Origin of the sequence: Vibrio sp. HA2012 (assembly GCF_002812955.1) — a bacterium.
Classification (GTDB): Bacteria; Pseudomonadota; Gammaproteobacteria; order Enterobacterales; family Vibrionaceae; genus Vibrio.
On sequence record NZ_PFXK01000002.1, the window covers coordinates 1 to 115343 of the forward strand.

Genomic DNA, 115343 nt, shown 5'->3' on the forward strand with positions numbered 1-115343 from the left:
ACAATCTGTTTAAGAGTGATTCGCAACGCTCGGCATTTTTGCTATGCGTTGCGTTTAGTGTTTAAGGCGGTGTACGGAAGCATCGGTATTGCGTTGCTCACACCTTAACAGGGCGTTATAACTCATTCAAGTTCCGAGGAAATTTATACATGAAATACCAATATGTTAAAGGTCGTATTGATGATGCAGTAGAAGAGTTGTGTATTGGAGCTGGTGATGCGAGAAGTCGCTTGCTTAGTGCCAATGAGGTGATTTCAAGTCTTTTAGATATTCACTTTCCCGAAGAGTTGCTTGGTGACTGGCGATCAATACAAGAACGTATGACTAAAAGTGGTCCTAGAACTAACTTTGAAGGCAAAATGGTTGAAGGTGCTGTCGCTCATACAATGACTAAGATCCAAAATAAAACAGCGAGCAAAATTGCGGCGGATATATTGAAGCTACATAAGAAATTGCAGTCAGAATACTGAGTTATAACAAACAATTTAAGAGGGATTCCCAACGCTTGGCATTTTTGCTTCTACTTCAAATATAGTGTTTATGGCACAATGCTTTAGGTTTGGGTGGTAGCGTTGCTCACCCCTTAATTGGGCGTTATACCCTTTGAGCAAGGTAGGTGATAGATATGAGAATATTTTCAGAAGAAGAGGAAGTAGCAAAAGTAAATTTTGAGCGTCCTCACTGCGTCTTGTTAGGAGCGGGAGCGAGCTTAGCAGCTTTTCCTTATGGCGACAGAAATGGTCGGAAACTTCCGGTAATGAAAAATTTCGTAGAAACTCTAGGTATCGAGTCTTACTTAGCAAAAGCTGGAGTCGAACCGCCTTATGATGATTTTGAAGCCATTTATGCTCAAATATCTAGTGATCCGTCTCTCGCAGTCATTACTCAAGATATTGAAAAAATAATCTATGATTATTTTTCTGGAATGGAACTACCAGATCATCCAACCCTTTATGACCACTTAGTATTATCACTCAGAGAAAAGGATGTCATAGCAACATTTAATTGGGATCCGTTCTTGTTCCAAGCAATCGAAAGAAATCGCCACTTTGCTCCAATGCCTCGCACTTATTACTTGCATGGCTCGGTTGCACTAGGAATATGTCATAACTGTAAAATTAAGAGTTATGCAAATATGGTTTGTGCTAAATGTGGGGAAAATTTTGAAAACTCGAAAATACTTTACCCAGTTACTGAAAAGAACTACACAAGTGATTCATTTATTAGCGCTGAGTGGGCTGCGTTTAAGAGAGTCCTAAAATCGGGTTATATTTTTACTATTTTTGGCTATGGTGCACCTGTATCTGATATAGAAGCAGTAAAACTGCTAAAAGATTCTTGGGGTACTAAAGATGAAAAATCACTAGAAGAAATTGAAGTTATCGATGTCCTAACTGGGGATGAGTTAGCCGACAGGTGGGACGACTTTATCCATACACATCATTACAGAACAACCAATTCATTTTACACTAGCTTATTAGCGCGTCATCCACGTCGCTCTTGCGAAGCTTTGTGGGAATGCTTAATGATGCTAGCTCCTTCGGATGGTATTGCATATCCGGAAAAAGCGGACTTTGCTGAACTTTATTCAAAACTACAAACCCGTATCGATGCAGAAAGGGTATAACAAACTGTTCAAGAGGGATTCGCAACGCGTGGCATTTTTACTATGCGTTGGTTTAAGTGACTAAGGTGGTATGCGGCGGCTTCGGTATTGCGTTGCTCACCCCTTAACAGGGCGTTATGAGGTCGGGCTTTCTTTTGGGTTTCAGTGGGTTGCCGCGTTCTGTTTCTTGGGTAATTTCCAGGTTTGTCTTTATTGCGGCTGTAAGTTCTCGCTGGTGCAAAATGGGCCTTGTTTATCCGTTGGCTCACCGCTTTAATTGCCAATTATTAAAAAGGGTTAAGCTGCTCGAAAACGCGGTGTCTTGAATCTTTCCGTTGATGCCCGTTCATCTTATTCTTTGGGTCAGCCGGTTTTGCTCGGTTCGGGGCCGCCGTCATAACAAACTGCTCAACGGGATAAAAACGCGTAGCACTTTTGGTTCGGTTTACTTTTGAGGTTTCGGCTGATTAAATTGAGTGCATATAATATTGGTTTTTGCCCATTAGCCGGGCGTTATGAGGTCGGTCTTTCTTTTAGTTTTTAGTAGGCTGCCGCGTTTCGTTTGGCAGGTGATTTTCTAGGTTCATCTTCAGTGCGGCTGTAGGCTCTCACTGGTGCAAAATGGGCATTTGTGTCCGTTGGCTCACCGCTTTAATTGCCAATAATTGAAAAGGGTTAAGCCGCTCGAAAATGCGGTGTCCTGAATCTTGGCGTTGATGCTCGTTCATCTTATTCTTTGAATCAGCGGTTTTTGGTCGGTTCGGAGCCGCCGTCATAACAAACAACTCAAAGGGACAAAAACACGCGGCATTTTTGGTTCGGTTTGTTTTCGGGGTTCCGGCTGGTTCGGTTGAGTGAATGGGCTTTGGTTTTTGCCCTTTAGTTGGGCGTTATGTACTTGCCTCTTAATAATTTGGTAAGCGGCTTAAATTAGTTAATATCAGGATGGTTATGGCATTTTCTGAATTTGAACAAAAACGGTACGAGAAAATTGTCGGCTCGTATATAGAAACACGTCGTCCTGAACCCCGGATAAGGGATAAGCTTGATATCAGCTATCGAATTTCTGGTCAGAGTATAGAAGTCTTTGAAGTGCGGCCAAATTGGAGAGATTCATCGATTATTCATGAACACCCGATAGCCAAAGCGACTTATGTCAGAACCAAGAATAATTGGAAAATCTATTGGATGAGAGCGGATCTAAAGTGGCACGGTTATGAGCCAGATTCAACGGTAAAAACACTAGAGCAGTTTATTGGCGTGATTGATACCGATGAATTCGGGTGTTTTTGGGGGTAACTTTAGCCCGTACATAACAAACGGCTCAACGGGACAAAAACGCGCACGATTTTTGGTTCGGTTTGCTTTCGGGGTTTCGGCTGTTTAAATTGGGTGCATATGATATTGGTTTTTGCCCATTAGCCGGGCGTTATGTGTTTTCTTTCCTTGTGACTGCTGTGATTGGTCAAAACTTTTTTCTAGCCATGCGGCATGGGTGGATCAAAAAGCAGTGCCTTAGAGCGTTAATTTGGCGCCTTATTTTTGCGATTTTAAGTGTCTGTAAGTTGCTGTTTTTAAGGTGTTTATTTTGCTTGAGAACTGGTTGGTAAATGTTAGTCTTCGACTCAAATAAAAAAAGGGCTAGAAAATGGATAAAACAGATCAGTTATATGTACAAGCAGACTTTTTACATCAAGACATGAGTGGCCAGTATTTTAAAAATTGCAAATTTTTCTGCTGTTCCTTTAAACGAGCAAACCTCCGCGACACTCAATTTGTAGACTGTTCTTTCATTGAACGAGGAGAATTAGAGGGGTGTGATTTTTCTTACTCGGATCTTAGAGATGCATCTTTTAAAAACTGCAGTCTTTCAATGTCGTATTTCAAAGGTGCAAATTGCTTTGGTATCGAGTTTAGAGAATGCGATTTAAAGGGTGCCAATTTTGCTCAAGCTAGCTTCATGAATCAGGTATCGAACAGAATGTATTTTTGTTCAGCCTATATAACAGGTTGTAATCTTTCATACGCCAACTTTGAAAAGCAGTGTATCGAAAAGTGTGATTTGTTTGAGAATAGATGGATTGGTGCAAATCTGAGTGGGGCATCATTTAAAGAGTCTGATTTAAGTCGGGGAGTATTTTCTGAAGGGTGTTGGAGCCAGTGTAGGTTGCAAGGTTGTGATTTGAGCCACTCGGAGTTGTGTGGTTTAGACCCTCGGAAAGTTGACCTTACAGGTGTAAAGATCTGTTCGTGGCAGCAAGAACAACTTTTAGAGCAATTAGGTTTAATAGTAGTTCCTGACTAAATTTGATGGTTTGAACACACACATAACAAACGCCTCAAGAGGGACTGTCAACGCGCGGCGTTTCCAGTCCCATTGAGCCGCGGTGGTTTCGGTTGTTGTGTTTGAGTTTGGTGTAATGCGTTGCCAGCCCCTTAGGCGGGCGCGATGTGGCTAAGAGGAAATATGGAGATAACTTTACTCGTGGATTATCCGCATGAAGCAAAGCAGATTGCCCAATGGTATTACGATGAGTGGGCTTGTCATGCTTCCAATGTTTCAAAAGAAATGGTATTTGAAGATGTTGCTAAAAAATCGGTTAGCAGCAGTCAAATTCCTTTGGCTATTATCGCCCGCAAAGATAATAAGCTTGTTGGCGTAGCTGAGCTGAAGTATCACGAAAACAGGAATTACCCTGATTATGTTCATTGGTTGGGGGGTGTTTTTGTTGCGCCAGAACATAGGTGTAAAGGTATTTCAAATCATCTAATTGAAAAATCTAAAAATAAAGCTGTAGAACTAGGCATTAAAAAGCTCTATTTACAATGTGAAAGCCACAATATAGAGCTTTATCAAAAACATGGTTTTCAAGTTTTACACTTAGAAGGTGAATCAAGCTCCATAATGGTTTTGGGAATCACCACATAACAAAGAACTCAAAGGGACAAAAATGCGTACGATTTTTGGTTCAGTTTGTTTTTTGCCTACTAGCAGGGCGTTATGTGCTTTTAATGGAGAAATCAATGATACCTAAATCAGCAAAGCTGAGAGTGGCTCGACCGACAGATAATTTGTCTAAAGTTACGGAAATGTGTGTTCTCGGACTTAGTCCCAAGTTACTGGGAACTTTTAAGAATCATAATGGCTTTGACGGTTCGATTATCGTGAATGAGACTCATAGCTATCATCTTGAATTTACCCATCATAAAGGTTCAACCGTTGGGCGCGCGCCCATGTAGGATAACTTGTTGGTGTTCTATTTACCTGACTGTGGACTAAATGTTGCAAGGATATAAAGCAAAATAGCCTTTGAGAACATTTTGGCTTACGAGCAGGATCCTGTGTCAATATCAGCAACGAGGCCAGTTATCAGTTCTATTTAACTCAAGGAGTTAAAGTTATCAGTGAGCAAAAAGATGCGCATACAGGTCATCTAGAGTTCACAATGAGTTTAAGCACATAACAAACAACTCAAAGGGGAAAATACGTGCCACTTTTGGTCCGATTCGTTTTTGATGTTCCGACGGATTCGGTTATGCGAAACATTAATTTATTCAGAGGATATGATGACCGGTTTTAAAAATAATGAGCATTATTTCGACATTTCTTTTGAGAAGCTTTTCTCTTCTGATGAGCTGTATAGCGATATCGAATTTGAAGGTTGCCAATTCTCCGATTGTGATTTCTCAGGGGCTAAATTTCAAAAATGTAAATTTACAAATTGCATATTTGAACGCTGTAATTTAAGTTTGGTTAATTTTCTAAATTCAAAATTATTTGAGCTTAAATTTCAAGATAGTAAGTTAATTGGTGTCGATTGGACGAAAGCGATATGGCCAGTTTATCACTCAGACTTTGAATTAAGTTTTAAGCGTTGTATTTTAAATGACTCATCTTTCTTTGGTCTGACCTTAAATGAATTAGTTTTTGATGAATGCAAGCTACATGATGTTGATTTTCGGGAAGGTAACTTTTTAGGTTCAACAATGATTTATAGTGATTTTAGTCATAGTTTATTTATGAGAACAAATTTGCAAGGTGCTGATTTCAGTGAATCAATAGCGTACGAAATTGATGTATTAGAAAATAATATTAAAAAGGCGAAGTTTTCACGCTATGAAGCGTTGAATTTGTTAGAAAGCTTAGGTATTGAGTTAGTTGAGTAATAGTTTGATAAATCCTTTTGGCGGGACAGACAGAGCCTGAAGAAAATTTAGATTTGGAGAAATTATGGAAGTAGCAGTAATTGTTGCAGACTATTCAAATCCGCAACATGGAAAAGATATTCGCAATCTAATGAACGAATATGCCTTAGACCTTATGGGTGGTGGCATTCCTCTTTCAGAATATGTACAGAATAATCTGATTGAAGAACTATCTAAAATACCGCATGCTTTTAGTGTGATATGCTATGTTGATGGTCAAGCTGCCGCATTAATAAATTGCTTCCAAAGCTTTTCAACATTTAAGTGCCAACCCCTGATCAATATTCATGATGTAGTAGTTGATCAAAAATTTCGGGGACTGGGTTTAAGTCAGAAAATGCTCTGCAAAGTAGAAGAAATAGCCAAAGAACTAGGGTGCTGTAAAATGACATTGGAAGTTCTTGAAGGTAATAAGATTGCCCGTCATTCTTATAGGAAATTTGGTTTTGCCGGTTATGAATTAGATCCACAAATGGGTCAGGCTCTATTCTGGCAGAAAGTGCTTTAAATTTCTTTTGTCTAAATCACCGTTGAGTGTTGTTTGGGCTATCGAGACCTAGGATTATAAGGTGACACTACTGTCTCTGAGTCTTAGTTCTGATTCAAACTGGCGGATACCCGGACAGGGTTGATTACTTATTAATCCTGTTAGTACCTGCACTGCAGATCTAGCCATGTCACTGATAGGAAAGTGGACAGCGGATACGGACGGGTACAGTGATTCACATAGGTCAACGCTGTCAAAGCTAATAATCGATATCTGATCCGGAACTTTAATATTGTTCTCATGTAAATACTGCAGCGCACCGGAAGTCATTTCTTCACTGCAAGAAAACAAGCCGCTGATATCCGGATGTCGTTTAAGCAGTATGTCCATTGCTTTGTAGCCGCTTCTGCGGCCATAGTCACCAGCCTCAGACCATGAAATATCCATTGGTAACCCTGCGTCTGCAGTCGCATTTAGGTATCCCTTCACTCTTTCTCTGGCATTATTGCGGTTAACCGGGCCGGTAAGACAGCCTATTTTTTTATGCCCCTGAGTAATAAGATGCTGAACGGCCAGATAACTTGCTTTACAGTGATCAAAGGTAATACAACGCTCTTCCAGTCCTTCTACGTAGCGGTCCAGCAGTACAAATGGTGTTGGTTGTGTTGCCAAACTGCGTAGTTCATCATCTGTCAGATAACGACTGTGCAGAACGTATCCGTCACAACGCAGATCACGGAATCGCTGTATCGCTTCTTTTTCTCCTTCCAGACATTGGTGTCCTTGTGCGGTGATCAGAAATTTCTTATGCAAGTCCAGTTCAGACTGAATCTGTTCCATCATTTCACCGAAGAATCCGCCGGTGTAGTAAGTCACCAGAAGCCCTATCATATTCGTAGACGAAGTCGCAAGAGAGCGTGCGACGGCGCTGGGTCTGTAGTTGAGCTGCGCCATGGCTTCATGAACTTTCCGGACAGTATCTTCCCGGAATTTGCCTTCACCATTAATGATTCTGGATACCGTCGAACGGTTCACACCTACAAGTTCCGCTACATCTTTGATTCTGGCCATTGTCTGATTCAACTTACTATTTAATGAAAATAAAAGACTGTCAGTATACAGAAAATTAGTACGGATGATGCACTTGCTGACTATATAAAAAATAAAACATCAACCCGTTCTACAGGGGGACTTTTATACTGACAGTATACCCTTCTGGCCTGAAGTTGCAGTGGTGCTGGCTACGTTACTTGTCTTTGACACAGAATGTATTTGTGTCTAATAAGGCTTATTTAATTATCGCCTACCAGCATTTTCAGGTTGTTTGAGTATAAAATCGGAACTTATTTCTTTTTATTATGAAGAAAGTAATTCAGAGTAATCGGTAATTCCTATCGCATTTTCCTGTAATGCCCTTTTCAATTCAGGGCTGGTCAACAGGCGACGTTCCTCTTCCCGCTGGAAGTAGTAACTGCTTATTGACAGTAGAGCCTTATCCGCAATTGCCGGATGACACATTATTTCAACGATATCAAAATGTTCTTTCAGTTCGGTCAGGTGTTGTATCAGTGTATATTGACTCACCCCTTTGTCGTAAAACTTATCAGTAAAGCTATAACGGAGGGCTTTTTTTCCGTTGGAGAAGCCAGAACCTCTGAGAGGTACCTGATATTCTTTAGCTGCTGTATATATGATGGGAGCCAGTTGTGGGTGTGTATGGACATGATGATGACTGTCAATATGGCTGAGTTTCAGTCCCAGTCCGAGAAAATGTTCTATCTGAGCAATAACTTCATTACGTACTGCCTGTGGATCAAAAAACTGTTTTTTCCAGAAATCAGATAAAGCAGGAAAATTACCATCTTTTCTTGTCAGAAGCGGATTTTTAGTCAGAGGAGCACCGGCAGTGAACCTTAAATGCAGGCCAATTTTAAGTTTTGGGTGTTGTTGTGCCAGTTTTAGCGCGTGCATTTCAGCCCCCATACCGACCATTAGTGTGGTTGATCGTACAACACCGTTAATAAAAGAGTCTATAATACCGTCGTTTACACCTTCGGTCAGACCAAAGTCGTCTGCGTTAAATATCACTTTCATATGCGTTAAAGCTCACTGCCTGTTATTGTCAAATAGTGGTTAGTTTAAATTGCGGAAGGTAAGTTGAATTTTCCCGCAGGATATCTTCAAGAATCGCTTTGGCGCAGTTGATATCCGGAACCAGAGGGTTACTTGCCAGAGCCATCAGAGCTTGACCATAGTCACCGTGGACCGCGGCTTCGATAGTCAGTTGTTCGTAAGCTTTTACCTGATGTAGAAGGCCACTCAGTTTGCCGGGCAGTTGGCCTATTGTCAGTGGTTTTGCTCCCCAACGACCAATGACTGAGCTGCATTCGATGATTGCGTCATCCGGTAGAGTATTGATAGTGCCATTATTGCGAACATTAACTACATGGATACTGTTCTGGTCATTGTAGATAGCATCCACCAGATTTAGTGATGCATCGGAATAATAGGCTCCTCCTCTTTCTTCCAGCTCTTTAGGTTTTTCGGCCAGACTTTCATCCCGATAGAGATCGAATAGCCTCTGTTCGGTTTTCATTACCTGCTCTGCCCGGGTTCCTTTTTCTTCAGCACTTTCTTTTTCTTCTGCTAACATAGCACCTGTCTGGTAAAAGTAGCGGTGGTAAGGGCAGGGAATGGCTCCGAGTGCTTTCAGGAACTGAGGATCCCATGGTTCTTCGAAGATATTTTTCATACTGAAGTTGGCGCCATCACCGACTTTTTCCAGAACGAGATCAGTAATATCTTTACCATGTAGCCAGGCTTTGGTTACCCAGACCAAATGGTTGAGTCCGGCAAATTCGAGCTGAAGATCCTGTGGCTCACATTTCATCATTTCTGCAATCATCATGCGCATGGACACTGGAACATTGCACAGACCAATGCTTTTAACGTTGGTATACTTGCTTACGGCCTCAGTGACCAGACCTGCCGGGTTGGTAAAATTCAGCATCCAGGCATCTGGAGCCAGTTCTTCGATATCCCGGCAGATATCTAGGATAACAGGTATGGTTCTTAATGCTTTTGCAAAGCCACCCGGGCCGGTCGTTTCCTGTCCGATAACATTATATTTTAGCGGGATTCTTTCATCACAAGCCCGGGCTTCTAATCCTCCAACGCGAAACTGAGTCATTATAAAGTCAGCATCTTTTATTGCTGCCCGACGGTCAAAGTCAGCTTTGACGGTAATATTCGCTCCGACTTTTTTAATCATTCTTTCCGTCAGAGCCTGAATAACATGAAGCTTTTCCGCGCCTTCTTCAATATCTACAAAGTGCATTTCTTTAACCGGTAGCCGATTGAGGCGTTTCAATACACCTTCAACCAGTTCGGGTGTATAACTACTTCCACCGCCGATGATTGCTAGCTTTAATGTTTCTTTTGCCATGATTTTCTCCTTACTTAGTCAGTTGTTTATGCAGTGCTACCATTTCGGAAGCCATTTCCTGTGCCAGAATCGTTGTCATCAGGTGATCCTGTGCATGTACCATAATCAGGGTCATTGGCACTTTGCCCTCACCCTGATCTGCTTCAATCAGTTGTGTTTGGATAAGATGCGCTTTATTCAGGCACTCTTTCGCCATTGCAAGTTTTTCCTCAGCGGCAGAGAAGTTTTTTTCTCTGGACAGTCGTAAGGCTTCATAGCAGAGACTTCTTGCTTCACCTGCATTACAGATGATCTCCATTACGATGAATTCCTGTTCCATATTTTTCCTCACTTTATTTTTAAAGGCTGTCCCTTAAGGACAGCCTGACAGGGTTAAGCCGGGATACTTTCTCCGGAAGCCTCTAATTGGGTTGTTTTATCTTTTTCAATCTGGTTTTCTTGTTTCAGGATTTGCCTTTCAAACATGCGGAAGAAAGGCAGGTAAATAAAGAAATCCAGGGTCAGAAGTGCAATTACCAATAACACCGGAGCAAACGTCCATCCTGCACCCCAAGAGGCGCCGATGACGGCCGGTGCTGTCCATGGCGTTGTTGCGATCCCCATACCAACATATCCGGCATGTACAGCAAAGTAGGCGATAGTTGCGTTAATGATTGGAGCGAATACAAACGGGATGAACAGTGTCGGGTTCATTACAATTGGACTACCGAAGATCACGGGTTCATTAATCTGGAAGAAACCAGGAACCACACTCATACGGCCAACACTGCGAAGGTGTGCTGAACGGCTGAATGCCATCATAATCACCAGAGCCAGCGTTGCTCCCGAACCACCGATGAAAATATAGAAGTCCCAGAATGGTTGTGTAAAGATGTTTGGAACAGGTTGTCCGGCCATAAAAGCATCGATATTGGTACCGATATTGGTTAGGAAAATCGGTGACAAAAGGCCGACAACGATAGCTGCACCATGAATACCTGCAAACCATAGCATCTGACAAACAAGCAGAGCCCCGATAATGGCCGGAAGAGTATTGGATGCACTGACTAGTGGTTTAAACATAGCCATGACTGCGTCAGGGATCAGCATACCGAACTGATTCTGGAAGAACAGACTGAGAGGGTATAAGGTCAGGAATACGGCCACAACGGGCAGCAGTGCTTCAAAAGAACGAGCTATCGCTGGTGGAACCTGTTCCGGCATGCGGATAGTAATATTGTGTTTCTTCATAAAACGATACAGTTCGACTGAGAAGAAAGCACACATTACGCTGGTAAAGATACCTGTTCCGCCCATAAAGGTTGCCGGTAATCCGCCGTCTTTAACTGGAGAGGCTACCAGCAAAAAGCACATCAGTGATAAAGCTGCACAGGTTATACCATCCATCTTATAGGTTTTAGCAAGGCTGTTAGCAACACCGATAGAGACGAATATTGTCATAATGCCCATTGACATCTGAAATGGCATCATAATCTCTTTGAAATAGGTCTGAGAAAAATCGCGCCATGGTTTGCCAATGAAATTTTGTGTATTTTCATCAAATGGGGGAAAAGCAAAAATTAGAATAAAACTACCCACAATAATAAATGGCATGGCAACGATAAAACCGTCACGCATTGCTCTTACATGAGCCTGATTACCTACCTTTTCAGCCAGTGGGGCAATACGCTTTTCTACGAAATTTATTATCGCATCGTAAAGTTTCATAGAGTCAGTCCTTATATTTATTTAGATAAAATAACCCTAACACCATAAATTAATTATAGTGACAAGTGTTTCCGTTATTTATTGAATTTAAATTATTATTTAATTAAAGCCAGGGCTTGCCGCAGAACTTCTTTTCCCTTCATCATTCCGTAATCCATGGATGAAATTGCAGCGACACTTTTTCCATATTCTTCTGCTGACTTTTGCAGTTCTTCAAGCTGGAATCTGACCTGAGGACCAAGCAGACACACATCATATTCTTGAATGGCATCATTAAATGCATTAACCGGTAACGCATCTATTTTGCATTCAATACCTTGATTTTCAGCCTCTTGCGTCATTTTTTTAACTAACATGCTGGTAGACATTCCAGCACTGCAACACAGTAAAATTTTTCTCATCATTCTCTCCCGTTAGTACAAATATAAAGCAAACTAGATAGAAAAAATTCTAGCAAAGCTATCTTAAACACGAAAGAGCAACCGGTTGCGTTGTGCGTGATTTCACTCGCAAATTAATTATGTATTTAATTGGTTTTTTTTGATCTCGCTAGGTTTTTATTATTAGTTAAATAACTGAATTACTGTTTTATTTGTTATTTATCGTTCTTGTGTTTTTATATTTTAAACCAAAACAACGGGATAGCTGATACCTGAATGTTCAGATCATGACATTTGTGCATCTTGAGGTTATATCGGAAAATGTGTTAAGAATATCGATAGAATTTAAAGGTGTAGGTGTGAAAATAAGATGAAGACAATTGGTTTATTAGGCGGAATGAGCTGGGAATCTACAGTTAGTTATTACAAAGCCCTCAATGAAGGGATAAAGTCTGAACTGGGTGGTTTGCACTCAGCGAAAATTTGCATGTATAGCGTTGATTTTGAAGAGATTGAGAGACTTCAACATCAAAACCGTTGGTCTGAAGCGGCAGAAATTCTTGCGGATGCTGCTAACGCGGTAGAGAAGGGCGGGGCTGATTTTCTGATGATCTGTACCAATACCATGCATAAAGTGGCTCCGGAGATTGAGGCTGCAATTTCAATTCCCATTTTGCATATTGCAGACGCTACTGCAGGTAGCCTGCTTAAGGATGGTATTAAGACAGTCGGTTTGTTAGGTACCCGTTTTACAATGGAGCAGGATTTTTATAAAGGCAGGTTGAACGAGAAGTTTGGCATTGATGTGATTGTGCCGGATGAAATTCAACGGGCTGTTGTACATGATATTATCTTCCGTGAATTATGCCAGGGTGCCATTAAGGCTGAGTCCAGAGCGGTATATCTGGATATTATCAATAAGCTCTATGAACAGGGTGCACAGGCTGTGATTCTGGGATGTACGGAAATTGCACTGCTTGTCAGCCAACAGGATACCGCTGTTCCTTTGTACGATACGACAGACATCCATGCCCGGCAGGGAGTGATTCTGGCTTTGTCTGAAGCCACTTCGGTATATACGCCCTGAATAATTGAGTGGTATAGCAAAATAATGGTACGAATACCTTTTTTTTTGTAGAACATTATTTTAAATTGATTCTACTTATGCATGAGACCTGAGGTACTTAAGATGGCTGTTCTGCGAGGATTTACTTGCATCGCCATCGGAATCAGGTCTTATTTGTTTTTTATTTTGTTGATTGCATGATTTGTTTTGTTGTAATTCAGCGGTGTTTGTTACAGCCCTGCGGGCGTATAAGAAGTAATTCAGTAATATAGGAAATAATAATGTCAAACGGTAAACAGCCAGAATCCGTTTCTTCTGTACTAAAAACATTTGGGATTTTGCAAGCTCTGAGCACACAAAAAGACATTGGGATCAGTGAACTGGCTCAGCGTCTGATGATGTCTAAAAGTACGGTATACCGTTTTCTCCAGACCATGAAGACTTTGGGTTATGTTGCTCAGGAAGGTGAAAGTGAAAATTATTCTCTTACCCTGAAGTTATTTGAGTTGGGGGCAACGACATTAGAGTATGTTGATCTTGTTGATATCGCGGATATTGAGATGCGCCGTATTTCTGATCTGACTATGGAAGCCCTGCATCTTGGTGCGTTGGATGGCGATAGTATTATTTATATTCATAAAATTGATTCTAAGTACAACCTGCGTATGCAGTCACGTATTGGGCGTCGTAATCCACTTTACTCCACGGCAATTGGTAAAGTTTTGCTAGCGGGAAGAGAAGAAGATGAAGTCCGGAATATACTGGCGGATGTGGAATTTACTAAGTCAACGGAGCGGACTCATGCCGATATTGATTCGTTGCTGAGTGAATTTCCACAGGTAAGAACGCAGGGGTACGGTGAAGATAATGAAGAACAGGAAGTCGGATTACGTTGTCTGGCTGTACCGGTGTATGACCGGTTCAATCGGGTTGTTGCCGGGTTAAGTATCTCACTCCCGACAATCCGTTTTACCGAAGAGAATAAAAAGACCCATATTGCGGAGCTACATGCTGCTGCTGCCCGCATTTCCAGCAAACTGGGATGCAGTAAGTATCCTTATACTGACTGATATCTGGTTTCAGTGACCCTTTGCAAGAGGCTCCGGAATATCCGGAGCTTTTTATATCTGAATTATGGGGGCTATTTCACTTCCTGGCGGGAACCCAGAGCAAGAGTCAGGGCAAATGAAACTGCGAAAGAAATCAGCATACCAATAACATACACACTGATGCTGTCCGGACGGATAGAAATGATACCCGGCAGACCCGCTGCACCCAGAGCCTGAGCTTTTACGTTGAACATGGTCAGGAATGCACTGGATACCGCAGCAGCACAGATTGCTGCAATAAACGGATAACGCAGTTTCAGGTTCACACCAAACATTGCCGGTTCAGTAATACCCAGCAGCGCGGTGATACCGGATGGCAGGGCAATCCCTTTGGTTTTCACATCTTTTGTCGTTATACCGACGGCCAGAGCGGCTGCTCCCTGAGCAATGTTAGACATCGCCGCGATAGGGAAGATAAAAGTACCTCCGGTCACGGCAATATCGGCCAGTAATTGGGTTTCAATGGCAATAAAGCTGTGGTGCATACCGGTGATAACGAATGGTGCGTAGATAAAGCCGAATAATGCACCGCCGACAAAACCGGCGGAGTCGTACAGCCAGTTCAGACCATCACCCAGCAGGAAGCCGATATCACGGGTTGCCGGTCCTACCAGTGTGAACGTCAGGAAACCGGTAATAAAGATAGCCAGCATTGGCGTCAGCAGGTTGTCCAGTACCGATGGGATAACGCAACGCAGCCCGTTTTCTACTTTGGCCAGAATAAAGGCACACACCAGTACCGGCAGAACCGAGCCCTGATATCCTACTTTCTGAATCTCAAAACCAAAGATGTTCCACGTTGGAATAGTTCCGGCCACACTTGCGCCACCGAATCCCCAGCCATTCAGCAGATCAGGGTGAACCATCAGCATACCCAGAGCCGCGCCGAGGAACGGGTTGCCGCCAAACTTCTTCGATGCAGAGAAGGCAAGCAGAACCGGCAGGTAAACAAAAGGAGCGTTAGCAAAAGTGTTGATCATACTTGCCAGATCGGCCATACCCGGGTTGGCATCGATCAATGACATGCCATCGATAAACAGGCCCTTAGCGGTCAGTACGTTAAACAGCCCCATCAGCAGACCGCCAGCCACGATAGCCGGGATAATAGGAACAAAGATGTCAGATAAACCTTTTACTGCCCGCTGAACGATGTTCTGTTTTTGCGCCCCGATGGCGGCTACGTCACGGGTTGACATATCAGCCATCCCGGTGAGAGAGGCCATTTCGGCGTATACCTTATTGACGATACCGGAGCCGAAGATGATCTGGTACTGTCCGGCAACCTTAAACTGGCCTTTAACACCGTCAAGGTTTTCGATGGCTTCTTCCTGGATCAGAGACTCATCTTTTACAGCCAGGCGAAGGCGGGTGGCACAGTGTGCCAGAGCATCGAGATTGGCTTTACCGCCGATCAGCTCTAAGAGTTCTTTTGCTACTGCAGGGTAGTTCATGATATGAGTTACTTTAATTTTTCTTTGGTTTAAGTATTGCTTATTTCTGAACGAAGGTGTGACTATGGTCAATCTCTGGGAACGCTCCCATTGCGAGCTTTGCTGAAATATAGCGAAAAATAGGGATTTATTCTAATAAAGTGTGAGCATGATCTGTTTATTCAGGCAGACTGGCGGATGAGTGCGTGTCATTCCTGCTATCTTTTGCAGAGAATTCTTGTCAGAATTGCAATCCATTGCAGATAAAATAATAAAGGCAGAATGAAGCATGGCAAGTTTGCATGATGTGGCTAAGTTGGCTGGGGTATCTAAATCTACTGTATCTCGCGCAATCAATGATGAATATGGTGTCAAAGAAAGTACTAAGATCAAGGTAAGAAAGGCCATTGAAGAGTGTGGTTATGTCGTTAATCAGGTGGCGAAAGATCTGAAATCGCAGAAGACCAATCTTATTGGGGTAATTGTTCCCCGGGTATCATCCAGTGCGGTTTCTCAGGGTGTTGATGGCTTAAGCCGAATATTTGAAGAAGCCAATAAGCATGTTCTTCTGGCAAACAGTCAGCAGAATAATGAAAAAGAAATTGAATTTATCCGGTTGTTTAATCAAAAACGGGTAGAAGGGATCCTTTTGTATGCGACACATCTGGATCAGGATCTGGTCAAAGTCATTAAAATGTCTCAGGCGCCGGTTGTTCTTGTCGGTCAGGATGGTTCTTTTTTTGATATTCCGAGTGTCATTCATGATGATAACCGAGTTGGCTTTGCTGCGGGACAGCGACTGGTGGATGCCGGAGCGACAAAAATAGGCTTTATCGGGGTACAGAGTGAGGATATTGCCGTTGACTCTATGCGTTATCAGGGGCTGGCTCAGGCATTGCAGTATGCTGGTTTGGGGGATCCGCTGTTTCACAGTCGTGGTAAATTCTTTGTTGAGTCCGGTTATGAGCAGATGCGCCAGTTAGTCATCGAGCACCCAGAGATGGATGGGGTATTTTGTGCTACGGACCGTATTGCTGTCGGTGCCATTAAGGCTATTCTGGAAGCTGGAAAAGAGCCAGGGAAAGACATTAAAGTACTGGGCGTTGGTAATGACGAATTGGGCTTTATTTCTCGTCCTTCACTGTCGACATTCAACTATGCTTTTGACTCTGCAGGAGAAACATCAGCTAATGTTCTTTTGGATCTGATTGAAGGTAAACAGCAGTACACCAGTAAAGTAGTACTGAACTTTCAGGCTGTTGAAAGAGAAACCTGTTAGGTTTTGATTTTGATGTATTTAGAGGAGGATATCGTATGGCAAACCAATATATTCCGCCCAAAGTATGGACAATGAATGACGACAATGGTGGGCAATGGGCGAGTATTAATCGTCCTGATTCCGGTGCCCGGCATGAAAAAATGCTCCCTGTCGGTGAGCATCCTATTCAGTTGTATTCAATGGGGACACCTAACGGACAGAAAGTTACGATTATGCTGGAAGAGTTACTGGCTCTTGGTGTAATGGAAGCTGAATATGATGCGTTTTTGATTAAAATTGGAGAAGGGGAGCAGTTTGGCTCCGGGTTTGTTAAGGTGAATCCGAATTCTAAAATTCCAGTGATGGTGGATTACTCTGGTGATAAGCCAGTCGATGTCTTTGAGTCTGGCAATATCCTCTTTTATCTGGCCGAAAAATTTGGTTATTTTTTGCCGAAAGAAATACAGGCCCGGACTCAGGTAATGAACTGGCTGTTTTGGTTACAGGGGGTTGCACCTTATTTGGGGGGGGGATTCGGTCATTTTTATAGCTATGCTCCGGAAAAGCTAGAATATCCGATTAACCGTTTTGCGATGGAAGCTAAACGTCAACTGGATGTTTTGGATAAGCAGTTGGCTAAGCATACTTATATTGCTGGTGAGGAATACAGTATTGCTGATATTGCGGTATGGCCATGGTACGGAAATTTAGTTCTGGACAGATTATATGGTGGTTCTGCTGAGTTTTTGGATGTGCAGAGCTATCAGCATGTGCAGCGTTGGGCTGTGATGATTGCAGGACGACCAGCGGTGCAGCGAGGAAGAATTGTTAATAAGCCAATGGGTGAGCCCTGGGAAGCGATTAAAGAACGTCACTGCGCGGCAGATATTGATGCTGCACTCAGGTTACAGCCTAATAGGCTGAATTATTGCGAATAAATCATAAGCCGGTTCATCAGAACCGGCTTTGCTGATCAAAATGAGTCATTAATTATATTTGGATGGATAGCCATCTTTATTTTATGCAATAAACAGCTGCAATATTTCGTGAAGTTAACTCAATATTTCTAGCTGCTTCTTCAAGGGCGGTGGTCAGATCCATGGCTTTATTGACTACTGAAAACACGGCATCAATACCATGATTATGAACAATTCCACAGTCGGAAGACAGACAGCCGGCAATACCAATCACCGGACAGTTGTATTTTTTTGCCATCCGAGCAACACCGATGGGTGTTTTTCCATGAATAGTCTGACTGTCAATTCGTCCTTCTCCGGTAATAACAAGGTCGGCATTGGCCACAGCATTACTTAAATTTACCGCATCCATGACAATATCAATGCCAGGGCGAAGTTCCGCAGATAACAGACTGAGTAAAGCTGCACCTAAACCACCTGCCGCACCGGCACCGGACATGTCTTTCACATCCTTATTCAGTTGTATTTTGATAACATTTGCATAAGTGGCAAGGTTATTATCCAACTGTCTGACCATTTCAGGTGTGGCACCTTTTTGTGGACCAAAAACATGTGAAGCACCTTTTGGTCCACATAAAGGGTTATCAACATCACAAGCTACTTCTATGCGAGTTGTGATAAGGCGAGGATCTAACCCCGACATATCAATTGTCGCTAGCTTATTCAATTCACCTCCACCATAACCAAGTTGATTTCCTGAACTGTCCAGCATTCGGATACCTAAGGCTTGAGCCATTCCCAGTCCTCCATCATTGGTTGCACTGCCTCCAATACCAATGATGATGTGCTCTACTCCTCTTTCAAGAACAGCAACAATCAGCTCTCCTGTACCATAGGTTGTGGTTTTCAGGGGATTACGCAGATCGGGTTCTACAAGATGAAGCCCAGATGCAGCAGCCATTTCTATAATAGCGGTTTTTCCATCACCAAGAAGACCATAAAAACCTTCGACTTGTTCACCCAAAGGACCTGTTACGGTATGTTTAACTATTTCTCCGCCAGTCGCATCTATCAGTGACTGTACAGTTCCTTCACCACCATCTGCCATAGGCAACTTAATATACTCTGCATGGGGAAGTATTTGCTTAAATCCATGTTCTATTGCGGTCGCGACTTCCATCGCTGTCAGGCTTTCTTTGTAAGAATCAGGAGCAATTACAATTTTCATTTCTAAACCTCAAAAACTTATACAAATAGTTCGAATACACCAAGCATCATTACGGAAATGAAGGTAATCATTAGACCCACAGCTGATTCATATGGAATAAGCTTTAGACGCTCACGAATATCCATATGAACAGCGCCACCAGTCGCATGGAAAAAACTGCCGTGAGGCATATGATCCAATACGGTTGCACCTGAGTGGATCATCGCAGCGCCAGCTAATGCCGGTACTCCCAGCTCTAGAATGGTGTGACTGAATACATTTGAAGCAACAGCAGTACCTGCTGTTGTTGATGCTGTAGCAAGTGACATCATTGCACCTGAAATCGGAGCCAGAAGATAAGACGGTAAACCTGACGCTGTTAGCAGGCTGATCAGGCCATCCTTTAAGCCTGAATTTGCAATAATACCGGCTAGAGTACCAGTACCAAGAAGCATAACGGCAACAGGAGCCATACGATTTAAACCCGATATTGCAAAATGATTTGTATCATTAAAGCGGCTCATAGCGACTGAGCCAAGCAGACCGCCTAAAGGTAGTGCAATTAGTGGGTCAACATTAATTCCAGCAATAGGGCGAAGTGCCAGTAAAGCGATTGCAACCAGTGGAGCAATAATAGCTGTACTAAATTTAGGTAATTTAGATAGGTCAACAGCAATAACCTCTTCTTTTGTTACCTTACTGCCTTTGTTTATTAATCGCTTGGCAATAAAATAAGCCAAAAATAGTCCACATAAACCTGGAATGATACCAGCAGCCATTACTGAAGTCAGTGGAACATTGAATGCATCAGAGGCAGCTATGGCATTTGGATTTGGAGACATCACATTACCAGCCTTACCTCCGCCAACCATAGCCAGCAAAATAGCAGTTTTTGAAATATCGGCACGGCGTGCAATAGCCAGTGCAATTGGAGACACAGTAATGACTGCTACATCCACAAACACACCAACAGCAGTCAGAATCATGGTTGCTATGGCTAAAGCCAGAAGGGCTCGTGTTTCACCAACTTTTTTAACAATGGTTTCGGCAATAGATGTTGCTGCTCCTGATTCGATTAGAACTCCGGCCAGAACCCCAGCAGCTAAGATACGGAGTACTGCGGTAACGATACCTTGTGCACCACCAATCATTAGTCCAACGGTATCAGTCAGGGATACCCCGCCAACTACCCCACCGATGAGAGCACCAATGATCATGCCATAAGCTGGCGGAACTTTTTTTAGAATAAGAGCGATAGCGATAACCAGTGCAGCTAAAGCTCCGAGAGTAGAGACTTCAATCATTTTTTTATTTCCACAATGTAGGTAAGAGTTATTTTGTGTCGAATATAGGGACTAAAGTCAGTAGAGTCTTTAGAGATTACTACAAATTTATTCTGTTTTTAGAGATTGTATTTTGTGCGTTTGCACAAAATGTTCTATTCGTTGGAAAATAAGCTTAGTGCCAGATAGAGTTGGAGTAAGTTGCTTAATTTGTTGATATCTAAGGATGTTATCTGTTCTATCTTGTCCATTCTATATCTCAGAGTATTCCGATGAATATGCAGAACTTGGCAAGTTAGACATGCATCACAATTTTGCTTAAAATATTCATTCAGGGTTTTGACTAATGTACCTTTTGTGTCGTGTTGCAGAAGTAATTTGTAAGGGTGTTCCAGTTGCGATGCTTTCCATGGCTCTGACAGAAGGCTACTCATCAGTACCGGCAGTTTGTGATCTTGATAAAAGAAAACATTACCGAGTTTGTTTGCTGCGATCTGCATAGTGAGCTGAGCGGTTTCAAAAGATTTTGCCAGTCCATCGACATCTGGGAAATAGTCACCCAGAGCCATTTTTATAGTGAAGTTTCCTTCTTTAGATATACGTTTAAGTAATTGATTTATACGCTTCGTTTCCGTATCTCTCGACCAATCATTTTTAGTCAGAGAAATGGGTTTTAGTACAACAACCTGTTTTTGAGAAACCGATAGTATCCCAACAAGGTTGTCTCGTTCCGGATATTCAAGAAGGTGAACCAGATGTTGAAGATGTTCTAGTGAAAAAGCGGTATTTTTATCAGGAATGACTTTAACCAGAACTGCAATCCGAGGCTGTGACAGGTCGAGTTCGAGACGCTCAGCAATAGAGCTAAGTTGAGTATCGTTAAGCTGAGTTCCCTGAATCAGTTGTAGAACCAGTTCTTCACGATGACGTTTATTCCATTGAACCTGGGACATTAGTGCGGCTTGTTCAACAATCAATTCTGCAGTCATTTTGACCAGTTCGCCATAGTGATGTACCTGATCTGGTGTGCCGGAAATTCCTATAACGCCGATAATTTTATCCAGATAAAGTATCGGCAGGTTAATGCCGGGTTTAACTCCTTTAAGATTTTCTGCGGTTGCATGATCAATTTCGACTATACGACATTCAGTAATTGCCAGAACAGCCCCTTCGTGTTTTTGATATAAACGGGCAGGATCGCCTGAGCCGATGATCCGTCCTTTGTCATCCATGACGTTAATAGAATAAGGTATAATTTTCATGGTTCGGGCAACGATTTGCCTAGCGATAGTCTCGTTTAATTGCATCAGTTTAGTAGGTTATTGTGGGATCAAGGTGTTGATCATAGCATTTAAGAGGTAATGGTTATCAAGAAAGAATGGATTCTTGCTGTTGAACACTTGCCAACGGATATATAAATGATATTTTGTCGCTGACTCAGCATTGTTTCAGACCATCGTTATAGCCTTTTCTGTCGGGCTATCCGATGGTTTTTTATATACGGGGGAGTGTTATGGCTAACAAGCCGGATAGGATTACTGCCATGCAGCAGATTATTGATGCTGTAAAAGCTGAATTTCCGTTATATCAGGAAGATACTTTTGTATGTGGCCCGGATAACACATGCATTGGCTGCCCTAAGAAACTGATGGAAATGGTTGATGCAGAACTTCAGTACTGGCAGCACCAAATTAACAGGGGAATACCACCGACATTCGATGAGCTCTATCAATTTGGTAAAATGTGTAAAAATATCCGCCGGGCCTTGGTACGTAATAACCGAATTTCTGTCTAATTCATTTCTCCCGCTTGCTGTAGGCTGAATGCGGTTAACGGGTCGATACCCATAACCAGATCTTCTACCTGTCGGATCGCTTCTATGGTTGAACTATTTTTTCTGTAGATCAGATAGATAGGCCGGTGCCATTCATGAATACCTGCAACCCGGTGTAACTGACCTGATGCAAGAAAAGGTTCGACAATTGTGGCTGGCAGATAGGCGGCTCCGCCTTTTTCCAGAATAAAATCCAGAGCGATTCTCCCTGACGATGTACGCAGGAAAGGTGCCGGAATACCGGGATGACGCTCTGCATGTTCTGAGGAAAAACGCGTACCCCAGTCGATGTAGACGTATTTTTGCTGGAATACTTCATTTACATGGCAGGGTGTTGTTGAAACCAGCGTCAACACCAGATCTGCAATTTCCCGGCATTTCAGTTCTTCTGATTTCAGTGGATCCAGCATAAACGCGATATCCAGAGTTCTTTCCATCAGGCTTCGGTTCAGTTGCTCTCGGGTTAGTGCCTCTGCAATAAAACCATAGCCGTTAAACGTATCGGTAATTTCGCTCAGGCAGTTTTGCAGATAGGCATCCCAGATATTCGGTGAACCGCCGATTGTCAGTTGCAAGGCTTTTCCACTTTCCAGTGAAAGTTCGAATTTGGCCTGCTCCAGAGAGGTGACCATCACTTCTGCATAGCCGATCAAACGTTCACCGGCAGAGGTCAGTTTTATGGCATTTCTGTCCCGGATAAACAGGGTTGTATCGAAGTAGGCTTCCAACTGTTTAATACGGGCGCTGACGGCGGCCTGAGTGATATACAGGTTCTCAGCTGCGCGCCCGAAATGACGTACTTTAGCCACTTCCAGAAAGGTACGAAATACTTTTACATCCATAGTGAAATTCTCAAATTGCTCAGAGCGGAGATTAACAATAATTCCTTGTTGTGACGATAAAAATGTTTTGATTTTCTTTTACAAGGATTAGCCCTAATTTCGCCTTACTTCAACACAGACAAGAAATATGAGGTCATTATGAGTACTGACGCTGAGATAGAACTTCGCATGGGCGAAAAGCGTTTTTACGATAATAAAGCATTTCCGCGCGGTTTTGCTAAATCAGGTAATTTCACCATTATGGAAGAAGAGCTTCTTATTTATTACGGTGACACCATGTCCGGTCTGGAGGCAGGAACACTGCAGCCTGAAAATAAGGAAGAAGAGCATTTTGTTAAGGTACTGGAAGATCACGGCAAGGCCAAAACCAAACTGGAAAAAGTCTGGCTGAAGTACGTTAAATTTGCACGTGGGAGAAAGCAGTTTCATACCCTGAATAGTAAAAAACCGTCAGCCAGCCAGAGTCTGGTTGAACTTGAAGATGAACCTAGCAGCCTTTATGAGGATTAATCATTGCATATCTGTTTTTTAATGTATCCGTGGGACAGAGTTGACCCAGAAACAGATACCACATTAAGGCTGGTTCACGAATGTGCTGCCCGGGGTCATACTGTGGCGATAACGACTACCAGTGGACTGACTATCCGGGACAGTACAGTATATGGATTTTGTCAGGTCATTAAAAAAGGCCAGAGAATTTCCGAGAATATTCCACGTTTTTACCGTCAGGTCGAGCTGCAGAAAAGACGACTGCCTATGGCTGGTTTTGACGTGATTTTTATGCGGGCCAATCCGCCACTGGACAATCTGGCACTGAATTTTTTGGATTCCATCAAAGGCGATACCCTTATCGTGAATGATCTGGAAGGTCTGCGTATGGCAAATAATAAACTCTATACTGCGAGTATGGAGGGGGTTGCCAGTGATTATATTCCGACAACTCACGTGTCGAAAAACCGTGATTACTTGCAGCGGGTTCTGGAAGAAACCAACTGTGAGAAAATGATTTTGAAGCCGCTGAACGGTTATGGCGGTCACGGTGTGATCGTTATTGAAAAAAGTGCCCGGCAGAATTTCCGTTCGCTACTGGATTTCTATATCGGAACCGGTGAGCAAAGCAACTATGTGATCCTGCAGGATTACATAGAAGGTGCGGAAGAAGGAGACAAACGTATCATGATGCTCAACGGGGAGCCTATTGGCGCAATGAGACGGATCCCTGCTAAGGATGAGTTTCGTTCCAATGTGCATGCCGGCGGTTCAGTTGTTAAGCATGTGATCACCAAAGAAGAACGGCAGTTGTGTGCGGCTATCGGACCGAAGCTGGTACGTGATGGGTTGTACTTTACCGGTTTAGACGTGATCGGCAATAAGCTGGTTGAGGTTAATGTACTCAGTCCGGGAGGTATTACCCGTATCAATAAACTAAACCGGGTACGCCTTCAACGTCAAGTTATTGATTTTATTGAAAACATAGTTCATTCTAAAGATGTGATTCTTCAGCGTAAGAGCGCGTTCCGCAGAGCAGTGGAAGATTCTAATATTGAACACTAATCAGAGTTATCCTCTGGAGGAGATGCTCCGCTTTATTGAGCTGGAGCAGCCTTTCTCCGGGCAACTGGCCGATTCTGGCTGTCAGGTGAAAATTGAAGCCTACCTGCCAGTTGTTTGTACCGCTATTCATGCCGGTAGCGGTATGCGTCCAGAACTGGAAAAACAGTGTCAGCTTTCAGCACAGGAGCGTTTTTTCGAGGAAGATCCGTTTACTGATGAGATGATTGCTTCTCAGCCTATTACATTGTGTGGACTGGATTCCCGCTTCGAATACGATCTTAACCGACCTAAGACTCTCAGCACATATTACAAATCGGCCTGGAGTAAAAAGGTCTGGACGAAACCACTTTCTCCAGCACAAAGACAAAAGAGTCACAGTAAACATGAACTATTTTATCTTTTATATAAGGCTTTGATCAAAAAGCTGGAAACTAAGTTTGGTCTGGTGATTGTTTTTGATTTGCATTCATACAATTACCAGCGTATTGATAAGCAGACTCCGGTCTTTAATATCGGTAGTGCTCAGATCGATATGGAACGCTGGGGAGCCGTAGTGAAGAAATTTACCGGTGAACTGAAGCAGATCTCACTACCTAACCTGACCTGTACTGCAGAAGTGAATGCTGTATTTGAAGGGCGGGGCTATCTGATTTCGCACACCAATGCGCATTTTGACCGGACACTAGTGTTACCGACAGAAGTAAAGAAAATCTTTATGGATGAGCAGAGCGGAGAAGAATACCCTCTGGTACTCGAGGCTGTTCAGATCGGATTGAAGCAGGCTATCAGCAATACCAGCGCTTATTTTCAACGTCGGTTTAATCTGAAAACCCGGGTACGCAAAGCGGATATGTTGAGCTCACAGATAGAGCCTTCTGTTCTGTCGGTCGACAAGGCGTTATACCGCCTTGCTCAGAAAGTCGAAACACTGAAATACGTTAACCCGACTAATCTGGTAAAGGAACGAGCCCGATTCTTTGCTGCCCCGGGTCGTTACCGGCCTGATTATCGTTACCGTCAGTTACCGATTAAAGCCAATGATTTTAAACATCAGTTGTATAAACTGCCGATTGATAATATCGCCGATCCGGATATGCGGCTTTTATACAGTGATATGGTTAATAAGCTGAGTGAACAGGTTGATTTACTGACAAGTGTCGGGCAGGAATCGTTTCTGTATAATTCATTGAAATATCACGGCAGGCCGGACACTACTGCGATAAAAAATGCGCAATTTTTACTGTACGCAAAGACGCTTGCAGAAGAGGCTGGAGAGATTTTTACTTCTGCCGAAGCGAAAGTGAAAATGGCAGAAGCGGCGAAAGCATGGGATATGAAATGCCGTATTGTTGAGACCAGTTCACTGGCTGCCAGAGCCATGGTCTCCTCAGTACCACCGACATTGTATCTGAACAACGGTGCGAGTTTTTCTCAGGCTGAAACGAATCGTTTGATCCAGCATGAGCTTGGGGTGCATATGGCGACAACGCTGAATGCCAGAATGCAGCCGCTGAATATTTTCCGTCTGGGTCTGCCCGGTTCAACTGCAACGCAGGAAGGTTTGGCAATTCTGGCAGAATATAAATCCGGCCATATGTCGCACGAGCGCCTGCAGACGCTATCAGTCAGAGTGCTAGCGGTTGATTCGATGCTGAAGGAACAGGATTTTTATCAGACTTATTCTTATCTTCTGGATGAGTTGGGATTAGATAGAGACTCAGCCTTTAACATTACAACCCGGGTTTACCGTGGTGGTGGGTTGACCAAGGATTATCTGTATTTGGTTGGTTTTATTCAGATGTTGCGCCGCTCACAGCAACGTTCGCTGGATAACCTTCTGATAGGAAAATGCAGCGGGAAATATCATGACCTGATTGATGAGCTGGTTGAACGGAAATGGCTGCAGACACCTCATTACCGGTTTGATATATCGGACAATACGATCGAACCGGTTCTGATGTATCTGATTGAGTCGCTGCAGTCGGTCAGCTAGCCTGTGTACATCATCCACAGATGAGAGAAAGGCATTACGAGCAGCAGCGCCGGTAGCATGTTGGCGGTCGGGAAGGACATGATGCCACAGATACGGAAACCTGTAGCAAACATGATCAGACCGCCTACCGCTGAAAAGTCTGCGATCATATCCGGGGTAGTCAGCGGCATAATCGACTGAGCACCAGAGAAGAGTAAGACCTGAATTAGCATCTGAGGGATGACCAGAGCGATCACCGGCAGACCCAGAGTTATGGTAAAAATACCGGCAGTAAACAGATCCAGAAAAGATTTGACGATAAGCATGGATGCATCGCCGGTGATCCCTTCGTTTATTGAACCAAAGATGCCGGTGCCGCTGGCGCAGAACAGGATCAGCAATGCGATAAATTGCTCCATGTACTCTTCCTGTGTTAGGTCATGAGGAATCGATGGAGCAAATCGCTCAACCAGCCCTTTCACCATACCGGCTACTTTCTGGATTTTATGTTCCAGATCGATGATTTCACCCAGAATAGAGCCAAGCAACAATGCCAAAATGGTCGCTGGCAGGTATTTTACCCTGACTGTCATCGCCAGACCCAATCCCATTGAAGCAAGGCCGAAAATCATCGGCATTTTGTGTCGGATACGTTCGGGAACTTTGCTGCCTATTGTCGCACCACCAAGGGTGCCGACGACCAGCGCAGCACCATTTACTAATGGTCCAATCATGCTGTTTCTCCTGCACTAAGTATTATGTTGGGAAATATTGGAAGTTATCTAAGGTGAGGTCAGAGATATTTATCCCTCTTGAAGGGCAAGAGGTTGCTTATAGTATTTTTGTTCCAATATAAACGTCACTAGTTATGATACCCGTTGCCCTTCACTGAATCTACTATTCTTACGGTTTATTACTGCTTAATGTTTATTAGCCGGCATCATCAGATTGGCAGTAACGGTCAGAAAGATCATCATAATTGCTATCGGCCATAGTGTGCCGTTATAAAATACCGTAGTCAGGCCGCCTGCAATGGATGAGGTCAGAAACTGGTTTGCTCCGAACAGTGCTGACGCTGAGCCGAGATGTTCTCTGAAGTGGCTGATATACACGGCATTAGAATTTGGCATTACAGCTCCGAGTGAGCCGATCATACAGATAATACTGATTGCCTGTATTTGCACTGGTGCATCCAGTACAATACAAACCACAAACAGCGCAACGAAAATAGCCTGAACTTTTAGTGCCCATCCCAGCAAGGTTTGAGCCGGATACTTTGCCAGAAGGCGGCTGTTAATCCGGTTAACGATAGCGACCATAACGACGTTCATCGCAAAGACCAGCGCGAACACCTGATCATCTAAGCCAAAGTATTGCTGATAGATAAACGAAGCGTTAGTGACAAATACCATCATCACACTTTGGCCGAAGCCTTGTACAGCAATGTAACGCAGTGCGGGACGGTTACGCAGTACATAAGCATACCGTTTAACCGCAGAGGTTTTCTGTATCTGTTCTGGTTTATCTGCGGGCAGTTTGCTCGCCGCGAACACCAGAACCAGCAGGGCGTATATGGCCAGAAAATAAAAGATCATCTGCCAGTTGCCGACCAGTAGGATCAGAGCTCCGACACTGGGAGCCAGCGCTGGAGCCGCAACCATAATCAGTGCGACCAGAGCAAAAATCTTAGCGGCTTCATTGCCTACAGCCCGTTCTCTGATCAGAGCTGGAACACAAACAATAGAAAAGCCACCACCAATGGCTTGTATCACTCTGAATATCTGAACAGGCAGCAGGGAATCAGATTGGGCAATGATCAGGGTTGAGAGGATATACAATGACAACCCGGAGAGGATTAGACGGCGTTTACCGAAGGTGTCTGCCAGCGGACCGCCAAATATCTGACCGATAGCCATACCGAGAATATAAAAGCTTATTGTTGCTGCCACCTTATCAGGACCGACGCTGAAATAGTCGGACATATACGGCATAGCCGGCAGATAAGCATCAACTGCAAATGGAGAGACCCCCATGATCATGGCCATCAGCAGCACAAAAGTTTTTTGAGACATCTTTACTCACTCTTCATTAATATTATTTTTATGGATATATCTTTCTAGAAAGATAATAGCTTGAAACTATCTTTCTGGAAAGATAATATGAATAAAAAATTAGTTGCGAGAATGTTATGTCTGATAAAAACCTGCCCTTTGAAGGGTTTATCAATCTTATGCAGGAAAACTGGCCGAGTGCATATCAGACGCTGTACCCACTTTTTCCCAGAATGCGCAGGGTTGTTGAATATATGGATGGTTTTAAAAGCCGTCTGATGATGGAATATGGTTTATGTGGTTCAGATTTTGAATTGTTAACGGCACTGAGGCGCAGCAGTCGGCAGGCACCTTATCAATTAAAACCAACAGAACTGTATGATTTTATGCTGTTCAGCTCCGGTGGTCTGACAAAGGTATTGCATCGTCTGGAAGATAAAGGTTTTATCACCCGTTTTTCCAGTAAGGCTGATCGCCGGAGTAAGATGGTCAGATTGACGGAAGAAGGTCAGAGATTAATTGAAACGGTTGTCAGTCATTATCAGCAGATCCATCATCAGATTTTGGATAATTTCTCAGAGGCTGAAGTAGCGCAACTGGATCATCTGATTACTAAGTTACTGGCCAATGCAGAGGCACAGAAAGGCTTGTGGTGACGGGATATGAGTTTTTCATTTATGTTGTTATGATATTCTAAGTCTGTTTTTTAACTTGGTTAAAGGTGTCGTGATGCAGTATTTTCCGGTCTTTCTGCGTTTGTCAGACAGGCAGGTATTAGTGGTTGGTGGTGGTGATGTTGCCTGTCGCAAGGTAGATCTTCTGTTGCGTGCAGATGCAAACGTGACGGTTATTTCTATTGGGCTTCATCCGTATCTGACTGCTTATGCGGGATCCGGCCGTATCCGTTATATATGTAAAGCTTATGAGCAAAGTGATTTAGACGGGTTTGATCAAATCTGGGCGACAACCAATCAGAAAGAAGTAAACCGCCGGATCTATACAGATGCGACTGCTCGTGGTTTGTGGGTGAATACAGTGGATGATCCGCAGTATTGTCATTTTATTACTCCTTCCATGGTGGATCGCAGCCCGGTTCAGGTTGCAATCTCCAGTGGCGGTGCTTCTCCTGTATTGGTACGTTATTTACGGGAAAGTCTGGAAATATTATTACCGCAAAATATATCTTTATTGGCCGCATTTGCCGGAAAACAACGAGATCGGATAAAACACCATTATTTTTGTGTGGATGAGCGGCGTAAATTCTGGGAGCGTTTTTTCCGTTCTCCAGAACTGGAAAATATTCGTTGTGAACATGAATTAGAACATATATTTTCCCGTTATTTGGAGGAAAATAATCTTCCTGAGAATAATATTATCTATATTAAAGTTGGTCAGGATCCGGAATTACTGACCATAAAAGCACTGCGCCTGATGCAGCAGGCGGAATATATTTTATACAGCGAGGACTGTCCGGATATTTTTGTTGATCTTTGCCGTCGTGATGCTGACAGGGAACAATTTGTTTCCGGGCAGCTGTGGAGCCGGGCGGATAAATTGGCAAAATCAGGTATTCGGATAGTGATTTTATCAGCAGAAAAAACAGAGAAAAGCCGTCAGACAGCAGACGGTACAGGATCCGAGGGTGCGATTTTTTTATCGGCACAAGACGCTCAATAGTCGGAATGTAACTCGATGATAATTTTAATGGTTTTTGTCTGTTTTTATAATTTTAACCCCGAAATATATCCCCTACCTCTTTAGAGGTGTTTTTGATTGAAATTGATTTAAATCAATATTTCGATCGATTTCTTCACTAAAACTGCTCCCAGTTATGTATCCGGGAGCAGGACATTTATGTGCGAAAAAATGAAACTTGTCGTCATAGGCAATGGGATGGTTGGTCATCGCTATATTGAAGATTTTGTTGAAAAAGCAGATATCTCAAATTTTGAAATTACCATTTTTTGTGAAGAACCTCGGGTGGCTTATGATCGGGTACATTTATCCTCATATTTTTCTCACCATACTTCTGAGGAACTATCGTTAGTCAAATCTGGTTTTTATGAAAATAACGGAATTAATATTTTAGTTGGTGAAAAAGCCGTTAATATTAATCGGGGAAAAAAGATTATTTTTTCTAGCAGTGGACGTGAAGTTGCATACGATAAATTAATATTAGCAACCGGATCCTATCCTTGGGTACCTCCGATTAAAGGTTCAGAAAATAAAGACTGCTTTGTCTACCGTACGATTGAAGACCTGAAAGCGATTGAAGCCACCGCTAAGAAGAGTAAAAGCGGAGTTGTTGTCGGTGGCGGTCTGCTGGGTCTGGAAGCTGCCGGAGCCCTAAAAGCATTGGGTATGGAAACGCATGTGATTGAGTTTGCCCCGGTACTGATGGCTGAACAGCTGGATCAGCAGGGGGGCATACAACTGCGTAAAAAAATTGAAAGTATGGGGGTGAAGGTTCATACCTGCAAAAATACGCAGGAGATTATCGCCTCCGGTAATAATTCTCGTAATACCATGCAGTTTGCTGACGGCAGTAGTCTGGAAGTGGACTTTATAGTGTTCTCTACCGGTATTCGTCCACAAGATAAACTGGCTCGGCAGATGGCGCTAGAGATTGCTCCCCGTGGCGGTATTGTTATCAATGATCATTGTCAGACATCAGATGAAAACATTTATGCTATCGGTGAATGTGCATCCTGGAACAGTCAGTTTTTTGGTCTGGTTGCCCCAGGATACAAAATGGCGACCGTCGCTGTTGACCACCTGTTAGGTAACGAAAGTCGCTTTGAAGGTGCCGACATGAGTGCCAAGCTGAAATTGTTGGGGGTGAAGGTCGGTAGTATCGGTGACGCCAATGGCCGGACTCCGGGCTGTAAAAGCTATGTGTATCTGAATGACGATGATGAAACCTATAAGCGTCTGATTGTTTCTGAAGATGGCAAACATCTTCTGGGAGCCGTATTGGTCGGGGACACTTCTGACTATGGCGATTTATTGCAGCTGAAACTGAACAATATTGAACTGCCGGAGCACCCTGACTCTTTGATCCTGCCTGCTTACGCTGGTGCGGAAAAGCCGACTCTTGGTACGGATGCTCTGCCCGAATCTGCGGTTATTTGTTCATGTTTTGATGTGACTAAGAAGAAAATTGCTCAGGCTGTGGCAGACGGACACCACACTATTGCGGCAGTCAAAGCTGCAACAGGGGCTGGTACCGGATGTGGTGGGTGTATCCCTCTGGTGACTTCCGTGCTGAATGCTGAGCTGGAAAAAGCAGGTGTTGATGTCTGTAACCATATCTGTGAACACTTTGCTTATTCGCGTCAGGAACTGTTTCATCTGATCCGTATTGAAGGGATCCAGAGTTTCGATGAGATGTTACAAAAGCATGGAAAAGGCTACGGTTGCGAAACCTGTAAACCGGCTATCGGCTCGATTCTGGCTTCTTGCTGGGGTGAACATATTCTTAAGCCTCAGCATGTAGGACTGCACGATACCAACGATAACTTCCTGGGTAACATGCAGAAAGATGGCACTTATTCTGTTATTCCGCGTATGGCGGGTGGTGAAGTGACGCCACAGGCACTGGGTGCACTGGCTGCTGTGGCAGATGAATACAATTTGTATACCAAGGTAACCGGTGCTCAGCGTATTGGTTTGTTCGGCGCGCAGAAAGATGACCTGCCAACGATCTGGGAAAAGCTGATTGCTGCCGGGTTTGAAACCGGGCAGGCGTACGCTAAAGCACTGCGCATGGCAAAAACCTGTGTTGGCAGCACTTGGTGCCGTTACGGTGTACAGGACAGTCTTGGCCTTGGTGTTATGATCGAGAACCGTTACAAAGGCATCCGCACCCCGCACAAAATGAAATTTGGTGTTTCCGGCTGTACCCGCGAATGTGCTGAAGCTCAGGGTAAAGATCTGGGCATCATCGCGACCGATGTGGGCTGGAATATGTATGTCTGCGGTAACGGTGGCATGAAGCCTCGTCACGCGGATCTGCTGGCATCGGATCTGGACGAGAAAACCCTTCTGCAATATATCGACCGTTTCATGATGTTCTATGTCCGTACAGCCGACAAACTGCAACGCACCTCGGTCTGGCTGGAGAATCTGGAAGGCGGTATCGATTACCTGAAAGAGGTCATCATCAATGACAAGTTGGGGATCAATGATCAGCTTGAAGCCGATGTGGCCAGCCTGATTGAAAACTATCGCTGCGAGTGGAAAGACACGGTTGAGGACAGTTCTCAGCATCACCGTTTTGCTCATTTTATTAACAGTGATCTGCGTGACGATAACGTGATATTCGTATCGCAGCGTGAGCAGCACCGGCCTGCCACTTTTACGGAAAAACATCCGGAAATAAGAGGCGATATCCTACATATAGAACTGGAGAGTCAATCATGAATCAGTGGCAGAAAATTTGTGATGTAAAGAACATTATTCCGGGAACCGGTGTATGTGCACTGATTAATGGTGAACAGATTGCTCTGTTTCGCCCTTATGCTGATGAGCAGGTGTTTGCTATCCACAATATGGATCCGTTTGCAAAGTCGAATGTCCTGTCCCGAGGCATTATTTGTGAGCATCAGGATGAACTGTGGGTCGCCAGTCCGCTGAAAAAGCAGCGCTTTAGGCTTAAAGATGGGTACTGTTTTGAAGATGAACGCTTTAGTGTTTCCTCATTTGAGGTCCGGGTGACAGACGGTTCGGTTGAGATGTTGGTGTAATCCGTTTCTTTTCCTTTGGTTGTCTTTGCGTTAAGAGATCCATAGTGGCTCGTAGGTCAGAGCATGAGCCGCTATCAGTGTCTTAACTTTAAGGATACAAACATGTTTACTGATACGATTCAAAAGTGTGGTGACACCGCTGCCCGGATTAAACGTTTAGCAGAAGAGAACCCTCTGGGATTCTGGATCAGCTCCGCGATGGCTGGGGCTTATGTTGGACTGGGTATTATTCTGATATTTACTTTTGGGAATCTGGTGGATCCGGCTATGCGACCGATGGTTATGGGGGCAACCTTCGGTATTGCATTAACACTGGTGATCATTGCCGGTTCTGAGTTATATACCGGTCATACTATGTTTCTGGCTCTGGGAGCCAAAACCGGACAGATTAGCTGGATGGATAACCTGAAGATTCTGCCTCAGACCTGGCTGGGTAATCTGATGGGTTCTGTTGCTGTTGCGGCTCTGTTTATGTACGCTGGTGGCGGTAAACTGCTTCCGGATGCATCCAGCCTAGTGCATAAAGTTGCATTGGTAAAAACCAGCGCTCCGGCGACAGTTCTGTTTTTTAAAGGTATCCTGTGTAACTGGCTGGTTTGTCTGGCTATCTGGATGTGTCAACGAACCGAAGGCAGCGCCCGTTTTATCGCTATTTGGTGGTGTCTGCTGGCGTTTATCGGCAGTGGTTATGAACATTCAATTGCAAATATGACAATTTTTGCTTTGTCCTGGTTTGGAGAAAGTGCTCAGGGTTATTCATTGGCAGGCATCGGCCATAACCTGTTATGGGTGTCTCTGGGTAATGCGGTATCCGGCATTGTTTTTATTGGGCTGGGGTACTGGTATGCAACACCAAAAGAAGAGCGTCCGGTTGCCGTTGAAAAAGCGGTCATTCATTCACTGGTAACGGGTAAAGTATAAGGAAAAAGTATGGCGGACACGTCTGAATGTCCAGTTATAAGTCATATATCACGAGGTATGCAGGGAATGGTTTCGCTTGTTGGAGCCGGACCGGGTGATCCTGATCTACTGACAATGAAAGCCTGCCGATTACTGCAGCAGGCAGAGGTGGTTGTCTATGACCGCTTGGTCTCTCCGGAGGTTATGGCTATGGTTAATCCATCAGCTGAGCAGATCTATGTTGGTAAGAAACTGGATTATCATATTATACCACAGGGTCAGATCAACCAGATTTTGGCAGAGCATGCCCGAAGAGGAAAGCATGTGGTACGTCTGAAAGGAGGGGATCCTTTTATCTTTGGTCGTGGCGGAGAGGAAATTGAATATCTGGCTGATCAGCAGATCCGCTTTGAAATTGTTCCGGGAATCACCGCTGCTGCCGGTGCTACGGCTTATGCCGGGATTCCGCTGACCCACCGGGATTATTCTCAGGGGGTTGAATTTATTACCGGTCATATTAAACAGAATGGTGATTATCTGTGCTGGTCATCTCTGGCTCAGAGTAATCATACGCTGGTGTTTTATATGGGGCTGAAGCAGAGTGGTTATATCAGTGAGCAGCTATTACTGAACGGACTGGATTCAAGTACCTCTTGTGCCATTATTGAAAAAGGAACGACACCTCAGCAGAAAGTTTTTTTAACTACGTTAGTAGAGTTACCGCAGGCAGCAAAACAGGCTGAAAGCCCGGCTCTTATCGTTGTGGGAGGTGTGACAAAGCTGCATGAAAAGCTGCAATGGTATTCAGCAGGATAAGTTATTATATAAGGTTTGAAGAGCTTAGAAGTTATTTCAATCAGTGGCGGCATCATGGTATCTTTTCCTGCCAGAAGCAGGCAAAAGGGGCATGCGTGTGCAATACGTTAAGATTAAAGAAGCGCTACTGGAGCAAATTGATACCGGGATGCTGGCGGCGGGGCAAAAGTTGCCGGCAGAAAGAAAACTGGCAGAAACCTTTGATACTACGCGGGTTACTTTACGTGAAGCTCTTTCATTGCTTGAATCTGAAGGGCGTATCTATCGCGAAGATCGCCGGGGCTGGTTTATCTCTCCGCAGCCAGTCTGCTATAACCCGGCACTGGCACTGACATTTGAGGATATTGCTATTGCGGCCAACCGCAAGTTCGGCTCTGAACTGATATCCGCGAAAACAGTTCTGGCAACAAAGCAGGCATCGGAATTACTGGCATTGCCCCCTTTCAGTGAGGTTCACCGTTTGGAACGGGTGCGTTATCTGGATGATCGTCCGGTTGTATATATGACCCATTTTATTAAGTCGGATCCATTTCCTAATCTGCTGAATTTTGACCTTTCGGTGTCTCTGACGAATGTTTATCACGAATACTTTAATATTTGTTACGGTAGAACTCGCTACTGCATCAGTATTACGTCATTGGTCGGGGATATGGCGCACGCCCTGAGAGCTACATCCGGCAGCCCGGCTATGCTGGTGAAGAAATTCAATTATGATCAGCATGGCACTCTGATTGATTGCTGTCTGGAATACTGGCGACATGATGTCATCTGTATTGAATCCGAGGCCGAATTTTCCTGAATCTGTCAGGCCAGGAGTGGCTTGGGTAAACTATAGATGACGAATACCACGATAAATACACGAATTAACCAGCTTCATTTCGGCCAACCGAAAAAGTCTCTGAGGTTGGAGCATGTTCTTTTAGAACCGCTTAACAGAGATAAAATCCGGGTTCGAATCGAGGCAACCAATATTAATCCAAGCGACCTATTGTCGATTTATGGCGTCGGTCAATACAGACATAGTCATCAACCACCCAGAGTTCCTGGGTTTGAAGCCGTCGGGCAGATAGTAGAATCCAGTCATGTGGAATTTGTCGTAGGCCAGCGAGTTGTTGTGGCAATGAGTGGAACATGGCAAAAGTATATTGATGCATCGCCGGACAACCTATTTCATATTCCTCACGATCTGGACAATGGTTACGCATGCCAATTATATATAAATGCATTAACTGCTTGGATTCTGACCACTGAAATTACTCAGTTAACTAAAGATGATGTTGTCATTATTAATGCTGCAGGTTCAGCAATAGGTAAGATTTTTGCCCAGTTAGCATCTTCACTGGGGTTCACTCTTATTGCTGTAACATCGAAAGCCGAAAGTTATCCATATAGTTCACATTACGTATTGAATGCAAAAGAAGATTTAATTTACCAGATTCAGCGACTTGATTTACCCAGACCAAATATCGCATTTGATGCCATCGGTGGAAAAGCAGGAACAGAACTTATGCATACCGTCGGTAATAAAGGCCGGTTTATCAACTATGGGACTCTTTCTCTGGAGTTTTATGAGGCTTGTTTTTTCGAATATGTGAAAAGTCAGGATATCGATTTTAGTACATTTTTCTTACGCTACTGGGAAGATGCTGTTGGTAAAGATGTCCGACGTAAAAAATTCACGTTGATGTTAGATCATTTCATCACTAATAGAATACAACTGGATGTTGACCGTTACATATCACTAGATGACATTCAATCGGCTATTGATCTCATTGAGTCAGAAGCAACCCCTTTACAGGGGAAAATTATTTTGACCCCTGTAAGTAATGGTAATGATTTATGATTATTTGCCAAGATAATAGAGTACACCTTATCCAGCGAACACAGAAGATTAAATCACACTTGTAGAAACTCAGTAAGTGTTTCTGCAAGTGTGGTTACTGCCGTTTTCAGCTCTTCCGGTGTGGAGTTTGTGAAGTTCAGGCGTAGTGCTGACTTTGCCTGCATTTCTTCAGGATAGAAAACAGGACTGGGTACCACAGCGACATAGCGGGAGAGTAATAGTTTTGCTAGTGCAAAAGTGTTGCATTTCGGTAGTGATAACCAGACAAACATACCCCCGTCAACCGGGGTGACGTTACAGCTTTCTGGGAGTTTTTCCTGTAATTCGGCCAGAAGTACCTTATAGCGAGACTGGTACAGTTCGCGGATTCGTTTTATATGTAACGGAAAATCTTTGTGTTGCAGTAAACCCAGCAGCAGAGCCTGCATTGGAGTACTTGAGTGAAGATCGGCTCCTTGTTTTATTTTTATCATTGGGTCGATATAACTTGCCTTACCTGTTACTGCTCCTAGTCTCAGTCCCGGGGAGGCTATCTTGGAGAAAGAACGCAGTACAATCGAATGCTGAGGACAGAAATTAGCAGCCTGAGAGAGAGTTTTTCCGGAAAAACGTAATTCCCGGTAAGGGGCGTCTTCAATCAGTGTAACATTGTATTTGATACATAGCTTTGCTACATGTTTACGGGTTTCCAACGGCCAGCATATACCCGTTGGGTTATGGAAATCCGGTACAGCATAAAACAGTTTTGGCAACAGAGTGGCAAAGTAGGTCTCCAGCTCATCGAGATCCGGTCCAGTTTCTGTTTGTGAAACGGTCACGATATTCGCTTGTACCAGTCTGAATACCTGCATTGCACCAAGGTAACTTGGTGCTTCCATCACAATGGTATCCCCCGGATTGATGTATGCCCGTGCAAGCAGATCCAGCCCTTGTTGAGAACCGGTACAGAGCATTACTTTATGCGTATTTGGAAGCTGATAATATTGGCTGAGATAGTCCATCAGGGGCTGATATCCGGCGGTGTTTCCGTACTGAAAAACGTCGGGCATGTCCACAAGCTTCTCGAGTGTAGGTTTCATCAGTTCGACTGGAAAGGTTGCTTTATCCGGTAGTCCTCCGGCCAGAGAGATAACCCGCTCATCGCTGGTGGCATTGAGAATTTCCCGTATATATGAAGACTGAATTTGTTGTAATGACTGTGCAATTTCCATGTGACTTTCCGATGATTAATGGATGAAGAAATAAGTTTGCTCAAGCATATCGTGTGTTGCGTAATAATGAGTGTCCATTTATGCTTATAAAATTGTCCATTCATGATTTTTTACGAATGAATATTCAACATACTTCGCGTATTAATGATGTTTTGTTTTATATCCATCAGGATATTACCCGGGATCTCAGCGGTTCTGTTCTGGCGGATGTAGCCGCTTATTCTGAACAGCATTTTCATCGTATCTTCCGGCAGACGGTTGGAGAATCCGTGCATCAATATATTCTGCGTACCCGGATGGAATATGCAGCTAATCAATTGATGTTTGATGCGGACTCACCGGTATTAGAGATCGCCAACAAATGTGGGTTCAATTCTGCATCGTCATTTAGCCGTATGTTTAAACGTCGTTTCCATATGTCACCGGGAGAGTGGCGCAAGCATGATTTGCAGTCGGGTGCCAAGCCATATCTAGCCGATATGGAGATTGCCAGAGGCTATGAAAGTGCGACCAAAAGAGGTATTCCGGCACCGAAAATCACAGAAGTGCCGGATCGGATCGTCGCCTATGTTCGGCATCTGGGATATAACCGTTCAATTAAGAGCGCATGGTTGTTGCTCAGGGCGTGGGCGAAGACGGAGGGAAGAGATTTTTCCGTGCAGTACGGCTTGCATCACTCTAATCCTGCATGGGTAGCGTTAAATGAATGCCGCTATGTTGCCAGTATCGAAATTGATCAGCCTCTGAGGTATCGTGGCAATGTAAATCAGATGACAATCCCTGGAGGCTTGCATGCCGTATTCTCTCTGCAAGGTGTTTATGGTGAGTTATTACCGCAAATCAGTCATATACTAGAGCAATGGCTGCCTTCCTCCGGATTTAAGATGGGCGCTACCCCCGCTTATGTGCATTACCATAAGAATCATTTTTTGGCTGATGATGAATGCTTTATACTGGATTTTTACCTGCCGTTGCTGTTCTGAATGGCTTTCCTGTTACTGCCACATTACCAGTATGGCGGCAATGGCAATCAGTATCAGCGCAGTAATATCTTTGCGTTTAATCTTTTCTTTCAGCCAGAAGAAAGAGATCAGCATAGTGAAAAATACTTCCACCTGACCGAGAGTTTTAACGTAAGGTACGGCCTGCAGAGACATGGCACTGAACCAGCCAAAGGAGCCGATGCAACTGGCAATACTGGTCATGATAACCAGCTTGGGTTTTCTAAACATGGTGAGCAGCGTGGTTCTGTCGCGGAGCATCAGATAACTGACCAGCATGATAGTCTGGATGGAGATCACCAAAAACAATACCCATGCAGCACTGTGAGGAAAGGGGAGATGCAGGCTCAGGCTTGCTTCTCTGACCCACAGGGAAGTGAGTGCGAAAGAACTGCTACATGCCAGCCCCAGTAGAGCGGTGGAAAGAGAAATGCTTCTGAAGCCATGTGGGCAACTCAGGATCAATACGGCAATACCGCCGAGCAGAACTCCAGCCCATCCTATCAGGCTGAGTGATGTGCCAAAGAATAAAACACCCAGAAAGGCCGAAACCGGAGCTTCACTTTTGGCCAGCCCTGCACCGATAGCGAAATTTTTCTGTTTAAATAACACCACCATGAGCGAGGTGGCAACTATTTGCATTACTGAAGCACCGAAAATAAAGAAGGTGGATTCTCCGGTTATTTGTGGAAGATCTGCTGGTTTCCACTGGTAAAGCGAAACCAGATAAATGAGTGCTAACGGACTGGCCCATAAAAATCTTGCCAGCGTTACTCCCGTAACGTTGAGATGTTTACTTAACTGACTTTGAAATGCGTTGCGCCAAGACTGGCTAAAAGCTGCAAGAAGGGTAAATAATATCCAGTTCATTATTGATTTTCTGATCTTGTTTATGTTTTTGGGCAACAACTTTACCGCAAAGCGGATGTTATGTGATCTAATATGGTGAATTATTTTCTGGTTTATAGTGTTGCTTTAGTCGGCACATCAATAGAAGGGATAGAACATGAGACAACATCTTATTTCAATGACGGTAGGTTTATGGCTGACTACTTTTTTTGTGGCATTCCACAATGAGCCTATGTTTTACGGCACATGGGTCTGTGTCGGTATTGCCGGCACACTGAGTGCCGGGCTGTTCTTTACCCGGCAGCGTACGGCGAAGTAGAACATCAGATATTTCTGGCCGTCAGGTGTGTAAAACCATTTTTGATCAGGCTTGTTTCTACAATTTCAATCACGGTTCGGCTGGTGGATTCTTTAATAATATCGGAACTGCTGGCTTTGTTCTGGATTAACCGGGATACGTGTTGTATTTCATGTTCAAACCCGCCCCCCTGTGTTTGAGGGGATATCTGAAACTGCTCTCCCTGATACTCAATATCAATTACTTTAGGGTTCCACCATTTATCCTGAATCACAATCTTTACATTCGGGCCGCTCAGAATTGCTATTCTTTCCATATCATTTGTAATGGAGGCTCCTATCGTGCCGGATACCGGACCGGAAAACTGGTAAATAGCCGTTTCATCGACTCTGGTTTGCGGATTATTCTGAACAAATTGCGTTGTCAGTTCTCCGGTTGACAGACCAAGGCAGTCACATAAGTCGGCATATAGCCACAAGGGATAGACCCCGACATCCAGAGAAGCACCACCACATAAATCAGGAGCAAATACCCGGTTGTTGATATCAAAAGGAACAGCCCCGCCGTAAGCTGCATCAATATGGCTAATCTGAATATGATTGTTCTGAATAAACTGACGTAGTGAGCGATAGGCTGGAAATGTAATTGTTTTCATAGCTTCAATTAGCAGTCGGTTTTGCTTTCGTGCCAGAGTGAACATTTCATCCCAGTCTGCGGTATTTGTGAGTGCTGGTTTTTCAACCAGTACATGCTTGCCATGTTGCAAATAGAGTTCAATTAATGATTTGTGGGTCGGGTTGATGGTGGCGATATATACAGCTTCAATATTAGGATCTGCAGCCATTTCCTCATAAGAAGCATAACTTTTGATACCTTGAAATTCGGAGATAAATTCAGTTGCTCGTGTCACTGAACGGGCTGCAGCACCATACAACATTGCATCCGGACAGTGTTGAGTTAAATCAGCGGCAAAGCGATGTGCGATCTGACCAATGCCGGCGATTCCCCAGCGGACGGCTTGTGGTTGCATATTAAGCAGGCTCCTATGATGAAAGAGATGTGTCATAAAATTACATTTTTTATTCTGTAATAAGCGGTAATTTATTTTGGAGTGTGAAATAAATTACAAAATAAGATCGTAATCACGTTATTTCTTCAATGTGATTTTTTAAATGTAAATTATGTGATTCCTATCACCTTTATTCTTCTTATTGGTTTTTTGTTTTTGTGATCTTTATTTAAAAAAATTTATTGACTAAATGAATGTGATTATTTTGGAATTTTTTTACATTTCCCGTTTGTGATTTTGATCACTCAAAATCTGTTTTTTGCTTTTTGCTGTGTGATCTTTTTCACGAAAACCCCGTTCAGAAGTCAATTGAAATTTAGTGTGGTAAGTTGATTGTGTCTTAAGCAAACAACAAACGGTTTTTACCAGAAACCGTACACACCATTTTTGCAGAACATCGAACGGGGTAGTTATATGTTATCACCAGAAGCAAAGGTTAAGGTACAAAATTTTGGCCGATTCCTTTCTAACATGGTAATGCCTAACATCGGCGCATTCATCGCCTGGGGCTTCATTACCGCATTATTTATTCCAACCGGCTGGGTGCCAAATGAAACGCTGGCTTCCATGGTTGGCCCTATGATCAAATTCCTGCTACCACTGCTGATCGGCTATACCGGTGGTAAGATGGTTGGTGGTGACCGCGGTGCCGTTGTCGGTGCTGTAACAACCATGGGAGTTATCGTTGGTACGGACATCCCAATGTTCATGGGTGCAATGATTGCTGGTCCTCTTGGTGGCCTTGCGATTAAAAAATTCGATCAGGCGATTCACGGTAAAGTGAAAAGTGGTTTCGAAATGCTGGTCAACAACTTTTCTGCCGGTATCATCGGGATGATCTGTGCCATTGCTGCCTACATGATTATTGGCCCTGCAGTAAAAGTATTGTCCAGTGCTCTGGCTTCTGGCGTAAATGTTCTGGTTGAAACTGGCGTGCTTCCTCTGACTTCTCTTTTTGTTGAACCTGCTAAGATCCTGTTCCTGAACAACGCGATCAACCACGGTATCTTCTCTCCTCTGGGTATTCAGCAGTCAGAAGAAATGGGCCGTTCAATCTTCTTCCTGATTGAAGCGAACCCGGGTCCGGGTCTGGGTCTGCTGCTGGCTTATATGATGTGTGGTAAAGGCAGTGCTAAACAGTCTGCTGCTGGTGCATCTATTATCCATTTCTTAGGTGGTATCCACGAAATTTATTTCCCATATGTACTGATGAATCCTCGTCTTATTCTGGCTGTGATTTCTGGTGGTATGACGGGTGTCTTTGTCAACGTTATGTTTGATTCCGGTCTGGTTTCTCCTGCTTCACCGGGTTCTATCTTTGCGGTACTACTGATGACACCTAAGGCTGCGTTTGTCGGTGTTATTCTGTCTGTTATCTGTTCTGCTGTCGTGTCGTTCTTTGTTGCTTCACTGCTAATGAAAACTCAGAAGCAGACTGAAGACGATGATTCTCTGGAAAAAGCAACCAGCCAGATGCAGGACATGAAAGCCAGTGCTAAGGGCGCAGTTGCTTCTGCGGATATTGATATGGCGGCTGTGCGTAAAATTATCGTAGCCTGTGATGCCGGTATGGGATCCAGTGCGATGGGCGCGGGTCTGCTGCGTAAGAAAGTCGAAGCTGCTAACCTGAATATCGAAGTAACCAATGTGGCTATCAATAACCTTCCGGGTGATGTAGATATTGTTGTTACGCATAAAGATTTGACTGACCGTGCTCGTAAGCATGCGGCTCATGCGAAGCACCTTTCTCTGTCTAACTTCCTGGATGGTGAACTGTATGACAATCTGGTGGCAGAACTGGTGTCTGCTCAGTCAGCTACAGCACAGCCTGCTGTGCCAGTCGCTACAAATGTTGCTAGTGAAGAGAAAACATTAAAACTGACCCATGAACATATCTTTCTGGGAATGACAGCGACAACAAAAGAAGACGTGATTAAATTTGCCGGTGAGCAGTTAGTGAAACTGGGTAATGTGGCGGCTGAATACATCGACGGTATGCTGGCACGTGAACAACTGGTTTCTACTTATCTGGGCGAATCTATCGCGGTTCCTCATGGCACAATCGAAACCAAGCAGTATGTAGAAAAGACCGGCATCGTTTTCTGCCAGTTCCCTGATGGTGTTCAGTGGGGAGAAGATGAAGATGATGTTGCCAAAATGGTTATCGGTATTGCTGCTCAAGGCGATGAACATATTCAGGTCATTACGGCCATTACAAATTCACTTGATGACGAAGAAGCTATTGAATGTCTGAAAACGACAAATAATCCAGAAGACGTACTACGTATTCTGAACGCGTGATTTAGCTTTGGAGTCTATGCTCCTAACCCAAGTGGACTTTAGGCCGGTACTTCCGTCCGGCCTTCTTTTTCGAATTCCCAATTTTCTTAGGTAAATATTATGAAAGCATTGCATTTTGGTGCCGGTAACATAGGTCGCGGCTTCATTGGTAAACTACTGGCGGATGCCGGTGTGGAAGTGACATTTGCTGATGTCAACGAAACGGTCGTTAATGCTCTTATCGAACGTAATGAGTATCCGGTAAAGGTCGTTGGTGCTGACTGCGTTATAGAAAAAGTTACCGGTGTTACAGCCCTGAACTCTATGGATCCACAAGTTGTAGACTGTATTGCATCTGTTGATATGATCACAACGGCGGTTGGTCCGACGGTTTTGAAAATTATCGCAAAAACTTTGGCGGCAGGTCTGGAAAAAAGAATGGCAGCCGGTGTTACAACACCACTGAATATTATTGCTTGTGAAAATATGGTACGTGGTACCAGCCAACTGAAAGAGGCAGTGTTTGAGCTGTTGTCTGATGAAGTGAAAGCAAAAAGTGAAGAACTGGTTGGCTTTGTCGATTCTGCGGTCGACCGCATTGTACCGCCAGCTGAAGAGGGTGAAACAGATCCGTTAGCAGTTACTGTTGAAACTTTCAGTGAATGGATCGTTGATGAAACTCAGTTCAAAGGTGACATCCCCGACATTCAGGGTATGGAGCGTACTGACAATCTGATGGCATTTGTTGAGCGTAAATTGTTTACCTTAAACACTGGTCATTGTGTAACTGCCTATCTGGGGAATCTGAAAGGCCATAAAACAGTTCGTGAAGCGATTGAAGATTTGGCTATTCGTAGCGATGTTAAAAAAGCCATGGAAGAAAGTGGTGAAGTTCTGATCAACCGTTATGGATTTGAACGTGAAAAACATGCTGCCTATATTGAAAAAATCTTAGGCCGTTTTGCTAACCCTTATCTGGTGGATGAAGTTGATCGCGTTGGTCGTCAGCCTCTCAGAAAACTAAGTAAGGATGACCGTCTGATTAAACCTTTACGCGGTACAATTGAATACAGCACAAGCAACGAAACCCTGCTTAAAGGAGTGGCAGCTGCTCTTAAATATACTAATGACGGCGACCCACAGGCGGTTGAACTGCAGCAGGCGATTATTGATACAGGGGTCAGAAAAACACTGGAAAAATATACTGGCTTGGCAGAGGACTGTGTTGAAGTCGCTAAGATAGAAGCACTGTATACGCAGATAGCGTAAATAGAGTTGTAGTAATAGTAGTCATAAAAATATAACTATAAACCGGTATTAAGTTTGGGGAGCCCGTTGGCTCCCTTTTTTTATTTCTTATCCTGAGCGGAATCTTTGTCGCAAAATTACACTTTGTTACTAAGCATTTCTTTCTGGTTACCAAAGAGGAAGAAAGCCATTGATTGATATTGATGATGATCACAATTATTCTTTTGTGATTTTTTTTAATTAATTACAATGTGATGTTCATCTCTATTTTGGTTGGCTTGATTTTTTTAATTATGTGATCTTTGCTCTTAAATAATTGTTGATAAATTAAATTATAGGCTCGTGTAATTAAATTACACATCGCTGATGTGAGAGTAGTCACGATAAAAAGACTCTGATAGTAAAGATTGTGTAATCTATATCACAAAAATCCCGCTTGAGAGTATTTCGTTATCTAGTGTGTTAATTTGTTTGTGTCTTAAGCAAACAACAAACGGTTTTTAGCAAAAACCATATACATAAACATAATAGAACATCGAATGGGGTACTGAATATGTTATCACCAGAAGCGAAGGTTAAAGTCCAGAACTTTGGCCGATTCCTCTCTAACATGGTAATGCCTAACATCGGCGCGTTTATCGCCTGGGGTTTCATTACTGCGCTATTTATTCCAACCGGCTGGGTGCCAAACGAAACGCTGGCTTCCATGGTTGGTCCTATGATCATGTATCTGCTGCCACTGCTGATCGGTTATACCGGTGGTAAGATGGTCGGCGGTGACCGCGGTGCCGTTGTCGGTGCTGTAACAACCATGGGGGTTATCGTTGGTACGGACATCCCAATGTTTATGGGAGCGATGATTGCCGGTCCTCTTGGTGGTCTTGCGATTAAGAAATTCGATCAGGCGATTCACGGTAAAGTGAAAAGCGGCTTCGAAATGCTGGTCAACAACTTCTCTGCCGGTATTATCGGTATGATCTGTGCGATTATCGCTTATATGATCATCGGTCCTGCAGTAAAAACATTATCCAGTGCTCTGGCGTCTGGTGTAAACGTTCTGGTTGATACGGGCATCCTTCCTCTGACTTCTCTTTTTGTTGAGCCTGCAAAGATCCTGTTCCTGAACAACGCGATCAACCACGGTATCTTCTCGCCACTGGGTATTCAGCAGTCCGAAGAAATGGGTCGTTCAATCTTCTTCCTGATTGAAGCGAACCCGGGTCCGGGTCTGGGTCTGCTGCTGGCTTATATGATGTTTGGTAAAGGCAGTGCAAAACAATCTGCCGCCGGTGCTTCTATCATTCACTTCCTGGGTGGTATCCACGAAATCTACTTCCCATACGTACTGATGAACCCTCGTCTGATCCTGGCAATGATCGGTGGCGGTATGACGGGTGTCTTTGTCAACGTTATGTTTGAATCTGGTCTGGTTTCTCCTGCTTCACCGGGTTCTATCTTTGCGGTACTGCTGATGACACCTAAATCTGCATTTGTGGGTGTGATTCTGTCGGTTATCTGTTCTGCGGCAGTCTCTTGTGTGATCGCGTCCTTCCTGCTGAAAACTCAAAAGCAGACAGAAGGTGACGATTCACTGGAGCAGGCAACAAACCAGATGCAAGACATGAAAGCGTCTTCTAAAGGTATGGCTCCTGCAGTTGAAATTAACATGGCAAATGTACGCAAAATCATCGTTGCGTGTGATGCAGGTATGGGTTCCAGTGCAATGGGTGCAAGCCTGCTGCGTAAGAAAGTAGAAGCAGCTAACCTGAATATTGATGTGACTAATCTGGCTATCAACAACCTGCCAGGAGATGTGGACATTGTTGTTACGCACAAGGATCTGACCGACCGTGCACGTAAACATGCCGCAAATGCGAAGCATATTTCCCTATCTAATTTCCTGGATAATGCGCTGTATGACAATCTGGTGGCGGAACTGTCAGCCGCTCAGCAGAGTGCTTAATCAGACATTATTATTGTTTCCAGTTATTACGCGCAAGCCGGTCAGTCTCTGACCGGTTTTTTTGCGTATAAAATAAATATCAGTATCAGAAACGTTCGTTTGGTCACGATCCAAAAAGAAAAAAACAGACTTCCAGAACTATGCTTACAGTATCGGCATTACAAAGGTTTACGGTATAACAACAATAAGGCAGACAGTAGCTTATGTATTATCTGACGATGGGTATCGGGCTTCTGGGAGGGTTGGCGATTTTCCTCTATGGTATGGAGAAAATGTCACATGCACTGAAAAGTGTGGCCGGAGATAAACTGAAAACGCTTCTTGCCAGACTGACGACCAACCGGTTTACTGGTGTTCTGACCGGCGTCGGAATTACTGCTGTTGTGCAATCATCATCGGTTACCACTGTATTATTGGTCGGTTTTATTTCTGCTGGCTTTATGTCACTCTCGCAGGCCGTCGGTGTAATTATGGGGGCCAACATTGGCTCTACGGTAACGGTTCAGATTATTGCTTTTAAAGTTACACAGTCAGCATTGGCTATGGTGGCTCTGGGCTTTTTAATTCGTTTTAATGCCAAGCTGGAACGAAGCAAACATTACGGTGATATCCTTTTTGGATTCGGTCTTATCTTTCTGGGAATGAACATGATGGGGGAGTCGATGGCTCCGGTTCGTTCCTATCAGCCGTTTATTGATGCATTTGCTCATACCGATAATATGTTGCTAGCTATTGTAGCCGGAACTTTGTTCACGGCTTTGGTGCAGTCTTCTGCGGCAACGACAAGTATTGTTCTGGTATTGGCAGGGCAGGGGTTGATTTCTCTGGAAGCCGGAATTGCGCTGACTATGGGAGCGAATATCGGAACCTGTGTGACGGCGTTACTGGCTTCGATTGGTAAGAGCCGGGAGTCGATTCAGGCAGCAACAATACACATATTATTTAATATTGCCGGAGTCATTATCTGGCTTCCTTTTATCCGTATATTGGCTGGTATGAGTATCGAATTGTCTCCTGATTATGCTCAACTATCGGGTATAGATCGTCTTTCTGCCGAGCTACCCAGACAGATCGCCAATGCACATACGCTATTTAATGTGATAAATACAGTGGTCATGTTGCCGTTTAGTGGTGTGTTTATTTTTGTTGTCCGAAAGATTATTCCATATCAGTCTAAATCCGTGACCGACAAAAAAGCCAAAGGTATTCAGCCTAAATACTTGGGTAAGGAATTTCTGCATACTCCAGATATTGCTTTGGATCAGGCTAGACTGGAGATAGGACGTGTAGGACGGAGGGTGTGTAATATGTTGAATATTCTACCCCCTCTGGCATTTAAGCTGCCGGATGCAGACGATAGGGGGAAAATACGGGAGCAACTTAATCAGATTGAACAGATCGAGGAAGAAGTGGACAGATTGCATGCGGAGATATTGTCGTACCTCGGCAGCCTGAGAAAGCAGCCGTTGTCGGATATTCAGAGCTACCGTCAGATCCGTCTGATCAGCATGACGGATCAACTCGAGAGTGTTGCGGATTTAATCGTCGACGCTTTACTTCCTCTGGAATATAAAGCACTTAATGCCAATATTTCGGTCAGTCCTATGATGCGACACACTCTGGATGATGTTCAGGGGAGGGTGAATCAGGCCATGCTGGATTGCGTGAACGCGATCCGAAGAGGAGATGACTCTCTTGCCCAGCAGGTATTGATTGCTAAAAGAGAGCTTAATGCGTTGCTGGATGCTGTTTTGGCACATCAGGCCGAAAGGCTGGTTGAAGAGGATCCGAATCGCCTGCTGGTTTTTCGTTATGAGATGGAATGGGTTGAGCAACTGAAGCGTGTCTATACATTAAGTAAACGGATAGCCAAGCTACAACTCAGAAAATATGCTACAGACCCGACAATACAAGGGCAATAAGGCGTGTTTGAACCAAAATCAGTAAGGATTACCTCTGAAAATTTGCTATACTCTGCACAACCATGACAGAGGATTGATAAAAAGGTAGTAGATTATACTATCCTTTAGCCTTTCCAATTTTCCGTTTTGATTGGATTGATCACGTGTATAAGAAATTAAAAACCTCTTTTGCCAATACAGCAATTGCTGAGATGCCGGCAAAAACAAAAATAACTGTTTTTGCTTTTCCTGTTGTCGCTGCAGCATTTTTATTTATTTTACTAAGCAGCTCCAATGGACGAAAAGATATTCCTATTCAGTTTAAAGATATGCCTGTTTATGAGGCGGCGACAGAGTCCGCATCGGCTACAGGGGCAACTGAACTTCCCCATTATGTTTATACCATCCGTAAAGGTGATAATTTAAGCTCCATCTTTGAGCGTTTGGGTTTCGCATACGGCGATATGATGAAAGTGATGGAAGCTGATCTTAACTATCTGATGCTGGATACTCTACAGCCGGGAAATGATCTGCTTTTTTGGCGTGCAGAAGATGGAAAAAGCCTGCAGAAAATGGTGCTTAAATTTAATATTGCTGATCAGGTAGCGTATACGCGCCTGAGTGATGATGAATTTGAATTCGCTGATATCTCTATTCCCGGGACTTGGGAGGTTATGCCTCTTATTGGTGAAATTCAGGGGAATTTTTCGATATCAGCGAATCGTGCAGGTTTGAATATTGCGGAAATTGACCAGATTAATACCTTGCTAAAAGATAAAATTAATTTTGGTCGTGATTTACGAGCCGGTGATCGTTTTGAAATCGTACAGCGACGACAGTTTGTAGATTCAGTTCCGACCGGGAAGAGAGAGATTCAGGCAATCCGTTTCCATAACAGAGGGCAGGAGATAACCGCTTATCTGCACACCGATGGTCAGTTTTATGATGAAAATGGAAAAAGTCTGCAGCGCGCCTTTATGCGTTACCCTACAACGAAACGGTGGCGGATTTCTTCACCATTTAATCCGAATCGTCGTCACCCTGTTACCGGGCGTATTTCACCGCATAACGGTACGGATTTCGCAGCCCCAATCGGTACTCCGGTACTGTCTACTGGAGATGGTACGGTTGTGTTGACCCGTAATCATCCTTATGCGGGTAAATATATTGTGATTCAGCATGGTAGTACCTATAAGACACGTTATTTGCACCTGAGCAAGATTTTGGTGAAGAAAGGACAAAAAATTTCCCGTGGTCAGCGTATTGCACTTTCTGGCAACACTGGGCGTTCAACAGGACCTCACCTGCACTATGAATTTATTATTCGTGGTCGTCCGGTTAATGCGATGAAAGCGAAAATTCCAATGGCAAGCTCAGTGGCTCAGAAAGATTTGAAATCGTTTAAGGCCAAAATAGCAGAGTATAATAATCTGCTTGATCAGCAGGTGATAGCCAGACTTAATTAATCAGGTGTGTGTATTGGGCTGCCGTTGGCAGCCTTTTTTAATCTTCCGGTAAATAGTGGATATACATGTTACAGAATGAATTTGAAACGCTGGTAAAACAGCTATGTGCACAGGAAAACCTACCTCAGGCGCTGGAATTACTTAAAGCCAGTGATGATACAGAAATTGCTGAAGCTGCTCATTCTCTGGCCGGGCAGTTTGCTCTGGCAGAAGCCGAAGGAGAGAAACGTATCTATCATATGACGGTTCAGGAAAATGCTCAGGGTGAGCAAGAGGAATTTGTCGAGTACGTTATGAATGAAGGTGATGATATTATTATTTTTGTAGCCTGGTTCTTTTATTCTATGTTCGATGTCAAACAGAAAGAAACGTATCAGGCAGCAGGTAAGACTTACCGGCAACCGAAACGAAAATAAACACCCCTCCCCTGAGGGGGAAGGGGTGTCGGTTCTAACCGGAAGATCTTACAAGAAAGCTTTATACGGCAGTTCCGGTTCGTCGGTAAAGATGTCGCGGAAGCCTCGGAAGTGTTGATAATACATACGGCCTTTGTCGGTCGGATAGGTGTATTTACCGCCAACCTGCCAGAAGAATGGTGCAAAACCATATTGCAGGCGTTCTTTCTTCATATTCCAAAGTACTTCGATTTCCCGCGGATCATTTTGGAAGTTTGCCCAAATATCGTGGTGGAATGGGACAACAACTTTGCAGTCCAGTGCTTCTCCGGCTCTCAAAATATCGGAAGCAGTCATTTTATCTGTTACGCCACGAGGGTTTTCTCCGTAAGAAAGCAGGGCAACATCAATCTTATATTCATTACCATGTTTGGCATAATAGTTAGAATAGTGAGAGTCACCAGAGTGGTAGAGTGAACCACCAGTAGTTTCAATCAGGTAGTTCACTGCCCGGGCATCCATTCCGTCCAGAATTTCTTTATCATAAGAAGATGTTCCTTCTGGAAGGGTTACCAGTGCTGTACGGTCAAAAGAGTCCAGTACTTTTATCAGAGCGTCACCGACCTGAATTTCATCCCCAACTCTGGCGACGATACAACGCTCTTCCGGTACACCCCAGCCCATCCATAGATCCACACACGCCTGAGGGCCGATAAACTTAACGTGATCGCCGCAGTTCTGCAGTACAGCTGCTGCAACGTTTACGTCAATATGATCGGCATGGTCATGAGAAGCCAGTACCGCATCAATTTCTTTAATCGCAAACGGATCCATCGGAAAAATTGAGGTTCTCAGGTTTGGCTGCAGCTCGCGGACGCCACCCATGCGCATCATCTGATGCTGATTTTTCATCAGCGCATTCTTTTGGGTTTTCTTTCCGGTACCACACCAGAAGTCCATGGAAATATTGGTGTTTCCTTCTGTTTTTAGCCAGATACCGGTACAACCCAGCCACCACATAGAGAATGTGCCAGGCTGTACTTCGGTTTTTTCAATTTCCTCATTAAGCCAGGTACCCCATTCAGGGAATGTGCTTAAAATCCAGGACTCGCGAGTGATCTCGTTTACTTTGCTCATGTTATCTACCTATCATTTCACTAAACTAAAATAACGTCGATGCCTCTGTCTCTCAGTCTTTCGATGACATTTTCATCCGCATCTTTACCCGTTATCACGATATCTATTTTGGTGGCGGGGCAGAACAACATGCCCGAACGTTGCCCAACCTTAGAGCTGTCCACAACCACAACCAGTTTACCAACCTGTTCCAACATCTGCTGTTCAGCGACCGCTGTGAGCATATCTGTTTTATAAAGTCCTTGTTCAGTCAGGCCTTTACCACTGGTAAACATCCAGTGTCCAGCATACGTTCCTGACAGCTCAGGTGTTGGATTGAGGAAGATATTTTTAGATTTGTTGTACTGACCACCAGTGATAATGACGCACTCGTGATCCTGTTCAATCAAATAGCTGGCTAGCGGAAAATAGTTAGTGATGATTTTGATATCCTGGCCACAAAGTTCCTGACCAAGCATAAAAGCAGTTGAACCACAGTTAATAACTACACTGTCCCCTTTGCCGCATAACTGTGCGGCACGGTGGGCTATGAGCGATTTCTCCCGGAAATTTTCTGTATTATCCATATTTAACGGAGACCAAACTTTTTTCCGAGTTTCCAGACGCTGAGCCCCATTACGAACTTTTCTCAGCTTTCCCTGCTCATCCAGTTTGGTCAGATCTCGTCGGGCTGTTGCAGGAGAAACATTAAAAGCATCAATAATGGCATTGACGCTGATAGAGTTTTTCTCATCCAGCAGAGAAAGGATTCCGTTATGTCTTTGGGACTCGTTCATAGCATTAACCAGTAATTGTTTATCAACCACAACCTTTGTGGTTCTTCTATTTTCATCACTCTATTTTCACATACTATTCATAAATAATCATTTTCTGTTATCACATGTTCATATTTACTCATGGGTTATCTCTTTATGATTGCAATATGATTATTCATGATTTGTTTTGATTCTATTGTTCATGGGTGGATTCGTCAATTTGTGATAGATCAAAAATATGATCTGAATCACCAAGTTCTGTAACTCATTGATTTTTATTGTTACTGGTGGTTTTTTGATTAGTTGGATGGAAATTTAGTGATCAGAACAACGGATTTTAATACGAGAAATGAGTAAACTTGATGGTCGTCAAAATAATCAAAAGTGAGCATTGAATGATTATTTGTGATTGTTAGGATTGGTTGCGTGAGCAAAAGTTGAGTGGATCTGATTTTTAGTGCATAAAGTCCGTCCACTCTGTCCTACAAATAACTAAATTATTAAAAGGGGTAAAAATATGGAGTTTCTCTACGACGCTTTCTATATTTTTTACAGTCAGGTAATGACAAAAGCACCGCTGTTGCTGGGTTTGGTAACCTGTATTGGTTATTGGCTGCTGCGCCGCGATCCAACTACAATCATTAAGGGTACGATTAAAACTATTGTTGGCTTTATGCTGGTTCAAGTTGGTGCCGGTACTTTGGTTAAAGGGTTCAAACCTGTTATTGAAAAACTTTCCGAATACCACGGTTTAACCGGTTCTGTCATTGACCCGTACACAGCCATGATGGCGACCATGGAAACCATGGATGATAAATATTCATGGGTAGGGTATGCGGTACTGTTGGCTCTGGGCATTAACATTCTTTTGGTGTTGTTCCGCCGTTTTACCGGTATTCGTACCATTATGCTGACTGGACACATCATGTTCCAGCAAGCGGGACTGGTTGCGGTATTTTACCTTATTATGGGTGCTTCTATGTGGGAGACCATCATCTACTCTGCGGTATTGATGGCGCTGTACTGGGGGATCTCCTCTAATATTATGTTTAAGGCGACGGAAGAAGTTACTGGCGGGGCTGGTTTCTCTATCGGCCACCAGCAGCAGGTTGCGTCATGGATTGCAACAAAAGTAGCTCCGAAACTGGGTAATAAAGAAGACAGTGTCGATCATATCGACTTGCCCAAATGGCTGCATATTTTCCATGACAGTATTGCTGCAACAGCTATTGTGATGACGGTTTTCTTCGGCATTATCCTGTTGTCATTCGGTCTGGATAATCTGCAGGACATGGCTGGAAAAACTCACTGGACTATCTATATCCTTGAAACAGGTCTTAAGTTTGCTGTGGCTATTCAGGTTATCGTTGCTGGTGTGCGTATGTTTGTTGCCGAGTTGTCGGAAGCATTTAAGGGTATCTCTGAGCGTGTTATCCCTAATGCTGTTCTGGCGATAGACTGTGCGGCTATCTATGCATTCTCTCCAAACGCAATGGTCTTTGGTTTCATGTGGGGTGCTATCGGTCAGTTTACGGCAGTATTGGCAATGCTGGCATTTGATGCTCCGATTATGATCATTCCTGGCTTTATTCCTATGTTCTTCTCTAACGCAACCATCGGTGTGTTCGCTAACCATTTCGGTGGCTGGAAAGCGGTCATGAAGATCTGTTTCGTGATGGGTATTATTGAAGTTGTCGGTTCTGCCTGGGCTATTCATCTGATCAATGGTTATGGTGCTGAGTTTAACGGCTGGATGGGTATGGCTGACTGGGCTCTGGTATTCCCGCCAATCTTTGCTGGCTTGTCTGCATCCAAATCTTTCTTCTTTGTGCTGGTAGCATTATCTGGTGTGTATATGTTCTTTGCATCCAGACAATTACGTGCAGAAGAAGATGCTGCGGATAATTCTCCACTGGCAGAAGAACCTGAGATTGCTGCAGCGGTGGAAAAGGTTATGGAAGAGACCAAAGGGATGCGTCCTGTCAGTATTCTGGCGGTCTGCGGTAATGGTCAGGGGTCATCAATGATGATGAAAATGAAGATAGGTAAATATCTGGAGAAAAAAGGCATCCCACATGTGATGGATTCCTGCGCCGTCTCAGATTATAAATCCAAGCTGGCATCTACCGATATCATCGTATCGTCAAAGCATCTGTCTGGTGAGATGGAGGTCGGAGAAGGTAAGTTTATTCTGGGTGTACAAAATATGCTCAATCCAAATTCATTTGGTGACGAACTGGTCGATATTATTAACCAGAACTTCGCACTGCAGAAATAATCTGTTACTACAAAATAATAAATACATACGGTTGCCGTTGGAGCGGCAACCATTATCACTGGAGATAATGCAATGGGCTTTAAACAATCACTTATCGATAATCAATCCATCAAACTGAATGTGAAGGCAGACAACTGGCGGGATGCGATTAAAGTCAGTACCGATATGCTGGAAGCGTCTGGTGCGGTTGAACCGAGTTATTATAAAGCTATTGTCAGCAGTATTGAAAAACTAGGTCCTTATATTTGTATTGCTCCGGATTTTGCTATGCCGCATGCCCGTCCTGAAGATGGTGTTAACCGTACGGCATTTGCACTGGTGACGCTGGCTGAGCCTCTGGATATTGAAGGGGAACAGGTTAAAGTCATGGTTACTCTGGCTGGCAGTTCTTCCGACGAACATATGGAAGGTTTGATGGAAGTGACTCAGGTGTTGGATGATGAAGACAGCGAAACCGGGGTTGATGTGGAAAAATTACTGGCATGTAACAGTAATGAGGATGTGTTTGCCGTTATTGATGCGGCGCTTGCGGAATAAAATTTTGGCGGTGTTTTTTCTTATTCACCGCTGATTAAACTCTCTGAATTAATTATTTATAAGCGACCCGCAGCTCTCAGTGAGCTGGCGGTGGCTTATTTCATCCGAAATAAGGGTAATTAATATGTATCAGGCATTAAAGCAAAGGGTATTAAATGCCAACTTGCAGTTACCGAAATATGGACTTGTCACTTTTACCTGGGGCAATGTTTCAGAAATCGATAGGGAGCTGGGAGTTATTGCGATTAAGCCGTCCGGGGTCGAATACGATGATATGAAAGTTGATGATATAGTGGTGGTTGATCTGAACGGCAAACGTGTTGAAGGCAACATGAATCCGTCCAGTGATACGGCAACTCATCTGGAACTGTATAAAGCGTATTCGGAAATCGGTGGTGTGGTTCATACCCACTCTCGTAATGCAACGATCTGGGCGCAGGCCGGTATCGATGTTCCGGCTTTAGGTACTACGCATGCTGACTATTTTTATGGTGATATTCCTTGTACACGGAACCTGACACCAGCAGAAATAGATGGGGAGTACGAACGAAATACCGGGCTGGTGATTGTGGAAGAGTTTACCCGACGAAAACTGGATCCCGTGGCCGTCCCGAGTGTTATTGTGTCCGGACATGCCCCATTTTCCTGGGGAAAAAATGCCAAAGATGCGGTGCATAATGCTGTCGTACTGGAAGAAGTTTCGGCCATGGCGCTGGAAACCAGACATCTTAATCGTGAAATAAAAATTCAGCCTGAACTGTCAGATAAGCACTATAAACGCAAACACGGAGCGAATGCTTACTACGGTCAGCCTTAACTGTAACTAACAGGAGATCTCTATGTATCAGGTATTAGCCCTTGACCTTGATGGAACCGTTCTTAACCACGAACATAAAATCCACCCGGAGGTGAAAGCTGCTATTCGGGCTGCGAAGGAGGCCTGCCATGTGGTGATTGTCACCGGAAGGCATCACACAGCGGTAAAGCCTTACTATGAGGAACTGGGGCTGGATACACCAGTGATCTGCTGTAACGGAACTTATATTTACGATTATCAACATCATCAGGTGATAAAAGAAAGTGCTCTGGAAAAAGACATTGCCAGACAGTTTCACGATTTGGCTATCGAACATGGTATGAAAATGGTGCTGTATACCACCCATGCCATGATGTATTCCAGAACACAACCTGTTGATTATATGCATGAACTGGCCGAGTGGGCTCAACAATATGGAGAGCATATACGGCCGGATATCCGTCAGATTGATTCCTTTAAGGAAGAAATCAATAACGCAGACTATGTATGGAAGTTTGTGATTGAAGGTGAACCGGAAAATATTGCCCGATTACAAGGGCATGCTCTGGTAAAGGAATATTTTTCCGGAGAGCGTTCCTGGTTGAACCGGGTTGATTTTGCAAGAAAGGGTAACAGTAAGGGCGGAAGACTGGCGGAGTATCTGCAAGAGAAAGGTTATCTGCCGGAGCAAGTTATTGCTATTGGCGATAACCATAATGACATATCTATGATTCAACTGGCGGGGCTGGGTGTCGCGATGAAAAATGCGGATGATACCGTGAAAGCGGCCGCTGACATGATATGTCTTACAGACAATAATTCAGACGGAATTGCCCGCCTGATAAGAGAAAAAATTAAAAGGTAGCATCATGACTAGACCAATGATCCAAATTGCACTTGACCAGACAGATCTTACTACAGCAATTGAAGTAGCAAACAATGTAGAGAGCTTTGTAGACGTAATTGAAATCGGTACGATTCTGGCGTTTGCTGAAGGTATGTCAGCAGTAAAAACACTGCGTAATAATCACCCGGAACACATTATTGTGTGTGATATGAAAACAACGGACGGTGGGGCGATACTGGCTCGCATGGCGTTTGAAGCGGGTGCAGATTGGATCACGGTTTCTGCAGCAGCACATATTGCTACCATTGAAGCGTGTAAAAAAGTGGCGGATGAATTTGGCGGTGAAATTCAGATAGAGATCTATGGTAACTGGACCATGCAGGATGCGCAGGCATGGGCAGACTTAGGCATTAATCAGGCTATTTATCATCGTTCCCGTGATGCAGAGCTGGCGGGTGTGGGTTGGACCGATGCTGATATCGAAAAAATGCGTGCGCTTTCAGCTCTGGGGCTGGAATTGTCCATTACGGGGGGAATCGTTCCGGAAGATCTGTATTTGTTTGAGGGCATTAAAGCCAAAACCTTTATTGCTGGCCGAGCTCTGGCCGGGGAAAAAGGTAAAGAAACCGCAGCGGCTCTGCGTGAACAGATTGAGCGTTTCTGGTAATTGCAACTGAGGGGGTAATTATGTTGAAGAACCTGAAACGTAATCGTATCGGCCTGTATGAGAAAGCCTTACCGAATGAACTTTCTTGGGAAGAAAAAATTATCAAAGCCAGAGAACTGGGTTTTGATTTTTTGGAAATCTCTGTCGATGAATCGGACGAGCGTCGTGCTCGTCTGGACTGGAGCGATGATGAGGTCTATGCGCTGCGTCGTTTATGCGAAAAATACGATATGCCGTTGCAATCCATGTGCCTGAGTGCTCATCGGAAGTTTCCGTTTGGCTCGGCTGATCCGACGACTCGTGAACAGGCGGTTATTCATATGGAGAAAGCTATTTCTCTGGCTTATAAATTGGGGATCAGAAATATCCAATTGGCGGGATACGATGTTTATTACGAACCTGCTAACGAAGATACTCACCAGCGTTTTATCGAAGGTATGCGTTTGTGTGCCAAACTAGCGGAGCGTGCCGGTGTGATGTTATCCGTCGAGATCATGGATACGGACTATCTGAACTCTCTCAGCAAGTTTGAGATACTCAACAGACAGGTTAATTCTCCGTTTTTTACCGCCTATCCCGACGTAGGTAATATCAACGGATGGAACTACGACACCTGTACCGAACTGACGCTAAGTGCTCCGCATATTACTCAGATCCATCTGAAAGATACACATAAGGTGAAGGATGGTTATAAAGGACAATTTCGGGATTTGGTTATCGGGGATGGTGAAGTTGATTTCAGCGCTATTTTCCGGACACTGAAAAATATCGGTTGTGTTGTTCCTATGGTGATTGAGATGTGGGCTCAGGATGAACACTGGGAAGAAAATATTAAAACGGCTCAATTACGATTAAATCAAGCCTGTGGTCTGGCAGATACACCAGAGCTTTTCCCACAGTTGATTCGGGCTGCAGTATAGAACCCAAGCAAGGGAAGTCTCTGCCGGAGCAATGACGACGGATTGACAACCCTGCTTTCTTGTATCAAGATTCGCTCAAAATATGGAATATTTATCACTTTTTTGAGCGCAATCATGACTCTTCTTCATTTACAGCTCTTTTGGGGCGAAAGCCAGCAAACATTTTTGGGTCTGGATGAATTGCCTGAACTGGCTGAATTGTCCTTAAGACAGAAAAGTGATTTGCATGCGTGGTATAGTACCCGTAGGAAAATACTTAAACATGAGGCACACAGCCAGCCTTGGGTGAAAGTGGCAGCTGCTAGTGAAGCAATAGAAATTGCTCTTACTCCCAGTGGTTCAGCAACCGCTCAGTGTCTGTTTGGTACTGGTATTTCTGCGGGAAGCTGGAATATTCAGGATGGTGTTTTGTTTATTCAGCTTCAGGATGAGCAGACGTTATGGGAATACCGGGTTGTCGGTAATGCCCTGAGTAATATCCATTCTGCTGCGGAATATATTAATGGTAAGCCTCACGGCATGGTTAAACTTATTCAGGTGAAACCACGCTAACTTTGTTGTTCCTCACTTTACGGTTCAATTTCTCAAGTTCACTGTCAGATAGTCGATATAACGTCATAGTGGTATATATAGAGATACCTGTCCTCTGAGGAGAACTGTCCGGCTATGAAAAAACTGGTGATCATTATTGTGTTACTTCTTATCTTTGCCGGTGGTGGTGGAGGAGCTTATTATTATTTCTTTATGATGAATAAAGAAGTGCCTGAAGAGCCAGTTCAGGAAGAGAAACAGGAAGTCGCTGGTGATACAGGAGAAAAACCGGTAGCCGAAGCACCCAAACCGCGTATTCGGGTGGGCGAGAATTATTATGTGATGTCATCCCGGCTGAATGTCCGTGCCTATCCAGAAGCGACATCCGGCATCCGGGCGGTTTTATACAAGACTGATATGATTACAGCGAAAGAAATTAAGGGCGAATGGGTGCGTATTGGTGGATATGAGGTTCATGTTAGTGGTAAAGACATGGCTCAGTGGGTGCATCTTAATTATCTTTCTGCAACCAAGCCTGTGATTACAGATGAAGAACGGAGGAATACTACGGTTGCATTGATTAAAAAATCGGATGATTTTGTTCAATATGAAGAGATATTTATTCAGGCTACCCAAGAATTGCTCAATTCCGGCAAATGTAAAATAGACGATTTTGAGCTTCTGGGAGGGTGGGTTCGTTCCGTTACCTACGCAGATGATCCGGTCTACTTTATTTATTGCCGTGGTACTGATCTTCAGCATAAGATTTATCTGAATGTAGAAAATGGTGACGTATTTTAAGGCTGCTTTTTCTGTTGGCTAGCGGCTATCTTCTGTATAAACTTTTAACTCCAGGTTGAATTTAGCCGCAAAAATCCCTACAGTGATCCAGATCCAATTTTTATTTAATCGAACTTCGGGGCGGGGCGAAATTCCCTACCGGCGGTGATTTGCATGTATGGCAAAAGCCCGCGAGCGCTTAGTAGCTTATGCTTTCTAAGGTCAGCAGATCTGGTGAGACTCCAGAGCCGACGGTTATAGTCCGGATGAAAGAAGATCGACTGTGAAGCCATTATCCGTATGGTTTATCGTTCCATAAGGTTAGGGGCTGTTTTGCCGTCTTTATGTTTTCAATCATCACCCCTGTACATCTTTATTTGAGAGGAAATTTAAGATGGCAGGTACATTCTTCATTATGCTCGCATGTCTGACCTGGGCAGTAGATACACTGATCCGTTATCCTTTATTAGGGGCGGGTTATTCAACGCTTCAGATTGTTTTTCTGGAACATATCATTTTGTTTTTACTAACATTACCGTTACTGATTCGTCATCGTGCCGAGTTCAGGCACCTGTCGGGACTGGGTTTGGTCAGTCTGATGTTTGTCGGTGGTATTGGCTCAGCAGTCGGTACACTGGCATTCACGCAGGCTTTTCAATATTTAAATCCGACGGTGGTGATCTTATTGCAGAAACTGCAGCCGCTGGTAGCAATAGTGTGTGCTTTCTGGTTGCTTAAAGAACAGATACACCGGCACTTTGTGTATTGTGCTCTGGCTATTTTGTCAGGCAGCATTATTATGATTTTCCCGGATGTTAGCCGCTTAACTTTTGAGAATCTGCATTACAGCGAACAGAGCCATGATATTTTGCTTGGTTATGGTTATACGCTACTGGCAGTATTTTCATGGGGGATGGCAACAGTTTGCGGTAAATATTTGTCCCGATCTGGTATGTCGGCTAATGCCATTATGTCCGGTCGTTTTACTACGGGTTTACTGGTGTTGACCGCTATGGCTTTAGCTAATCAAGAGCAAATTTCGGTCATTTCTGTTTCTGACCTCGGCTCGCTTATTATGATGGCAGTATTGAGTGGTCTGGCTGGTATGTGGCTTTATTATCAGGGTTTGACTCGAATCCCTGCACAGGTGGCTACCATGGCTGAAATGACATTTCCTGTATTTGCGGTATTCATTAACTGGTGGATACTGGATATGTCTTTAAATGAATATCAGATCATTGGTGCGTTTTTGTTAATGGCTGGCAATGTGGAAATGCGTCGTCATGAATTAGCCCGGCAGAGTCGTCCGGAACTGCAGAGTGCGTAAAAATACACCGGGGAAACCCGGTGTATTTATGTGTGCCTGCTATCTGTCTGGTGATTATATGAAGCGGGAAAGAAAACTTTGTGTTCGTTCTTCTCTGGGGTTTAGGATAACTTCTTCAGGAGCTCCTTCTTCTACGACGACTCCTCCATCCATAAATATTACTTTGTCAGCGGCTTCTTTTGCAAAACCAATCTCATGAGTCACCACTATCATGGTTAGCCCCTGGTCGGCAAGAGTCCTCATTGTCTCCAAAACCTCGCCAACTAATTCTGGGTCAAGTGCGGAGGTTGGTTCGTCAAACAGGATTACATCGGGTTTTATGGCTAACGCTCTGGCGATGGATACCCGTTGCTGCTGTCCTCCGGATAGCTGGCTTGGATAATCGTTTTCTTTTTCAGATAATCCCACTTTACAGAGCAATTCACGGGCATATGTGATGGCTTCGTTTTTAGGATATTTATGAACGCCCACAGGTGCTTCAATTAAGTTTTCCAATACAGTCATATGTGGATACAAATTGAACTGCTGGAAAACCATTGCGATTTTCTCTCTCTGATGGGCTATCTGCTTTGTTGAGGCATGGTGTAACTGCCCGTCTTTCAGGTAATATCCGATCTGTTCATCACTGACGGTGATATAACCGCTGTCCATTTGCTCAAGTTGATTTATGCAGCGCAGAAAAGTGGATTTGCCTGATCCTGAAGGGCCAAGGATAACAACAACTTCACCTTGCTTTACATCTAGATTTATGCCTTTCAGTACCTCAACATCACCAAAACTTTTATGAACGTCGCGTGCTTCTATGACCATATTATTCATGAGCAACTTCCTTTATTTCGAGAACTTTTTCTTTCTTAAAACTATTTATCAGCACTAATAGCCAGTGCCTTCTGGAAGCATAACGATCAGATTTGTTGTAATAATTTTCTACAGCACTTTGTACAACACTCAAAATTGAAGTGATCAGCAGATACCACATTACGGCCACCATAAGTAATGGAATAACCTTGAAGTTGCTATTGTAAATATTTTGTACCTCATACAGTAAGTCGCCCATAGCGATCATGCTCACCATGGACGTTGCTTTAACCATGTTAATCAACTGGTTACTCGTTGGAGGGACGATAGAACGCATTGCCTGAGGTATGATAATTCTCCGGTATGTTCTGGCCAATGACATGCCGAAAGAATGTGCTGTTTCGAACTGTTTTTCATCTACAGACAGGAATCCGCCACGAATAATTTCGGCCATATAAGCGGCTTCGTTAAGCGCGAGACCTGCGATGGCTGCAGTCAGAGGGGTAATTAGATCATTTGTTTTCCATTGAGCCAGCTCCGGACCGAATGGAATCGCAATACTTATATGCGGAAACAGGCTGGACAAGTTGTACCAAAACAGTAGCTGGACCAATAAAGGTGTTCCGCGAAATATCCATATATATATGGAAGAGAGAGCCTGTAGGACAGGATTCTGTGAGATTTTAGCTATGGCCAGAAATAACCCTATAACAATACCAATCAGCATACCGACAATGGTTAAAGCCAGAGTCATTTTCAGTCCACTTGTAATAGCCGGACTAAAGATATACTGAAAGGCAACAGACCATTCAAAGTTCTGATTGGTTGCAATCAGATGCAGAGTTTTCAATGCCAATAAACCGACGATAAATGCAGCAATTAAAGTGCCGTACGGCACTTTACGTTTTACATTAGCAACATTTCGAGGGTGATTGGACATATTGGTGGTTGTTCCACTAGACATATTCCAATTACTCCCTGTTATTTTGTTTTTGTCGTACCCAGATTAATACCAGGCTGAGCTAAGCGGTTTCCGGCTAAATTCCATTTATTTAAAATGGCATCATATGTTCCGTTTTTATGCAGTTCTTCATAGCTGGCCTTGATAGCTTGAGCCAGTGGAGAGCCTTTTGGTACAACAGCTCCTTGGTAGAGGTCTCCAAAGCCATTTGATTTACCGGTACCCGTTAATTCCAGCTCACCATTTGATACAGAAACAAAATAAGACAAAGGAGCCTGAGAGGAGAAGAAAGCGTCTGCCCGGTCAGATTTTACTGCCAGAATAGAGGTTGGCTGATCAGTATACGACAGTACATTGATGGCAGGCTCTCCCTGTTCAACACATTTCGCTGACTGGCCACGAATGACTCTTTCGGCAGAACCGCCGGCCATCACAGATATGCGTTTTCCACAGGTAGAGTCAAGTCCTTCAATTTTTTGCGGGTTACCGGATTTGACTGCGAAGACCACATATTCTTGCACATAATCAACGAAATCTACGCTTTCTTCCCGACTGGCAAAGTCACCTACCGGTCCTGAATCATAGGTATACCGGCCAGATTTTATGCCCATCAGGATTGCAGACAAACCGCTGACACTTTTGTGCTCTATTTTTATACCCAGTAGCTGACTGATTGCGTTATCAAAATCAATTGCAGCGCCTTTGATATTGTTACTGTTTTCTACAATGGTGTACGGAGGGAAAGAACCATTGACGACAGCTGTCATTGTACCTGCGTCTCTAATGTCCTGAGGAAGCATGGCTTGGAGTTTAGGGTTAAATGTCTGCACCGGGATATCTGAATCAGCATTGACGAATGAAGACACTGATAACAGTGAACATATAACGGAAGCTAATAAATGGTTTTTTTTCATGGCTACTATCCTTGTAGTTTTTGAATGTTAAAGTTCAATGAGTTGAGGTGTGTCAAAACGTCGGTTCACCAGTGCCGGCAAAATTGAACGAGCATATTCAATACGTTCTTTATTTATCACTGAGACAACCAATCCATCCTGCTCAGTTGCACTGGCAATTACAACCCCCAAAGGGTCGATGACTTTACTTAATCCGATATTTCTTGGGCCGGATTCACCGATGGCTAACATGTAACAGGTATTCTCAAGAGCACGAGCCGTGACAAGGGTATCCCAGTGATGTTCTTTTAACGGGCCTTTTACCCAAGCAGCAGGAAGTACTAACGCATCGGCACCATCAAGAACCAGACGACGACTTAATTCAGGGAAGCGGACATCGTAACAGGTCATCAGGCCAAGTTTAAATCCCTTAACCTCAATTAAGGGTGGTACTTCATTTCCGGGAACAACGTTGGTTGATTCCTGCATAGTGAATGCATCATAAAGGTGCAGTTTTTTATACTGGGCAATAATCCTGCCTTCCCGAATACCAAGGTGAATATTCCAGACTTTTTCGCTGGATTCATCGCTGGGAACATGAATAGTCATTAGTACGGTGATGTGTAAAGTCTGGGTGAATGCCAGTAACTCATTAACAAATGGTCCGTCTAAACGCTGAGCAGCTCGTCTGACTAGATCTGGATCTGCAATGTCTCTGGCCAGAATACCTTCTGGAAGTACCAATAGCTCAACGCCTTGTTCTACAGCCTGCTCTATATATTTCTTACAAATGTTCAGGTTTTCTTCCCAGTTATTTGCAACCGTAAATTGTCCTAATCCAACAATTAATTTCATGGTGACCCCTTACCAGTTTTCTTTTGAGAACAACATTTCTATTGATACAGGGGCTGAAACAATGCCCTGTTCAAATAGTTCCTGACACCAGTCAGTCAGCATGTTTTTATTGGCTTTTATTCCTTGATTATTCCAGGTTGACGGAAGATCTTGATGCATTCTGGCTATGTCATCCAGTAGCCAGGGGGTGGTGTCTGCATATTTTGTTCTCTTATCCATCCATAATTGATAGGAAGAAGTGAACATGTCACTGGCTGCTTTGCCGATACCCGGATGATTTTCTGCAAATTCTCGCTTCAGAACCAGAATATGTATTCCGGGAATGTAGCCGTGCTGCTTTGCGTACAGACGTTCGGTTTCACGATACTCAGTGAGTAAAGGACGAAATGGAGAAGAATCCGCAAAGAAACCTTTTGGCATAAAAGGTGTGCATACCGCATCTAGTTCTCCCATTGCCAGTAAATCCATCATTGGCATGTCGTCAGGACAGTTATCTATCCATCCGGGCTGACCAAAACCAGCTAATCTGTCTGTGATCGGATGTTCTTTGGTTAATCTGCCGACAAACCAGTGGATATTTTTCATATCGACACCCGCTTGACGGAAAATAGCCCGGGTCCATGTGTTTCCTGAATCTTGCCAACCGGTTAAACCAATTTTTTTACCAGATAATGATTTGATATCAGTTAGCTCACTGTTTTTATTGGTCAGAATACAGCGATGCCGGAATCCTCTCATAAGAAAATGTGGGATCCCGATTAGTGTTTCATCACCCTTAGCCTTCAGTTGGCTATACCGGCTCAGTGACATTTCACCACCGTCAAATTCCGGATGCTGATACCAGTCATCAACGAGTGTGTTAACGCGAGTAATCTTCATACTGAGATCATCGCTTTCTATTTCATTAAGAAGAAGAGGGGTCAGATAGTCCCAATCTCTAACGGCCAGATTGATTTGCACGCTCAAAGTTAACTCCTTTAACAAATCACAAACATTCCCTTTTAAAATGATACTAATTGTGTTTTTTGGGTTGTACAATGCATTTATTGTTACTGTACAAAAATTATTTTATGAGTTGTGAAAACGTTGATGAGCATCTGATCGCGTCATTAAAAGGATTGGGCATCCAGGGAATGACGGTCGAAATGACAGCCTTGATTCGTTCCGGAGCCTTGCCTGTAGGGATAAAGCTACCATCGGTCAGGAAGTTAGCAGAAGAATTGGGCATTAGTCCAACGTCTGTATCGATAGTCTGGAATACACTGAAAAAAAGTGGCTTGGTTGAAAGTGCAGGAAGGAATGGTGTTTGGGTCTGCGGCGATGACCCATCCCCAAGACCGAGGCGGTTTGAAAGTGTGGGTAATTTTGGTAACAAGACCAAAATAGATTTAACGTATTCCGGTCCGGATCCTGCGCTGCTTCCACCACTGGAAAATGCTTTGGCTTATTCTTGCAAAACGGATAACCTGCATAGTTATCAGCGTGAAGTTATTACTAAAGAACTGGAACAAGCAGTAAAATATGACTGGCCGTATACAGCAGAAGCATTTGTCGCCAGTAACGGTGGATTTGATGGGTTGCAGGCAGTCCTCAGTTCTTTAATTCAGCCGGGAACATATGTTGCAGTGGAAGAGCCGACAACGGCTCGTGTACTTGATATTCTGGATAATCTTGGTATTCGCACTGTGCCGGTTTTGTTTGATGAACAGGGGCCTGTTCCTGATTCATTAGCTCAGGCCATGAAAAAGAAGCTCTCTGGTTTCCTTTTTCAGCCGAGAAGTCACTCTGTTATCGGAGTTTCTTTGTCGGAACAGCGAATGGATGAACTTACATCTCTGCTGGGGGAGATTCCTTTCATTATAGAAGATGATGGTATCGGGCCCGTTTCCGGATCCAAGGCGGTGAGCTTTGGTGACCGCTTTCCGGAAAAAGTGGTTCATATACGCAGTTATTCGAAAACGTTAGGGCCGGATTTACGTCTGGCTGTAATATCCACAACGAAACAGAATGCCGAGTCCATACAGGCTTACCGAAATTTCGGTGCAAGCTGGACCAGTCGTATTCTGCAGAATGCAGCGGCCTATTTATTACAATCTGATAAGTATCAGGATCATATTAATAGTGTTCGTAACGAATATACAAAGCGAAGAAAGTGGCTCACTGATGCGCTGGATCAGAGAGGGATTAACTACTTGGGATATGAAGGTTTCAGCTTATGGATTCCCGTACCTTCAGAGCGGTTTGCTTTGGTTACACTGGCTGTACACGGATTTGCAGTGTTTCATGGTTCCCGCTTTTTGTCTGTAGAGTCTCCGGAAACAGATTACATACGTATTGCCACGAGTTCATTAAAAGAAGAGTTCATTGATGAACTGGCTGATGCCATTGCTCTATGTTTTGATATGTAAATCATTTTGATATGCACGTCCGGGCTCATATTGCTGCATGTGGCTTTGTTCATCTCAAAGTGTGTTGCATGCAGCAACTTCAATACATCATTTCTGTTCCTGATTGACCTGATCCCTCTATAACTTCATTATCTGTTAAGTGGAATAACGTTTAGGGATGAAACCGGTTAAAGTGGATATTCCGGCAGTTGGCCGGCGTTATCCGTAATAATATAAAAAGAGCAGCAGATGGTGTGTCTATATGAAAAATTTGTATCAGATGGATCTATTTCATCTTTCGGAAACCGTCCGGATTGTTGTAACCGGAATTTTTGGCTTATCAGCTTTTCTTGGTGCTTTTTTTCTGTTGCTTCTGTTTGTTGATCTGATTACAGATCAAAGCCCACTGGATGTATTTACTTTAAGTGCATTTTTGCTTGGTATATCCGGTACGGTCATTGGCTGGTTAGGTCTGCGTTATATAAAATTGCTTGAGCAATTAGAAATACATACACCAGTGGACAAAAACGCTCTATTTTCTGCCTAACCATTTGTTTTATAGTTTTTATATTTGCTCTGCAATTAACATTCCTGCCAGAGTGATAAAGAAAATACCATTAATTCTGTGTAACCACTGAATATTTATATGGGAAAGAAATTTCTTTCCGGCATAGATACCAATTAATGAGGTTGCACCCAGAGCCAGAGTTGCCGACAGCCAGACCGAGAGTGGTGAATAGGTGGTACCCATAGTAATGACCGCCAGCTGCGTTTTATCACCCAGCTCAGCGAGGAATATCAGCATAAAGGTGGTCAGAAAAATACTCCGCCCGGATTTTCTGGGTTCATCGCTGACGTCATCTTCTGGTTCTTCTTTGCACAGTAAGGCCTGAATACCGAAAGCGGCAAATAAGCCGGCTGCAATATAGGTAAGCCAGTGTTGCGGGATCAGGTGAGTTAGGCTGTTCCCCAGAGTAACTGCCAGTATATTTAACAGGCAGAAAGCGGCAATGGCTCCTGCCGCAACAGGTTTGGCTCTGTGTCGGGAGGCCAGAGTCATACACACTAACTGGCTTTTATCCCCCATTTCGGCAAGAAAAATCACCCCGAATGTCAGCAGGGATGGAGAGAATAATTCAAATTGTAAGTTCATGCTATTATTGCTGTGTTATTGTTTCCAGTAACGGTTTTCCCTACTTTTTATCGTGCAGAAATAAACCGGACGAGGATAATAGCATTTTATAGAGCGTATAGGGCAAGTAAAAATAATTTAGCCGGAATTTAACGGCTAACTTTTCACCGCCTCTTTTTCCAGCAGTTCTGCGCCTCGGAGCATAGCCTGAATCAGTTCAGTTGCATCGAACTTAGTTAGGGCTTCATGGGCACCAACCTGATGTGCTCTGTCTGCACTCATTTCACTGGATAGTGAGGTATGCAGAATACGGTACGCATGATTTAGTTGCGGATCGTTCTGAACTTCAAAGGCCAGTTCGTAGCCATCCAGCCCCGGCATTTCAATATCGCTGACCAGAATATCAATAGGTTTGCCTTCAGAAATACAGTTGCGCATTAGATCCAGAGCATCTGCACCATTTTTGCATACAAAATAAGGAATATTGATGCTGTCCAGAGCATCGGAAAGCTGTTTACGGGCTACGGTTGAATCATCAACCAATAGTATGTTCAGTGGTTTAAGTCTTTCTCTTTCCACATCAGTCAGAATAGGAATTCGGGCTGAAGCATCCTGTGGGTAGATTTTAGATAGCAGTAATTCAACATCCAGAAGCTGAATAACTTTATCCTGATGTCGGGTAATACCGGTTACGAAAATATTGTGCCCGGCAGTTTCCGGTGCCGGTTCAATGGCGTGCCAGTCACAATCGATGATTTTATCGATATCCCGAACCATAAAGGCAACAACGGTTCGCAGGCAATCGGTCACGATAAGGTAACAGTGGCTGTATTCTTCTTTTGCAATAGGACGAAAGCCAATAGCGGCAGCCATATCGATAACAGGTACAGTCAGATTGCGGATAGTTACGGTTCCGATTACGTGGTGATGAGAATACGGAATTTGGGTTGTTGGCATATAAGGTACGATTTCCCGTACCTTCAGTGTGCCGATAGCAAAGCTCTGCTGCTGTAAAGACAGCTTAAATAACAGCATTCCCTGAGACTGGTTCGCTTTGCTTTTCATATCAATTCCTGTTTTCTGTAAATTCTGGTGTTTTAGTTTATACCATACAGGGCGGAATGAAGACCGCCAATATTAAGTTTGTTTCCGGTATACAAGCTAAAGAAGCGTACTTATTGTCGGTTGCATGCAGATTACGTTAGAATCCGCGCTTCAATGATAGAGAGGTATCCACTATGGCTCGAACCGCAGCCGCACTGCATATTTTAGTAAAACATGAGTCACAGGCAAAAGATATTTTGCAGCAATTGGAAAAAGGTGCAAAATTTCAGACCCTTGCCAGAAAATACTCAACTTGTCCCTCCGGCAAAAAAGGTGGCGATTTAGGTGAGTTCCATCAGGGCGCTATGGTACCTCAGTTTGATAAGGCGGTATTTAAGAATGAAATATTAAAACCGTTTATAGTAAAAACCCGCTTTGGATTTCATGTGGTGAAGGTTTTATATCGAACGTAATCAGGTTTGGGGATGTCCTCCCCAGAGAAGGGAGGACAAGGTATGATATCCAGATTAGAAATCGTAACTGGCAGATATCACGAAGGTTCTAGGGTTGCCCTGAACCAGATAACCTGAACCGGGGTAACCACCGGCAGAAGCCCAGTAATCTTCATCGGTCACGTTTTCTATCCGTGCGCGCAGAGTCAGGTCATTCTGATCCAGTTTTATCTGGTAACGAGCCCCCAGGTCGAAGCGGGTCCAGGATGAGACTTTAAGTGTATTTGCTTGATCCGCGTATTGGGAACCTGTGTAAATGGTGCGTTGTTCCAGCGTTAAGCCTTCAGCAAACGGTGTGTCCCATTCCAGATTAAGGTTTGCTTGTACTTCAGGTACACCAATAACGGTGTTGCCATCATAAGTACCGTCAGTTGTTTTATTCAACTCAGCGTCTGTCAGAGTAATCCCCCCCAATACTTTTAGACGGTCAACAGGTATACCAAACATAGTCAGTTCGATACCCTGGTTGATCTGTTCAGCATCTTGGGTAAGGTTGTTGTCTCCATCAACGAGTTTACCGGGTTTCGTCGTTCTAAACAGGCTGATACTACCACCATAAAAGCTGTTATCGTATTTGGCACCAAGTTCTACTTGTTTCGATACATAAGGTTCGAGTACCTCTCCGTCATTGGCGTAGGTGCTACCATCTGCGTTTACAGTTTCACCTGGAGTTAATGCTTCTGCGTAGTTAGTGTACAGCGAGATGTTGTCTGTGGCCTTATAAACAATTCCTGCAAATGGACTGATTGCGGAATCATCATATTGGACATCCATAACACCATCATAGTTGGTAGAGCTTTGTTGCTCGATAGTTTGATAACGAGCACCTAGTGTGATGAGCAATTGCTCATCCAGTAACGCTAAGGTATCTGCCAGCGATATACCCGATAGTTCGTTTTTTAGTTGTTCTTTTGGATCATCCATATTCCCACGAGACCAATTGTATCCTGGGTTAGCACTGGTTTCAGGGGAATACAGATTACTTGATATAGATAAATTCTCACCTCCCCAGCCACTTGCATCGTAGCCCATGGCATAAGCTTGTTTTGCAGTCAATGTGTAATATGAGCCGGATACTACGGCTGTATGCTCTACGGAACCGGTAGTAAATTCGTGGCGGATACCTGCATCACTGGAAAATATAGTGTCTTCACGAACATTTTCATAAGGAGACACAGTTAAGTTACCATCCGCATCACTACTTAATGAGGCGAACAGGTTGTGTTCTTTACCTTTTCTCCCGCCAATTGCCAGCCATCCAGAGGTATTATTAGTGAAATCATATTCGCCACGAATGACACCAAACAGTTGTTTGTCGTCAGTGTAAGTCCAATCCTGAGAATAGTTTGATGAAGCGTCTGGTGCAGAGGGAACGGATGTAGCACTAAGTGACACACTTTCCCGGGGCGAATCCACATGGTGATCCTGATAACCCACATCAGCAGAGAAACGGAAGCGTTCGCCATCATGGTCAAAACCGACAGAGATAACACCCAATTCGCGATCCTGATCTTCTACCGAGGTTTCACCGTTACGGCCGATCAGGTTAACCCGGATACCATTTTCCTGATTATCACCAAAGCGGCGACCGAAATCTAATGCACCGTAGGCTTGTCCGCCTGTTTCAGTGCCGACCGTGACACGAGTCAGTGGCTCAGAACCTGCGCGTTTAGGGACGACATTAACGGAGCCCCCAATCGCACTTTCTCCGGTGGCTGCACCGTTTAGAACGGTGTTCGCACCACGGAACACTTCCACCCGCTCCAGCATTTCTGCTGCAACATATTGACGGGGAAGAATACCGTATACGCCGTTTACCAGCATATCATCGGAAAATACGGGTAGACCACGGATCATGTAGATTTCCTGAAGGTTCCCGTATCCTCTGGTCGTACGTACTGTTGGATCATTTTGCAGCACATCCGCCACACTGTGCGCTTGCTGGTTGCTGATCAGCTCTGAGGTGTAGTTAGTGCTGGAAAATGGTGTGTCCATGGTATCCATATTACCCAGCATACCGGCACGGCCAGTAGTGGCAACCTGACCACCTTCATATTCATCACCCAGCTCTACTTGAGAACCGTTGACGGTGATCACTTCCATATTGTCTGTTGTTGATGTTTCTTCTTGAGCCACAGTTGGCAGTGATGCTCCTGCGATTAATGCGGCAAGCACACAAAGTCTTATCTTTGAATGGTGAAACGGCAGCATAAAAACCCCTAAGTAGAAATAAAAATAATTATCATTGGTATTGTTGTGTGGATTTTAATGATAAAAATAGAAATAAGGAAGGGGTTTGTGTGATGACTGTCAATAAATTAAAAATTATTCCCGAAACAATGGTGTGATGTGTGTCTCAATTTTCTTATCAGGGAATATGTATCAGGGAGGACTTCCCCCTGATGAGGTTGGTTCATATGCCTTACCGAGGGGGAGATAACTGCTATTTTTTGCAACGCTGCAAAGTGAGCAATGCCAGGAAATATAAGGCTCCGACAATGGCGACCAGTGTTCCCGCTGCTATCTGATGGGGGTAGAGGATGACCTGTCCCAACCAGTCAGACCAAAGTAGTGCTGTACTACCAATCAGAGCCGAAAGCAGTAATTGCTTTTTCACGGTTTGTGCGCCAAGCATCATAGCCATATGTGGAGCAACTAGGCCGACAAAAGAAACCGGCCCCAGTGTTGCTGTGACTACAGCACATAAGAGTGCAACAATGGAAAGCAGTACCAGTGAAGAGATCTGCGGATTCACACCGCGTGCTGTTGCGAAACTGCGACTGATCGATATGAGTGTCAGCCATCGGGACGTTCCCAAAGCTGCGATCATCAACATAGCGACAAAGCTGAAGAGCAGTAATGAGCGAGTGTGAGTCACATGGTACGTTGAACCGGCCATCCACTGCATAATTTCGTAACTGTCCTGATTACCTTTTGCCAAACAAAATTGGATCAAAGCCTGTAGCAATGCAGAAAGAGCAATACCGGACAGGATCATACCTGATGGTGCATATTGGTTGCGGCGACCCAAAATCAATAGAAGTCCCAGAACAAGGATACTACCAGCCATTGCCGTAACCCAGTGGGTAGCGGCCAGTGATTGCCCGAGAAACAGCGTGGCGAATACCAGAGCAAAGGTTGCACCGGAAGACACGCCTAAAATATCAGGACTGGCCAGAGGGTTATACAGCAGCCGTTGCAGTATGACTCCGGCAACCGCCAGTCCTGCTCCAGCACTCAGTGCAGTCAGTGCCCGCGGCCAGCGCAGAGCCCACTGGTAGTCAGAAGACAGTGCAAACTGCCATACCTGCTCGTCGGGTTGGGCGTACAAATAGAGCAGAGCAACTGTCACCAATAAAGTGAATAACAACAAAACAGAAAATAAGCTGACTTGTGAACGGCTGTCGGGTAACCGAGCTGCGATACTATCCTGAGCCTTAAGTTTTTTTCGGTTAAACCATATCAGTGCTGGCGCACCGATAGCCGCTGTCGTTACTCCGCTGGGGATCAGTTGCCCCAGCCACTGACTCAGTGTGACAGAAATGATATCGGTCACCATTAGTAATAAAGCTCCGAGCAGCAGGCTGGCATATAATTCTTCTTTTGCGGTTCTGGCTCCCAGAGCACGGGCTATATTTGGGGTCAGCAGGCCAATAAAGCCGATCAGACCGACTGCTGTAATGGCTGCTGAAACCAGCCAGATCCCGCTTACCATCAGTAACAAAAATACAGGTATAACCGGCAGACCTCGCGCTGTGGCACCTTCTTGGCCTAAACGCAGCAGTAAGAGTATTCTTGGTGCAACAATCAACAACGGCAGAGCCACAGTAAGACGAGGTAACAGCCAGAGCACCCAGTCCCAGCCATTCTGAGCCAGATCTCCTGCTCCCCACATAAAGACATTCTGCGCGAATTGCTGATTCAGAAGAATAACGGCCGTTGCCAGTGAGCCAAACAGGATATTGATCACCATCCCGGAAATAACCAGCGGCAGGCCGGTAATGTTGTTCAGACCGGTGATCAGCAGGATGAAAATAAAAGCAATCAGCGCCCCTGCCATTGCTGCCAGTGCACTGAAATCGGGTAGTGAATCCGGCAAAAATACGCTAAGGAGTACCAGAGCCAGCCAGGCACCAGAAGACGTTCCCAGCGTAAAAGGTGAAGTCAGGTGGTTTTGGGTCAGTTGCTGCATCAGGCTGCCGACGAATCCCAAGGTAGCACCGACCAGCAGAGTCATAATGACTCGTGGTAACTGGGCATAGACAAAGTTAAAATCCGCGAATGATTCTGCTTTAACCGGAGTAAAAGCCAGGGCAAACTGATGCTGCCAGCTTAATACCTGATCAATCTGCAGGCTCAGAATAGCAGCAGATACCAGCAGAAGAGCAGGGAAGAGAAAATGTTTTGCTGTCATGAGCCCGATCCAAGTTCAAGCAGGCTTTCAGTTATAGCTTCAGCGGTGTAAAGCAGAGACATAGCGCCACCATAGCTCCAGACCGAGCGTACGGAATGTATGTGCCCTGAACGGACGAAAGGCATTGCTTGCCACAAAATGGATTTTTGCAGGATTTTTTCTTCAGCAAAGGGAAGTATGTAGAGCACATAGCCGTCATTAATATGCTGCAAATCAGCAATGGGTTTTTGGATAATTCCCCATTTTTCAGCAGGTAATGGCATCGCTGTTTTCAGCCCAAGTTGATCCAGAACATAGTGCACCGTTGAGTTATCGGTATAGATAAATGTAGACGTGGTATTGGCAAAGCGCATGGTGACAACTTCTGGTAATTGACCAGCAAAAGCCGTGTGAAGTTTCACGCTTAGCTGCTGGAATTTTTCCCGCATAGTGGTCAGTTTCTGCTCTGCATACTCTGTTTTGTTGAACACTTCAGCCAGTTGCCTGAATTGTTTTATAGCAATATCGGCATGTTGCACATTAGCCGAGAAATTCGTGTAAACCAGTACTGGTGCGATTTTTTCCAGTTGTGGCAGTATCTCTTTCTGCCTGAGTGTGGCGATAATAATATCCGGTTTAAGAGACGCAATCTTCTCCAGATTAGGCTCACTTCTGGTGCCGACATTCTCGGTAACCGGCGGAATGGCTGGTTGGACAACCCATTCGGCATAGCTTTCCAATTCTGTTGCACCGACAGGGATTATATCCAGTTCAATGACCTGTTCCAGAACATCCCAGTCCAGAACGACAGGCCGTACCGGTGTTTTCTGCAGGGTATGTGTACCACGGCTATCGGTGACGGTTGCAGCCTGAGTGGTAGAAATAGTCATCAGTCCCCAAAGTATAAACAGCCCATATTGACAGTAAATCTGCATCATCCGCATACAATTGCTACCTTATTATTTCCTGAATATGTTTTTTCCAGTTGAGGATGATCAATCAGTTGGATCGGTGTGTGGTATAGCCCGCTAAGAAGTTGTTCGTCTGCCAGTTGATCTGCTGAGCCGTTAAAGACAATCTGACCCTGTTTCAGAGCGATAATCCGCGTGGCATAACGCAGTGCCAGATTGAGATCGTGCAGGATCACTATGATGCCACGATTGTGGTGTTGATGCAGATCGGCCAGCAGCTCCATTAACTGATACTGATGGTGAATATCCAGTGCAGAGGTTGGTTCATCCAGGATCAGTACCGGGGATTGCTGTGCCAACAACATGGCAACCCAAGCGCGTTGTCGTTCACCACCGGATAATTCATCGGCAAAGGTATTGGCAAAGCACTGAATGCCGGTTTTTTCCATAGATTGGTCGATAATTGCTTCGTCATCGCTTCGCCAGCGTCCCAGAGCACCACGCCATGGGAAGCGGCCTAAACGTACCAATTCTCTGACGGTAAGACCTGAACTGGCCGGCAGTTTCTGTGGCAGAAAAGCGATGGATCTGGCTAATTCTCTTGCATTGAGTGTCTGTAATTTTTTATCGTGGAATAATATATTTCCGTGATCCGGAACGGCTTGTCCGGACAGCAGACTGACCAGTGTGGACTTTCCGGAACCATTATGTCCCAGAACAACGGTGAGGTCAGAGGTGGGTATGGACAACTGGCTGACGGAAAGGATTTGTCGCCCTCCGCGAACCATTTGTACGTCATTCAGTGTAAACATAGCATCTTACTTTTACGGCAATAAACAGTACTTGTATCAGCCTCTGTCTTAATATGTCAGAGAAAGTTACAGGTACAGACAAGCGATAAAATAGCATTTATCAACTATCAATGGTATTGAAAATAGTTTTCATTGTATTTAGTATTTGCCGGTATTTTACTGATAATTTGAACAATGAAAAGTCGTTCAGATCAATAAACTTCCTTTTCTCTTGTTGCTAACTTAGGCCTGTTCTCCATGTTTCAGTGGTTTGAAAAACTTACTCAGGCGTTCCCGAAAAATGATCCGGAAACGCCGCCAAATCGTTTATTTGCATTTTGTCGCTATTACACTCAAGGTTTTGAGAAACCGTTACTTCTTCTTTCTGTTCTGAGTGCTTGTGTCGCGGTTACGGAGGTGACTCTGGTTCGTTATATGGGTGAGCTGGTGGATATTCTCAGCAGCCAGAGCAGGGAACATTTCTGGCAGCAGCAGGGAGGACGAATGATTTCTATGGCCTTATTGGTTCTGGTGGTGATGCCTGTGCTGGCATTTTTTCATTCGATGATCATGCATCAATCTATCCTGGGTAATTACCCAATGTCAGTACGCTGGCAGACACATCGTTATTTGCTCAAGCAGAGTATCGGTTTTTTCCAGCGTGATTTTTCGGGAAGAGTGGCTACTAAAGTGATGCAAAATGCCAATGCTATCAGAGAAACAGTAATGAAAATGATGGATATCATGATCTATATTGCTGTGTATTTTGTTTCTGTGTTGTTTATGCTGGCAGAAGCGGATCGGCTCCTGGTGCTGCCGGTGCTAGTTTGGCTGATTATCTACATGGCTATTCAGCTCTATTTTGTTCCTTTGCTGAAGAAAAATGCGACAGAGTTAGCAGATGCACAGTCGAATATGACTGGACGTATTGTTGATAGCTATACCAACATTATGACGGTGAAGCTGTTCTCTCATGCTCAGCGCGAAACAGATTATGCTGAAACGGGTATGAAGAGTTTTCTACAGGCAACGTACCGGCAGATGCGCACAATTACCCGATTGTTGTTTAGCCTGGATATCCTGAATTATGTATTGTTGTTCTCAACGGCGACTCTGGCTATTTTTCTCTGGCTGGATGAGCTGGTGAGTGTTGGTGTTATTGCTGTGGGGATCACCATTTCACTGCGTTTGCAGGGGATGTCTAAGTGGATTATGTGGGAGATCCGGGCATTATTTGAGAATATCGGTACGGTTATCGATAGTATGAATACTATTGCAAATGATGTGGAAATCAAAGATCGGACTGATGCGAAGCCTCTGAAAGTTGTGCAAGGTGAGATCTGTTTTTCTGCTGTCAGTTTCCGATATGACAATACTGAAGCGGTATTTGATAACCTGAATCTGCATATCCGGCCGGGGGAAAAAGTGGGTGTCGTCGGGCGCTCCGGGGCAGGAAAATCCACGTTGGTTAATTTGCTACTGCGTTTTCACGATATCGATTCGGGAAATATTACCATCGACGGGCAGGATATTTCTCAGGTAACTCAAGAATCACTACGTCATCAGATAGGAATGGTGACTCAGGATACTTCTCTGCTGCATCGTAGTGTGCGTGATAATGTTATGTATGGTAAACCGGATGCAGATGAGCAACAATTGTCACAGGCTTGTGAACAGGCGCATGTCAGTGAGTTTATCGACACGCTGCAGGACGGTGAGGGCAGAACCGGACTGGATGTGCAGGTGGGTGAACGTGGTGTTAAGCTGTCTGGCGGTCAGCGGCAACGTATAGCGATTGCTCGGGTATTACTGAAAGATGCTCCGGTTCTTATTCTGGATGAAGCGACGTCAGCACTGGATTCGGATGCAGAATCTGCTATTCAGGAAAATCTGCAGACTTTGATGCAGGATAAAACGGTGATTGCTATCGCGCACCGCTTATCAACGATATATTCAATGGATCGTTTGATAGTTATGGATGGTGGGAATATTGCGGAGCAAGGCACCCATCAGGAACTGCTGCAAACCGGAGGGATTTATGCCCAACTTTGGGCAAGGCAGACAGGGGGCTTTATCGGCTAAATACGTAATGAAATACGTGTTACTTTAATTACGCCATATCCAGTGGGTTGTAATTGCACCTCCTGGCCCGTAGCTGCGTTGTTTCATTTCCAGAACCGCCCAGCAGACCTTCTGTTCATGGTCTGCTATGTAACGTATTTTATAGAATTTATAGACTCGGTCAGGGTTCGTATATTCTGAGCTGAAAGGGCAATCTTTCCGGTCTGTCAGGTCTATATTGAGTGTGTTCCCACCGATAGACCTGATATATTTTTTAATGGTATCAATCCGCTCTTGTTTAACCTGAGCAGACATTCGCATGCATATCCATACAGATACCCCTCCGGCGATAAATGTTAGTAGGAATGCAAATTGCAGAGTCACATCAGCCTCCTTTATGGTAACTAATATCACGACATTGGTAGCCTTACTTTTACAGTATAGGTTGTTATTGACCTGATTTATGGTGATGAGTTGGCACATGCTGTATTTATTGATAGGGGATCTCTGTATAGTAAATGTATTCCGAACAAGACAGTAAACAGGATAAATGTTGATGAAGCTTGAAGTGTGTGTGGATAACGTTGAATCAATAGTGACTGCAACGGAGTGTGGAGCAAACCGGCTTGAGCTGTGTTCAGCTCTGAGTTCTGGTGGTTTGACGCCAACCGCTGGATTAGTGATGGCAGCAAAGCGGCTTTCCGGATTACCGCTGCACTGTATGATCCGTCCACGGGCTGGAGATTTTATCTATACGGAGCCGGAGCTACAGATCATGCTCGATGACATTAGCTGTCTGAGTAAACTTGGTGTGCAGGGTTTTGTCTTTGGTACGTTGACTTCTCGAGGTGAAGTTAATATTGAACAACTGATAAGGTTATGTGAAGCGGCGGCTGGGCATCATATCACTTTCCATCGTGCATTTGATTATACCCAAGATCCTGATCAGGCATTGGAACTCATTGTCAGTGCAGGATGCGATACTCTGCTGACTTCCGGCTTAAAAGCCAGTGCCTTGGAAGGATTACAGACCCTTATCCGTTTACAAAACCGGGCCGGTGAACGTTTGACGATTATGCCGGGAGCCGGAATCACCGCGGAAAATATCGTGCAGTTTTTGGGGGATAATGGATTTAAATGGTTGCATATGTCTGCTAAAAAACAGCGGCAGATTCAGGCAGAATACCTGCCTGAATTTTCTTTGGGAAGTAATCTGGAAGAGGATCTGAGTATTACCGTTACTAACGATGGTCTGCTGAAAAAAGCGCTTAAAATAATTAGTACACCTTGATTAATGCTCTGGTGGCATCGGTGGCTGATGATTTTTCATAAATGTATTCAATTCCAGTTCTGTTACTTCTTTATTGTGGTCTGCATCGATTTGGTTAAAGTCATTCCTCATTGGCCCTTTAAGTTCATCTTGATCTAACACCCCATCTCCGTTGCTATCCATAGCTGAAAAGCTAGGGGGTTCTGGAGGATTATGTGAATTGTCATTAGGGAATGCAGATGACTGAGCCGAAGCTAATACGAGTATCATAGTTAATATGGCGATATTTTTATTCAAAATCATTCTCTCCTGAGTGGTATGTATGAACCTTGTTTTGGAGCAGAATAAAATATGTAAGTTTCAATATTTACATAAACTTACAATGGACAAGACATATAAATGATGAATAAAAGTCTGTTTATACTCTTTTTTTGGTTGGCTTTGCCTGTGATTTTAACCGGCGCATGAACTGGTCGAATGGTTTCGCAAGTTCTTCAAAAAGCGGATGTTTTCTGTGTTCCAGCATGACTTCGCCTAACAGTTTAATTCCAATAATAAAATTGTTTTTTTCTTGTTCTGTTATGCCATCAATTTGACCCACTTTGTCCAAGATCTGGAAAAGGTCATCGTGGCAGGCAAAATCGAATTTAATGTGTTTCAGATGGCTGCAGTCAATACCGTCTTTGTCTTTTACCGGTGCAATATCGATTTGATACAGATGTTTTTTCATATAGGGTTCCTTATTAAATTTAAAGGTGTTCTTTATTATGATGGTGTTTATTTCTAACGAGTCCTTTCCTGTGAGGCTTATCGCCATGTTTTCTGCCATGTCCTCTCTCTCGCAGATGACCTAGTTCATCTTGATCTTTTATTTTCGCTTTTACCCGTTTTACTGTAGACAGGCTGGCTCCCGTTTCTTCTGCAACGTTTTGAAGAGTTTTCCCCTCGAAAAGAGCCTGAGCAATTTCTCTATGTTTTCCTTCGTCTCTTTTGCGTCCTCTGAATTTTGCTTTCCAGTTTTCATGATCTTCTCTCAACGCTCTTCTGCCCATTTCTGCAGCAAAAATACGACGATGATGCTCTGAATCAGCATACCCCTGTAGCATCTTTATCAGAGAATCCGTGATTGAATCGTCAAGTCTGAACTCCAGAGATTGAACCAGAGTCTTGATGGTTATACCTCGATTAATCAGATGCTTAATGTTACTGACACAGGTAGCAAATTCTTTTCCTAGTTCATCGATCCACCAAACGGTCAGCTCATCGCCTTGCTGTAGTTTTGTATTCAGTTCAGAGAATCGTGGTCTTTCCAGCAGAGGAATATTCCCCCGGATCTTTGTTTCCATGATTAGTTGAATGTTTTCATTATAGTTTTTGAGTGCATCTATCCGATTGTCGATATCTTTAATCTTCGGTGAGATACGAATATAACCATAGCATACAGTCATAATGACTCCTTTTTGTTTGGCTCACTTAGTGGTATGGCTCATAATAGATCGAAAAAGTGAACCTTTCAACCTAATGAGCCCGAATTGTGTATCTAATGTGCGAGAACTGGTGAAATGAATGTTTATAACTATATTCAAAATATGTACTTTTTCGCAGAGAGTTGATGGTTTCTTTTTTCTCTTTTTGTGATCAAATTCTCTGATGTTTCTCTGAATTATTGAAGAAGATATGCTTTACATCTATGATGTAACCGGTTCCAAATTGGGTTTTTTACACACATAAACGGTAAAGGGTGAGACATGACACATAAACTTCCTGACAATTTCCTGTGGGGTGGCGCAGTTGCCGCTCATCAGGTTGAAGGGGCATGGGATCGGGACGGAAAAGGCCCGAGTATTGTTGACGTACTATCAGGTGGTGATGTGAACACTCACCGTAAAATCACTGATGGTGTACTTAAGGAATACCATTATCCGAACCATGAAGCGACAGCCTTCTACGATCATTACAAAGGCGATGTGGCATTGTTGGCTGAAATGGGGTTTAAATGTTTCCGTACTTCTATTTACTGGCCACGTATTTTCCCTAAAGGGGATGAATTGATACCTAATGAAGCAGGTTTGAAGTTTTATGATGATCTGTTCGATGAGTTGCTGAAGCACGGTATTGAACCTGTCATTACTCTGTCTCACTTTGAGATGCCTCTGCATCTGTCAAAAGAGTATGGTGGATTTAAAGATCGGCGTTTAGTGGATTTCTTTGTTCGTTATGCAGAAACAGTGATGCGTCGATACAAAGACAAAGTGAAATACTGGATGACATTTAACGAGATTAATAATCAGCGGGATCTGCATCTGCCGTTATGGGGATACTCTAACTCGGGTGTGGATTATACGGTTGAAGACAATCCGGAAGAGTGCATGTATCAGGTGGTACATAACGAAATGGTTGCCAGTGCTAAGGTGGTTAAGCTTGGTCATGAAATTAATCCTGAGTTTCAGATCGGTTGTATGGTTGCCTGGGTGCCGATTTATCCGTATTCCTGTGCGCCTGATGATGTGATGCTGGCTCAGGAAGCCATGCGTAACCGTTATTTCTTCAGTGATGTGCATATGCGAGGTGAATATCCGGCATACACATTAAAAGAATGGGAACGTAAAGGGTATAACATTCGGATGGAACCTGGTGATCTTGAGATCCTGAAAGAGGGAGTTTGTGATTATGTGGGCTTTAGTTATTACATGTCTGTGGCCGTTCAGGCCGGAGCTAAGGAAGCAGCAGAAGGTTCGATGAGCGGTTTTACCGGTAGCGTTAAAAATCCATATGTTCAGGCGTCTGACTGGGGTTGGCAGATTGACCCTGTGGGTTTGCGCTACTCCTTGTGTGAGCTTTATGAACGTTATAACAAGCCATTGTTTATTGTTGAAAATGGCTTTGGTGCTCTGGATGTTGTTGAACATAATGGTGAGATCAACGATGACTACCGGATCGACTATCTGAAAGCGCATATCGAAGAGATGAAAAAAGCGGTTGTCCATGATGGTGTGGATCTGATGGGATACACGCCGTGGGGTTGTATTGACTGTGTTTCGTATGGAACCGGTGAATACCGTAAACGTTATGGATTTATCTATGTGGATCGCCATGATGATGGTACGGGGACAATGGTGCGTAGCCGCAAGAAAAGCTTCTTCTGGTACAAAGAGGTGATCAGCAGTAATGGTGAAAATCTGTAAAAAATAGCCAGTGATGACATACCCTCTGAACCTTTTGGTTCCGAGGGTATTTTTTTGTTAGCTCAGAGCGATAGCTGTCGCTATTTTGTGCATTATTCAGTTGAGAAAATGATCCAATTCACACAAATAACTTCTCACAGATGCAAAAGCTGAAATTATTTTTATTATTTCATCGAAACGTTTCGATGGGTTTCCTGAGCGATATGAATGCCGGCTTAAATGCCGGATAAATAATGAAACCAGGTGAATAATTCTGCCGTGGCATAAATAAGAGGCTGAACATGAAAAAAGGTGTATTACTGAATTCTGAGATTTCTCATCTGGTGTCTACTCTTGGGCATACAGATGAACTAACCGTGTGTGATGCCGGATTACCTGTGCCGGAAGGAGTTAAGCGCATTGATCTGGCTTTGACGCAGGGTATTCCGGGTTTTATTGATACTGCCAGAACTATTCTGGCTGAAACACAAGTTGAATCGGTGGTGATGGCTCAGGAGTTTATGCTGGTGAGCCCTGATCTGCATGCTGCCCTGGTTGAATTGCTGGATCAGGAAAAGAATTACAGTGGAAAAGAGATCACCAGAGAGTACCTGAGCCATGACGCTTTCAAACAACGTACGCAGCAGAGTCGTGCCATAGTGCGTACTGGTGAGTGTACGCCATATGCTAATGTGATTTTCTGTTCTGGTGTGGTGTTTTAACCGGTAGAAGTGAGGATAAATTATGACTCAACCCATACTGGAACTCAGAGAAATAGAAAAGACCTTTCCCGGGGTGAAAGCGCTGGATAAAGCCAGTCTAAATGTTTACAGCGGGAAAGTGATGGCGCTTATGGGAGAAAATGGTGCCGGTAAGTCCACACTGATGAAAGTGCTGACTGGCATATATTCTTGTGATTCCGGGCATATTCGTTACCAGAGAGAACCGGCGGCATTTAAAGGGCCGAGAGATTCACAGGAAGCCGGTATCAGTATTATTCATCAGGAACTTAACCTGATCCCAGAACTGACTATTGCGGAAAATATTTTTCTGGGTCGGGAATTTACCGGAGCCGCAGGAAAGATTCAGTGGGGAAAAACTTATGCTGAGGCAGACAGGCTACTGGCCAGGCTGAATGTAAAACGCAGTTCAAAGACGTTGTTGGGAGCTTTGAGTCTGGGAGAGCAGCAGATGGTCGAAATTGCTAAGGCTCTGTCTTTTGATTCCAAAGTTATCATTATGGATGAGCCAACGGATGCCTTGACCGATAACGAAACCGCATCGTTGTTTAATGTCATTAATGAGTTGCGTGCAGAAGGGCGTGGCATTGTTTATATCTCCCATCGTCTGAAAGAAATCTTTGAAATCTGTGATGACATTACTGTGCTCCGGGACGGGAGGTTTATCGCTGAATGCGCAGTCAGTGAGACCGATGAAGATGGTCTGATTGAAATGATGGTGGGACGTAAACTGGAAGAGCAGTATCCGCGGGTTGATGTCCGGCATGGTGCTACTTGTCTTGAGGTTCAGGGACTGACCGGTTCAGGAGTACACAATGTCAGTTTTTTACTGCAGAGAGGTGAAATTCTCGGTGTATCGGGGCTTATGGGAGCTGGCCGGACAGAGTTGATGAAAGTTCTCTACGGAGCCCTGCCAAGAGAATCCGGGGTGACTCGCCTGAACGGGAAAGATATTCACCCTGCAACACCTTATGATGGTTTGAATGCCGGTATTGCATATATATCAGAAGATCGTAAAGGTGACGGTCTTGTGCTGGGTTTATCCGTTAAGGAGAACATGTCGTTATGTGCACTGGCTCAGCTCACCCGCCACGGAAAAATTCGTCATGAGGATGAAGCTATTGCGGTAGAAGACTTCATCCGGCTATTTAATATTAAAACACCGGGGCGGGATCAGATTATTGGCAACTTGTCCGGAGGGAATCAGCAAAAGGTGGCTATAGCTAAGGGACTGATGACCAAACCTAAAGTGCTTATTTTAGATGAGCCGACGCGAGGAGTGGATGTCGGAGCAAAGAAAGAGATCTACCAGTTGATCAATCAGTTTAAAGAAGAAGGTATGAGCATCATCCTGGTGTCATCGGAGATGCCGGAAGTGCTGGGAATGAGTGACCGTATCATTGTTATGCATGAAGGACGGATCACGGGTGAATTTGACGTGAAAGAAGCCAATCAGGAAAAACTGCTGGCCTGTGCCGTCGGAAAAAATATTGATGAGGAAGCAGCATGAATGCAAGAGCTATTAATAACCAGGACGATAAACCGGGAAAGAAATGGCTGAGTAAAGAGTGGCTGATCGAGCAGAAGTCACTGATTGCCCTTCTGGTTTTAATCGTAGTGGTATCGTTTCTGAATCCTAATTTTTTTACTATAGATAACCTGCTGAATATCCTGCGTCAGACTTCTGTCAATGCCATTATTGCGGTAGGAATGACGCTGGTTATCCTGACTGCCGGCATTGATCTGAGTGTTGGCTCGGTTCTGGCTCTGTGTGGTGCTTTTGCTGCCAGTATGATTGCGCTGGAAATACCCGTTCTGGTTGCTGTCCCCGTTGCATTACTCGCAGGAGCCATACTGGGAGCCATTAGCGGTATCATTATCGCAAAAGGCAAGGTACAGGCTTTTATTGCCACATTGGTGACGATGACGCTGCTGCGTGGTGTCACTATGGTATTTACTGATGGGCGGCCCATCTCTACCGGCTTTACTGATACGGCGGATACATTTGCCTGGTTTGGTACGGGGTATACTCTGGGGATCCCGGTTCCTGTCTGGCTGATGGTGCTCTCTTTTGCTGCAGCCTGGTACCTTTTGCATCACACCCGTTTTGGCCGCTATGTGTATGCACTTGGTGGTAATGAATCGGCTACCCGCTTGTCCGGAATCAATGTTGACCGGGTGAAGATAGGTGTTTATAGCATTTGTGGTCTGCTTTCTGCTTTGGCGGGAATTATTGTGACCTCTCGTCTTTCATCGGCTCAGCCAACTGCAGGAATGGGTTATGAGCTGGATGCTATTGCTGCCGTCGTACTTGGCGGTACGAGTTTAGCCGGCGGTAAAGGCCGGATTATGGGAACGCTGGTCGGGGCTCTGATTATTGGTTTTCTGAATAATGCACTGAACCTGCTGGATGTTTCTTCCTATTACCAAATGATTGCTAAGGCAAGTGTGATCTTGCTGGCAGTATTGGTAGATAACAAAAACAAGTAACCCTCAACCCTACTCATCAGCACTAAACCGGCTGATAAAAATAAAAGGATCATAATCATGAAAAAAATGATGACACTGATTTCTGCGGCTTTGCTTTCTTCCACTGTTTCTGTGTCGGCACAGGCAAAAGATACGATTGCTATTGTATTGTCGACACTGAACAATCCATTCTTTGTGACTATGAAAGATGGTGCAGAAGCTAAAGCTGAGGAACTGGGCTATAACCTGATTGTACTGGATTCACAGAATGACCCAAGTAAAGAACTGTCGAACGTTGAAGATCTTACTGTGCGTGGTGTAAAAGCGATTCTGATCAATCCGACCGATTCTGATGCTGTATCGAATGCAATCCGTATGGTAAACCGTTCCGATATTCCGGTACTGACACTGGATCGTGGTGCCAGCCGTGGTGATGTAGTGAGTCATATTGCTTCTGATAACGTAGCCGGAGGTGAAATGGCCGGTCGCTTTGTTGTGGAAAAAGTGGGCGAACAAGCCAGAGTTATCCAGTTGGAAGGGATTGCCGGAACATCGGCTGCGCGTGAACGTGGCGAAGGTTTTATGAATGTTGTGAAAAGCAGCCAAATGGATCTGCTGGCAAGTCAACCTGCTGATTTTGACCGTACAAAAGGGTTGAATGTGATGGAAAACTTGCTGGCCGCTAATCCTGATGCACAAGCGGTCTTTGCCCAGAATGATGAAATGGCTCTGGGGGCTCTGCGTGCAGTTCAGGCTTCCGGTAAAGAGGTAATGATTGTCGGTTTTGATGGTACTGATGATGGTATTGCTGCAGTGAAGCGTGGTGATATGGCTGCGACGATTGCTCAGCAGCCGGAGCTGATTGGTGCTCTGGGTGTAGAAACAGCAGATAAGGTACTGAAAGGGGAGGCGGTTGATAAATATATTCCGGTTCCGCTAAAAGTTATTACTCAGTAAGTTTCCGGTATGCCGCCCCTTTTCCTCCGGGAGCTGGGGCGATTTTCGGTTATACGAATTAAGGTTTGCAGCAGTTTGAGGATTGTCTTATGAATAGATTAGTGGTTTTAGGCAGTGTTAATGCAGACCATGTGCTGCAGGTGCCTGTGTTCCCGCGTCCAGGGGAAACGCTTCATGGTCACCATTATCAGGTGCTTCCTGGAGGGAAGGGTGCCAATCAAGCGGTCGCTGCAGCTCGGTTGAATGCCGATATCGGATTTGTAGCATGTGTTGGGGACGATGCTTTTGGTATTACAATGCGGGAAAATTTTAAATGTGATGGTATTAATACCCGTGGCGTAAAAATTCAGCCGGGTTGTCCGACAGGTATTGCGATGATTCAGGTAAGTGCGAGTGGTGAAAACAGTATTTGTATTTCGGCTGAAGCCAATGCAAAACTGACTGCTGAATCAATCGAAACAGATCTTTCTGCTATCAGGCAGGCTGAATATCTGCTGATGCAATTGGAAACACCGATGGATGGGGTTGAGCGAGCCGCTGCAGAAGCTTGTGTATCCGGCACTAAAGTTATTCTGAATCCGGCTCCGGCAAAGACGTTATCAGACTCATTGCTGCGCTGTGTCGACATTATTACGCCGAATGAAACCGAAGCCGAAGTCCTGACCGGTATTACGGTCAGTGATGATGAGTCTGCACAGAATGCTTCCGATATACTGCACGCAAAAGGTATTGATACTGTGATCATCACATTGGGGGCTCAGGGAGTATGGCTCAGTCAGCGTGGCTGTGGGCAGCGGATCTCCGGATTTCCGGTTCAGGCGGTGGATACGACTGCCGCAGGAGATACGTTTAACGGCGCTTTTGTTACCGGTCTGCTAAATGGCTTATCTGCCGAATCCGCGATAACATACGCTAATGCTGCTGCTGCACTATCAGTAACTCGTTTCGGAGCACAGACTTCTATCCCGAATAGTGCAGAGGTGGAGGATTTTCTTAAGCAGCACACTGATTTTTCTTAGCACTGTATACTGAATAGTATTAACGCCGGTTCAGAAAGGGGATGATATGGCGACGATGAAGGACATTGCGAAACTGGCTGGAGTTTCTACTTCGACCGTAAGCCATGTGATCAATCAAACCCGCTATGTCAGTGAGGAGATTTCTGAACGGGTAAATAATGCTGCCAGACAATTGAATTATGCACCATCTGCGCTGGCACGCAGCCTGAAGATGAACAAAACCCAAACGATCGGTATGCTGATGACGACATCAACCAATCCATTCTTTGGTGAGGTAGTCAAAGGGGTTGAACGTAGTTGTTACCATCACGGTTATAACCTGATCCTGTGTAATACCGAAGGGGACAGTGAGCGAATGAAATCTTCCATTGATACTCTGTTGCAAAAGCGGGTTGACGGGTTGATTCTGATGTGTACGACTTTGGCCGGGGAACGAATCGAAGCATTCGAGCGTTACCCGGATGTTCCTGTTGTTGTAATGGATTGGGGACCGTTGCAGTACGCCTCAGATAAAATTCAGGATAACTCTTTTCAGGGCGGATATTTGGCAACCCAACATCTTATCGACGCCGGGCATAAGAACATAGGTTGTATTACCGGACCCCTGAACCAATATCAGGCCAAAATGCGTTATGAAGGATATAAGCGTGCTTTAGCAGAACACCAGTTGGAGATGAATATTGACTGGATCACTGAAGGTGATTTCTCCTGTGAAGGTGGTTATGCCGCTTTTTTGCAGATGCTGATGCGGGGAACACTGCCCAGTGCTTTATTTGTCTGTAACGATATGATGGCAATGGGGGTTGCGAATGCGGCCTATGAGAAGGGGATATCTGTCCCGCAGGACATATCACTGGTCGGTTATGATGATATCCATATTGCTCAGTTTATGACACCGCCATTGACGACCATTCACCAGCCTAAGTACCGGTTGGGCAAGGCTGCCGTTGAAGCTTTGCTTGCCCGTCTGGAGAACAGGAATCTGGATGCTCAGGTTGTACAGTTGGAACCGGTGTTAGTCGCACGCAACAGTGTAAAAACGATGGCGTAGAAAATTTCATCAGATTGCTTATTTCTTAGTATCTTATATTGTCGATGCTGTGATAAAGTTCAAATAATTCCCATTAACACATACTATTATGTCCACAAATAAACCTTCTGCTATTCCGGTCGGAGTGCAATTTATGCTGTTGTCTGCTTTGGGGTTCGCCCTGATGTCAGCCTGTGTAAAGCATGTCAGCAATTATCATATACCAGTGTTTGAAATCGTTGCTGCACGGGCATTGGTTTCTCTGGTTATCAGCTATCTGGATGTAAAACGTAAAAAGCTTTCTGTCTGGGGGAATAACAAATCCCTGCTACTGGCAAGAGGCATGGTAGGAACCATGGCTCTGATGTGTGTGTATTACTCTGTTACCACTTTGCCGCTGGCTGAAGCTACGATTCTGCAATATGTCCATCCTGTGTTTACTGCACTACTGGCGGTGTTGTTTTTAAAAGAAAGCATTCAAAGGGTTACGCTTATCTGCATTTTGTTCTGTCTGGTCGGTTTGTTTTTTATTGTCAAACCGGAGATTGATGGAAACGCTCCGGTTGTTTTGCCACTGTTTAGTGTTGCGGTTGCACTAATAGGTGCCTTTGGTAGTTCTATTGCATATGTCATTGTGCGCAAGCTGAGTAGAACGGAAGACAGCTCGGTGATCATCTTTTATTTCCCGCTGGTGGCATTACCGGTATCTTTGATATTGATGGGGGACGGATTTGTACAGCCGGATCTTTATCTGACCTGTATTCTGGTTCTGGTTGGTATATTCACTCAGGTTGGACAGTTCGGACTGACAAAGGCGATGCAGACACAGGCGGCAGGGCAGGCCTCAGCGTATTCTTACGTACAGATTATTTTTTCTGTGCTGATTGGGGTCATTTTCTTTAATGAAATTCCGTCGATATGGACATACTTTGGCGGAGCATTAATTGTCTCCGGGGCACTGATTAATGTGTTTGGTGCGCGGCTCAAAACCGTGTGGGACAGAAGACGTTTGAATGCCTGAAGAAAAGCCCGCGTTAGCGGGCTAAAAAGTCATTAACGTATGATTATTGCAGGAAGGCATTCAGCATCCAGGTCTCTTTTTCCTGCTGACTGATGTAATCACTCATCAGTGAAGCCGTCCCTTCATCGCCCAGCTCACCGGCTGCTTCCAGGATTTGACGTTGTTTGGTCAGCAAAATACCGTAAGCTTCCAGAATGTTATTTACCGCTTCTGTACCTCCGGTTACATTCAGTGTTTCACTGATAGAAGAAATTTCCAGATAGCGGGAGAATCCGTGTACCGGAGTTGCTCCCAGAGTCAGGATCCGCTCAGCGATTTCATCTACTTTTTCGACCAGATCGTTATAAATTTCTTCAAATTTTGCATGTAACTGAAAGAATTCACGTCCTTTGATATTCCAGTGATAGCCACGAACATTGGTGTACAGAACTTGATAGTCTGCAAGCAGATTATTCAGATCGCCAGCTAGTTCATTTGCTTTGACTTTGTCTAGTCCAATGATGTTCTTTTCCATACCGTCCTCCGGTTGATTTTTATATTGAATTAAAGTTTTCTTTGCTATGGGTGTATATTAGCCCTTTCCTTTATAAGGATAAAGTTGATTAAACTTATTCATCTGATAGGCAGAAGCTATCAATCTAACCTCTGGCATAGCTTGCGGCTTGCTCGAACTCTTCCTGAGTTGGTTGTTTTCCGGTATACAGTTTAAATTGCTCAACGGCCTGTAAGGCGAACACTTCACTGCCGGTGATGACAGTTTTATTTTGCTGTCTGGCGTAGCGGATCAGCGGGGTTTCCGGTGGAAGTGCAACAACATCAAATATAATACAAGCCGTTTTTATATCCTGTTCGCTGAATGCGAGTGTTTGTGCATCGGAGCTTCCGGTCATACCCAGTGGGGTGACATTAATCAGCATATCGGCCTGTATATTGTCCATTTCTGCCTGCCACCGAAAACCGTATAAATCCGCTAATGCCTGGCCTTTTTCCTGGTTTCTGGCAATGATATAGCCATTAGTAAATCCTGTGTCTTTTAACGCACAGGCCACTGCTTTGGCCATCCCTCCGCTGCCTCGCAAGGCAAAAGTCAAATCAGGTGACACATTGTATTGCTGTAATAGCGTCGCAATCGCGATGTAGTCAGTGTTATACGCTTTCAGATAACCGTTATCGTTAACAATTGTGTTAACGGAATCAATAGCCTTTGCCGAAGCATCCAGTTCATCTACCAAAGGGATCACGGCCTCTTTGAAAGGCATTGAAATAGCACAGCCTCGAATACCAAGGGCTCTTACTCCTCCAATGGCTGCAACAATATCTGTGGTCGTGAATGCTTTATACAGAAAGTTAAGATCTAACTGGTCATACAAAAAATTATGAAAACGGGTACCGAAGTTGCTCGGTCTGGCGGCAAGAGACATACATACAGTGGTATCTTTGTTTATCTGACGGGACATAGATAACGACTCCTTCGTGACTATCCTGAATATAAATTTCCTGTTGAGGATGGCATAAAACAGAATAATAAAACATGGACAAATTTGGACAGGGAAGATTCCTCTTTTTTATTATTGGTTCATATTTTAGCCTTTTTACCAGTATAAAGAGGAAAATGGGGAAATAATGATAAAAATCAATCCGGGATGTTATGCCCGGATTTAATGATATTCTTACCGGTGTTCCTGTTTGATAACGACACAGGCAATCTGTTTTTGTTTACCGAAGCCAATGATCTGAGATAAGGCTTTTTTCCCTACTGGTATATAGGCTGAAGCGACAGCGTGATCTTCCGATTCTGCATGTGGATCGTGAAAGAAGAAAAATTTGTCACTCATACCACTCAGAATAATCCAGTGCGGTTCTTTTTTCCCGTCAAAACGGTAGGTACTGATAAGCAGCAGTACACAAGCTCCCTGACGGAGCCACTCTTCAAATTGTTCCTGAGTGGGGGGAATATCCATGCTGCTGATGCCTTCGTCTGCTAACTGACGGCAGAAATCCTGATGTACCAGTTCAATGACCTCTTTTTTATCAGGGCTACGTACACTGTCGATAAACGGCGTCGTTCTGGACTGGTTCCACAGTTCGACATGCAGGCCTCTTCTGGCTGCAGCTAGTGCCAGCCCCTGACCACTGCAGCCACCATGACCGGCTGCCATATAAATGGTAGTTGCCTCACGCCATAACTGTAATTCCTGCGTTCTGCTGGGTTCAAAATGTTTATCCAGACAGGAGAAACTCATTAGCAGGCAGGCTGCACCACAGGTAAAAGGCGTTGTCTGAATATACAGTGGCATCGGAAGTAACACCTTAGGACCATGGGGTGTCAGACGCTTCTGCAGTCGACGACCGTCACACAAGTCATCGTAATAGTGGATGAGCAGCTTCAGGGTTTTATAGCCCATTTTTTCATATAAATTGATGGCCGCTGTATTGTCTTCGCGTACTTCCAGGCGTAATGTAGTCGAGCCTTGATCAAGAGCTGCACGCTCGCATTGCTCGACTAATGTCTGAGCAATCCCCCGGCCTCTGAAATCAGGTTTAACGGCAATTGAATACAACCTTGATAGCTGTGTACCTTGATGAAATAACAATAATGCATATCCGGCCAGTTCCTCCCCGGCGTCTGCCACAAAAATACTTGACTGGTCAGAGTGCAGAAAGCGCTTCATTTGACGCGGAGAGATTTTGTCTCCGTCAAACAGCTGTTGTTCCAGCGCATTAAGCGCAGTGAGGTCGGCATTGTTCGCAAGACGAAAGTCCATACGATGTCCTTACTGGGTAAACCGGGTTATGGTTGGCAATATTGTCAGATAATAATACACCTATTGTTGTAGGAAGAAATTAGAGATGGCAAACCTTTTAATCGTGACGGATCAGGCCAGTGACTGGCAGCATTATTTTCCGTCGAAACAAGTCGTTAGTGTGGATCAGTATCTTGATGCCGACTGGAAACAGAATCACCGCAGTGTGCAGGTAGTTAACTTATGTCACGATTATGATTATATGAGCAGTGGTTATTATTGTTCGCTGATGGCGGAAGCCAGAGGCCACCGGGTTATCCCCCGGGTAATGGCGATCAACGATATTTATCAGCCGTTCCTGCTTTCATCGGGGCTGCTGAAACTGAACAAGTTGTGCAAAAATACGGAGCTGATCCATTGTAAAATTTACTTTGGTCGGACATCGGAATCTGGACTGGATAAGCTGGCTCGGCGTTTGTTCGAACAGTTTATGGTACCGGTGATTGAGCTGAAAATGCACCGGTTTCAGGGACGTTGGCAAATCAATAAGATTGCCCCGTTTCCATTTCAGGAACTGGATGATTTAGAACAGGATTTCTTTATCGAGTCACTGGAACTGTTCTCCACTAAAGTGTGGAGGAAACCCCGTCAGGAGAAAAAGTACCGTTATGATATTGCCATGCTGGTCGACCTGGAAGAAAAAATGCCACCTTCGGATATGCCTGCGCTAAAACGTTTCCGGCGGGCGGCCAATCGACTGGGGATGAATCTGGAGATGATTTCTCCGGATGACTTATCGCGGCTGGGGGAATTTGATGGTCTATTTATCCGGGCGACAACCAATATCAGTAATTACACTTACCGTTTTGCCAAGATGGCAGAAAAAATGGGACTGATAGTTATGGACGATTCTGAGTCCATTATGAAATGTACCAATAAAGTGTTTCTGACCGAGCTGCTGGAGCATAATAATGTTCCGGCTCCCAAGAGCGTGATTGTCAAAAGCTTTGATCCGGACTGGAAAGCTAGGTTGCTGGAGCAACTGACGTTTCCTCTGGTACTGAAAATTCCGGACGGAGCATTTTCCCGTGGTGTTGTAAAAGTACGGGATCCGGATGAACTGGAACGGGAAGCTGGTGTGTTGTTTGAGAAAAGTGCGTTGATCTTGGCTCAGGCTTTTATGCCTACTGACTTTGACTGGCGGATCGGTATTATGAACCGTCAGGCGATCTACGCCTGTAAGTATATGATGAGCCGTGGGCATTGGCAGATCTATCAGCATCATCAAAGCGGAAGGGTTTCTTCTGGCGGCTTTGAAACCTTGGATTTGAAACAGGTACCGAAGCATGTGGTAGACGTGGCGTTGAAAGCGGCCAATCTTATCGGTGGTGGTTTGTATGGTGTGGATCTGAAAGAAATTGACGGTCAGGTCTACGTGATTGAAGTTAATGATAATCCCAGTATTGACTACCATGTGGAAGATGCATTTCTGGGGGATCTTTTGTATGACCGCATAATGACGGAATTTCTGCGGCGTATTCAGATGCGAGGTTTTTAAAACAACAGCCCGGGATGGGATCCCGGGCTGTCATTATGCTAGAGTAATCCTATCAAATAATCAGGCGTTACCGATTTTTTGTTTGTAACGGTCGAAGATAACGGCGGCCAGCAGAATAAGACCTCGAACCACATACTGTGCGAAAGGAGACATATTCAGTAGGTTCATGGCGTTTTCTACTGTCCCCAGAATGAGTACCCCAGCGATAACGTAAGATACTTTACCGATACCGCCTTTCAGGGAAACACCACCCAGTACACATGCGGAGATAACGACCAGCTCAAAACCGACGGATGTCATCGGCTGGCCGGATGTCATGCGCGCTGCCAGAATGACACCGGCTAGTGCGGAGATAAAACCTTGCACGGTAAAGATGATCAGTTTGGTTTTTACAACATCAACACCGGCAAGGCGTGCTGCTTCTTCGTTACCCCCGATGGCTAGTGTGTTACGGCCATAAACAGTACGGTTCAGCAGATATGCAAACACAGCGAAAGTCACAATAGTCAGCCAGATAGGGGTCGGAATTCCCAGTAGGGAAGAGTTTCCTAGAGCAAAGAAGCTTTCTTCTGTGATACCAACAGCTTTACCATCAGAGATAATATAGCCCATACCGCGTGCAATCTGCATGGTGGCCAGTGTGGTGATCAGAGCGTTGATTTGCAATTTAGCAATGACAAAGCCATTCAGAAAACCGAAAAATGCGCCGGATAATAAACCGGCTCCGATACCAAGTATGACACTGCCGCTTGCGTTAATGGCGACAGCCGTTACTACGCCAGAACAGGCGATAACTGACGCCACTGACAGGTCCAGATCTCCGCAGGCCAGACAGAACAACATGGCACAGGCAACCATGCCACTCATAGAAATCGCCAGACCAAGTCCTTTCATGTTGATGAAGGTAGCAAAATAAGGGACGAAGAAGCAGCACAGCAGGAACAGGCCAACAAAGACCATCAGCATGCCGAATCTGTCCCAAATCTGTGTAAGGTTCAGAGAACTGCGTTTGTTCTCAGCATCTACTATTTTAGTTGAACTAGTTACAGACATATTAATATTCCTTTCACTTATGCTGCTGCAGAATCTTTGCCGAGCATGGCAAGTCTTAGCGCTGTTTGTTCGTTAAATTCGTTGCGAGCCAGCTCGCCGGTGACAGAGCCTTCTTTCATGACCATCAGACGGTCTGAAATGCCGAGGACTTCCGGCAAGTCACTGGAAATCACCAGTACGGTTACACCACTTTCAGCCAGTTTGAAGATCAGCTCGTAGATCTCAGATTTAGCACCAACGTCAATTCCACGGGTTGGTTCATCCAGTAAGATGACCCGCATATTGGTTGACAGCCAACGTCCCAGAATAACTTTCTGCTGGTTACCTCCGGAGAGGTTTCCGAGTAGTTGATCCAGTGATGGTGTTTTTACATTCAGCGCCTTAACCTGATCATCGGCATTAATTTTTTCCCACTCGAAATTGATCCGGCCACCGGATTTTAGATTCCATGGACGGGCACTAATATTGGTATTTTCCTGAACAGAAAGGATCGGTACGATGCCATCAGCCTTACGATCTTCCGGACATAAGGTTATTCCTTCTTTGATTGCATCTTTAGGGCTATTGATGGTCACTTGTTTACCGTTGACCTTTATCACGCCGCTGGTGGTATGTTCGGCGCCGAAGATAAGCCGAGTAAGTTCTGTTCGTCCGGCACCGACCAGACCGAATAAGCCCAGAATTTCTCCCCGCTTAATAGACAGGGAAACAGGCGATGCCAGTCCCGGCCCCATCAAACCGGTGATTTCCAGCCCGGTTTCTCCATGAGAACGGAAACGATAGTTGAAGATGTCATTAATTTCCCGGCCGACCATCAGCTCAACCAGACGATCATGAGTCAGCTGAGACATATCGTAAAACGTCTGTACATGGGTACCATCTTTAAAGATGGTGATGGCATCACAGAGTTCGAAAATCTCTTCCATCCGGTGAGAAACATAAAGGATGATTTTGCCGTCATCCCGCAATTCGCGAATCACTTTGAACAGGCTTTGAATTTCGCGTTGGGAAAGGCTGCTGGTGGGTTCATCAAAAGCGATGATCTGCGCATTCCGGCTCAGTGCCTTGGCAATTTCGACCATTTGCCACTGGCCAATGGAGAATTCTTTCAGCGGTCGAGAAGGATCGAAGTCTTCCCCCAGACGTAATAATTGTTCGCGGGCTTTCCTATTCAGTGTTTCTGTATCGACTCTGCCGCCTTTGGTTGGTAGCTGGCCGAGAAAAATATTTTCAGCGACACTCAGCTCGGGTACTAGATTCAGCTCCTGATAAATAATGGCGATACCGTGTTCAAGTGCATCGACAGTGGACGAAAAGGTTACAGGTTTACCGTCGATGACAAGCTCGCCTTCTGTTGGCTGGTGTAATCCGCTTAAGGTTTTTAACAGCGTGGATTTACCGGCACCATTTTCCCCCATTAACGCATGCACGCTTCCTGAATTGGTACGAAAGCTGATATTGGAAAGAGCTTTAACACCGGGGAAGTGCTTGGATATATTGTTAAATTCTAAATATGAGGGTGAAGTTGTCATACCCTGTCTCCTGTTGCATCGGCAGCGGTACTGCTATACCGCTGCCTTACTTTGGGTTAAAGTCCTTTTTTCGCCAGTTCATCTTTGAAGTTGTCACGAGTGATTAGCACTACGTCGGTAACTTCCACAAATTTCTGTGGCGCCACACCGTCTTTCACCCATTTATACAGAGATTCAATACTCTTGAAGCCATGCACGTCCGGACTTGGCAGTAGAGAGCCGTAAAAACCGGTCGCTTTTGATTTGGCCAGTTCGTTAACGGCATCCACACCGTTAATACCGATACCGATGACGTTTTCAGCCGCAAATCCCTGGCCTTCTGTTGCTCGGATACCACCTAGAACTGTGTTATCATTCATGCCGACAACCAGCCAGTTTTTCACGCTAGGGTATTGCACTAACAGTGAGTTAGCGGCATCCAGGGCACCCGGAATATCATTGGTTTTAGTTGGGACACGGTGGATTTGATCCGCAGGGAAGCCTTTTTCCTGTAAAGCTTTAACGGAACCGTCTACACGGCGGCGAGCCGTATCCAGCTCATCAGCCGTGATCGCCATTACTGCACTTTCTGCTATATTCCAGCCGCGTTTTGTCATTTCTTTATACAGCTCAGAACCTTGACGGTAACCGATCTCACTGGCTGCCATCATCACCAGAGGAACATCCGTCATTGGCTGCCCTTTCGCATTTAAGAACTGATCGTCAACAGTGATAACTTTCAGATCATAGCTTTTTGCTTTCGCCATAATTGCAGGACCAAGCTTCGGATCCGGCGTACAGATAACAAAGCCTTTAGCACCACTGGCCGCCAGAGTATCGATTGCGTTCAGAGTTTTCTCGCCATCCGGTACTGCCATCTTGATCACTTCAAAATTAAACTGTTCACCGGCTTTTTCCGCAAAGCTCCACTCTGTCTGGAACCACGGTTCTTCTGGCTGTTTAACCAAATAGCCTAATTTGAGTTCATCATCATCACCGCCAAAAAAGGCATTGGCAGACGAGCTTAGCAGGGTCGCTCCGGCTAACGCCGCAAGAGCAAGTGTTTTTTTAAATTTAGTCATTTTGTTATTCCATCCACTGGTAGGGTTGATGTTCGCATTTATTATTAGAGTCCAAAATCAAGAAAGAAGTGATTTGAATCACATCATATTTTTGTAGCGTTTTAGTCCATGCATTTAGCGTGAGTGACTATGATTCTGATCTCGTTTTTGGTTTTTTGTGAGCCTTATTACATATTTTAAGCTTTATTTGTCCTGGTTTTTGCTATTTGTTAGCGATGTATCTGTGATTTGGTTGAGTTGTAAGCATCTGCACATAATGAATGTTGTGGCGAAATTGTCCATATTTATAGCCGGTGAATTCATGGATGCTGGCTGTACTCCCCGTTATAACTAAAAAGAAATCGCAGACTTTATGTGGAGCACACATGGACAAAATAAAAACAGATCAGACATACACAATCGGATTGGATTTTGGTTCCGATTCCGTGCGTGCACTTATCGTGAATGCCGGAACCGGTGCTGAGGTGGCTACGGCTGTGACCTACTACCCACGCTGGATGGAAGGTCAATACAACATACCGTCGCAGTCTCAGTTTCGTCATCACCCTAAAGACTATATCGAGGCGATGACAACGGCTATTCAGGAAGCTGTGGCGCAGGTTCCACAAGAGGTAGCCAGATCGGTAGTCGGGATCGGGGTTGATTCAACAGGTTCCACTCCGGCTCCTGTTGATGTGGAAGGTAATGTATTGGCACTCCTTCCTGAGTTTGAGCATAACCCGAATGCGATGTTCATCCTGTGGAAAGACCATACTTCGGTAGAAAAAGCTGAGTTGATCAATGAACTGGCACATTCTGAGCGTTTCCCTGATTACACTCGCTATATCGGAGGGATTTATTCGTCCGAATGGTTCTGGGCAAAAGCGGCTTGGATATCTGAACAGGATCCTGCCGTTGCAGAAAAAGCGTATACATGGGTTGAATTGTGTGACTGGGTTCCGGCTATTCTAGCGGGCAATCAGCATCCGGATAAATTCCGGCGGGGAATCTGTGCCGCCGGGCATAAAGCTATGTGGCATGATAGCTGGGGCGGGCTGCCTTCTCAGGCATTTCTTTCTGCTATTTCTCCGACTCTGGATGGTATCCGTGATCGTATGTTTACCGAAGTCTATACCGCTGATCAGGCCGCAGGGCAACTGACGCCGGAATGGGCTGAAACATTGGGGCTTCCGGCTGGAATAAGCATTGCAATTGGTGAATTTGACTGCCATATGGGAGCGGTTGGTGCCGGCGCCGGCAAATACGATTTAGTTAAGGTTATTGGTACGTCAACCTGTGACATCCTGATGGTGGATGAGCAGGATATCGGTGACCGGACAATTCACGGGATCTGTGGCCAGGTGAAAGGCAGTGCAACACCTGAGCTAATGGCTCTGGAAGCCGGACAGTCTGCTTTCGGGGATATTTACGCCTGGTATAAACGCTTGTTGATGTGGCCGCTCCAGCAGTACATGAAACTGAATCCGGATGTAGCTATTCCGGTGGATGAATTGGATAAGATGTTGATTCCTATGCTTGCCGAAGCCAGTAGCGCAACGACAATTGATAGTGCTATTGCAATGGACTGGCATAACGGACGCAGAACCCCTTACGCTAATCAGCGCCTGAAAGGTGCGATTGCCGAACTGAATCTGGGATCGGATGCACCAGAACTGTTTAGTGCTTTGGTTGAGTCAACCGCACACGGCGCTAAGGCGATCGCTGATGCCTTTATTGATCAGGGCGTGAAGGTTGAACGCGTAGTGGCTATCGGTGGTATTTCACAGAAATCACCTTTCGTGATGCAGACCTGTGCTGATGTGCTAGGACGTGAGATTGTCGTCGCTGAATCGGAACAGAGTTGTGCACTTGGTGCAGCTATCTTCGCAGCAGTAGCCGCCGGGGTATATGAGAATACGGCACAGGCTCAAAAAGTTATGGCAAGTCCGATAAGCCGGACCTATCAGCCAAACAGTCAGGTTGCGGAAATCCGACGCCGACGAGCTGAAGCTTACACCCATTTGGGGCAGCAAATTGAAGGATTATCTGAATTCAGACTTTCTCAGGAGCGTGATTAATGAATGTGAATTCCTCTGTCGTATCTGACAGTAAGCTTGAACAGCGTCTTGCCGTGCTGCGGCATCAGGTCTGGAAAGCCAATATGGCACTTCAGGAACATAATCTGGTGACATTTACCTGGGGAAATGTTTCCGCTATTGACCATGAATCCGGACTCGTTGTGATCAAACCCAGCGGCGTCGCTTATGCCAATCTGAGTGCTGACAATATGGTCGTGGTGGATCTGGCCGGGAATGTCGTAGAAGGCACACTGAAACCCTCTTCAGACACTGCAACACATGTTGCCCTTTATCGTGAATATCCTGATATTGGCGGCGTAGTACACACTCACTCACCCAATGCGACATCATGGGCTCAGGCCGGTTGTGCTATTCCGGCTTTGGGTACAACCCATGCAGACTATTTCTACGGCAGTATTCCTTGTACCCGTGCTCTGACCGATGCAGAGATTGCAACAGAGTACGAAGCGAATACAGGAATGGTGATTATCGAGACAATCGGTACTGCGGATCCGATGGAAAAACCGGGTGTTATCGTCAAAGAACATGGTCCGTTTAGTTGGGGTAAGGACGCAGACAATGCCGTACACAATGCGGTAGTAATGGAAGTGGTTGCCGGAATGGCACTGCAGACACTTCAGATCAACCCACAGGCCAGTTTTATTAATCAGGCGCTGTTAGATAAGCATTACCTGAGAAAACACGGAGCCAATGCTTACTACGGCCAGTCAGAATCAGCAAAATAACCTAAGAATAAGAGGCTACAATGAAAGAATTTTCTACGAAAGAAGTATGGTTTGTTACCGGTTCTCAAAATCTGTACGGACCTGAAGTACTGAAGACAGTGGCTCAAAACAGCCAGCAAATCGTCAATGGACTGAACCAGTCTGCAACTATCTCTGTACCGTTGGTAGAAAAAGGCACAGTAAAATCACCCGATGAGATTGCAGAGGTTTGCCGTCAGGCGAACAATAACCCGAATTGTGTCGGTTTGGTATTGTGGATGCATACGTTTTCTCCGGCCAAAATGTGGATTGCCGGACTTGGCCTGCTGAATAAGCCGTTCCTGCATCTTCACACTCAGTTTAATGCTGCATTGCCGTGGGATGATATCGACATGAATTTCATGAACACGAATCAGAGTGCGCACGGTTGTCGGGAGTTTGGCTTTATCGGTACCCGTATGGGCATTGACCGTAAAGTTGTGGTTGGCCACTGGGAAAACCCGGTGGTTCATCAGCAGGTGGATGACTGGTGCCGTGCTGCCGTTGGTATCCAGGAAGGAAAACAGTTGAAAGTTGCCCGGTTCGGCGACAATATGCGCCAGGTTGCTGTAACGGAGGGTAATAAAGTTTCTGCACAGATCCGGTTTGGCTACGAAGTGAATGCTTACGGACTCGGGGAGCTGGCTGAAAGTGTGAACGCAGTCTCTGATAACGATGTGAATGCGCTTCTGGATGAATATGCGTCAACCTATACCATGGCTCCGGCTCTGTTTGACGATATCGAAAGCCGTAAAATTCTGTGTCAGGAAGCCAGACTTGAACTGGGTATGGAACGCTTTCTGACTTCTGTAGGGGCGTCAGCCTTCACCAATACCTTTGAAAACCTCACTGGTATTACTAACCTGCCGGGGCTTGCCACACAGCGTCTGATGGAAAAAGGGTATGGCTACGGTGGTGAGGGTGACTGGAAAACAGCAGCTATGACCCGTATTATGAAGGTGATGGGGCAAGGTAAGGGCGGAGGTACTTCCTTTATGGAGGATTACACCTATAACTTTGGTGAAAAGAGTCAGGTTCTGGGCGCACATATGCTGGAAGTCTGTCCGACGATTGCCAGTGTCAAACCTAAGATCGAAATTCACCGTCATACTATCGGTTGTGACTGTAACATTCCGCGTATGATGTTCAGTGCCAAACCGGGTCAGGGGCTGAATGTGTCAGTTATCGATCTGGGTACTCATTTCCGCATGATTGTTAATATGGTTGATACGGTTGAGCCTCCTCAGGCGTTGCCACATCTGCCAGTAGCTCATGCTCTGTGGAATCCTCAGCCAAGTCTTGAAACGGCAGCCGCTGCGTGGATCCATGCTGGTGGGGCGCATCACACGGTTTACAGTCAGGCAGTAACGCTGGATATGCTGGCAGATTATGCGGATATTGCCGGTATTGAAATGGTGGTTATTGATCATGATACTAAGCTACGTCAGTTCAAGACAGAGTTAAGAAATAATATGGCGTATTACCGCTAGCAGGTAACCCATACATAAGGAGGCTCCCATCCAGGGAGCCTTTAAGGGTGCAAATGTGAATAAAACATCAACAAAGGCGGAGGAAGACTCCTCTGGTTATTATCTTAGTGACGGGAAATGGTGTTTAAATATCAGTAGCAATACACCGGGACAGTTTTCACTGAGTAAGAACTCAGCAGCTGTATTCCGTGGTGAACTTAATCTGATCAACAACAGTAATTCGCTCAGTCTTGATACGGTCGTCTGGCAGTTCCGGATGCGGAACAATAAACTGGAACAGTGGTGTAATATTCGCTCTGAAACATCTCTTTCTGTCAGTATCACTTATGCTTTTGAGAATAATGCGCTATGTATCGATTATCTGGCAAGAAGCGGTATACCAGCACAGCTGGATGTCCTGCATGCTATCACTCAGGTTGATCCTGATTATCAGTCCGGATTACCAGCTGAGGAAACATTAACCAAACTGACCGACTGGCAGCATGAGAGTAATACCCGGGCACATTTAAGCTCTGTTCCATCAGGAAGGCGCGAGTTTCGTGAAGCGTTTTACAGTACTCAATGGATTCTTCTGGAAGAAAATGTGAACCCTGCCAGTGAGTCTGATCCGACGAAAAGGTAAAGTGCATGCAGATACAGATATCGCCGTTTTTAACAAAGTAGTTTTTAATATAGTTACTCTTTTTATGCAGAATGATGATCCGTTAAAGCCTGGATATAACTTTGATGCCCATTTAGTCGCGGGTCTTACCCCTATTATTGAAGGGGATGAGCTCGATTTCATCATTGATCGCCCCAATGGGATGAAAGGTTTCATCATTAATATCACCAGCCGGGGAGAGGGAACGGTGTTTTCCGGTAGTGATGCTTTTGATGTCGGGTATGGTGACATTCTGCTGTTTCCGCCCAGTGCTGCACATTATTATCATCGCAAATCAGACTGCTCATCCTGGTTTCACCGTTGGGTATATTTTCGTCCTAGAGCGTATTGGGAGGGATGGCTGAACTGGCATGAAGAAAAAAACGGAGTGTATGTGACCCGGGGGCTGGAGCCTGAAAGTATTCAGCAGATAGAAAAGTTGTTCATTGATATTGAATATACGGCCAAATCGGATGTGCCATATAAGAATGATCTGGCGATTAATCTGCTGGAACAGCTGCTTATCCGTTGTAAAACCATTCAGCCGGATGTGATCAATAAGCCCCTGGATCCGAGAGTTATTGATGCCACCAATTTTATGTCTCAGCATCTGAATGAAGAGTTTACTATTGAAGATGTATCGGCACATATCTGTTTGTCACCCTCCCGTCTGGGACACCTGTTCCGGGACGAAATGAATATGTCAGTGACCCAATGGCGTGATGATCAGCGTATCAGCCGGGCCAAGCATTTGCTGGTAACCACTAACTATTCAGTCAACCATATAGGACGTATTGTCGGTTATACCGATCCTCTCTACTTTTCCCGGGTGTTTAAGCGCAAAGCCGGAGTCAGTCCTAAGCATTATCGCGAACAGGTGACTTGATCAGTCACTACCATTTGGGCAGTTAACCTATCATATTGTTTGTGATTATTATCACAATGCTTGGTCTATTCGATACCAGTGTAACCGGTTTCAGGTTAATCTTTATTGCAATGTTACCGGTTACATTTTTGTGTCCGGAGGACATACCACTGGTAATGGTAAGACGTATGAACTTAGCACATATAGTGAACGGGCGTGGAAAGCGTCTTTCTCTATAAATGAAATTTGTACTCTGCAATAAGGATTATGTATGCAACATAAAAAGCTGAAAGATTTCCCACAAGATTTTTTCTGGGGTGGTTCTACATCTGCGTATCAGGTCGAAGGGGCATGGGATGAAGATGGTAAAGGTCCATCGGTTATCGATATGGCCAATGTCGTTCCGGGAACCACGGATTTTAAGGTGACCAGCGATCATTATCATCACTACAAAGAAGATGTGGCTTTGTTTGCTGAGTTGGGTTTTAAAGCCTACCGTTTTTCTATTGCCTGGACCCGGATCTTTCCTAAAGGAGACGGGGAAATCAATCAGAAAGGAGTTGAGTTCTACAATAATCTGATTAATGAACTGAAAGCCAATAATATTGAACCTATCGTTACCATGTATCATTTCGATTTGCCATATGCGTTGCAGGAAAAAGGCGGCTGGTCTAACCGTGCCACAGCGGATGCATTTGCGCTGTATTCTAAAACGCTGTTTGAGCTGTATGGCGATCGGGTTAAATACTGGCTGACTATCAATGAGCAAAACATGATGATTCTGCACGGGGATGCGATTGGTACGAAAAATGTGGATAATAACGATCCGGTGAAAGATCTGTATCAGCAGAATCACCATATGCTGCTGGCTCAAGCGAAAGCCATGATATTGTGTCATGAAATGTTGCCTGAAGCGAAAATTGGCCCCGCGCCGAATATTTCAGCCATTTATCCGGCATCCTGTAAACCGGAAGATGTTCTGGCCGCGAATAATTTCTCTGCAATCCGGAACTGGCTGTATTTGGATATGGCGGTCTACGGGCGCTATAACAATGTTGCCTGGAGTTTCCTTGAAGAGCGTAACGCTATCCCGGATATTGAACCGGGTGATATGGAAGTATTGGCAAAGGCTAAACCTGATTTTATTGCTTTTAACTATTACAACAGTCAGACCGTAGCAGCCAGCACGGGGGATGACAGCGATGTTAGCTCTACCGGAGACCAGCAGATTACTATCGGTGAAATTGGGATCTACAAAGGTACTTCCAATGCGAATCTGGTGAAAAATGAATTTGGCTGGGAGATTGACCCGGTCGGCTTCCGTACTACCATGCGTGAAATGTACAGTCGTTACTGTCTGCCTCTGATTGTTACTGAAAATGGTCTTGGGGCTTTCGATACGGTAGAGGAAGACGGGTCTGTTAATGATGATTATCGGATTGAATATCTGAGACAGCATATTGAGCAGATCCAACTGGCGATTACTGACGGTGTTGAAGTCTTTGGTTACAGCCCGTGGTCGGCTATCGACTTGGTCAGTACCCATCAGGGATGTTCAAAGCGATATGGATTTATCCATGTTAACCGGGACGAATTTGATCTGAAAGATCTAAAGCGTTCGAAGAAGAAAAGTTTTTTCTGGTATCAGGAATTAATCCGTAAAAATGCACTGTAACGTTGTATAAATCCGGGCTATGCCCGTTATAGTGAGGATATTTGCCGCTGTTGACCAGCGGCTTTTTTATGACCTGTTTGCCTGTGTCGGGGTTAACCAGTAGAATGCTGAGAGAACAAGGTTTCATCTGAAACCCGGATACCGTTTTACAGGATAATGAATGAACGCCAGACAGACCCAGATAGTAGATTTAGTGAACCAACAAAAGCGAGTCATGGTTTCGGAACTATCCGTCCATACTGGTGTTTCGGAAGTGACTATCCGGCAAGATCTGAATTTTCTGGAGAAGGAGGGCCATCTTAAACGTGTGCATGGTGCGGCGGTTTCACTACAGAGCGATGATGTCAGTGATCGGCTGGAAGTTCAGTTTGATGCTAAGCAGAAGCTAGCAGAGCAGGCCGCTAAGCTGATTGGTAATGGAGAGACTGTCCTGATCGAAGGAGGTAGTGCTAATGCCTTGTTGGCCCGGATTTTGGCAAACCGTGGTGATATCACTATTATTACCCCTAGTGTATATATTTCCCACCTTATCCGTAACACCCAGGCGAATGTGATTATTTTAGGCGGGATGTACCAGCATCAGTCCGAAAGTCTGGTTGGACCCTTAACTCGCCTGTGTATTGAAAACGTACATTTCAGTACGGCATTTTTAGGGATTGACGGTTATCACCGGGATACGGGATTTACCAGCCGGGATATGATGCGGGCTGACATTGCTGCAGCTATTTTGGCTAAAAATAAGCGTAATATCGTTCTTTCGGATGCGAGTAAGTTCGGGCAGATTTATTCGACCAGTATCGGTACGATTGAACAGTTTTCTACACTAATTACCAATGAGTGGGCTCCCCGGGAAGATATTGACTGGCTGAGAGCAAAAGGAATGGAAGTGATTCTTAACTGATATCACTTCCGTTTACTGTTTTGGTTATACATGGCTGGTCTGTGTGATTGCATAGCTGCAATTACGTCTATTTAACTTTCGAATGAAAGCTTATCACCGAACGTATTTTTCCAGTCTTGTTCAAATTGTGCGACTGCAGGCTGAACGGCCGGATGAGCAAACATCTGGGCTGCCACATCGACCGGTAGTGTAATGGCTTTAATGCCCAGCTTCATGACTTCCATTGCCTGTTGTGTATTTTTAAAACTTGCAGCCAGTATCTTTGCCGGTAGCTGGTAGTTTTCCAACAGCAGTTGCAGGTCGGCAACCACTTCCACACCATTACCATTCATTGCATCAATTCGATTAACATAGGGAGCCAGATAATCTGCACCACATAAAGCGGCCAGAAGTCCTTGCTGTGCAGAATAGATAGCTGTTGCAAGAACGCTAATTCCTTCTGCTTTCATTAGCTTAATGGCGGCCATACCGGTTTCTGTTGCCGGTACTTTTACGACCATATCGTAAGGCAGTTCGCTGATTTTGCGGGCTTCTGTGAGCATTCCTTCCGTTGTCTGGCTGACAACCTGTGCATGAAAGCGCGGAGTTCCGCCTACTACAGCCTGTATAGCACTGAGGGTTTCATTCAGACCTTGCTTTGAACCGGCCAGAATACTTGGGTTTGTTGTTACTCCTTTCAGAGGCATGCATTTATTAAAGCGTGCAACTTGTTCAGCATCGGCTGTGTCCAGATACAGTTCTATCATTAACGTTATCTCTTGGTTTATGAAACTGTTGTAACTATAGATCTGTTTTCTGTTCATGAGTTTGATCTTTGTCAATTGATCTTTCATTCGAAACCAATATACTTTCATTAAGTAAAGATTAAATGTTAGATAAAGTGTTTCCCGGTAACGATCAGAGGCGGATATGTACTTCAATATTCAGAGATTCTCTACCCATGACGGTGATGGTATTCGCACAATTCTCTTTTTAAAAGGGTGTAGTCTGGCTTGTCCCTGGTGTCAGAATCCGGAAAGCCGGAGTGATAAACGTTCTCTGCTGTTTGACCCACGTACCTGTATGGAAGGGTGTCGTCTGTGTTCACAGGTTTGCCCTCATATTGAGCATGATGGACAGACAGTGCACATTGACCGAAAACGGTTTTCTGATGAACAACTGATTGCACTGGAGAGCGTGTGTCCTACACAAGCATTGACGGTTTGCGGACAGGATGCGGAAGCGGATGCGTTGTTTGATATTCTTATGAAAGATAAGCCATTTTATGAGGAAAGTCAGGGTGGAGTAACCTTTTCTGGTGGAGAGCCGCTTATGCAGGCTGACTTAGTGTCAGAGCTTGCCAGCAGACTTAAAGCTGTAAACGTATCGACAGCCATTGAAACTTGCCTGCATGTTCCGTGGAAACATATTGAACAGGTTGCCCCGGATGTTGATTGCTGGCTGGCGGATTTGAAACATACCGATGAGGAAAAGTTTCTTAACTGGGCTAAAGGTTCCCTGAAACGTATTAAAGGTAATTTGCGCAAACTTGCCCCTGTGGCAAAACGTATTGTTATCCGTGTTCCTGTGGTTCCGGATTTTAACGACACGATTGAAGAACTGAAAAATATTATTGATTTTGCAGCTTCACTTGAAAGTTGTCATGAGCTTCATTTATTGCCGTATCACACTCTCGGCATAAATAAATACCGTTTGCTCGATATGCCTTATGAATGTTCCGATCAGCCACTGAACAATCCGGAACTACTCAAAAATGCACAGCAATATGCGAACAGGTATACCCAACTTAATGTAATTGTCAGAGGTTAATCATGGACTTAAACTATCTTCCGGAACGAATTCAAATGCATAAATCTGCATTGGTTAATATCGTGACGCCACCGGTTTGTACTGAACGTGCTGAAGCCTATACCCGGATTTATCAGGCAAACGAGGACAAACCCGTCATCATGCAACGGGCATTAGCATTACAGGAGCATTTGCGTACCCGTACTATCTGGATTAAGCATGATGAACTGATCGTCGGTAATCAGGCAAGTAAAGTTCGCGCTGCCCCGATATTTCCTGAATATACCGTACGTTGGATTGAAGCTGAAATTGACGGGCTGGCTGATCGTCCGGGGGCGGGTTTCGAGGTTAGCGCACAGGATAAAGAGCAGATCCACAGCATAACGCCATACTGGCGGGGAAAAACCGTACAGGATCGCTGTTATGGGCTGTATACGGATGAACAGCAAGAAATCTTAGCAACTACCATTATTAAAGCCGAAGGAAATATGACTTCCGGAGATGCCCATCTTGCGGTTGATAATGAAAAAATTCTGCGACTGGGAATGAGTGGCCTGATCGATGAAGTACGCCATTACCGGGCAGAGAATGATGTGTCTACCTTTGAAGGACTGAAAAAAGAGCAGTTCTACAAAGCTGTGGAGATCGTATTATTGGCTATTCAGGAGCACATGGTCAGTTATGCAGAGCTGGCTGCAAAAATGGCTCAGGAGGAATCTCGTCCGGAACGTCGTGCAGAGCTGGAGACGATAGCGTCTAACTGTCGTCATGTTGCTTATCATGCGCCGGAAACATTCTGGCAGGCGTTGCAGTTAAGCTATTTTGTGCAGTTAATGTTACAGATCGAATCCAATGGCCATTCAGTCTCTTTTGGCCGTATGGATCAATTTCTAAACCGGTTCTATGTACATGATATTGATGGTGGCTGCCTGGAAAAATCGTTTGCTCTTGAACTCTTGCAATCCTGCTGGCTGAAGCTGCTGGAAGTCAATAAGATCCGCTCCGGGGCTCACTCGAAGGCTTCGGCTGGTTCTCCGCTTTATCAGAATGTCTGTATCGGAGGTCAGCGGCTGAACGCGAATGGCGAAGCCGAAGATGCGGTTAATCCGTTATCCTGGGCAATCCTTGAATCCTGCGGACAACTGCGTTCAACGCAGCCAAACCTGAGTGTTCGTTATCATGCTGGACTTAATCAGGAGTTTCTGATGGGTTGCATTGATGTTATTCAATGTGGTTTTGGTATGCCAGCATTCAATAATGATGAAATTGTGATTCCTGAATTTATTAAGTTAGGTATTGAAAAAGAGGATGCCTATAACTATGCCTCCATCGGTTGTATTGAAACCGCAATACCGGGTAAATGGGGTTATCGCTGTACCGGTATGAGCTTTATGAATTTTGCCCGTATTCTGTTGGCGGCACTGGATGAAGGCATTGATGCGACAAGTGGTAAGGCTTTTCTTCCGCATGAAAAATCGCTGGCAAAAGGTAATTTTGAGAACTTTGAACAGGTTTTCTCTTCATGGGCGGATCAGATCCGTTACTATGCGCGAAAATCTATCGAAATTGATACGGTTGTCGATACGGTGCTGGAACAGCAGGCACAAGATATTTTCTGTTCCTCTCTGGTCGATTGTTGTCTGGAGCGGGGTAAAACAGTAAAAGAAGGTGGCGCGAAATACGATTGGGTATCCGGTCTGCAAGTCGGTATCGCTAATCTGGGTAACAGCCTGGCCGCAATTAAGCATCTGGTGTTTGATCATGCTCAGATCAGTCAGCCGGAACTGGCCAAAGCACTGGCAGAAGATTTTGAAGGGACGGAAAACGAGCAGCTTCGTCAGCGTCTGATCAATTTTGCTCCGAAATACGGCAACGATGATGATGCAGTTGATACGTTACTGGCAGAAGCTTATCAGGTTTATATTGATGAGCTGGAACAGTTTGTTAATACCCGCCACGGACGAGGACCTGTCGGAGGGAAGTACTATGCTGGGACATCCAGTATTTCAGCTAACGTTCCGTTTGGTGCCTCTACCATGGCAACTCCTGATGGTCGTAAGGCGAAAACACCTCTGGCAGAGGGGGCAAGCCCTGCTTCCGGTTCAGACCGCTTAGGTCCAACTGCGGTCTATAATTCTGTCGGTAAAATTCAGGTTAACAAGATACTGGGCGGTGTGCTGCTTAATCAGAAGCTTTCACCGGCAACCATTGCCTCTGAAACCGATAAGAGAAAACTCTCCATGTTACTGAGAACTTTCTTCAATCATCATAAAGGCTGGCATGTGCAGTATAACATTGTTTCACGCGAGACCCTGCTGGCAGCGAAAAAGAATCCTGAGCAGTACCGGGATCTGGTCGTGCGGGTTGCGGGTTACTCGGCTTTCTTTACGGCTCTGTCTCCGGATGCTCAGGATGATATTATTGCTCGTACCGAGCACGAACTGTAAGAAAAAAGGTGCTCCTTCACAGGGAGCACCACTTTTGACATCTTAGTAATCTCAATCCGGCATACCAGTTATATTCAAGCGCTTTGAGGTCACTTAAGCATATGACTGGTACTATTTCTCCAGAGTCTTCTGTACCTCGGCTGAGGTGACGAACTCTTCCAGCGAGGCCAGTCTGATATCAGCAATACCAAAACGGGGATTGGTTTCCTGACCCGGTTCCGGAACGCAGATAGCCGTCATACGGGCCGATTTTGCGGCGATTAAACCGTTGATAGAATCTTCTATAGCCAGACAGTGATGCGGTTCGGTTTCCAGTTTTTGTGCTGCATCCAGATATACCTGTGGATGGGGTTTACCGTAGGTAAGGTGCTCTGCTGAAACATAAACAGAGAAATATTTACCCAGTCCGAATGTTTCCAGTACAGCTTCGATAAGACGAAGAGGAGAGGAAGATGCCAGACCGACCTTAAGGTCTGTTTCAGCCAGCCATTCCAGAGACTCTCTGACGCCCGGTAATAGGGTTCCGTTAGATTTTATCTGCCCGATGACCTCGTCCAGAATCGCATCGGCCAGATCGGCACTACAGGCCGGATCCAGCCCGCAATAACGAATCCAGTAGTTGGCTATTTCATCAATACGCAGTCCGGTACTCTGATAAGCGAGCTGTTCGGTGATGGTGCCGCCAAAACGAGCTACGGCATTAACTTTGGCTTTACGCCAGAACGGTTCGGAATCAACGAGTACGCCGTCCATATCAAAAATGACTGTTTCAATCAAAATCGTGTCCTATAACTTTGTGGGTGAATGGATTTTTTATTAGCAGGTAAGCCAGCTTTCTGCTGCATGAAATGGCATCACTGATTCTCGCTGGATAAGCTTACCCTTAAACTGATGAGAAGAACCGCTATCTTTATGATTGATCAGCTGTACGGCTAGTTCCATAGCCTGTCTGGTCATTACATTGAGCGGTAGCTCAATTGTCGTCAGAGCCGGAGAAACATACGCTGCCAGCATATTGTTATCAATACCGGCAAGAGACACCTGCTCCGGAACTTTGATACCGGCTTCAGTTAATGCTTTAAGTGCACCTAGTGCCATATAGTCGTTAAAAGCAAAGAGGGCGGTAAATGAAGTCTTTTCTTCTAGTAATTCCTGGCAGGCTCGATAGCCCCCTTCTATCTGATAATCCGCGTATTTTACCAGACAAGGTTTATATGGAATAGCATGTCTTTTCAATGTGTTGATATAACCGGCCAGACGGGCTTTGCCTGTCGGGTTATCCAATGAGCCGGTTATGCAGGCAATTTTTCGGTGACCGTAACCAATCAGATGATTCATCATCATGGTACTTGCTGATTCCTGATCAAAGGTTACGGTATGAAATAGCGGCTCCGGCAGGGTTCGGTTGATTAAAACCAAAGGTGTAGACAGTTCCCGGTGTAATTTTCTGAGATGAGCATCTGATAGGGTTCTGCTATAAAGCACGATAGCGTCACAGCGGCCTTCGAGTTGCCGGACGGTTTCGTATTCCAGCTCAGGGTCATTATGGCAATCGGTGACAATCAGCTGTTTTTTTACCGCTTCAGCACTGGCGGATGCCTGTTGCAGCAGGCTGCCGATATAGGCACCGTCAAAATGGGAAACAACGAAACCTATCGTATCTGTTTTACTGGTAGCAAGAGCCTGAGCAATCTTATTAGGCCGATATCCGAGCTGTTCCATTGCAGCATAGACGGCTTCTCTGGTTGATTCTTTTACCTGTCCGGTTCCGTTCATTACCCGGGACACGGTTGCTTTGGATACGCCTGCCAGTTTACATACGTCAACAATGGTGCTCATTGATTTCCTTGTGCTTTATCTTGATTAGTTAGCCCGGCGAAAGCCGGGTCTGTGATTTTATCATTTGCAGTAAACGGAGGCATCTTTTCTGACAGAATAACCGTCACTAAGCTGCATTCTGGCTGCCTAATTTAGCCATTTTATGCAGCTCGATGATTTCCTCGATCAACTCTCGAGCCAGCATAGACGTCATAATGTGATCCTGTGCATGCACCATAATCAGATTAACCGGCACCTTACCGCTACCCTGATCCATACCGATAAGCTGAGTTTGTACCGTATGGGCGCGTTTTGAAGCTTCAGTGGATTCCTGAAGAAGCTGATCGACGTCATTCCAGTTTCCCGCCTTGGCAGCATACAGTGCCTGCATCGCACAACTGCGGGCTTCACCGGCATTAATGATCAGTTCCATCACTGTGGATTCCATATCCATAACTGCTGATTCTGTCTCCATTAGAGTACTCCGTTAGATATTCTGAATTCTGACAGGGGATACCTGCCCGGCAGGTTCCCCGTAATCAATGATTAAATAGTGTTGGGATTAAGTTCAGAGGCTGAACTTGTTTCAGTCGCTTCACTTTCTGCTTTTTCTTGAGCAAGCAGCTGTTTTTCATATATTTTGAAGAATGGATAGTAAAGAATCAGATCCAGCACAATTAAACCAATAACCAGAAGGCCATTACTCATTTGCCAGCCAGCACCCCATGCGGCACCAATAGGTGCAGGTGCTGTCCATGGAACAAGAGAGATCACTTTACCGATCAGACCCAGCTTTGCTGCAGAGTATGCAATGATGGCGTTAATCATCGGAATACCAACGAAAGGCAAAAATAAAATCGGGTTCATGACTATTGGGCTGCCGAAAATTACCGGTTCATTAATATTAAATACTGCAGGGATAACACCAATTTTACCAATAGAACGCAGGTGTACAGATTTACTACGCAGATAAAGCAGAACCAATGCAAAGGTTGCCCCTGAACCACCAAGAACGATGAAGAAAGACCAGAATGGTTCAATAAAAATAGCAGGCAGTTCTTGGCCGGCTGCCAGAGCTTCCTGATTCATTCCGAGGTTGATTAGATAGAAAGGAGCCATAATACCACCGACAATGGTTGCCCCGTGGATACCTGCGAACCACAATGTATGTGCAAGGAAAGTAGCAAATAAAATTGCTGGTAAAGTGTCCGATGCTGAAATTAAAGGCGTAAATATAGCCATGATTGCTTCAGGCATTAACATGCCAACTTGTCCTTTAAGAAGCAGGTTTATCGGATAAATTGTCAGAATAACAAATAGGGCTGGAATCAGCAGATTAAAAGATTGACGGATTTTAGGCGGGACTTGTTCCGGCATTTTTATTCCGATATTACGTTCTTTAAGAATTCTTGTTAATTCCGTCACATATATGCCAACAATAATAGCAGTAAAAATACCGGTGCCGCCAAGATATGTACCGGAAAGCTTACCGTCTTCCATTGGAGCTGCAATTAGCAGGAAAGTCATCAATGACAACATGGAAGTAGGAAAGGAATCTAGCTTATAGCTTTGTGCCAGATTATAAGCAATGCCTGCAGCAATATAGCAAGACATGATTCCCATCGACATATTGAATGGAGTCATTATCTCGTTAAAATAGTTTTTTGATAGTTCAATCCACCATTGTCCCAGCGCAAAAGTGGTATCGGCTGAAAAAGGAGGAAATGCAAATACAAGTAAAAATGAGCCAACAATCATAAACGGCATTGCACCGATAAAGCCATCCCGAATTGCGCCTACATGACGTTGGCTGCCAACCTGTCCGGCTATCGGAGCAATTTTCTGTTCTATAAAATCGAAAAACGGATGAGACATGATTTTATCCTCCCTTATGCTTCCAGCATTGCCAGAGCATCGGCTAGTATTTTATCCCCTTTCATCATGCCGTAATCCATAGCATTAATGACCCCGACAGGTTTACCTGCGGCTTCACCTTTGGCCTTGAATTCTGCTTCTTTGTATTTGATTTGAGGTCCGAGCATGCAGCAATCATAATCCGGCAGCGTTGCTTCAAATTCGTCCATGCCAACCGCAGTAATATCAACGTCAATGCCCTGAGTCGCAGCAGCTTGTTTCATTTTAGTTACCACCATACTGGTAGACATACCGGCGGCACAGCAAAGGAATATTTTTTTCATAATAAGTTCCTGTTCTATCTGTAGAGTAGGGTTTGTTGTTACTTCGTAACTGACTATAACAACTTGAGAAACCGGTTACAGTAACCGGTTACAGTTTTGATGTGTAAATGTGATTTGTTACATAAAATTTACGAAGTTTTTGTTTTTAGATGTGATTAAGATCTAATCAGAAGCGCGGCCAACATCATTTCTGGCCGCTGATGAAGATTTAATGTGGTGTATCTGGATGTTTTTACAGAGAAAAACTGTCTCTCTGGATAAAATCGTACCCCAGATGAATCATTTTTTTAACTTTACGGCCATTGACCAGTTCCAGAAACAGCTCAACGGCTGTTTCTCCCATTTCCATCGGATATAAACGCATAGTGGACAAACCGGGGTTCATATGGGCTGAAGTAGAAATATCATTCATACCAATGACCTTAATATCTCCGGGAATAGTCAGTTCTTTTTCGTAGATAGCCCGGTAGACACCAACCGCAATAATATCTGTTGCAGCAAAAACAACATCCGGTATCTGGGGGCTTTCCAGAATTTTTAGCATTGCCTTGTAGCCGGATTCTATACAGAATTCTTTACTGACAATGCAGTGTTCTTCCCTGTACAGGTTATGTAGCTTTGTCTGTTCCCTGAATACATGCAACCGGGTTTCATCATTACCGATAAAAGCCGGGTATCTGGCTCCGCTGTCAATGATATATCCGACCAACTCCCGAGCCGCAGCATGGCGGTCAAACAGAACGGCATCGCTGTGCCTGCCGAGAGGATTTGAGTCGATGAAAATCAGGTTGCGGTTATACCGATACATTTGGTTGATCTCATCATCGGTAAAGTGACCTACGGCGATCACAGCCTTAGGCTTGCTGAGAATATGACCACTCTTTTCTATCTGATCCCGGCGCAGGGTTCTGACTGCAATTTTATTTTTAAAACAGCAGCTCTCAATTCCGACTCGGATTGACGTAAAATAGGGGTCGGAGATTTCCCGTACAGGGTCAAGAAAATTGACGATTACAACTTCCAGTTGAGCAGATGCTGTGACACAGGAGCCGGAAAACGAGGGAATGTCATTTTCTTGCTGCGCTTTCCTCTGCTTTGGCGATACATAGTCCAGTTCTTTTACCGCCTGCAAAATTTCGTCTCGTTTTGTGCTGGTAATAGAAAGTGTCGGATCCTGATTAATAACCCGGGAAATTGTTGAAGTTGAAACCTTAGTTAAAACCGCAATATCTTTTAGCGTTGCCAAACTGTACCTATCCTGTTGTTATTTTTGTTATTAAAGCCTGAGCAGTCAGGGGATTTTCCCCTGACTGCCATTCTCTTAAATAGCTTTACTAAATTTTTTCTCAACCAGTGCTTGCCCATTGTTATCGAATATATGGATAAGATCTGTTGAGGTATACAGGGTCAGAGAATTATTCGGTTCGACA

At 44.5% G+C, this 115343-nt stretch carries 110 protein-coding genes, 2 pseudogenes and 1 riboswitch (1 of these 113 running past the window's edge); of the genes and pseudogenes, 65 read left to right on the forward strand and 47 right to left on the reverse strand.

Going from position 1 to position 115343, the window contains the following annotated elements:
- The first annotated feature begins 149 nt into the window (after positions 1 to 149).
- From CSW98_RS03930 to CSW98_RS03970, 9 genes and pseudogenes are all read left to right on the forward strand, one after another.
- Positions 150 to 470: a hypothetical protein gene (locus tag CSW98_RS03930; protein ID WP_100799166.1), complete on the forward strand. Its 321-nt coding sequence runs from the start codon at positions 150 to 152 to the stop codon at positions 468 to 470.
- A 155-nt stretch (positions 471 to 625) separates the two neighbouring features.
- On the forward strand, positions 626 to 1627 hold the full coding sequence (locus CSW98_RS03935) for a hypothetical protein (protein WP_100799167.1): 1002 nt from the start codon (positions 626 to 628) through the stop codon (positions 1625 to 1627).
- A gap of 930 nt (positions 1628 to 2557) precedes the next feature.
- On the forward strand, positions 2558 to 2905 hold the full coding sequence (locus tag CSW98_RS03940; protein WP_100799168.1) for a DUF3024 domain-containing protein: 348 nt from the start codon (positions 2558 to 2560) through the stop codon (positions 2903 to 2905).
- A 349-nt stretch (positions 2906 to 3254) separates the two neighbouring features.
- A complete protein-coding gene (locus CSW98_RS03945; RefSeq protein ID WP_100799169.1) occupies positions 3255 to 3911 on the forward strand; it encodes a QnrVC family quinolone resistance pentapeptide repeat protein in 657 nt (218 codons plus the stop codon).
- 162 nt (positions 3912 to 4073) lie between these two features.
- A complete protein-coding gene (locus CSW98_RS03950; protein WP_100799595.1) occupies positions 4074 to 4535 on the forward strand; it encodes a GNAT family N-acetyltransferase in 462 nt (153 codons plus the stop codon).
- A gap of 95 nt (positions 4536 to 4630) precedes the next feature.
- Positions 4631 to 4846 (forward strand): hypothetical protein, encoded by a 216-nt coding sequence (locus CSW98_RS03955; protein ID WP_198517271.1) that lies wholly within the window; start codon positions 4631 to 4633, stop codon positions 4844 to 4846.
- Between the two features lie 116 nt (positions 4847 to 4962).
- A pseudogene (locus CSW98_RS17685) lies at positions 4963 to 5070 on the forward strand (GNAT family N-acetyltransferase); the annotation flags it as partial.
- A gap of 103 nt (positions 5071 to 5173) precedes the next feature.
- Positions 5174 to 5773, forward strand: a complete 600-nt coding sequence (locus tag CSW98_RS03965) for a pentapeptide repeat-containing protein (protein ID WP_100799170.1) — start codon at positions 5174 to 5176, stop codon at positions 5771 to 5773.
- A 64-nt stretch (positions 5774 to 5837) separates the two neighbouring features.
- On the forward strand, positions 5838 to 6320 hold the full coding sequence (locus CSW98_RS03970; RefSeq protein ID WP_100799171.1) for a GNAT family N-acetyltransferase: 483 nt from the start codon (positions 5838 to 5840) through the stop codon (positions 6318 to 6320).
- A gap of 54 nt (positions 6321 to 6374) precedes the next feature.
- Here the strand turns inward: CSW98_RS03970 and CSW98_RS03975 are convergent, their stop codons facing one another.
- The 6 genes from CSW98_RS03975 to CSW98_RS04000 all read right to left on the reverse strand — a co-directional run bounded on the left by CSW98_RS03975 (position 6375) and on the right by CSW98_RS04000 (position 11852).
- Complete coding sequence (locus tag CSW98_RS03975; protein ID WP_100799172.1) at positions 6375 to 7370, reverse strand: LacI family DNA-binding transcriptional regulator; 996 nt, start codon at positions 7368 to 7370, stop codon at positions 6375 to 6377.
- Between the two features lie 285 nt (positions 7371 to 7655).
- Entirely contained in the window at positions 7656 to 8393 is a 738-nt protein-coding gene (gene chbG / locus CSW98_RS03980; protein ID WP_100799173.1) for a chitin disaccharide deacetylase, read from the reverse strand.
- 28 nt (positions 8394 to 8421) lie between these two features.
- Positions 8422 to 9744 (reverse strand): 6-phospho-beta-glucosidase, encoded by a 1323-nt coding sequence (locus CSW98_RS03985; protein WP_100799174.1) that lies wholly within the window; start codon positions 9742 to 9744, stop codon positions 8422 to 8424.
- A 10-nt stretch (positions 9745 to 9754) separates the two neighbouring features.
- Positions 9755 to 10063, reverse strand: a complete 309-nt coding sequence (locus CSW98_RS03990; RefSeq protein ID WP_100799175.1) for a PTS lactose/cellobiose transporter subunit IIA — start codon at positions 10061 to 10063, stop codon at positions 9755 to 9757.
- Positions 10064 to 10116: 53 nt separating this feature from the next.
- Positions 10117 to 11451: a PTS sugar transporter subunit IIC gene (locus tag CSW98_RS03995; RefSeq protein ID WP_100799176.1), complete on the reverse strand. Its 1335-nt coding sequence runs from the start codon at positions 11449 to 11451 to the stop codon at positions 10117 to 10119.
- A 95-nt stretch (positions 11452 to 11546) separates the two neighbouring features.
- Positions 11547 to 11852, reverse strand: coding sequence for a PTS sugar transporter subunit IIB (locus CSW98_RS04000; protein ID WP_100799177.1), 306 nt, complete (start codon positions 11850 to 11852; stop codon positions 11547 to 11549).
- Between the two features lie 349 nt (positions 11853 to 12201).
- On the opposite strand from CSW98_RS04000, the gene CSW98_RS04005 reads away from it, so the two are divergent.
- Positions 12202 to 12918, forward strand: a complete 717-nt coding sequence (locus CSW98_RS04005; protein WP_100799178.1) for an aspartate/glutamate racemase family protein — start codon at positions 12202 to 12204, stop codon at positions 12916 to 12918.
- A 260-nt stretch (positions 12919 to 13178) separates the two neighbouring features.
- A complete protein-coding gene (gene kdgR / locus CSW98_RS04010) occupies positions 13179 to 13967 on the forward strand; it encodes a DNA-binding transcriptional regulator KdgR (protein WP_100799179.1) in 789 nt (262 codons plus the stop codon).
- A 71-nt stretch (positions 13968 to 14038) separates the two neighbouring features.
- On the opposite strand, the gene CSW98_RS04015 is transcribed toward kdgR, so the two are convergent.
- Positions 14039 to 15457, reverse strand: coding sequence for a sucrose-specific PTS transporter subunit IIBC (locus tag CSW98_RS04015; protein ID WP_100799180.1), 1419 nt, complete (start codon positions 15455 to 15457; stop codon positions 14039 to 14041).
- A 268-nt stretch (positions 15458 to 15725) separates the two neighbouring features.
- Between CSW98_RS04015 and CSW98_RS04020 the strand changes: the two genes are divergently transcribed.
- Both CSW98_RS04020 and yghU read left to right on the forward strand, forming a co-directional pair.
- Positions 15726 to 16715, forward strand: coding sequence for a LacI family DNA-binding transcriptional regulator (locus CSW98_RS04020; protein ID WP_100799181.1), 990 nt, complete (start codon positions 15726 to 15728; stop codon positions 16713 to 16715).
- A gap of 35 nt (positions 16716 to 16750) precedes the next feature.
- Positions 16751 to 17632 carry a glutathione-dependent disulfide-bond oxidoreductase gene (gene yghU, locus CSW98_RS04025; RefSeq protein WP_100799182.1) on the forward strand — a complete coding sequence of 294 codons (882 nt, stop codon included), beginning with the start codon at positions 16751 to 16753 and terminating at the stop codon, positions 17630 to 17632.
- A 76-nt stretch (positions 17633 to 17708) separates the two neighbouring features.
- Here yghU and CSW98_RS04030 read toward each other — a convergent pair whose 3' ends face one another.
- From CSW98_RS04030 to CSW98_RS04040, 3 genes are all read right to left on the reverse strand, one after another.
- Positions 17709 to 18839: a glycerate kinase gene (locus tag CSW98_RS04030; protein ID WP_100799183.1), complete on the reverse strand. Its 1131-nt coding sequence runs from the start codon at positions 18837 to 18839 to the stop codon at positions 17709 to 17711.
- Positions 18840 to 18856: 17 nt separating this feature from the next.
- The gene (locus tag CSW98_RS04035; RefSeq protein WP_100799184.1) at positions 18857 to 20122 is read right to left on the reverse strand and encodes a GntP family permease; all 1266 of its coding nucleotides are present in this window, start codon (positions 20120 to 20122) and stop codon (positions 18857 to 18859) included.
- A gap of 134 nt (positions 20123 to 20256) precedes the next feature.
- Positions 20257 to 21408, reverse strand: coding sequence for a sugar diacid recognition domain-containing protein (locus CSW98_RS04040; RefSeq protein WP_100799185.1), 1152 nt, complete (start codon positions 21406 to 21408; stop codon positions 20257 to 20259).
- A gap of 206 nt (positions 21409 to 21614) precedes the next feature.
- On the opposite strand from CSW98_RS04040, the gene CSW98_RS04045 reads away from it, so the two are divergent.
- Positions 21615 to 21896: a hypothetical protein gene (locus CSW98_RS04045; protein WP_100799186.1), complete on the forward strand. Its 282-nt coding sequence runs from the start codon at positions 21615 to 21617 to the stop codon at positions 21894 to 21896.
- On the opposite strand, the gene CSW98_RS04050 is transcribed toward CSW98_RS04045, so the two are convergent.
- A complete protein-coding gene (locus CSW98_RS04050; protein ID WP_100799187.1) occupies positions 21893 to 22777 on the reverse strand; it encodes a LysR family transcriptional regulator in 885 nt (294 codons plus the stop codon). The two genes, CSW98_RS04045 and CSW98_RS04050, sit on opposite strands and share 4 nt — an antisense overlap.
- 138 nt (positions 22778 to 22915) lie before the next feature.
- Here CSW98_RS04050 and CSW98_RS04055 point away from each other — a divergent pair, with 138 nt between their 5' ends.
- From CSW98_RS04055 to CSW98_RS04065, 3 genes are read left to right on the forward strand one after another with little or no spacing between them, the layout of a single operon-like run.
- Complete coding sequence (locus CSW98_RS04055; protein ID WP_100799188.1) at positions 22916 to 23287, forward strand: MaoP family protein; 372 nt, start codon at positions 22916 to 22918, stop codon at positions 23285 to 23287.
- A gap of 3 nt (positions 23288 to 23290) precedes the next feature.
- Positions 23291 to 24331, forward strand: coding sequence for a glutathione synthase (gshB, locus tag CSW98_RS04060; RefSeq protein ID WP_100799189.1), 1041 nt, complete (start codon positions 23291 to 23293; stop codon positions 24329 to 24331).
- A gap of 22 nt (positions 24332 to 24353) precedes the next feature.
- Complete coding sequence (locus CSW98_RS04065; protein WP_100799190.1) at positions 24354 to 26324, forward strand: flavohemoglobin expression-modulating QEGLA motif protein; 1971 nt, start codon at positions 24354 to 24356, stop codon at positions 26322 to 26324.
- Here the strand turns inward: CSW98_RS04065 and CSW98_RS04070 are convergent.
- Positions 26321 to 27037 (reverse strand): DUF554 domain-containing protein, encoded by a 717-nt coding sequence (locus CSW98_RS04070; RefSeq protein WP_100799191.1) that lies wholly within the window; start codon positions 27035 to 27037, stop codon positions 26321 to 26323. The two genes, CSW98_RS04065 and CSW98_RS04070, sit on opposite strands and share 4 nt — an antisense overlap.
- Before the next feature lie 186 nt (positions 27038 to 27223).
- The gene (locus CSW98_RS04075) at positions 27224 to 28375 is read right to left on the reverse strand and encodes a multidrug effflux MFS transporter (protein WP_100799192.1); all 1152 of its coding nucleotides are present in this window, start codon (positions 28373 to 28375) and stop codon (positions 27224 to 27226) included.
- A 116-nt stretch (positions 28376 to 28491) separates the two neighbouring features.
- On the opposite strand from CSW98_RS04075, the gene CSW98_RS04080 reads away from it, so the two are divergent.
- The 8 genes from CSW98_RS04080 (at position 28492) to CSW98_RS04115 (ending at position 36658) form a co-directional block, all read left to right on the forward strand.
- Positions 28492 to 29010 carry a MarR family winged helix-turn-helix transcriptional regulator gene (locus CSW98_RS04080; RefSeq protein ID WP_100799193.1) on the forward strand — a complete coding sequence of 173 codons (519 nt, stop codon included), beginning with the start codon at positions 28492 to 28494 and terminating at the stop codon, positions 29008 to 29010.
- 73 nt (positions 29011 to 29083) lie between these two features.
- Positions 29084 to 30031 (forward strand): precorrin-2 dehydrogenase/sirohydrochlorin ferrochelatase family protein, encoded by a 948-nt coding sequence (locus tag CSW98_RS04085; protein ID WP_100799194.1) that lies wholly within the window; start codon positions 29084 to 29086, stop codon positions 30029 to 30031.
- 177 nt (positions 30032 to 30208) lie between these two features.
- Positions 30209 to 32776: a nitrite reductase large subunit NirB gene (nirB, locus tag CSW98_RS04090; protein WP_100799195.1), complete on the forward strand. Its 2568-nt coding sequence runs from the start codon at positions 30209 to 30211 to the stop codon at positions 32774 to 32776.
- Positions 32773 to 33099, forward strand: a complete 327-nt coding sequence (nirD, locus tag CSW98_RS04095; protein WP_100799196.1) for a nitrite reductase small subunit NirD — start codon at positions 32773 to 32775, stop codon at positions 33097 to 33099. Before nirB ends, nirD begins: the two co-directional genes overlap by 4 nt.
- 102 nt (positions 33100 to 33201) lie before the next feature.
- Positions 33202 to 34020 carry a nitrite transporter NirC gene (gene nirC, locus CSW98_RS04100; RefSeq protein WP_100799197.1) on the forward strand — a complete coding sequence of 273 codons (819 nt, stop codon included), beginning with the start codon at positions 33202 to 33204 and terminating at the stop codon, positions 34018 to 34020.
- A 9-nt stretch (positions 34021 to 34029) separates the two neighbouring features.
- Positions 34030 to 34815, forward strand: coding sequence for a uroporphyrinogen-III C-methyltransferase (gene cobA / locus CSW98_RS04105; RefSeq protein WP_100799198.1), 786 nt, complete (start codon positions 34030 to 34032; stop codon positions 34813 to 34815).
- A gap of 97 nt (positions 34816 to 34912) precedes the next feature.
- Entirely contained in the window at positions 34913 to 35614 is a 702-nt protein-coding gene (gene phnR, locus CSW98_RS04110) for a phosphonate utilization transcriptional regulator PhnR (RefSeq protein ID WP_100799596.1), read from the forward strand.
- A 36-nt stretch (positions 35615 to 35650) separates the two neighbouring features.
- Entirely contained in the window at positions 35651 to 36658 is a 1008-nt protein-coding gene (locus tag CSW98_RS04115) for a zinc-dependent alcohol dehydrogenase family protein (RefSeq protein ID WP_100799199.1), read from the forward strand.
- 53 nt (positions 36659 to 36711) lie between these two features.
- On the opposite strand, the gene CSW98_RS04120 is transcribed toward CSW98_RS04115, so the two are convergent.
- A complete protein-coding gene (locus tag CSW98_RS04120) occupies positions 36712 to 37869 on the reverse strand; it encodes an aminotransferase-like domain-containing protein (protein WP_100799200.1) in 1158 nt (385 codons plus the stop codon).
- Between the two features lie 116 nt (positions 37870 to 37985).
- Between CSW98_RS04120 and CSW98_RS04125 the strand changes: the two genes are divergently transcribed.
- Complete coding sequence (locus CSW98_RS04125; RefSeq protein WP_100799201.1) at positions 37986 to 38852, forward strand: AraC family transcriptional regulator; 867 nt, start codon at positions 37986 to 37988, stop codon at positions 38850 to 38852.
- Between the two features lie 12 nt (positions 38853 to 38864).
- Here the strand turns inward: CSW98_RS04125 and CSW98_RS04130 are convergent, their stop codons facing one another.
- The gene (locus CSW98_RS04130) at positions 38865 to 39740 is read right to left on the reverse strand and encodes a DMT family transporter (RefSeq protein WP_100799202.1); all 876 of its coding nucleotides are present in this window, start codon (positions 39738 to 39740) and stop codon (positions 38865 to 38867) included.
- A 136-nt stretch (positions 39741 to 39876) separates the two neighbouring features.
- Here CSW98_RS04130 and CSW98_RS17510 point away from each other — a divergent pair, with 136 nt between their 5' ends.
- Positions 39877 to 40038, forward strand: coding sequence for a hypothetical protein (locus CSW98_RS17510; protein ID WP_157810323.1), 162 nt, complete (start codon positions 39877 to 39879; stop codon positions 40036 to 40038).
- A gap of 4 nt (positions 40039 to 40042) precedes the next feature.
- On the opposite strand, the gene CSW98_RS04135 is transcribed toward CSW98_RS17510, so the two are convergent.
- Positions 40043 to 41047 (reverse strand): Gfo/Idh/MocA family protein, encoded by a 1005-nt coding sequence (locus tag CSW98_RS04135; protein ID WP_100799203.1) that lies wholly within the window; start codon positions 41045 to 41047, stop codon positions 40043 to 40045.
- Positions 41048 to 41500: 453 nt separating this feature from the next.
- Between CSW98_RS04135 and CSW98_RS04140 the strand changes: the two genes are divergently transcribed.
- The 6 genes and pseudogenes from CSW98_RS04140 (at position 41501) to CSW98_RS04165 (ending at position 50360) form a co-directional block, all read left to right on the forward strand.
- On the forward strand, positions 41501 to 43387 hold the full coding sequence (locus CSW98_RS04140) for a PTS mannitol transporter subunit IICBA (RefSeq protein ID WP_100799204.1): 1887 nt from the start codon (positions 41501 to 41503) through the stop codon (positions 43385 to 43387).
- 99 nt (positions 43388 to 43486) lie between these two features.
- Positions 43487 to 44635: a mannitol-1-phosphate 5-dehydrogenase gene (locus tag CSW98_RS04145; RefSeq protein ID WP_100799205.1), complete on the forward strand. Its 1149-nt coding sequence runs from the start codon at positions 43487 to 43489 to the stop codon at positions 44633 to 44635.
- A gap of 532 nt (positions 44636 to 45167) precedes the next feature.
- Positions 45168 to 46565, forward strand: a pseudogene (locus tag CSW98_RS04150) (PTS mannitol transporter subunit IICBA); the annotation flags it as partial.
- 215 nt (positions 46566 to 46780) lie between these two features.
- Positions 46781 to 48499: a Na/Pi cotransporter family protein gene (locus CSW98_RS04155; protein WP_232733469.1), complete on the forward strand. Its 1719-nt coding sequence runs from the start codon at positions 46781 to 46783 to the stop codon at positions 48497 to 48499.
- Positions 48500 to 48690: 191 nt separating this feature from the next.
- Entirely contained in the window at positions 48691 to 49944 is a 1254-nt protein-coding gene (locus CSW98_RS04160; protein ID WP_100799598.1) for a peptidoglycan DD-metalloendopeptidase family protein, read from the forward strand.
- Between the two features lie 65 nt (positions 49945 to 50009).
- Positions 50010 to 50360, forward strand: coding sequence for a hypothetical protein (locus tag CSW98_RS04165; RefSeq protein ID WP_100799206.1), 351 nt, complete (start codon positions 50010 to 50012; stop codon positions 50358 to 50360).
- A 48-nt stretch (positions 50361 to 50408) separates the two neighbouring features.
- Here the strand turns inward: CSW98_RS04165 and ulaG are convergent, their stop codons facing one another.
- Entirely contained in the window at positions 50409 to 51476 is a 1068-nt protein-coding gene (gene ulaG / locus CSW98_RS04170) for an L-ascorbate 6-phosphate lactonase (protein WP_100799207.1), read from the reverse strand.
- A gap of 20 nt (positions 51477 to 51496) precedes the next feature.
- A complete protein-coding gene (gene ulaR / locus CSW98_RS04175; protein WP_100799599.1) occupies positions 51497 to 52252 on the reverse strand; it encodes an HTH-type transcriptional regulator UlaR in 756 nt (251 codons plus the stop codon).
- A gap of 496 nt (positions 52253 to 52748) precedes the next feature.
- On the opposite strand from ulaR, the gene CSW98_RS04180 reads away from it, so the two are divergent.
- The 9 genes from CSW98_RS04180 (at position 52749) to CSW98_RS04220 (ending at position 60914) form a co-directional block, all read left to right on the forward strand.
- Positions 52749 to 54509, forward strand: a complete 1761-nt coding sequence (locus CSW98_RS04180; RefSeq protein ID WP_100799208.1) for a PTS ascorbate-specific subunit IIBC — start codon at positions 52749 to 52751, stop codon at positions 54507 to 54509.
- A gap of 72 nt (positions 54510 to 54581) precedes the next feature.
- Complete coding sequence (locus tag CSW98_RS04185) at positions 54582 to 55046, forward strand: PTS sugar transporter subunit IIA (protein ID WP_100799209.1); 465 nt, start codon at positions 54582 to 54584, stop codon at positions 55044 to 55046.
- Between the two features lie 124 nt (positions 55047 to 55170).
- The gene (locus CSW98_RS04190; protein WP_100799210.1) at positions 55171 to 55863 is read left to right on the forward strand and encodes an L-ribulose-5-phosphate 4-epimerase; all 693 of its coding nucleotides are present in this window, start codon (positions 55171 to 55173) and stop codon (positions 55861 to 55863) included.
- A 22-nt stretch (positions 55864 to 55885) separates the two neighbouring features.
- Positions 55886 to 56707 (forward strand): Cof-type HAD-IIB family hydrolase, encoded by an 822-nt coding sequence (locus tag CSW98_RS04195; RefSeq protein ID WP_100799211.1) that lies wholly within the window; start codon positions 55886 to 55888, stop codon positions 56705 to 56707.
- Positions 56708 to 56711: 4 nt separating this feature from the next.
- Complete coding sequence (locus CSW98_RS04200; protein ID WP_100799212.1) at positions 56712 to 57356, forward strand: 3-keto-L-gulonate-6-phosphate decarboxylase UlaD; 645 nt, start codon at positions 56712 to 56714, stop codon at positions 57354 to 57356.
- A gap of 20 nt (positions 57357 to 57376) precedes the next feature.
- Positions 57377 to 58276 carry an L-ribulose-5-phosphate 3-epimerase gene (locus CSW98_RS04205; protein ID WP_100799213.1) on the forward strand — a complete coding sequence of 300 codons (900 nt, stop codon included), beginning with the start codon at positions 57377 to 57379 and terminating at the stop codon, positions 58274 to 58276.
- A gap of 114 nt (positions 58277 to 58390) precedes the next feature.
- On the forward strand, positions 58391 to 58828 hold the full coding sequence (locus CSW98_RS04210) for a hypothetical protein (protein WP_100799214.1): 438 nt from the start codon (positions 58391 to 58393) through the stop codon (positions 58826 to 58828).
- A 114-nt stretch (positions 58829 to 58942) separates the two neighbouring features.
- The gene (locus CSW98_RS04215; protein WP_100799215.1) at positions 58943 to 59608 is read left to right on the forward strand and encodes an SH3 domain-containing protein; all 666 of its coding nucleotides are present in this window, start codon (positions 58943 to 58945) and stop codon (positions 59606 to 59608) included.
- A 107-nt stretch (positions 59609 to 59715) separates the two neighbouring features.
- A riboswitch (FMN riboswitch) is annotated at positions 59716 to 59869 on the forward strand.
- A gap of 112 nt (positions 59870 to 59981) precedes the next feature.
- A complete protein-coding gene (locus CSW98_RS04220; RefSeq protein WP_100799216.1) occupies positions 59982 to 60914 on the forward strand; it encodes a DMT family transporter in 933 nt (310 codons plus the stop codon).
- A 54-nt stretch (positions 60915 to 60968) separates the two neighbouring features.
- On the opposite strand, the gene CSW98_RS04225 is transcribed toward CSW98_RS04220, so the two are convergent.
- The 5 genes from CSW98_RS04225 to CSW98_RS04245 are packed head-to-tail and all read right to left on the reverse strand — an operon-like array spanning position 60969 to position 65387.
- A complete protein-coding gene (locus CSW98_RS04225) occupies positions 60969 to 61733 on the reverse strand; it encodes an amino acid ABC transporter ATP-binding protein (RefSeq protein WP_100799217.1) in 765 nt (254 codons plus the stop codon).
- On the reverse strand, positions 61726 to 62676 hold the full coding sequence (locus CSW98_RS04230; RefSeq protein ID WP_100799218.1) for an amino acid ABC transporter permease: 951 nt from the start codon (positions 62674 to 62676) through the stop codon (positions 61726 to 61728). Before CSW98_RS04230 ends, CSW98_RS04225 begins: the two co-directional genes overlap by 8 nt.
- A gap of 17 nt (positions 62677 to 62693) precedes the next feature.
- Positions 62694 to 63587 carry an ABC transporter substrate-binding protein gene (locus tag CSW98_RS04235; protein ID WP_100799219.1) on the reverse strand — a complete coding sequence of 298 codons (894 nt, stop codon included), beginning with the start codon at positions 63585 to 63587 and terminating at the stop codon, positions 62694 to 62696.
- Positions 63588 to 63614: 27 nt separating this feature from the next.
- Positions 63615 to 64421: a deaminated glutathione amidase gene (locus CSW98_RS04240; RefSeq protein WP_100799220.1), complete on the reverse strand. Its 807-nt coding sequence runs from the start codon at positions 64419 to 64421 to the stop codon at positions 63615 to 63617.
- Between the two features lie 9 nt (positions 64422 to 64430).
- Positions 64431 to 65387 carry a substrate-binding domain-containing protein gene (locus CSW98_RS04245; RefSeq protein ID WP_100799221.1) on the reverse strand — a complete coding sequence of 319 codons (957 nt, stop codon included), beginning with the start codon at positions 65385 to 65387 and terminating at the stop codon, positions 64431 to 64433.
- Between the two features lie 104 nt (positions 65388 to 65491).
- Between CSW98_RS04245 and CSW98_RS04250 the strand changes: the two genes are divergently transcribed.
- Together CSW98_RS04250 and CSW98_RS04255 are read left to right on the forward strand one after the other, a co-directional pair.
- A complete protein-coding gene (locus tag CSW98_RS04250; RefSeq protein ID WP_100799600.1) occupies positions 65492 to 66829 on the forward strand; it encodes an aminotransferase class I/II-fold pyridoxal phosphate-dependent enzyme in 1338 nt (445 codons plus the stop codon).
- 241 nt (positions 66830 to 67070) lie between these two features.
- Positions 67071 to 67355, forward strand: coding sequence for a hypothetical protein (locus tag CSW98_RS04255; protein ID WP_100799222.1), 285 nt, complete (start codon positions 67071 to 67073; stop codon positions 67353 to 67355).
- A gap of 18 nt (positions 67356 to 67373) precedes the next feature.
- Here CSW98_RS04255 and CSW98_RS04260 read toward each other — a convergent pair whose 3' ends face one another.
- On the reverse strand, positions 67374 to 67961 hold the full coding sequence (locus CSW98_RS04260; protein ID WP_100799223.1) for a TMEM165/GDT1 family protein: 588 nt from the start codon (positions 67959 to 67961) through the stop codon (positions 67374 to 67376).
- A 135-nt stretch (positions 67962 to 68096) separates the two neighbouring features.
- Positions 68097 to 69005 carry a chemotaxis protein gene (locus CSW98_RS04265; RefSeq protein WP_100799224.1) on the reverse strand — a complete coding sequence of 303 codons (909 nt, stop codon included), beginning with the start codon at positions 69003 to 69005 and terminating at the stop codon, positions 68097 to 68099.
- A 173-nt stretch (positions 69006 to 69178) separates the two neighbouring features.
- Between CSW98_RS04265 and ppiC the strand changes: the two genes are divergently transcribed.
- Positions 69179 to 69457, forward strand: coding sequence for a peptidylprolyl isomerase PpiC (gene ppiC, locus CSW98_RS04270; protein WP_100799225.1), 279 nt, complete (start codon positions 69179 to 69181; stop codon positions 69455 to 69457).
- Between the two features lie 54 nt (positions 69458 to 69511).
- Here ppiC and CSW98_RS04275 read toward each other — a convergent pair whose 3' ends face one another.
- From CSW98_RS04275 to CSW98_RS04290, 4 genes are all read right to left on the reverse strand, one after another.
- The gene (locus CSW98_RS04275; protein WP_198517272.1) at positions 69512 to 71671 is read right to left on the reverse strand and encodes a TonB-dependent receptor; all 2160 of its coding nucleotides are present in this window, start codon (positions 71669 to 71671) and stop codon (positions 69512 to 69514) included.
- A 268-nt stretch (positions 71672 to 71939) separates the two neighbouring features.
- Positions 71940 to 73910, reverse strand: coding sequence for a Fe(3+)-hydroxamate ABC transporter permease FhuB (gene fhuB, locus CSW98_RS04280; RefSeq protein ID WP_100799227.1), 1971 nt, complete (start codon positions 73908 to 73910; stop codon positions 71940 to 71942).
- Positions 73907 to 74779 (reverse strand): ABC transporter substrate-binding protein, encoded by an 873-nt coding sequence (locus CSW98_RS04285; protein WP_100799601.1) that lies wholly within the window; start codon positions 74777 to 74779, stop codon positions 73907 to 73909. Before CSW98_RS04285 ends, fhuB begins: the two co-directional genes overlap by 4 nt.
- A gap of 44 nt (positions 74780 to 74823) precedes the next feature.
- A complete protein-coding gene (locus tag CSW98_RS04290) occupies positions 74824 to 75612 on the reverse strand; it encodes an ABC transporter ATP-binding protein (RefSeq protein ID WP_100799228.1) in 789 nt (262 codons plus the stop codon).
- 237 nt (positions 75613 to 75849) lie between these two features.
- On the opposite strand from CSW98_RS04290, the gene CSW98_RS04295 reads away from it, so the two are divergent.
- On the forward strand, positions 75850 to 77673 hold the full coding sequence (locus tag CSW98_RS04295) for an ABC transporter ATP-binding protein (protein WP_100799229.1): 1824 nt from the start codon (positions 75850 to 75852) through the stop codon (positions 77671 to 77673).
- Between the two features lie 24 nt (positions 77674 to 77697).
- Here CSW98_RS04295 and CSW98_RS04300 read toward each other — a convergent pair whose 3' ends face one another.
- Positions 77698 to 78036: a hypothetical protein gene (locus tag CSW98_RS04300; RefSeq protein WP_157810324.1), complete on the reverse strand. Its 339-nt coding sequence runs from the start codon at positions 78034 to 78036 to the stop codon at positions 77698 to 77700.
- 172 nt (positions 78037 to 78208) lie between these two features.
- Here CSW98_RS04300 and CSW98_RS04305 point away from each other — a divergent pair, with 172 nt between their 5' ends.
- On the forward strand, positions 78209 to 78943 hold the full coding sequence (locus CSW98_RS04305; protein WP_157810325.1) for a copper homeostasis protein CutC: 735 nt from the start codon (positions 78209 to 78211) through the stop codon (positions 78941 to 78943).
- Here CSW98_RS04305 and CSW98_RS04310 read toward each other — a convergent pair whose 3' ends face one another.
- From CSW98_RS04310 to CSW98_RS04320, 3 genes are all read right to left on the reverse strand, one after another.
- Positions 78944 to 79219 carry an EF-hand domain-containing protein gene (locus CSW98_RS04310; RefSeq protein WP_232733470.1) on the reverse strand — a complete coding sequence of 92 codons (276 nt, stop codon included), beginning with the start codon at positions 79217 to 79219 and terminating at the stop codon, positions 78944 to 78946.
- Between the two features lie 121 nt (positions 79220 to 79340).
- The gene (locus CSW98_RS04315; RefSeq protein WP_157810326.1) at positions 79341 to 79652 is read right to left on the reverse strand and encodes a DUF3861 domain-containing protein; all 312 of its coding nucleotides are present in this window, start codon (positions 79650 to 79652) and stop codon (positions 79341 to 79343) included.
- A gap of 19 nt (positions 79653 to 79671) precedes the next feature.
- Entirely contained in the window at positions 79672 to 80370 is a 699-nt protein-coding gene (locus CSW98_RS04320) for a recombinase family protein (protein ID WP_100799234.1), read from the reverse strand.
- Between the two features lie 300 nt (positions 80371 to 80670).
- Between CSW98_RS04320 and CSW98_RS04325 the strand changes: the two genes are divergently transcribed.
- From CSW98_RS04325 to CSW98_RS04360, 8 genes are all read left to right on the forward strand, one after another.
- Positions 80671 to 82107: a 6-phospho-beta-glucosidase gene (locus tag CSW98_RS04325; protein WP_100799235.1), complete on the forward strand. Its 1437-nt coding sequence runs from the start codon at positions 80671 to 80673 to the stop codon at positions 82105 to 82107.
- Positions 82108 to 82388: 281 nt separating this feature from the next.
- On the forward strand, positions 82389 to 82808 hold the full coding sequence (gene rbsD, locus CSW98_RS04330; protein WP_100799236.1) for a D-ribose pyranase: 420 nt from the start codon (positions 82389 to 82391) through the stop codon (positions 82806 to 82808).
- A gap of 22 nt (positions 82809 to 82830) precedes the next feature.
- Complete coding sequence (gene rbsA, locus CSW98_RS04335; RefSeq protein WP_100799237.1) at positions 82831 to 84336, forward strand: ribose ABC transporter ATP-binding protein RbsA; 1506 nt, start codon at positions 82831 to 82833, stop codon at positions 84334 to 84336.
- On the forward strand, positions 84333 to 85316 hold the full coding sequence (gene rbsC, locus CSW98_RS04340; protein WP_100799238.1) for a ribose ABC transporter permease: 984 nt from the start codon (positions 84333 to 84335) through the stop codon (positions 85314 to 85316). Before rbsA ends, rbsC begins: the two co-directional genes overlap by 4 nt.
- 57 nt (positions 85317 to 85373) lie before the next feature.
- The gene (rbsB, locus tag CSW98_RS04345) at positions 85374 to 86252 is read left to right on the forward strand and encodes a ribose ABC transporter substrate-binding protein RbsB (protein WP_100799239.1); all 879 of its coding nucleotides are present in this window, start codon (positions 85374 to 85376) and stop codon (positions 86250 to 86252) included.
- Positions 86253 to 86341: 89 nt separating this feature from the next.
- Entirely contained in the window at positions 86342 to 87271 is a 930-nt protein-coding gene (gene rbsK / locus CSW98_RS04350) for a ribokinase (protein ID WP_100799240.1), read from the forward strand.
- A 46-nt stretch (positions 87272 to 87317) separates the two neighbouring features.
- Positions 87318 to 88322 carry a substrate-binding domain-containing protein gene (locus tag CSW98_RS04355; protein WP_100799241.1) on the forward strand — a complete coding sequence of 335 codons (1005 nt, stop codon included), beginning with the start codon at positions 87318 to 87320 and terminating at the stop codon, positions 88320 to 88322.
- Between the two features lie 88 nt (positions 88323 to 88410).
- The gene (locus CSW98_RS04360; protein ID WP_100799242.1) at positions 88411 to 89322 is read left to right on the forward strand and encodes a DMT family transporter; all 912 of its coding nucleotides are present in this window, start codon (positions 88411 to 88413) and stop codon (positions 89320 to 89322) included.
- 43 nt (positions 89323 to 89365) lie between these two features.
- On the opposite strand, the gene CSW98_RS04365 is transcribed toward CSW98_RS04360, so the two are convergent.
- From CSW98_RS04365 to CSW98_RS04375, 3 genes are all read right to left on the reverse strand, one after another.
- Positions 89366 to 89836, reverse strand: coding sequence for a Dps family protein (locus CSW98_RS04365; protein ID WP_100799243.1), 471 nt, complete (start codon positions 89834 to 89836; stop codon positions 89366 to 89368).
- A gap of 124 nt (positions 89837 to 89960) precedes the next feature.
- Positions 89961 to 90779 carry a shikimate 5-dehydrogenase gene (locus tag CSW98_RS04370; RefSeq protein WP_100799244.1) on the reverse strand — a complete coding sequence of 273 codons (819 nt, stop codon included), beginning with the start codon at positions 90777 to 90779 and terminating at the stop codon, positions 89961 to 89963.
- 213 nt (positions 90780 to 90992) lie between these two features.
- Entirely contained in the window at positions 90993 to 92087 is a 1095-nt protein-coding gene (locus CSW98_RS04375; RefSeq protein WP_100799245.1) for a GNAT family N-acetyltransferase/peptidase C39 family protein, read from the reverse strand.
- An 85-nt stretch (positions 92088 to 92172) separates the two neighbouring features.
- On the opposite strand from CSW98_RS04375, the gene CSW98_RS04380 reads away from it, so the two are divergent.
- Positions 92173 to 93624: a RimK family ATP-grasp domain-containing protein gene (locus CSW98_RS04380; protein WP_100799246.1), complete on the forward strand. Its 1452-nt coding sequence runs from the start codon at positions 92173 to 92175 to the stop codon at positions 93622 to 93624.
- Between the two features lie 60 nt (positions 93625 to 93684).
- Here CSW98_RS04380 and araH read toward each other — a convergent pair whose 3' ends face one another.
- From araH to CSW98_RS04395, 3 genes are read right to left on the reverse strand one after another with little or no spacing between them, the layout of a single operon-like run.
- On the reverse strand, positions 93685 to 94677 hold the full coding sequence (gene araH, locus CSW98_RS04385) for an L-arabinose ABC transporter permease AraH (RefSeq protein ID WP_100799247.1): 993 nt from the start codon (positions 94675 to 94677) through the stop codon (positions 93685 to 93687).
- Between the two features lie 17 nt (positions 94678 to 94694).
- Entirely contained in the window at positions 94695 to 96209 is a 1515-nt protein-coding gene (gene araG / locus CSW98_RS04390; RefSeq protein WP_100799248.1) for an L-arabinose ABC transporter ATP-binding protein AraG, read from the reverse strand.
- A gap of 56 nt (positions 96210 to 96265) precedes the next feature.
- Positions 96266 to 97270: an arabinose ABC transporter substrate-binding protein gene (locus tag CSW98_RS04395; RefSeq protein ID WP_100799249.1), complete on the reverse strand. Its 1005-nt coding sequence runs from the start codon at positions 97268 to 97270 to the stop codon at positions 96266 to 96268.
- Positions 97271 to 97635: 365 nt separating this feature from the next.
- Between CSW98_RS04395 and CSW98_RS04400 the strand changes: the two genes are divergently transcribed.
- The 7 genes from CSW98_RS04400 (at position 97636) to CSW98_RS04430 (ending at position 105662) form a co-directional block, all read left to right on the forward strand.
- Positions 97636 to 99327, forward strand: coding sequence for a ribulokinase (locus CSW98_RS04400; RefSeq protein WP_100799250.1), 1692 nt, complete (start codon positions 97636 to 97638; stop codon positions 99325 to 99327).
- Complete coding sequence (locus CSW98_RS04405; RefSeq protein WP_100799251.1) at positions 99327 to 100073, forward strand: L-ribulose-5-phosphate 4-epimerase; 747 nt, start codon at positions 99327 to 99329, stop codon at positions 100071 to 100073. Before CSW98_RS04400 ends, CSW98_RS04405 begins: the two co-directional genes overlap by 1 nt.
- A gap of 20 nt (positions 100074 to 100093) precedes the next feature.
- A complete protein-coding gene (gene araA, locus CSW98_RS04410) occupies positions 100094 to 101581 on the forward strand; it encodes an L-arabinose isomerase (protein ID WP_100799252.1) in 1488 nt (495 codons plus the stop codon).
- Between the two features lie 55 nt (positions 101582 to 101636).
- Positions 101637 to 102203, forward strand: a complete 567-nt coding sequence (locus CSW98_RS04415; RefSeq protein ID WP_100799253.1) for a hypothetical protein — start codon at positions 101637 to 101639, stop codon at positions 102201 to 102203.
- Positions 102178 to 103107: an arabinose operon transcriptional regulator AraC gene (araC, locus tag CSW98_RS04420; RefSeq protein ID WP_443083649.1), complete on the forward strand. Its 930-nt coding sequence runs from the start codon at positions 102178 to 102180 to the stop codon at positions 103105 to 103107. Before CSW98_RS04415 ends, araC begins: the two co-directional genes overlap by 26 nt.
- A gap of 250 nt (positions 103108 to 103357) precedes the next feature.
- Positions 103358 to 104761 (forward strand): glycoside hydrolase family 1 protein, encoded by a 1404-nt coding sequence (locus CSW98_RS04425; protein ID WP_100799254.1) that lies wholly within the window; start codon positions 103358 to 103360, stop codon positions 104759 to 104761.
- 160 nt (positions 104762 to 104921) lie between these two features.
- Positions 104922 to 105662 (forward strand): DeoR/GlpR family DNA-binding transcription regulator, encoded by a 741-nt coding sequence (locus tag CSW98_RS04430; RefSeq protein ID WP_100799255.1) that lies wholly within the window; start codon positions 104922 to 104924, stop codon positions 105660 to 105662.
- Between the two features lie 71 nt (positions 105663 to 105733).
- On the opposite strand, the gene CSW98_RS04435 is transcribed toward CSW98_RS04430, so the two are convergent.
- Complete coding sequence (locus CSW98_RS04435; protein ID WP_100799256.1) at positions 105734 to 106408, reverse strand: fructose-6-phosphate aldolase; 675 nt, start codon at positions 106406 to 106408, stop codon at positions 105734 to 105736.
- Between the two features lie 163 nt (positions 106409 to 106571).
- Between CSW98_RS04435 and CSW98_RS04440 the strand changes: the two genes are divergently transcribed.
- Positions 106572 to 107471: a glycyl-radical enzyme activating protein gene (locus CSW98_RS04440; protein WP_100799257.1), complete on the forward strand. Its 900-nt coding sequence runs from the start codon at positions 106572 to 106574 to the stop codon at positions 107469 to 107471.
- A 2-nt stretch (positions 107472 to 107473) separates the two neighbouring features.
- Complete coding sequence (locus tag CSW98_RS04445) at positions 107474 to 109897, forward strand: formate C-acetyltransferase/glycerol dehydratase family glycyl radical enzyme (protein WP_100799258.1); 2424 nt, start codon at positions 107474 to 107476, stop codon at positions 109895 to 109897.
- Between the two features lie 111 nt (positions 109898 to 110008).
- On the opposite strand, the gene hxpB is transcribed toward CSW98_RS04445, so the two are convergent.
- The 7 genes from hxpB to CSW98_RS04480 form a co-directional block, all read right to left on the reverse strand.
- On the reverse strand, positions 110009 to 110674 hold the full coding sequence (hxpB, locus tag CSW98_RS04450; RefSeq protein WP_100799259.1) for a hexitol phosphatase HxpB: 666 nt from the start codon (positions 110672 to 110674) through the stop codon (positions 110009 to 110011).
- A gap of 39 nt (positions 110675 to 110713) precedes the next feature.
- Positions 110714 to 111736 (reverse strand): LacI family DNA-binding transcriptional regulator, encoded by a 1023-nt coding sequence (locus CSW98_RS04455; RefSeq protein WP_100799260.1) that lies wholly within the window; start codon positions 111734 to 111736, stop codon positions 110714 to 110716.
- Positions 111737 to 111842: 106 nt separating this feature from the next.
- Positions 111843 to 112169 carry a PTS lactose/cellobiose transporter subunit IIA gene (locus tag CSW98_RS04460; protein ID WP_100799603.1) on the reverse strand — a complete coding sequence of 109 codons (327 nt, stop codon included), beginning with the start codon at positions 112167 to 112169 and terminating at the stop codon, positions 111843 to 111845.
- 92 nt (positions 112170 to 112261) lie between these two features.
- Entirely contained in the window at positions 112262 to 113590 is a 1329-nt protein-coding gene (locus CSW98_RS04465) for a PTS sugar transporter subunit IIC (RefSeq protein WP_100799261.1), read from the reverse strand.
- Positions 113591 to 113604: 14 nt separating this feature from the next.
- Positions 113605 to 113913: a PTS sugar transporter subunit IIB gene (locus CSW98_RS04470; RefSeq protein WP_100799262.1), complete on the reverse strand. Its 309-nt coding sequence runs from the start codon at positions 113911 to 113913 to the stop codon at positions 113605 to 113607.
- Between the two features lie 232 nt (positions 113914 to 114145).
- Positions 114146 to 115159, reverse strand: a complete 1014-nt coding sequence (locus tag CSW98_RS04475; RefSeq protein WP_100799263.1) for a LacI family DNA-binding transcriptional regulator — start codon at positions 115157 to 115159, stop codon at positions 114146 to 114148.
- Between the two features lie 75 nt (positions 115160 to 115234).
- Positions 115235 to 115343: the end of an ABC transporter ATP-binding protein gene (locus CSW98_RS04480; protein WP_100799264.1), read on the reverse strand. 998 nt of this gene lie beyond the right edge of the window; 109 of the gene's 1107 nt are visible here — the last part of the coding sequence; its start codon lies beyond the right edge, outside the window; its stop codon occupies positions 115235 to 115237.

Bases quoted from the DNA above. Each gene is read 5' to 3' on its own strand.
- CSW98_RS03930 (WP_100799166.1), top strand. From the start codon at position 150: ATGAAATACCAATATGTTAAAGGTCGTATTGATGATGCAGTAGAAGAG.
- CSW98_RS03935 (WP_100799167.1), top strand. From the start codon at position 626: ATGAGAATATTTTCAGAAGAAGAGGAAGTAGCAAAAGTAAATTTTGAG.
- CSW98_RS03940 (WP_100799168.1), top strand. From the start codon at position 2,558: ATGGCATTTTCTGAATTTGAACAAAAACGGTACGAGAAAATTGTCGGC.
- CSW98_RS03945 (WP_100799169.1), top strand. From the start codon at position 3,255: ATGGATAAAACAGATCAGTTATATGTACAAGCAGACTTTTTACATCAA.
- CSW98_RS03950 (WP_100799595.1), top strand. From the start codon at position 4,074: ATGGAGATAACTTTACTCGTGGATTATCCGCATGAAGCAAAGCAGATT.
- CSW98_RS03955 (WP_198517271.1), top strand. From the start codon at position 4,631: ATGATACCTAAATCAGCAAAGCTGAGAGTGGCTCGACCGACAGATAAT.
- CSW98_RS03965 (WP_100799170.1), top strand. From the start codon at position 5,174: ATGACCGGTTTTAAAAATAATGAGCATTATTTCGACATTTCTTTTGAG.
- CSW98_RS03970 (WP_100799171.1), top strand. From the start codon at position 5,838: ATGGAAGTAGCAGTAATTGTTGCAGACTATTCAAATCCGCAACATGGA.
- CSW98_RS03975 (WP_100799172.1), bottom strand. From the start codon at position 7,370: ATGGCCAGAATCAAAGATGTAGCGGAACTTGTAGGTGTGAACCGTTCG.
- chbG (WP_100799173.1), bottom strand. From the start codon at position 8,393: ATGAAAGTGATATTTAACGCAGACGACTTTGGTCTGACCGAAGGTGTA.
- CSW98_RS03985 (WP_100799174.1), bottom strand. From the start codon at position 9,744: ATGGCAAAAGAAACATTAAAGCTAGCAATCATCGGCGGTGGAAGTAGT.
- CSW98_RS03990 (WP_100799175.1), bottom strand. From the start codon at position 10,063: ATGGAACAGGAATTCATCGTAATGGAGATCATCTGTAATGCAGGTGAA.
- CSW98_RS03995 (WP_100799176.1), bottom strand. From the start codon at position 11,451: ATGAAACTTTACGATGCGATAATAAATTTCGTAGAAAAGCGTATTGCC.
- CSW98_RS04000 (WP_100799177.1), bottom strand. From the start codon at position 11,852: ATGAGAAAAATTTTACTGTGTTGCAGTGCTGGAATGTCTACCAGCATG.
- CSW98_RS04005 (WP_100799178.1), top strand. From the start codon at position 12,202: ATGAAGACAATTGGTTTATTAGGCGGAATGAGCTGGGAATCTACAGTT.
- kdgR (WP_100799179.1), top strand. From the start codon at position 13,179: ATGTCAAACGGTAAACAGCCAGAATCCGTTTCTTCTGTACTAAAAACA.
- CSW98_RS04015 (WP_100799180.1), bottom strand. From the start codon at position 15,457: ATGAACTACCCTGCAGTAGCAAAAGAACTCTTAGAGCTGATCGGCGGT.
- CSW98_RS04020 (WP_100799181.1), top strand. From the start codon at position 15,726: ATGGCAAGTTTGCATGATGTGGCTAAGTTGGCTGGGGTATCTAAATCT.
- yghU (WP_100799182.1), top strand. From the start codon at position 16,751: ATGGCAAACCAATATATTCCGCCCAAAGTATGGACAATGAATGACGAC.
- CSW98_RS04030 (WP_100799183.1), bottom strand. From the start codon at position 18,839: ATGAAAATTGTAATTGCTCCTGATTCTTACAAAGAAAGCCTGACAGCG.
- CSW98_RS04035 (WP_100799184.1), bottom strand. From the start codon at position 20,122: ATGATTGAAGTCTCTACTCTCGGAGCTTTAGCTGCACTGGTTATCGCT.
- CSW98_RS04040 (WP_100799185.1), bottom strand. From the start codon at position 21,408: ATGCAATTAAACGAGACTATCGCTAGGCAAATCGTTGCCCGAACCATG.
- CSW98_RS04045 (WP_100799186.1), top strand. From the start codon at position 21,615: ATGGCTAACAAGCCGGATAGGATTACTGCCATGCAGCAGATTATTGAT.
- CSW98_RS04050 (WP_100799187.1), bottom strand. From the start codon at position 22,777: ATGGATGTAAAAGTATTTCGTACCTTTCTGGAAGTGGCTAAAGTACGT.
- CSW98_RS04055 (WP_100799188.1), top strand. From the start codon at position 22,916: ATGAGTACTGACGCTGAGATAGAACTTCGCATGGGCGAAAAGCGTTTT.
- CSW98_RS04065 (WP_100799190.1), top strand. From the start codon at position 24,354: ATGCTCCGCTTTATTGAGCTGGAGCAGCCTTTCTCCGGGCAACTGGCC.
- CSW98_RS04070 (WP_100799191.1), bottom strand. From the start codon at position 27,037: ATGATTGGACCATTAGTAAATGGTGCTGCGCTGGTCGTCGGCACCCTT.
- CSW98_RS04075 (WP_100799192.1), bottom strand. From the start codon at position 28,375: ATGTCTCAAAAAACTTTTGTGCTGCTGATGGCCATGATCATGGGGGTC.
- CSW98_RS04080 (WP_100799193.1), top strand. From the start codon at position 28,492: ATGTCTGATAAAAACCTGCCCTTTGAAGGGTTTATCAATCTTATGCAG.
- CSW98_RS04085 (WP_100799194.1), top strand. From the start codon at position 29,084: ATGCAGTATTTTCCGGTCTTTCTGCGTTTGTCAGACAGGCAGGTATTA.
- nirB (WP_100799195.1), top strand. From the start codon at position 30,209: ATGTGCGAAAAAATGAAACTTGTCGTCATAGGCAATGGGATGGTTGGT.
- nirD (WP_100799196.1), top strand. From the start codon at position 32,773: ATGAATCAGTGGCAGAAAATTTGTGATGTAAAGAACATTATTCCGGGA.
- nirC (WP_100799197.1), top strand. From the start codon at position 33,202: ATGTTTACTGATACGATTCAAAAGTGTGGTGACACCGCTGCCCGGATT.
- cobA (WP_100799198.1), top strand. From the start codon at position 34,030: ATGGCGGACACGTCTGAATGTCCAGTTATAAGTCATATATCACGAGGT.
- CSW98_RS04115 (WP_100799199.1), top strand. From the start codon at position 35,651: ATGACGAATACCACGATAAATACACGAATTAACCAGCTTCATTTCGGC.
- CSW98_RS04120 (WP_100799200.1), bottom strand. From the start codon at position 37,869: ATGGAAATTGCACAGTCATTACAACAAATTCAGTCTTCATATATACGG.
- CSW98_RS04125 (WP_100799201.1), top strand. From the start codon at position 37,986: ATGAATATTCAACATACTTCGCGTATTAATGATGTTTTGTTTTATATC.
- CSW98_RS04130 (WP_100799202.1), bottom strand. From the start codon at position 39,740: ATGAACTGGATATTATTTACCCTTCTTGCAGCTTTTAGCCAGTCTTGG.
- CSW98_RS17510 (WP_157810323.1), top strand. From the start codon at position 39,877: ATGAGACAACATCTTATTTCAATGACGGTAGGTTTATGGCTGACTACT.
- CSW98_RS04135 (WP_100799203.1), bottom strand. From the start codon at position 41,047: ATGCAACCACAAGCCGTCCGCTGGGGAATCGCCGGCATTGGTCAGATC.
- CSW98_RS04140 (WP_100799204.1), top strand. From the start codon at position 41,501: ATGTTATCACCAGAAGCAAAGGTTAAGGTACAAAATTTTGGCCGATTC.
- CSW98_RS04145 (WP_100799205.1), top strand. From the start codon at position 43,487: ATGAAAGCATTGCATTTTGGTGCCGGTAACATAGGTCGCGGCTTCATT.
- CSW98_RS04155 (WP_232733469.1), top strand. From the start codon at position 46,781: ATGTATTATCTGACGATGGGTATCGGGCTTCTGGGAGGGTTGGCGATT.
- CSW98_RS04160 (WP_100799598.1), top strand. From the start codon at position 48,691: ATGCCGGCAAAAACAAAAATAACTGTTTTTGCTTTTCCTGTTGTCGCT.
- CSW98_RS04165 (WP_100799206.1), top strand. From the start codon at position 50,010: ATGTTACAGAATGAATTTGAAACGCTGGTAAAACAGCTATGTGCACAG.
- ulaG (WP_100799207.1), bottom strand. From the start codon at position 51,476: ATGAGCAAAGTAAACGAGATCACTCGCGAGTCCTGGATTTTAAGCACA.
- ulaR (WP_100799599.1), bottom strand. From the start codon at position 52,252: ATGAACGAGTCCCAAAGACATAACGGAATCCTTTCTCTGCTGGATGAG.
- CSW98_RS04180 (WP_100799208.1), top strand. From the start codon at position 52,749: ATGGAGTTTCTCTACGACGCTTTCTATATTTTTTACAGTCAGGTAATG.
- CSW98_RS04185 (WP_100799209.1), top strand. From the start codon at position 54,582: ATGGGCTTTAAACAATCACTTATCGATAATCAATCCATCAAACTGAAT.
- CSW98_RS04190 (WP_100799210.1), top strand. From the start codon at position 55,171: ATGTATCAGGCATTAAAGCAAAGGGTATTAAATGCCAACTTGCAGTTA.
- CSW98_RS04195 (WP_100799211.1), top strand. From the start codon at position 55,886: ATGTATCAGGTATTAGCCCTTGACCTTGATGGAACCGTTCTTAACCAC.
- CSW98_RS04200 (WP_100799212.1), top strand. From the start codon at position 56,712: ATGACTAGACCAATGATCCAAATTGCACTTGACCAGACAGATCTTACT.
- CSW98_RS04205 (WP_100799213.1), top strand. From the start codon at position 57,377: ATGTTGAAGAACCTGAAACGTAATCGTATCGGCCTGTATGAGAAAGCC.
- CSW98_RS04210 (WP_100799214.1), top strand. From the start codon at position 58,391: ATGACTCTTCTTCATTTACAGCTCTTTTGGGGCGAAAGCCAGCAAACA.
- CSW98_RS04215 (WP_100799215.1), top strand. From the start codon at position 58,943: ATGAAAAAACTGGTGATCATTATTGTGTTACTTCTTATCTTTGCCGGT.
- CSW98_RS04220 (WP_100799216.1), top strand. From the start codon at position 59,982: ATGGCAGGTACATTCTTCATTATGCTCGCATGTCTGACCTGGGCAGTA.
- CSW98_RS04225 (WP_100799217.1), bottom strand. From the start codon at position 61,733: ATGAATAATATGGTCATAGAAGCACGCGACGTTCATAAAAGTTTTGGT.
- CSW98_RS04230 (WP_100799218.1), bottom strand. From the start codon at position 62,676: ATGTCTAGTGGAACAACCACCAATATGTCCAATCACCCTCGAAATGTT.
- CSW98_RS04235 (WP_100799219.1), bottom strand. From the start codon at position 63,587: ATGAAAAAAAACCATTTATTAGCTTCCGTTATATGTTCACTGTTATCA.
- CSW98_RS04240 (WP_100799220.1), bottom strand. From the start codon at position 64,421: ATGAAATTAATTGTTGGATTAGGACAATTTACGGTTGCAAATAACTGG.
- CSW98_RS04250 (WP_100799600.1), top strand. From the start codon at position 65,492: ATGAGTTGTGAAAACGTTGATGAGCATCTGATCGCGTCATTAAAAGGA.
- CSW98_RS04255 (WP_100799222.1), top strand. From the start codon at position 67,071: ATGAAAAATTTGTATCAGATGGATCTATTTCATCTTTCGGAAACCGTC.
- CSW98_RS04260 (WP_100799223.1), bottom strand. From the start codon at position 67,961: ATGAACTTACAATTTGAATTATTCTCTCCATCCCTGCTGACATTCGGG.
- CSW98_RS04265 (WP_100799224.1), bottom strand. From the start codon at position 69,005: ATGAAAAGCAAAGCGAACCAGTCTCAGGGAATGCTGTTATTTAAGCTG.
- ppiC (WP_100799225.1), top strand. From the start codon at position 69,179: ATGGCTCGAACCGCAGCCGCACTGCATATTTTAGTAAAACATGAGTCA.
- fhuB (WP_100799227.1), bottom strand. From the start codon at position 73,910: ATGACAGCAAAACATTTTCTCTTCCCTGCTCTTCTGCTGGTATCTGCT.
- CSW98_RS04285 (WP_100799601.1), bottom strand. From the start codon at position 74,779: ATGACTATTTCTACCACTCAGGCTGCAACCGTCACCGATAGCCGTGGT.
- CSW98_RS04290 (WP_100799228.1), bottom strand. From the start codon at position 75,612: ATGTTTACACTGAATGACGTACAAATGGTTCGCGGAGGGCGACAAATC.
- CSW98_RS04295 (WP_100799229.1), top strand. From the start codon at position 75,850: ATGTTTCAGTGGTTTGAAAAACTTACTCAGGCGTTCCCGAAAAATGAT.
- CSW98_RS04305 (WP_157810325.1), top strand. From the start codon at position 78,209: ATGAAGCTTGAAGTGTGTGTGGATAACGTTGAATCAATAGTGACTGCA.
- CSW98_RS04315 (WP_157810326.1), bottom strand. From the start codon at position 79,652: ATGAAAAAACATCTGTATCAAATCGATATTGCACCGGTAAAAGACAAA.
- CSW98_RS04320 (WP_100799234.1), bottom strand. From the start codon at position 80,370: ATGACTGTATGCTATGGTTATATTCGTATCTCACCGAAGATTAAAGAT.
- CSW98_RS04325 (WP_100799235.1), top strand. From the start codon at position 80,671: ATGACACATAAACTTCCTGACAATTTCCTGTGGGGTGGCGCAGTTGCC.
- rbsD (WP_100799236.1), top strand. From the start codon at position 82,389: ATGAAAAAAGGTGTATTACTGAATTCTGAGATTTCTCATCTGGTGTCT.
- rbsA (WP_100799237.1), top strand. From the start codon at position 82,831: ATGACTCAACCCATACTGGAACTCAGAGAAATAGAAAAGACCTTTCCC.
- rbsC (WP_100799238.1), top strand. From the start codon at position 84,333: ATGAATGCAAGAGCTATTAATAACCAGGACGATAAACCGGGAAAGAAA.
- rbsB (WP_100799239.1), top strand. From the start codon at position 85,374: ATGAAAAAAATGATGACACTGATTTCTGCGGCTTTGCTTTCTTCCACT.
- rbsK (WP_100799240.1), top strand. From the start codon at position 86,342: ATGAATAGATTAGTGGTTTTAGGCAGTGTTAATGCAGACCATGTGCTG.
- CSW98_RS04355 (WP_100799241.1), top strand. From the start codon at position 87,318: ATGGCGACGATGAAGGACATTGCGAAACTGGCTGGAGTTTCTACTTCG.
- CSW98_RS04360 (WP_100799242.1), top strand. From the start codon at position 88,411: ATGTCCACAAATAAACCTTCTGCTATTCCGGTCGGAGTGCAATTTATG.
- CSW98_RS04365 (WP_100799243.1), bottom strand. From the start codon at position 89,836: ATGGAAAAGAACATCATTGGACTAGACAAAGTCAAAGCAAATGAACTA.
- CSW98_RS04370 (WP_100799244.1), bottom strand. From the start codon at position 90,779: ATGTCCCGTCAGATAAACAAAGATACCACTGTATGTATGTCTCTTGCC.
- CSW98_RS04375 (WP_100799245.1), bottom strand. From the start codon at position 92,087: ATGGACTTTCGTCTTGCGAACAATGCCGACCTCACTGCGCTTAATGCG.
- CSW98_RS04380 (WP_100799246.1), top strand. From the start codon at position 92,173: ATGGCAAACCTTTTAATCGTGACGGATCAGGCCAGTGACTGGCAGCAT.
- araH (WP_100799247.1), bottom strand. From the start codon at position 94,677: ATGTCTGTAACTAGTTCAACTAAAATAGTAGATGCTGAGAACAAACGC.
- araG (WP_100799248.1), bottom strand. From the start codon at position 96,209: ATGACAACTTCACCCTCATATTTAGAATTTAACAATATATCCAAGCAC.
- CSW98_RS04395 (WP_100799249.1), bottom strand. From the start codon at position 97,270: ATGACTAAATTTAAAAAAACACTTGCTCTTGCGGCGTTAGCCGGAGCG.
- CSW98_RS04400 (WP_100799250.1), top strand. From the start codon at position 97,636: ATGGACAAAATAAAAACAGATCAGACATACACAATCGGATTGGATTTT.
- CSW98_RS04405 (WP_100799251.1), top strand. From the start codon at position 99,327: ATGAATGTGAATTCCTCTGTCGTATCTGACAGTAAGCTTGAACAGCGT.
- araA (WP_100799252.1), top strand. From the start codon at position 100,094: ATGAAAGAATTTTCTACGAAAGAAGTATGGTTTGTTACCGGTTCTCAA.
- CSW98_RS04425 (WP_100799254.1), top strand. From the start codon at position 103,358: ATGCAACATAAAAAGCTGAAAGATTTCCCACAAGATTTTTTCTGGGGT.
- CSW98_RS04430 (WP_100799255.1), top strand. From the start codon at position 104,922: ATGAACGCCAGACAGACCCAGATAGTAGATTTAGTGAACCAACAAAAG.
- CSW98_RS04435 (WP_100799256.1), bottom strand. From the start codon at position 106,408: ATGATAGAACTGTATCTGGACACAGCCGATGCTGAACAAGTTGCACGC.
- CSW98_RS04440 (WP_100799257.1), top strand. From the start codon at position 106,572: ATGTACTTCAATATTCAGAGATTCTCTACCCATGACGGTGATGGTATT.
- CSW98_RS04445 (WP_100799258.1), top strand. From the start codon at position 107,474: ATGGACTTAAACTATCTTCCGGAACGAATTCAAATGCATAAATCTGCA.
- CSW98_RS04455 (WP_100799260.1), bottom strand. From the start codon at position 111,736: ATGAGCACCATTGTTGACGTATGTAAACTGGCAGGCGTATCCAAAGCA.
- CSW98_RS04460 (WP_100799603.1), bottom strand. From the start codon at position 112,169: ATGGATATGGAATCCACAGTGATGGAACTGATCATTAATGCCGGTGAA.
- CSW98_RS04465 (WP_100799261.1), bottom strand. From the start codon at position 113,590: ATGTCTCATCCGTTTTTCGATTTTATAGAACAGAAAATTGCTCCGATA.
- CSW98_RS04470 (WP_100799262.1), bottom strand. From the start codon at position 113,913: ATGAAAAAAATATTCCTTTGCTGTGCCGCCGGTATGTCTACCAGTATG.